Annotated in this window: 102 protein-coding genes and 7 pseudogenes (2 of these 109 running past the window's edge); 55 read left to right on the top strand and 54 right to left on the bottom strand. The window is 70.8% G+C overall.

Annotated features, from left to right (window positions below):
• Positions 1-179: the 5' end (the start) of an ABC transporter substrate-binding protein gene (locus OHT57_RS05440; RefSeq protein ID WP_328744888.1), read on the bottom strand. 1,540 nt of this gene lie to the left of the window's left edge; only the first 179 of its 1,719 coding nucleotides appear in the window; its start codon is at positions 177-179; its stop codon lies beyond the left edge, outside the window.
• 17 nt (positions 180-196) lie between these two features.
• The gene (locus tag OHT57_RS05435) at positions 197-1,093 is read right to left on the bottom strand and encodes a proline iminopeptidase-family hydrolase (protein ID WP_328744887.1); all 897 of its coding nucleotides are present in this window, start codon (positions 1,091-1,093) and stop codon (positions 197-199) included.
• Between the two features lie 288 nt (positions 1,094-1,381).
• On the opposite strand from OHT57_RS05435, the gene OHT57_RS05430 reads away from it, so the two are divergent.
• Positions 1,382-2,092, top strand: a complete 711-nt coding sequence (locus OHT57_RS05430; protein ID WP_328744886.1) for a FadR/GntR family transcriptional regulator — start codon at positions 1,382-1,384, stop codon at positions 2,090-2,092.
• A gap of 163 nt (positions 2,093-2,255) precedes the next feature.
• On the opposite strand, the gene OHT57_RS05425 is transcribed toward OHT57_RS05430, so the two are convergent.
• Together OHT57_RS05425 and OHT57_RS05420 are read right to left on the bottom strand one after the other, a co-directional pair.
• Complete coding sequence (locus OHT57_RS05425; protein ID WP_328744885.1) at positions 2,256-3,728, bottom strand: L-fucose/L-arabinose isomerase family protein; 1,473 nt, start codon at positions 3,726-3,728, stop codon at positions 2,256-2,258.
• Between the two features lie 25 nt (positions 3,729-3,753).
• Positions 3,754-5,052, bottom strand: a complete 1,299-nt coding sequence (locus tag OHT57_RS05420) for an MFS transporter (RefSeq protein WP_328744884.1) — start codon at positions 5,050-5,052, stop codon at positions 3,754-3,756.
• A 240-nt stretch (positions 5,053-5,292) separates the two neighbouring features.
• Here OHT57_RS05420 and OHT57_RS05415 point away from each other — a divergent pair, with 240 nt between their 5' ends.
• On the top strand, positions 5,293-9,249 hold the full coding sequence (locus tag OHT57_RS05415) for a glycosyl hydrolase (RefSeq protein ID WP_328744883.1): 3,957 nt from the start codon (positions 5,293-5,295) through the stop codon (positions 9,247-9,249).
• Here OHT57_RS05415 and OHT57_RS05410 read toward each other — a convergent pair.
• On the bottom strand, positions 9,232-10,257 hold the full coding sequence (locus tag OHT57_RS05410; protein ID WP_328744882.1) for a LacI family DNA-binding transcriptional regulator: 1,026 nt from the start codon (positions 10,255-10,257) through the stop codon (positions 9,232-9,234). The genes OHT57_RS05415 and OHT57_RS05410 overlap by 18 nt on opposite strands.
• A gap of 369 nt (positions 10,258-10,626) precedes the next feature.
• Between OHT57_RS05410 and OHT57_RS05405 the strand changes: the two genes are divergently transcribed.
• The gene (locus OHT57_RS05405) at positions 10,627-10,824 is read left to right on the top strand and encodes a hypothetical protein (RefSeq protein ID WP_328744881.1); all 198 of its coding nucleotides are present in this window, start codon (positions 10,627-10,629) and stop codon (positions 10,822-10,824) included.
• Between the two features lie 238 nt (positions 10,825-11,062).
• Here OHT57_RS05405 and OHT57_RS05395 read toward each other — a convergent pair whose 3' ends face one another.
• From OHT57_RS05395 to OHT57_RS05375, 5 genes are all read right to left on the bottom strand, one after another.
• Complete coding sequence (locus OHT57_RS05395; RefSeq protein WP_328744880.1) at positions 11,063-12,514, bottom strand: glyceraldehyde-3-phosphate dehydrogenase; 1,452 nt, start codon at positions 12,512-12,514, stop codon at positions 11,063-11,065.
• Positions 12,515-12,590: 76 nt separating this feature from the next.
• On the bottom strand, positions 12,591-13,820 hold the full coding sequence (locus tag OHT57_RS05390; protein WP_328744879.1) for a DegT/DnrJ/EryC1/StrS family aminotransferase: 1,230 nt from the start codon (positions 13,818-13,820) through the stop codon (positions 12,591-12,593).
• Positions 13,821-14,006: 186 nt separating this feature from the next.
• Entirely contained in the window at positions 14,007-15,146 is a 1,140-nt protein-coding gene (locus OHT57_RS05385; protein WP_328744878.1) for a GNAT family N-acetyltransferase, read from the bottom strand.
• Positions 15,147-15,306: 160 nt separating this feature from the next.
• Positions 15,307-15,954, bottom strand: coding sequence for a response regulator transcription factor (locus tag OHT57_RS05380; protein ID WP_328744877.1), 648 nt, complete (start codon positions 15,952-15,954; stop codon positions 15,307-15,309).
• Complete coding sequence (locus OHT57_RS05375) at positions 15,951-17,156, bottom strand: sensor histidine kinase (RefSeq protein WP_328744876.1); 1,206 nt, start codon at positions 17,154-17,156, stop codon at positions 15,951-15,953. The genes OHT57_RS05380 and OHT57_RS05375 overlap by 4 nt, the downstream gene beginning before the upstream one ends.
• Positions 17,157-17,315: 159 nt before the next feature.
• Between OHT57_RS05375 and OHT57_RS05370 the strand changes: the two genes are divergently transcribed.
• Complete coding sequence (locus tag OHT57_RS05370) at positions 17,316-18,104, top strand: class I SAM-dependent methyltransferase (protein WP_328744875.1); 789 nt, start codon at positions 17,316-17,318, stop codon at positions 18,102-18,104.
• On the opposite strand, the gene OHT57_RS05365 is transcribed toward OHT57_RS05370, so the two are convergent.
• Complete coding sequence (locus tag OHT57_RS05365) at positions 18,070-18,450, bottom strand: hypothetical protein (RefSeq protein ID WP_328744874.1); 381 nt, start codon at positions 18,448-18,450, stop codon at positions 18,070-18,072. The two genes, OHT57_RS05370 and OHT57_RS05365, sit on opposite strands and share 35 nt — an antisense overlap.
• 55 nt (positions 18,451-18,505) lie before the next feature.
• A pseudogene (locus OHT57_RS47380) lies at positions 18,506-18,856 on the bottom strand (PEP/pyruvate-binding domain-containing protein); the annotation flags it as partial.
• 188 nt (positions 18,857-19,044) lie between these two features.
• On the opposite strand from OHT57_RS47380, the gene OHT57_RS05355 reads away from it, so the two are divergent.
• The 7 genes from OHT57_RS05355 to OHT57_RS05325 all read left to right on the top strand — a co-directional run bounded on the left by OHT57_RS05355 (position 19,045) and on the right by OHT57_RS05325 (position 25,578).
• The gene (locus OHT57_RS05355; RefSeq protein ID WP_328744872.1) at positions 19,045-20,157 is read left to right on the top strand and encodes a Gfo/Idh/MocA family protein; all 1,113 of its coding nucleotides are present in this window, start codon (positions 19,045-19,047) and stop codon (positions 20,155-20,157) included.
• The gene (locus tag OHT57_RS05350) at positions 20,154-21,080 is read left to right on the top strand and encodes a PmoA family protein (protein ID WP_328744871.1); all 927 of its coding nucleotides are present in this window, start codon (positions 20,154-20,156) and stop codon (positions 21,078-21,080) included. The genes OHT57_RS05355 and OHT57_RS05350 overlap by 4 nt, the downstream gene beginning before the upstream one ends.
• Complete coding sequence (locus OHT57_RS05345; protein ID WP_328744870.1) at positions 21,074-21,829, top strand: cupin; 756 nt, start codon at positions 21,074-21,076, stop codon at positions 21,827-21,829. The genes OHT57_RS05350 and OHT57_RS05345 overlap by 7 nt, the downstream gene beginning before the upstream one ends.
• 71 nt (positions 21,830-21,900) lie before the next feature.
• The gene (locus OHT57_RS05340) at positions 21,901-23,184 is read left to right on the top strand and encodes an ABC transporter substrate-binding protein (RefSeq protein ID WP_328744869.1); all 1,284 of its coding nucleotides are present in this window, start codon (positions 21,901-21,903) and stop codon (positions 23,182-23,184) included.
• Positions 23,181-24,119 carry a carbohydrate ABC transporter permease gene (locus OHT57_RS05335; protein WP_328744868.1) on the top strand — a complete coding sequence of 313 codons (939 nt, stop codon included), beginning with the start codon at positions 23,181-23,183 and terminating at the stop codon, positions 24,117-24,119. The genes OHT57_RS05340 and OHT57_RS05335 overlap by 4 nt, the downstream gene beginning before the upstream one ends.
• Before the next feature lie 5 nt (positions 24,120-24,124).
• Complete coding sequence (locus OHT57_RS05330) at positions 24,125-24,982, top strand: carbohydrate ABC transporter permease (protein WP_328744867.1); 858 nt, start codon at positions 24,125-24,127, stop codon at positions 24,980-24,982.
• On the top strand, positions 24,979-25,578 hold the full coding sequence (locus OHT57_RS05325; RefSeq protein ID WP_328744866.1) for a hypothetical protein: 600 nt from the start codon (positions 24,979-24,981) through the stop codon (positions 25,576-25,578). The genes OHT57_RS05330 and OHT57_RS05325 overlap by 4 nt, the downstream gene beginning before the upstream one ends.
• Positions 25,579-25,664: 86 nt before the next feature.
• Here the strand turns inward: OHT57_RS05325 and OHT57_RS05320 are convergent.
• A pseudogene (locus tag OHT57_RS05320) lies at positions 25,665-25,856 on the bottom strand (hypothetical protein); the annotation flags it as partial.
• Between OHT57_RS05320 and OHT57_RS05315 the strand changes: the two are divergent.
• Positions 25,841-26,068: pseudogene (locus OHT57_RS05315) on the top strand (hypothetical protein); the annotation flags it as partial. The pseudogenes OHT57_RS05320 and OHT57_RS05315 sit on opposite strands and share 16 nt — an antisense overlap.
• Before the next feature lie 45 nt (positions 26,069-26,113).
• Here the strand turns inward: OHT57_RS05315 and OHT57_RS05310 are convergent.
• The 5 genes from OHT57_RS05310 to OHT57_RS05290 all read right to left on the bottom strand — a co-directional run bounded on the left by OHT57_RS05310 (position 26,114) and on the right by OHT57_RS05290 (position 32,378).
• Positions 26,114-26,890: a hypothetical protein gene (locus OHT57_RS05310; protein ID WP_328744865.1), complete on the bottom strand. Its 777-nt coding sequence runs from the start codon at positions 26,888-26,890 to the stop codon at positions 26,114-26,116.
• Between the two features lie 50 nt (positions 26,891-26,940).
• A complete protein-coding gene (locus OHT57_RS05305; protein ID WP_328744863.1) occupies positions 26,941-27,348 on the bottom strand; it encodes a hypothetical protein in 408 nt (135 codons plus the stop codon).
• A 17-nt stretch (positions 27,349-27,365) separates the two neighbouring features.
• Positions 27,366-29,198, bottom strand: a complete 1,833-nt coding sequence (locus OHT57_RS05300) for a hypothetical protein (protein ID WP_328744861.1) — start codon at positions 29,196-29,198, stop codon at positions 27,366-27,368.
• 349 nt (positions 29,199-29,547) lie between these two features.
• Complete coding sequence (locus tag OHT57_RS05295) at positions 29,548-30,423, bottom strand: PhzF family phenazine biosynthesis isomerase (RefSeq protein ID WP_328753124.1); 876 nt, start codon at positions 30,421-30,423, stop codon at positions 29,548-29,550.
• A gap of 134 nt (positions 30,424-30,557) precedes the next feature.
• Positions 30,558-32,378: a glycoside hydrolase family 15 protein gene (locus OHT57_RS05290; protein WP_328744859.1), complete on the bottom strand. Its 1,821-nt coding sequence runs from the start codon at positions 32,376-32,378 to the stop codon at positions 30,558-30,560.
• A gap of 222 nt (positions 32,379-32,600) precedes the next feature.
• Between OHT57_RS05290 and OHT57_RS05285 the strand changes: the two genes are divergently transcribed.
• Positions 32,601-33,485: an SIS domain-containing protein gene (locus OHT57_RS05285; protein WP_328744857.1), complete on the top strand. Its 885-nt coding sequence runs from the start codon at positions 32,601-32,603 to the stop codon at positions 33,483-33,485.
• A gap of 8 nt (positions 33,486-33,493) precedes the next feature.
• Positions 33,494-34,345, top strand: a complete 852-nt coding sequence (locus OHT57_RS05280) for a class II fructose-bisphosphate aldolase (protein WP_328744855.1) — start codon at positions 33,494-33,496, stop codon at positions 34,343-34,345.
• On the opposite strand, the gene OHT57_RS05275 is transcribed toward OHT57_RS05280, so the two are convergent.
• Together OHT57_RS05275 and OHT57_RS05270 are read right to left on the bottom strand one after the other, a co-directional pair.
• Positions 34,323-35,102, bottom strand: coding sequence for a class I SAM-dependent methyltransferase (locus OHT57_RS05275; protein WP_328744853.1), 780 nt, complete (start codon positions 35,100-35,102; stop codon positions 34,323-34,325). The genes OHT57_RS05280 and OHT57_RS05275 overlap by 23 nt on opposite strands.
• Positions 35,103-35,119: 17 nt before the next feature.
• Positions 35,120-36,253 (bottom strand): methyltransferase, encoded by a 1,134-nt coding sequence (locus tag OHT57_RS05270; RefSeq protein WP_328744851.1) that lies wholly within the window; start codon positions 36,251-36,253, stop codon positions 35,120-35,122.
• 68 nt (positions 36,254-36,321) lie between these two features.
• Here OHT57_RS05270 and OHT57_RS05265 point away from each other — a divergent pair, with 68 nt between their 5' ends.
• From OHT57_RS05265 to OHT57_RS05250, 4 genes are read left to right on the top strand one after another with little or no spacing between them, the layout of a single operon-like run.
• Complete coding sequence (locus OHT57_RS05265) at positions 36,322-37,035, top strand: alpha-ketoglutarate-dependent dioxygenase AlkB family protein (protein ID WP_328744849.1); 714 nt, start codon at positions 36,322-36,324, stop codon at positions 37,033-37,035.
• 36 nt (positions 37,036-37,071) lie between these two features.
• Positions 37,072-38,316 carry an ROK family protein gene (locus tag OHT57_RS05260; protein ID WP_328744847.1) on the top strand — a complete coding sequence of 415 codons (1,245 nt, stop codon included), beginning with the start codon at positions 37,072-37,074 and terminating at the stop codon, positions 38,314-38,316.
• Complete coding sequence (locus tag OHT57_RS05255; RefSeq protein ID WP_328744845.1) at positions 38,309-39,031, top strand: NUDIX hydrolase; 723 nt, start codon at positions 38,309-38,311, stop codon at positions 39,029-39,031. The genes OHT57_RS05260 and OHT57_RS05255 overlap by 8 nt, the downstream gene beginning before the upstream one ends.
• Before the next feature lies 1 nt (position 39,032).
• Entirely contained in the window at positions 39,033-39,482 is a 450-nt protein-coding gene (locus OHT57_RS05250) for an RpiB/LacA/LacB family sugar-phosphate isomerase (protein ID WP_328744843.1), read from the top strand.
• A 10-nt stretch (positions 39,483-39,492) separates the two neighbouring features.
• Here OHT57_RS05250 and OHT57_RS05245 read toward each other — a convergent pair whose 3' ends face one another.
• From OHT57_RS05245 to ilvY, 3 genes are all read right to left on the bottom strand, one after another.
• Entirely contained in the window at positions 39,493-40,464 is a 972-nt protein-coding gene (locus tag OHT57_RS05245) for an NAD-dependent epimerase/dehydratase family protein (RefSeq protein ID WP_328744841.1), read from the bottom strand.
• A gap of 116 nt (positions 40,465-40,580) precedes the next feature.
• Positions 40,581-41,330 carry a maleylpyruvate isomerase family mycothiol-dependent enzyme gene (locus OHT57_RS05240; protein WP_328744839.1) on the bottom strand — a complete coding sequence of 250 codons (750 nt, stop codon included), beginning with the start codon at positions 41,328-41,330 and terminating at the stop codon, positions 40,581-40,583.
• Between the two features lie 41 nt (positions 41,331-41,371).
• On the bottom strand, positions 41,372-42,274 hold the full coding sequence (gene ilvY / locus OHT57_RS05235) for an HTH-type transcriptional activator IlvY (RefSeq protein WP_328744838.1): 903 nt from the start codon (positions 42,272-42,274) through the stop codon (positions 41,372-41,374).
• 85 nt (positions 42,275-42,359) lie between these two features.
• Here ilvY and OHT57_RS05230 point away from each other — a divergent pair, with 85 nt between their 5' ends.
• Both OHT57_RS05230 and OHT57_RS05225 read left to right on the top strand, forming a co-directional pair.
• Positions 42,360-43,829: a ketol-acid reductoisomerase gene (locus OHT57_RS05230; protein ID WP_328744837.1), complete on the top strand. Its 1,470-nt coding sequence runs from the start codon at positions 42,360-42,362 to the stop codon at positions 43,827-43,829.
• A 35-nt stretch (positions 43,830-43,864) separates the two neighbouring features.
• Positions 43,865-44,392 (top strand): SMI1/KNR4 family protein, encoded by a 528-nt coding sequence (locus tag OHT57_RS05225; protein ID WP_328744835.1) that lies wholly within the window; start codon positions 43,865-43,867, stop codon positions 44,390-44,392.
• A gap of 39 nt (positions 44,393-44,431) precedes the next feature.
• On the opposite strand, the gene OHT57_RS05220 is transcribed toward OHT57_RS05225, so the two are convergent.
• Genes OHT57_RS05220 through OHT57_RS05205 form a run of 4 tightly spaced genes read right to left on the bottom strand, consistent with a single transcriptional unit; the run spans position 44,432 to position 46,935 of the window.
• A complete protein-coding gene (locus OHT57_RS05220; RefSeq protein WP_328744833.1) occupies positions 44,432-45,355 on the bottom strand; it encodes a phosphotriesterase family protein in 924 nt (307 codons plus the stop codon).
• On the bottom strand, positions 45,352-45,936 hold the full coding sequence (locus OHT57_RS05215) for a DUF4865 family protein (RefSeq protein WP_328744831.1): 585 nt from the start codon (positions 45,934-45,936) through the stop codon (positions 45,352-45,354). Before OHT57_RS05215 ends, OHT57_RS05220 begins: the two co-directional genes overlap by 4 nt.
• 11 nt (positions 45,937-45,947) lie before the next feature.
• The gene (locus tag OHT57_RS05210) at positions 45,948-46,343 is read right to left on the bottom strand and encodes a (R)-mandelonitrile lyase (RefSeq protein WP_328744829.1); all 396 of its coding nucleotides are present in this window, start codon (positions 46,341-46,343) and stop codon (positions 45,948-45,950) included.
• 13 nt (positions 46,344-46,356) lie between these two features.
• Positions 46,357-46,935 carry a TetR/AcrR family transcriptional regulator gene (locus OHT57_RS05205; RefSeq protein WP_328744827.1) on the bottom strand — a complete coding sequence of 193 codons (579 nt, stop codon included), beginning with the start codon at positions 46,933-46,935 and terminating at the stop codon, positions 46,357-46,359.
• 173 nt (positions 46,936-47,108) lie between these two features.
• Between OHT57_RS05205 and OHT57_RS05200 the strand changes: the two genes are divergently transcribed.
• Genes OHT57_RS05200 through OHT57_RS05190 form a run of 3 tightly spaced genes read left to right on the top strand, consistent with a single transcriptional unit; the run spans position 47,109 to position 50,766 of the window.
• Positions 47,109-47,402 (top strand): SHOCT domain-containing protein, encoded by a 294-nt coding sequence (locus OHT57_RS05200; protein ID WP_328744825.1) that lies wholly within the window; start codon positions 47,109-47,111, stop codon positions 47,400-47,402.
• Complete coding sequence (locus OHT57_RS05195) at positions 47,399-48,208, top strand: ABC transporter ATP-binding protein (RefSeq protein WP_328744823.1); 810 nt, start codon at positions 47,399-47,401, stop codon at positions 48,206-48,208. The genes OHT57_RS05200 and OHT57_RS05195 overlap by 4 nt, the downstream gene beginning before the upstream one ends.
• Positions 48,205-50,766 carry an ABC transporter permease gene (locus OHT57_RS05190; RefSeq protein ID WP_328744821.1) on the top strand — a complete coding sequence of 854 codons (2,562 nt, stop codon included), beginning with the start codon at positions 48,205-48,207 and terminating at the stop codon, positions 50,764-50,766. Before OHT57_RS05195 ends, OHT57_RS05190 begins: the two co-directional genes overlap by 4 nt.
• A gap of 20 nt (positions 50,767-50,786) precedes the next feature.
• Here the strand turns inward: OHT57_RS05190 and OHT57_RS05185 are convergent, their stop codons facing one another.
• Positions 50,787-51,323: an ATP-binding protein gene (locus OHT57_RS05185; RefSeq protein ID WP_328744819.1), complete on the bottom strand. Its 537-nt coding sequence runs from the start codon at positions 51,321-51,323 to the stop codon at positions 50,787-50,789.
• Between the two features lie 211 nt (positions 51,324-51,534).
• A complete protein-coding gene (locus tag OHT57_RS05180; RefSeq protein ID WP_328744817.1) occupies positions 51,535-51,858 on the bottom strand; it encodes a hypothetical protein in 324 nt (107 codons plus the stop codon).
• Positions 51,859-52,219: 361 nt separating this feature from the next.
• Between OHT57_RS05180 and OHT57_RS05175 the strand changes: the two genes are divergently transcribed.
• Complete coding sequence (locus OHT57_RS05175) at positions 52,220-53,347, top strand: PLP-dependent cysteine synthase family protein (protein WP_328744815.1); 1,128 nt, start codon at positions 52,220-52,222, stop codon at positions 53,345-53,347.
• A 21-nt stretch (positions 53,348-53,368) separates the two neighbouring features.
• Here the strand turns inward: OHT57_RS05175 and OHT57_RS05170 are convergent, their stop codons facing one another.
• Positions 53,369-53,839, bottom strand: coding sequence for an SRPBCC family protein (locus tag OHT57_RS05170; protein ID WP_328744813.1), 471 nt, complete (start codon positions 53,837-53,839; stop codon positions 53,369-53,371).
• Positions 53,840-53,888: 49 nt separating this feature from the next.
• A complete protein-coding gene (locus OHT57_RS05165) occupies positions 53,889-54,728 on the bottom strand; it encodes a DeoR/GlpR family DNA-binding transcription regulator (protein WP_328744811.1) in 840 nt (279 codons plus the stop codon).
• A gap of 290 nt (positions 54,729-55,018) precedes the next feature.
• On the opposite strand from OHT57_RS05165, the gene OHT57_RS05160 reads away from it, so the two are divergent.
• A complete protein-coding gene (locus OHT57_RS05160) occupies positions 55,019-57,358 on the top strand; it encodes a hypothetical protein (protein WP_328744809.1) in 2,340 nt (779 codons plus the stop codon).
• On the opposite strand, the gene OHT57_RS05155 is transcribed toward OHT57_RS05160, so the two are convergent.
• From OHT57_RS05155 to OHT57_RS05140, 4 genes are all read right to left on the bottom strand, one after another.
• Positions 57,328-59,763, bottom strand: a complete 2,436-nt coding sequence (locus OHT57_RS05155; RefSeq protein ID WP_328744808.1) for a right-handed parallel beta-helix repeat-containing protein — start codon at positions 59,761-59,763, stop codon at positions 57,328-57,330. The genes OHT57_RS05160 and OHT57_RS05155 overlap by 31 nt on opposite strands.
• Before the next feature lie 111 nt (positions 59,764-59,874).
• Positions 59,875-60,480: an Rv1733c family protein gene (locus OHT57_RS05150; RefSeq protein WP_328753123.1), complete on the bottom strand. Its 606-nt coding sequence runs from the start codon at positions 60,478-60,480 to the stop codon at positions 59,875-59,877.
• A gap of 227 nt (positions 60,481-60,707) precedes the next feature.
• On the bottom strand, positions 60,708-61,535 hold the full coding sequence (locus tag OHT57_RS05145) for an MOSC domain-containing protein (RefSeq protein WP_328744807.1): 828 nt from the start codon (positions 61,533-61,535) through the stop codon (positions 60,708-60,710).
• Positions 61,536-61,578: 43 nt separating this feature from the next.
• Positions 61,579-62,019 (bottom strand): DUF6643 family protein, encoded by a 441-nt coding sequence (locus tag OHT57_RS05140; protein WP_328744805.1) that lies wholly within the window; start codon positions 62,017-62,019, stop codon positions 61,579-61,581.
• 299 nt (positions 62,020-62,318) lie between these two features.
• Between OHT57_RS05140 and OHT57_RS05135 the strand changes: the two genes are divergently transcribed.
• Positions 62,319-63,548, top strand: a complete 1,230-nt coding sequence (locus OHT57_RS05135) for a TerD family protein (RefSeq protein WP_328753122.1) — start codon at positions 62,319-62,321, stop codon at positions 63,546-63,548.
• A 4-nt stretch (positions 63,549-63,552) separates the two neighbouring features.
• On the opposite strand, the gene OHT57_RS05130 is transcribed toward OHT57_RS05135, so the two are convergent.
• Positions 63,553-64,731, bottom strand: coding sequence for a glycosyltransferase (locus tag OHT57_RS05130; protein ID WP_328744803.1), 1,179 nt, complete (start codon positions 64,729-64,731; stop codon positions 63,553-63,555).
• Positions 64,732-64,788: 57 nt separating this feature from the next.
• Between OHT57_RS05130 and OHT57_RS05125 the strand changes: the two genes are divergently transcribed.
• Together OHT57_RS05125 and OHT57_RS05120 are read left to right on the top strand one after the other, a co-directional pair.
• A complete protein-coding gene (locus OHT57_RS05125) occupies positions 64,789-65,577 on the top strand; it encodes a glutamate racemase (protein ID WP_328744801.1) in 789 nt (262 codons plus the stop codon).
• 91 nt (positions 65,578-65,668) lie between these two features.
• Positions 65,669-66,217 (top strand): hypothetical protein, encoded by a 549-nt coding sequence (locus OHT57_RS05120; protein ID WP_328744800.1) that lies wholly within the window; start codon positions 65,669-65,671, stop codon positions 66,215-66,217.
• Positions 66,218-66,232: 15 nt separating this feature from the next.
• On the opposite strand, the gene OHT57_RS05115 is transcribed toward OHT57_RS05120, so the two are convergent.
• Complete coding sequence (locus OHT57_RS05115; RefSeq protein ID WP_328744798.1) at positions 66,233-67,261, bottom strand: O-antigen ligase family protein; 1,029 nt, start codon at positions 67,259-67,261, stop codon at positions 66,233-66,235.
• A 239-nt stretch (positions 67,262-67,500) separates the two neighbouring features.
• On the opposite strand from OHT57_RS05115, the gene lnt reads away from it, so the two are divergent.
• From lnt to OHT57_RS05095, 4 genes are all read left to right on the top strand, one after another.
• Positions 67,501-69,114 (top strand): apolipoprotein N-acyltransferase, encoded by a 1,614-nt coding sequence (gene lnt / locus OHT57_RS05110; protein ID WP_328744796.1) that lies wholly within the window; start codon positions 67,501-67,503, stop codon positions 69,112-69,114.
• Positions 69,115-69,245: 131 nt separating this feature from the next.
• Positions 69,246-69,725, top strand: a complete 480-nt coding sequence (locus OHT57_RS05105; RefSeq protein ID WP_328744793.1) for an NUDIX hydrolase — start codon at positions 69,246-69,248, stop codon at positions 69,723-69,725.
• A 54-nt stretch (positions 69,726-69,779) separates the two neighbouring features.
• Complete coding sequence (locus tag OHT57_RS05100) at positions 69,780-70,580, top strand: 3-hydroxybutyrate dehydrogenase (protein WP_328744791.1); 801 nt, start codon at positions 69,780-69,782, stop codon at positions 70,578-70,580.
• 82 nt (positions 70,581-70,662) lie between these two features.
• Positions 70,663-72,600 (top strand): helix-turn-helix domain-containing protein, encoded by a 1,938-nt coding sequence (locus OHT57_RS05095; protein WP_328744789.1) that lies wholly within the window; start codon positions 70,663-70,665, stop codon positions 72,598-72,600.
• 44 nt (positions 72,601-72,644) lie between these two features.
• Here OHT57_RS05095 and OHT57_RS05090 read toward each other — a convergent pair whose 3' ends face one another.
• Positions 72,645-74,033: an MFS transporter gene (locus OHT57_RS05090; protein WP_328744787.1), complete on the bottom strand. Its 1,389-nt coding sequence runs from the start codon at positions 74,031-74,033 to the stop codon at positions 72,645-72,647.
• A gap of 419 nt (positions 74,034-74,452) precedes the next feature.
• Between OHT57_RS05090 and OHT57_RS05085 the strand changes: the two genes are divergently transcribed.
• Positions 74,453-75,757, top strand: a complete 1,305-nt coding sequence (locus OHT57_RS05085; protein WP_328744785.1) for an MFS transporter — start codon at positions 74,453-74,455, stop codon at positions 75,755-75,757.
• A 238-nt stretch (positions 75,758-75,995) separates the two neighbouring features.
• On the opposite strand, the pseudogene OHT57_RS05080 reads toward OHT57_RS05085, so the two are convergent.
• Positions 75,996-76,811: pseudogene (locus OHT57_RS05080) on the bottom strand (MBL fold metallo-hydrolase); the annotation flags it as partial.
• A gap of 90 nt (positions 76,812-76,901) precedes the next feature.
• The gene (gene pgm / locus OHT57_RS05075) at positions 76,902-78,542 is read right to left on the bottom strand and encodes a phosphoglucomutase (alpha-D-glucose-1,6-bisphosphate-dependent) (protein ID WP_328744784.1); all 1,641 of its coding nucleotides are present in this window, start codon (positions 78,540-78,542) and stop codon (positions 76,902-76,904) included.
• Between the two features lie 619 nt (positions 78,543-79,161).
• On the opposite strand from pgm, the gene OHT57_RS05070 reads away from it, so the two are divergent.
• On the top strand, positions 79,162-80,007 hold the full coding sequence (locus tag OHT57_RS05070) for an MOSC domain-containing protein (RefSeq protein WP_328744782.1): 846 nt from the start codon (positions 79,162-79,164) through the stop codon (positions 80,005-80,007).
• 62 nt (positions 80,008-80,069) lie between these two features.
• Here OHT57_RS05070 and OHT57_RS05065 read toward each other — a convergent pair whose 3' ends face one another.
• The 3 genes from OHT57_RS05065 to OHT57_RS05055 are packed head-to-tail and all read right to left on the bottom strand — an operon-like array spanning position 80,070 to position 83,262.
• Positions 80,070-80,981, bottom strand: coding sequence for a carbohydrate ABC transporter permease (locus OHT57_RS05065; protein ID WP_328744780.1), 912 nt, complete (start codon positions 80,979-80,981; stop codon positions 80,070-80,072).
• Positions 80,978-81,949: a carbohydrate ABC transporter permease gene (locus OHT57_RS05060; protein WP_328744778.1), complete on the bottom strand. Its 972-nt coding sequence runs from the start codon at positions 81,947-81,949 to the stop codon at positions 80,978-80,980. The genes OHT57_RS05065 and OHT57_RS05060 overlap by 4 nt, the downstream gene beginning before the upstream one ends.
• Positions 81,946-83,262, bottom strand: coding sequence for an ABC transporter substrate-binding protein (locus tag OHT57_RS05055; RefSeq protein WP_328744775.1), 1,317 nt, complete (start codon positions 83,260-83,262; stop codon positions 81,946-81,948). The genes OHT57_RS05060 and OHT57_RS05055 overlap by 4 nt, the downstream gene beginning before the upstream one ends.
• 420 nt (positions 83,263-83,682) lie before the next feature.
• Here OHT57_RS05055 and OHT57_RS05050 point away from each other — a divergent pair.
• Together OHT57_RS05050 and OHT57_RS05045 are read left to right on the top strand one after the other, a co-directional pair.
• Positions 83,683-83,826, top strand: a pseudogene (locus OHT57_RS05050) (LacI family DNA-binding transcriptional regulator); the annotation flags it as partial.
• Between the two features lie 218 nt (positions 83,827-84,044).
• Positions 84,045-84,593: pseudogene (locus OHT57_RS05045) on the top strand (squalene/phytoene synthase family protein); the annotation flags it as partial.
• A 60-nt stretch (positions 84,594-84,653) separates the two neighbouring features.
• Here OHT57_RS05045 and OHT57_RS05040 read toward each other — a convergent pair.
• Positions 84,654-84,920 (bottom strand): GlsB/YeaQ/YmgE family stress response membrane protein, encoded by a 267-nt coding sequence (locus tag OHT57_RS05040; protein ID WP_328744773.1) that lies wholly within the window; start codon positions 84,918-84,920, stop codon positions 84,654-84,656.
• Positions 84,921-85,124: 204 nt separating this feature from the next.
• On the opposite strand from OHT57_RS05040, the gene OHT57_RS05035 reads away from it, so the two are divergent.
• From OHT57_RS05035 to OHT57_RS05015, 5 genes are all read left to right on the top strand, one after another.
• Complete coding sequence (locus OHT57_RS05035) at positions 85,125-86,504, top strand: IS1380 family transposase (protein ID WP_328744772.1); 1,380 nt, start codon at positions 85,125-85,127, stop codon at positions 86,502-86,504.
• A 359-nt stretch (positions 86,505-86,863) separates the two neighbouring features.
• Entirely contained in the window at positions 86,864-87,217 is a 354-nt protein-coding gene (locus OHT57_RS05030; RefSeq protein ID WP_328744770.1) for an ArsR/SmtB family transcription factor, read from the top strand.
• A 260-nt stretch (positions 87,218-87,477) separates the two neighbouring features.
• Positions 87,478-89,181, top strand: coding sequence for an LCP family protein (locus OHT57_RS05025; protein ID WP_328744768.1), 1,704 nt, complete (start codon positions 87,478-87,480; stop codon positions 89,179-89,181).
• Between the two features lie 72 nt (positions 89,182-89,253).
• Positions 89,254-89,484 carry a Sec-independent protein translocase subunit TatA gene (gene tatA / locus OHT57_RS05020; RefSeq protein WP_328744766.1) on the top strand — a complete coding sequence of 77 codons (231 nt, stop codon included), beginning with the start codon at positions 89,254-89,256 and terminating at the stop codon, positions 89,482-89,484.
• 134 nt (positions 89,485-89,618) lie between these two features.
• The gene (locus tag OHT57_RS05015) at positions 89,619-91,412 is read left to right on the top strand and encodes a serine/threonine-protein kinase (protein WP_328744764.1); all 1,794 of its coding nucleotides are present in this window, start codon (positions 89,619-89,621) and stop codon (positions 91,410-91,412) included.
• A 72-nt stretch (positions 91,413-91,484) separates the two neighbouring features.
• On the opposite strand, the gene OHT57_RS05010 is transcribed toward OHT57_RS05015, so the two are convergent.
• On the bottom strand, positions 91,485-92,603 hold the full coding sequence (locus OHT57_RS05010) for a hypothetical protein (protein ID WP_328744762.1): 1,119 nt from the start codon (positions 92,601-92,603) through the stop codon (positions 91,485-91,487).
• A 212-nt stretch (positions 92,604-92,815) separates the two neighbouring features.
• A pseudogene (locus OHT57_RS05005) lies at positions 92,816-93,043 on the bottom strand (substrate-binding domain-containing protein); the annotation flags it as partial.
• 373 nt (positions 93,044-93,416) lie between these two features.
• Between OHT57_RS05005 and OHT57_RS05000 the strand changes: the two are divergent.
• From OHT57_RS05000 to OHT57_RS04990, 3 genes are all read left to right on the top strand, one after another.
• On the top strand, positions 93,417-94,886 hold the full coding sequence (locus OHT57_RS05000; protein ID WP_328744760.1) for a purine-cytosine permease family protein: 1,470 nt from the start codon (positions 93,417-93,419) through the stop codon (positions 94,884-94,886).
• On the top strand, positions 94,883-95,425 hold the full coding sequence (locus OHT57_RS04995) for a cysteine hydrolase family protein (RefSeq protein WP_328744758.1): 543 nt from the start codon (positions 94,883-94,885) through the stop codon (positions 95,423-95,425). Before OHT57_RS05000 ends, OHT57_RS04995 begins: the two co-directional genes overlap by 4 nt.
• Positions 95,426-95,789: 364 nt before the next feature.
• A complete protein-coding gene (locus OHT57_RS04990) occupies positions 95,790-96,185 on the top strand; it encodes an SseB family protein (protein ID WP_328744756.1) in 396 nt (131 codons plus the stop codon).
• Between the two features lie 250 nt (positions 96,186-96,435).
• On the opposite strand, the gene OHT57_RS04985 is transcribed toward OHT57_RS04990, so the two are convergent.
• The 4 genes from OHT57_RS04985 to OHT57_RS04970 form a co-directional block, all read right to left on the bottom strand.
• Positions 96,436-97,422, bottom strand: a complete 987-nt coding sequence (locus OHT57_RS04985) for an AraC family transcriptional regulator (RefSeq protein WP_328744754.1) — start codon at positions 97,420-97,422, stop codon at positions 96,436-96,438.
• Between the two features lie 262 nt (positions 97,423-97,684).
• The gene (locus tag OHT57_RS04980) at positions 97,685-98,074 is read right to left on the bottom strand and encodes a MarR family winged helix-turn-helix transcriptional regulator (protein ID WP_328744752.1); all 390 of its coding nucleotides are present in this window, start codon (positions 98,072-98,074) and stop codon (positions 97,685-97,687) included.
• Positions 98,075-98,117: 43 nt separating this feature from the next.
• Positions 98,118-98,450: a hypothetical protein gene (locus OHT57_RS04975; protein ID WP_328744750.1), complete on the bottom strand. Its 333-nt coding sequence runs from the start codon at positions 98,448-98,450 to the stop codon at positions 98,118-98,120.
• 158 nt (positions 98,451-98,608) lie between these two features.
• Entirely contained in the window at positions 98,609-99,589 is a 981-nt protein-coding gene (locus tag OHT57_RS04970) for an aldo/keto reductase (RefSeq protein WP_328744748.1), read from the bottom strand.
• 152 nt (positions 99,590-99,741) lie between these two features.
• On the opposite strand from OHT57_RS04970, the gene OHT57_RS04965 reads away from it, so the two are divergent.
• Positions 99,742-100,938, top strand: coding sequence for an RNA-guided endonuclease InsQ/TnpB family protein (locus tag OHT57_RS04965; protein WP_328744746.1), 1,197 nt, complete (start codon positions 99,742-99,744; stop codon positions 100,936-100,938).
• A 206-nt stretch (positions 100,939-101,144) separates the two neighbouring features.
• Here OHT57_RS04965 and OHT57_RS04960 read toward each other — a convergent pair whose 3' ends face one another.
• A complete protein-coding gene (locus OHT57_RS04960; protein WP_328744744.1) occupies positions 101,145-101,990 on the bottom strand; it encodes an SDR family oxidoreductase in 846 nt (281 codons plus the stop codon).
• A gap of 245 nt (positions 101,991-102,235) precedes the next feature.
• Between OHT57_RS04960 and OHT57_RS04955 the strand changes: the two genes are divergently transcribed.
• Positions 102,236-103,195 (top strand): helix-turn-helix domain-containing protein, encoded by a 960-nt coding sequence (locus tag OHT57_RS04955; RefSeq protein WP_328744742.1) that lies wholly within the window; start codon positions 102,236-102,238, stop codon positions 103,193-103,195.
• Between the two features lie 161 nt (positions 103,196-103,356).
• Here OHT57_RS04955 and OHT57_RS04950 read toward each other — a convergent pair whose 3' ends face one another.
• The 3 genes from OHT57_RS04950 to OHT57_RS04940 all read right to left on the bottom strand — a co-directional run bounded on the left by OHT57_RS04950 (position 103,357) and on the right by OHT57_RS04940 (position 105,127).
• Positions 103,357-103,479, bottom strand: a complete 123-nt coding sequence (locus OHT57_RS04950) for a hypothetical protein (RefSeq protein WP_328744740.1) — start codon at positions 103,477-103,479, stop codon at positions 103,357-103,359.
• 93 nt (positions 103,480-103,572) lie between these two features.
• On the bottom strand, positions 103,573-103,923 hold the full coding sequence (locus OHT57_RS04945; protein WP_328744738.1) for a VOC family protein: 351 nt from the start codon (positions 103,921-103,923) through the stop codon (positions 103,573-103,575).
• A 172-nt stretch (positions 103,924-104,095) separates the two neighbouring features.
• Complete coding sequence (locus tag OHT57_RS04940) at positions 104,096-105,127, bottom strand: LacI family DNA-binding transcriptional regulator (RefSeq protein WP_328744736.1); 1,032 nt, start codon at positions 105,125-105,127, stop codon at positions 104,096-104,098.
• Positions 105,128-105,325: 198 nt separating this feature from the next.
• On the opposite strand from OHT57_RS04940, the gene OHT57_RS04935 reads away from it, so the two are divergent.
• From OHT57_RS04935 to OHT57_RS04895, 9 genes are all read left to right on the top strand, one after another.
• Positions 105,326-107,347, top strand: coding sequence for a beta-galactosidase (locus OHT57_RS04935; RefSeq protein ID WP_328744734.1), 2,022 nt, complete (start codon positions 105,326-105,328; stop codon positions 107,345-107,347).
• A 225-nt stretch (positions 107,348-107,572) separates the two neighbouring features.
• Positions 107,573-107,860 (top strand): ArsR/SmtB family transcription factor, encoded by a 288-nt coding sequence (locus OHT57_RS04930; RefSeq protein WP_328744732.1) that lies wholly within the window; start codon positions 107,573-107,575, stop codon positions 107,858-107,860.
• Positions 107,861-107,888: 28 nt separating this feature from the next.
• Positions 107,889-108,851 carry an SMP-30/gluconolactonase/LRE family protein gene (locus tag OHT57_RS04925; RefSeq protein ID WP_328744730.1) on the top strand — a complete coding sequence of 321 codons (963 nt, stop codon included), beginning with the start codon at positions 107,889-107,891 and terminating at the stop codon, positions 108,849-108,851.
• A gap of 169 nt (positions 108,852-109,020) precedes the next feature.
• Positions 109,021-109,476, top strand: a complete 456-nt coding sequence (crcB, locus tag OHT57_RS04920) for a fluoride efflux transporter CrcB (protein WP_328744728.1) — start codon at positions 109,021-109,023, stop codon at positions 109,474-109,476.
• The gene (locus tag OHT57_RS04915; protein ID WP_328744726.1) at positions 109,473-109,865 is read left to right on the top strand and encodes a DUF190 domain-containing protein; all 393 of its coding nucleotides are present in this window, start codon (positions 109,473-109,475) and stop codon (positions 109,863-109,865) included. The genes crcB (OHT57_RS04920) and OHT57_RS04915 overlap by 4 nt, the downstream gene beginning before the upstream one ends.
• Positions 109,862-110,236: a fluoride efflux transporter CrcB gene (gene crcB / locus OHT57_RS04910; RefSeq protein ID WP_328744724.1), complete on the top strand. Its 375-nt coding sequence runs from the start codon at positions 109,862-109,864 to the stop codon at positions 110,234-110,236. The genes OHT57_RS04915 and crcB (OHT57_RS04910) overlap by 4 nt, the downstream gene beginning before the upstream one ends.
• 73 nt (positions 110,237-110,309) lie before the next feature.
• Positions 110,310-111,146 (top strand): undecaprenyl-diphosphate phosphatase, encoded by an 837-nt coding sequence (locus OHT57_RS04905; RefSeq protein WP_328744722.1) that lies wholly within the window; start codon positions 110,310-110,312, stop codon positions 111,144-111,146.
• A 151-nt stretch (positions 111,147-111,297) separates the two neighbouring features.
• On the top strand, positions 111,298-111,981 hold the full coding sequence (locus tag OHT57_RS04900; RefSeq protein ID WP_328753120.1) for a FadR/GntR family transcriptional regulator: 684 nt from the start codon (positions 111,298-111,300) through the stop codon (positions 111,979-111,981).
• On the top strand, positions 111,978-113,020 hold the 5' portion of the coding sequence (locus OHT57_RS04895) for an amino acid permease (RefSeq protein ID WP_328744719.1). Its footprint extends 400 nt past the window's final position; the window shows 1,043 of its 1,443 coding nt (coding positions 1-1,043); its start codon is at positions 111,978-111,980; its stop codon lies off the right edge, out of view. The genes OHT57_RS04900 and OHT57_RS04895 overlap by 4 nt, the downstream gene beginning before the upstream one ends.

Below are 113,020 nucleotides of genomic sequence, written 5' to 3'. Positions count from 1 at the left end.
GCGTGGGCGACGAGGTTCAGGGTGCCGCCCTTGTGCTGGGCCTGGAAGGCGGTGGAGCCGGAGGTGGAAGCGCCCGGGTCGGAGGCGGAGCCCGAGCCGGACGACGACGAACAGGCGGCGGTGAGCGTGAGGGCGACAGTGGCGGCGGCGATCGCGCCCCGTCTGGTGGTAGGGGACATGGCAGAGAACTCCCGGGTCAGTCGGTGGAGTCGAGGAACTCGCCGACGATCCGGAGGTAGAGCTCCTCCTCCTCGACGTGCGGCATGTGGCTCGAGTGCTCGAACATGTGCCAGCGCACATCGGGGATGTGGTCGGCGAAGGGTCGGACGGTCTCGGGAGTGGCCTCGTCGAAACGGCCGGACACCAGGAGCGTGGGCGCCTCGACGAGGTGCAGCCGGTCGATGACGGACCAGTCCTTGAGGGTGCCGACGACATGGAACTCGTTCGGGCCGTTCATCGTGTGGTACACGGTCGGGTCGGCCTCGATGTTGTCCCAGGTGGCCTGCACCTCGGGCGGGTTGGGCGTGAGGCGGCAGACATGGCGCTCGTTGAAGACCTGTTCCGCGGCCCGGTAGTCGGGGTGGTCGGTGGTCCCCGCCGCCTCGTGGGTGTGCAGGACGTGCTGGACCTCCTCGGGGAGACCGGCGCGCAGTTCGGCGGCCGCCTGGAGCCACAGCCCCATGGACGCGGGGGAGTTGGCGATCACCAGGCCGCGCAGCCCTGGCGGGCGGCGCACCGCGTGCTCGGCGGCGAGCATGCCGCCCCAGGACTGGCCGAGGATGTGGTAGCCGTCGGCGATGCCCAACTCCGTGAGCAGGTTGTCCAGTTCGTCGAGGAAGAGCTGGACGGTCCAGAAGTCGGCACCCTTGTCGGGCAGATGGGTGGAGGACCCGGTGCCGAGCTGGTCGTAGTGGATCACGGAGCGGCCCTGCCGGGAGATGCCCGCGATGCTGAGGGTGTAGTGGTGACCGGCGCCGGGGCCGCCGTGCAGGACCACCAGGGGTGTCCTGCCCGGTTCGCCCGTGATCCGGTACCAGGTGGAACAGCCGTTGAAGTCGACGGTTCCGGTGTGGTTCGGTTCGGGGATCGCCACGGGTGAGCCTCCCAGACCGGCCGGAACCAGCCGGCCGCTGTCTGAAACTAGGTGGGGTGTGACGGATGAGTGAGATAGTGGGGTGCTAAAAGGTCAGCCCACAAGACCTTTTAGCGTGGCGAGGGAAAGACGTAACGGCGGGTTCACGTGGCCCGCGCGTGTTTACAGAAGCAGCGACTTGCAGGAGGACAACTGACATCCGAATCCGAACCCGGTGACGAGTTCTCCCGTGTCCTCGACCGCGTTCTGCTCGGCGGCGGCCCGTCGTCCTCGCTGCGCCCCGTCAGGGTGACCTCCGCTGTCGACGAGGTCACCGACAGGCTGCTCACCGTGATCGCGGTCGGTGACTTCCTGCCCGGCGAACGGCTGCCGGCCGAGCGCGAACTCACCGCACTGCTGCACGTCAGCCGCCCCACCGTGCGCGAGGCCGTGGCACGCCTGCAGACACTGGGTGTCGTCGAGATCCGTCGGGGCCGCAGCGGCGGCGCCTTCGTCCGCGACAGCTGGACCGAGTCCTCCGGGGCCGCGGTCCGCCGTACGCTGCTGCCCCGCTGGGAGGAGTTCGAGCAGCTCTTCGACCTGCGGGGGCTGGTGGAGGGCATGGTGGCCGCGACGGCCGCCCGGCGCCGGCGCCCCGAGGACCTGGCACCGATGCGCGAGGCACTGGCCGCGCACCTCGCCGCGCGCACACCCCGGGAGGAGCAGGCCGCCGACAGCGCCTTCCACCGGGCGATCTGCGCGGCCACCCACAATCCGCAGATCGCGCACCTCAGCCGGGACCTGCTGACCCGGATCAGTCTCGGCTTCCCGGTCGAGCCCTGGGGCAGGGGCGAGCGGTCCCACCACGAAAGGGCCGGTCATGGGCACGCGGCACTCTACGAGGCCGTCGCCGCCGGCGAGCCCGGGCAGGCGGAGGAGATCGCCCGCGAACACTTCATGATCAGCGCCGAGATGATCCGGGACGTCCTGTCCCGGGTACGGGGCACCGGGCCTTCCTGAAGCCGGTCACGCCGTCCGGCAGCCCGGTCACGGCGTCCAGCAGTCCCGCCGCGTCGTCCGGTGGCCCGGTCGCTCGGCCACGTCTCCCGATCGGTCGGCCATGCCGCCCGGTTGCCCGGTCGCGCCGTCCGGTAGGTGGGCGCCGCGCCTCCCGGTAGCGCGGTCACACCTCCCGGTGGTCGATTCCCAGCAGACTCGCCGCCGCCCCGAAGTCGGGGCCGTGGTGACCCACCGCCAGGGACCAGTGGTGCCCGACCCCCGTGGCGCTCCACGCGTCGACCCATTCGCCGGGGTCCCGCCCGAAGTCGACCCTGCTGGTGGTGTTGCCGATCTCCAGCAGAGGTCCCGGCACGACGGTGCCCTCGGAGGTGATGAACGACAGGCTGCCGTCGGCGTCCTGGCCGAGGCCGAGCAGGGTGACGGGTCCCTGCCGGACGTCGAACTCCACACTGACCCCCCAGCCCCGCTTGCCGTGGTAGACACCGAGACCGCGCAGCAGCGGGTCCCGGGCGCTGAGCGCGAGGTGGGCGGGCCCGTCGTGGCCCATCTCCACCACCCCGTCCTCGAAGTTCAGCGCCTGGATCTCCGTGAAGGAGCCCCCGGCGCCGACGCTCTGCGAGGCCAACTGGGCGACACTGGTGCGCAGTTCGAACTCACCGGCCGCCGGCACACCCCGGGCCGTGAGCAGCGAGGCGCCCAGGATCATCCCGGCGCCGAGCCGCTCGTGCAGCTCACCGTCGAGCCCCCGGTGGTAGTAGGCGAGGGTGTCGAGGCCGAAGTCCGCCACCAGCTGGTCGAGGGCCACCGACACGGTCGCCCCCCACGCGAAGTCCTCGTCCACGACACTCTCGTCGACGGTGAAGATCCGCCGGGCGAGCTCCACCCGCTCCCGGGTCTCCGCCTCCGTCACCTTCTGCACCCGGTGCCGCAGATCGTCGAACTCCAGCACCTCGACATGCGAGCCAAACGTCGCAGACAGCAGCGTCGGATCGGTCTGCACATCCAGCATGCCCGGATACACGTGCCCCATCAGCCCGTGCCGGGCGTGCCGGAGCGCGGCCCGGACATGCGCGGCACGCACCCACCGCTCGATGCGCCGCCACGCCGACTCCTGCCGCAGCCAGCCCGACACCGACCGGAAGGGGATCCCGGCCCGGCGGAAGACGTTGCCGACCTCCGGCACGGAGCACTGCGAGCAGTACGCCAGCCAGGCGCCCGTGTCGAAGGAGGCGTGGTCCATCCGCTCGGAGGGCTGGAGGTCGACGACAAGCACCGGGGTGTGCGTGCGCTGGGCGATCGGCAGGACCATCGACGAGGTCAGATAGGTCGTCAGGAACAGCACGATCAGATCGCAGTCGGCCCGGCGCAGCCGCTCGGCGGCGGCCGCGCCCTCCTGTGCGTCGGAGACGAAGCCCGCGTCCGTCACCTCGGCGTCCAACTGCCCCAGCCGTTCGGCGACATACCCCGCCGATTCCTTCAACTGGGGCAGCAGCCCCGGGAACTGCGGCCAGTACGTGCCGAGCCCGCCGGAGACCAGCCCGATCCGCGGCCTACGGCGGGTCACGGGCGGCAGCAACTCGGCCAGGTCGGCGTCCCGTTCACCGGTGCGGGTCGTGGTGGATTCGGTCGTCGCCATGGGCGGCGCTCCTTCGAGGGTCGGTTCAGGTTTGCGCGACCTTCAGATCCGTCTGTGCGGTGGCGGCCGGGGTCGCGCGGGGAACCAGGACGCGGACGATGTACAGGCCCGCGAACGCCGACAGCGCCATGCAGCCGGTGATCACCCAGAGCAACAGACTGGGGCTCCGGTCGAGCAGGGCGGGCGTGACGAACGCGACGCCCGCGAAGACCCCGCGCGAGACGGCGTAGGTGATCCCCTGCGTGGTGCCCCGGGTGTCCGCGGGCAGCGTCAACTGCGACCACACCTTGTAGTTGGCCTCGCCCGCGAACGGATAGGTCAGCTGGTAGAGGACGTAGAAGACGAGGAAGCCGACGATGGATCCCAGCGTGAGCGTGCCGATCGCGAAGGCCGCGATCTGTACGACCGTGGCGACGTAGAACATCCGGTCGCGGCGCGGGCCGTCGGCGATGCGGACGAAGGCGAGCGTCAGCAGCAGGCCGATCGGAAGACAGGCGAGGTTGATGCCGGTGGCCACGCTCTGCGTGGCACCACTGACGGTGACCAGCAGATACGTCGTGAACTGGCCCATGGTGTTGGCGCCCAGGCCCCAGGTCGCGTAGAAGGCGAAGGTCGCGAGCATGGGCACCAGCGCGGCACGGGTCCAGACGTTCTTCAGCGCGACTCCCTGCTGCTCGGCCGGTTTGTCCACCGAGACCAGGTCCATCTCCGGATCGGGCCCGGTGGCCAGTTCCAGCTTGGCGCGCAGATGCCAGGTGACCAGGGCGGCGACGGCCAGATGGGCGGTGATGAGTCGGGCCCCGAGCATGCCGGTGTCCGACAGGGCGAACCCGGCGAAGACCACGACGATGATGCCCAGCATCCACATGACCTGCGTGAACGCGATGAGCCGCCCCCGGGCGTGGTCGGGGGCCGCGTCCGAGACCACGGCCAGCGACGTCGGCAGGTCGGCACCGGCCGCGAGACCGGCGAGCAGGACACCCGCCAGAAGGGTGATGTCGTCGGGCGCCAGTGTGATGACGATTGCCCCGAGGGCGTAGCAGAGGATGTCCAGGTTGTAGAGGCGGCGTCGACCGAAGACGTCGGCGAGGCGTCCGCCGACCAGGGAGCCGACCGCGATGCAGATGGTGACGATCGCGCTGATCGCACCGGCCATCCAGACGCCCATGTCGTAGGCGTCGCGATAGATGGCCAGGTTGACGCCGATGCTCACGATGAGCGCGGCATCGAGGTAGGACGCCATGCCGGAGAGGGTCGCGACCTTCCAGAGGCGCTTCTCGATGGGTGGTTCCGGCTGGTTCGGGGCAGGCGAGGTTCGGGCCATGATGCGGCTCCGTCTGGGGAGAGTGGGTCCGAGCGGAGGGGGACGTCGCTGTTCTCGGCCGATGTCTGGCGACTATAGGAGGGTAAAAACGTTCCAACAAGACGTCATGCGGCCATCCGTGGAAACGGCCTGACGGCCCCGCAGCTCTGGTGGGTGCCCCGGGGGTGTCCTACGGTGAGGCTGACGTAAAACGTTTTTGATCCGTGAGAGTGTCCGGGCCGTACTCGGAAGGACCTATCCGTGATCTCTCCAGCCCTGCGACAACTGTTCGACGAGCCGCCCCGGGACTTCGGCCCCACCCCGCTGTGGTGGTGGTCCGGCGCGAAGGTCACCCGCGAGCGCCTGGACTGGCAACTGCGCCGGTTCGCCGACGGCGGCGTCCACAACCTCGTGGTGATCAACCTGGCCCCGGCCGGACCCACCTTCGGCGCCCGCACCGACGACCCGGTGTGGTTCGGCGAGGAGTGGTGGGCCCGCTTCACGGACGCCTGCGAGATCGCCGGGGAGCTGGGCACACGTCTGTGGTTCTACGACCAGATCGGCTTCTCCGGCGCCAACGTCCAGGGGAGCATCACCCGACGGCACCCCGGGTCCGCGGGCCGGGCCCTGCGTTCGCGCCGGGCGGTTGTCTCCGGCGGCACGGTCGAGCTGAGGGGCGCGGAGACCCTGCTGGGGGCGTACGACAGCGGGGGCGGACGGCTGCCGTTCACCGGGCAGGCTGTCCGTGCCGGCCAGGAAGGGCCGCCGCGGATCGAGGCCGCCGACGGCACCGAGGTGCGCCTGGTCCTCGCGGTCCCCACGGCCTTCGACTACCTCGACCCCGCTGCCGTCGGTCTCCTGTTCGATGCCATCCATCACGAATACGACCGCCGGGTCCCCGAGTACCTGGGCAACGTCATCGCGGGCAGCTTCCAGGACGAGTTGCCCGCCACCAACTCCTGGACCGGCCGCTTCCCCGAGGAGTTCCGGACCCGGCGCGGCTACGACCTCCTCGACCACCTGCCCGCGCTGTTCGGCGAGAGCGCTGGCGACACCACCCGGGCACGCAAGATCCGCGCCGACTACTACGCCGTGCGCGCCGAACTCACCGAAGAGGCCCTGTTCCGGCCCCTCGCCGCCTGGCACGACGAGCGCGGCCTCCTCCTGGGCTGCGACCAGAGCCATCCCGCCCGCTCCGGCTTCCCGGCCCAGTCGACGCAGCTCTACACGGACTACTTCCGCACCCACCGCTGGTACAGCGCCGCCGGCAGCGACCACCACGGCGACGCCAAGGTGCACTCATCCATGGCCCACCTCTACGGCCACGAGCGCGTCTGGATCGAGTCGTTCCACTCCTCCGGCTGGGGCGGCACCCTGGAGGAGACCTATGACTGGCTGCTGCCGTTCCTGCGCAGCGGCGCCAACCTGTACAACCCGCACGCCAGTTACTTCGGCACCGCGGGCGGCTGGTTCGAGTGGGCGCCGCCGTCCACCGACTGGCGTCAGCCCTACTGGCAGCAGTACCCCGCCTTCTCCCGGGCCGTCGCCCGGATCTGCTCGATCCTGTCCTGGGGCACCTACAGCGCCGATGTCGCGGTCCTGCACCCTTCCGCCACCATGCAGTCCCTCATCCCGCTGGACGCTCCCGTCCAGCACTTCGGGGACGGCCGCCTCGGCGACGCCCACGCCGACGTCGACGAGACCCAGCGCCATTACCTGGGGCTGTGCGGAACGAACAACTGGCTCCGGCCCGACGTGGGCGCCCTCGACCGCCACCGGATCTCCTTCGACGTCATCGACGACGCCTCGGTGCAGGGCGCCAAGGCCGGCGACGGTGCCCTGCGTATCAGGGAGCAGGCGTACAGCGTGGTCCTGCTGCCCTCGGCGAGTGTCCTGGAGGACGGGACGGCCCGGGGACTGGTCGACCTCCTCGACGCGGGCGGCCGGGTCGTGGTCGTGGGCCGGCCTCCGGCGCAGGCCGCGGGGCTGGCCGGTGACGACTCCGTCGTAGCCGCGCTGCTGGACCATCCGCGCCTTGAACGGGTGCCCGACGCCGAGGCCGGTGCGGCGGCGGTCGCCGACGCCGCCGGATACGCGACGGGCGAGGTGCCGCTGCTCGTCAGGCGCAAGGGCGACATGGCAGTCGCACTGGTCACGGGGGCGTTTCCCGACGCCCGTACGCACCCACCGGGGGACCGCCACGAGATCGACCCGGCGCGCTACGCCCGTACCTCCTCGGTCAGCGTGCGCGGCCCGGTCGCCGAGGCCGAGATCTGGAACCCGGCGACCGGCGAACGCCGCCCCGGACGCGTCACCGTCACCGGCGGCGTCTCTGTCATCGAGGTGCCCCTGGAGGGCGCCCCGGCCGCACTGGTCGTATGGCGCGAGGGCCCTCCGGCGGGCGGCACGCCCCCGGCGCCTCCGGAACGGTCCGAGACGATCGACCTGTCGGCCGGCTGGGAGGGCCGTCTCGCTCCCACGATGGACAACACCTGGGGTGATCTGGCGCTGCCCGCCGGAGCGTCCGTCGCCGAACCGCAGATCTGGACCATGCGGTGGACCGAGAACGAAGGCCCCTGGCGACCGGTCCGGGTGACCTACGGCAACCGGGTCCGGGTCCTGCCGCCCGTGCCCTTCGTGCAGGCCCCGGCTCCTCTGGACGCCGCCGCCGTCCAACAAGTCCTGTCCGGGGAGAAGGAGTTGGCGTCCCCGGAGTGGGATGTCTCGCTGTACTCGTCGAGTCGCGGCATTCCCGACCCGCACGGACTGCTCGGCAACAAGGGCCTGGTGCCGGAGGAGTTCGTGCGCGTCCCGGTGCCCGGGAGCGGAACCGCCGCACGGGTCAGGGCTGTTGTGGAGACCGACCACCGCGGGCCGGCCGACCTGCACATCGGTGCGGCGGCGACCAAACGCGTGTGGTGGAACAGCACAAGGGTGGATACCGGCGGCGGCTATCTGGCGTCCGCCCGGGTCGACGTCCAGGACGCCCGCAATGTGCTCGAGTACGAGTTGTCCGACGCCCAGGACCGGCCGCAGACCATTTCGGGTGCCGAGAAGACCCCCCTGGGCAGCTACTTCTGCCTGTCCCGCCCGGACGGATTCGCGACGCGCCCGCTCTTCATGAGGGTCCCCGACGACGTACGGCCGGACGGCGGCGTGACCTACCGGGGCCGGTTCGAACTTCCTGGACAGGGTGCGGCGGCGGTCCTCGTCGTGGGGGCCGCGGTGGGCGTGACTGTTCTGCTCGACGGAGCCGTCGTGGCGCGGCAGGAGAAGGTGGAGTACTACGAGTCCGACTGGGGCGCGGTGCCGATGTTCTTCCGGCACGAACTGACCCCGGGCGGTGGCGATCACGTCCTCGACGTGGTGGCCGACAGCATCGACGCGCGGGACGGGATCTACGTCGACCTCGTGGCGGACACGACCGCCCTGGTCAGCGGCCCGGGGTGGGAGGCCCGCACGGGGGAGTGGAACGGGCTGACGGTCGAACACGAGGGCCGCTGGGGGGAGTTGCAGCACTGCGCTGCCGCGGTACGGCCGCACCCCCTGCCCGCGGCCGACTGGCTCGCCGGAGCTCCGGTGCTCGGCCTCGCCGTACTGCCCCTGCGGTCCACCGATGACGTCCGGGAGGCCGAGCAGCGCTTCCGGTTCACCGTGCCGGCGGGGACCGTGTCGCTGGACCTGCCGTTGGAGCTTCCCGCGCGCGTGAGGATCGACGGCGGCCCTGAACTGCCCCTCGAAAACGGGCACATGACGTTGCATCAACTTCTCGACACGGCAACGGAGTTCGAGGTGCTCACCGCCCCCACGGCCGTTCTGCGCGGTGGCTCCGCCTGGCGCGGGCCGGTGCGGGTGCGCACCGTTGCGGCTCCGATGCGACCGGGGGAGTGGGCGGAGGTGGGGCTGGGCGGCTGGAGCGGTGGCGTGACCTATGCGCGGACGCTGGAGGTGCCGGCCGGGTCGGACCCGGTGCTGGACCTGGGGCGGGTGCGGGGCAGCGTCGCGGTGCGCGTCGACGGGGAACTCGTCGGCGAGGCCTTCTGCGGACCGTACCGCTTCGCGCTGCGCGGCACCGCCGGGCGGACCGTCCGTCTCGACGTGACCGTCCACAACACCCTGGCCCCGTATCTCGCCGAAGCGACACCGACCGCCTGGGCCTTCCCCTCCCAGCTGCCGTCCGGGCTGCTGGGACCGGTGACGCTAGAAAGGCCCGTCTGAGGGTGCCCGCGTGGAGTCCCGCAGGACCAGCCCCGGTGCGAACACCCGCGCCTCGTGGGCGTGTTCCGAGCGGGCCTCCACCTCGTCCAGCAGCATCTCCACGGCCGCCCTGCCGAGTTCCTCGACCGGCTGACGGACCGTGGTCAGGGTCGTACCGACGAAGCTCGCTATGTCCAGGTCGCCGTAGCCGACCACCTGTACGTCACCCGGGACCTTCACGCCGCGCTCGCCCAGCGTGCGGCACAGCCCCGCCGCGAGGAAGTCGTTGGTGCAGAAGACCCCGTCGGGCAGTTCGTCGAGACCGCGGGCGATCTCGGCGCCGTATGCCACCGTCATCTCCTCGGCGACGACCTGGCCCAGGCGTGCCTCGCGCCGGGTACGCACGGCCTGGCGGGCGCCCTGGTAGCGGTCGGCGCACTGGCGGATCGTGCGCTCGCCGTTCACGACGAGGATGTCGCGCGCCCCGCGGTCCAGCAGGTGCTGCACGGCGATGCGGCCGCCCGCGATGTCGTCCACGGAGACCGAACAGCCTTCCTGGGCGGGCATCGCCCGGTCGGCCAGGACCAGCGGGATGCCCCGCTCGCGCAGTCGTGTCAGCCGGGTGGGGTCGGCACTGAGCGGGACCACCACCGCGCCCACGGCCCGCTGTTCGACGAGCATGCTGAAGTAGCCCTGTTCCCGCTCCGGCGCGTCCCCGCTGTCGCACAGGACGAGTGAGTAGCCGTGTTCGTACGCGGCGTCGGCGGCGCCGCGCGCGATGCGCGAGTAGAACGAGTTGGCCACGTCCGGCAGCACCAGACCGATCGACGAGGAGTGTCCGGTGCGCAGACCGGCGGCTCCCGGATGAGGGACGTAGTCGAGTGCGGCGACAGCGTCGCGGACCCGCTCGGCCGTGCGCGCGTTGACCCGCTCGGGCCGGTTCAGGACGTTCGACACGGTCGAGACGGAGACTCCGGCGGCTGCCGCGACCTCCTGGATACGGGCGGGACGATCCGAAATGGCGTCCACCCCCCTTGTTGGTGCAGCCGTTCGACCGAGCGGCGCAAGTCTACCCTCGCGGCATGTGGAACGTTTTTTGAGTGAGGCAGAGGAACCGGCTCCGGGCGGGCCGTCATCGAAAAACCGGTGAACCTGCACACCGTTCACCGTCCGGGCGGGGTAAGTCCCGGTCGTGGTCGTGGTTGTACCGCCCCACGCCCTTTGTGTGCCGCCGCGACGCCGCTGCGCGTGAAGGAAAAGGTGCGACCGGTGAGCGGATTGCGATGCCGGTGAAGCCACTCGTGGCGGCCGGTGGCGGGTGACTGGCAGGGCCGCCCCGCTCATGCTTCGATCCGGGGGCCGTCCTCGACATCGCTTCCTCGAAAGGAACCGCGCGACATGAACTCCGCCCCCCGCATCGACACCACCGAGATCCACGACACGGACCTCGACAGCATCTCCGGTGGCGTGGCCGTCGCGGCCGCCGTCGGTCTGCACATCGAGGCCGGACCGCTCGCCGTGTGCGCCGACGCCGACGCGTTCGTCTCCCTTGAGGGTGTCGCGGCGAACGCGAAGGCGTCCGCCTTCGTCGCCTGAACCGGCACACCGCGTCCGACGGGCCCCGGATCCACCCTTGGATCCGGGGCCCGTCGACGGTCAGAAGGGCCGCCCGCGCCTCCGGGTGGCGCCGGACCGGCCGACACCTGCCCGCACAGCAGCGACCGCGAGGAGCCGTTCCCGGACATCGTGTGGTGGGTCGACCAGGAAGTACCGCGCCACGGAGCCGAGATCACCCTGCCGCGCGAGCTGGGTACGCGCGGCACCTACGCCGAGGTCAGACCGCCGCCGGGTACGTCGGGTACTCGACGCCGGAAACGTGCTGGACGACGCGGATGACCTGGCAGGAGTAGCCGAACTCGTTGTCGTACCAGAGGTAGAGGATCGCGTTGTCGCCGTCGACCTTGGTGGCGCCGGCGTCGACGATCGAGGCGTGGCGGGAGCCGATGAAGTCGCTGGAGACCGCGTCGGGGGCCGTGGTGAAGTCGATCTGGCGCTTGAGCGGCGAGGTCAGGGAGACGTTCCGGAGGTGGTCCAGGACCTCCTCGCGGGTGGTCTCGCGGCCCAGGCGCAGACTCAGGATCGCGATGGAGACGTCCGGCACCGGAACCCGGATCGAGCTGCCGGTGATCGGCGCTGCGAGGTCGGGCAGTGCCTTGGCGACGGCGGAGGCGGCGCCGGTCTCCGTGATGACCATGTTGAGCGCCGCCGAGCGGCCGCGGCGGTCTGCCTTGTGGTGGTTGTCCAGCAGGTTCTGGTCGTTGGTGAACGAGTGGACCGTCTCGACGTGGCCGCGCAGCACGCCGTACTCGTCGGCCATCGCCTTCAGCGGCGGCACGATCGCGTTGGTGGTGCAGGACGCGCAGGACAGGATCTGCTCGTCCGGCTTGATCGTGTCGTGGTTGACGCCGTGCACGATGTTGGGGACGTCGCCCTTGCCCGGCGCGGTCAGCACGACCTTGTCGATACCGGGGCGCAGATGCTGGGCCAGGCCCTCACGGTCGCGCCACTTGCCGGTGTTGTCGATGAGGATGGCGTCCTTGATGCCGTACGCCGTGTAGTCGACCTCGGAGGGGTCGTTCGCGTGGATCACCTTGATGGTGTTGCCGTTGGCGATGATCGCGCCCTCGGACTCGTCGACGGTGATCGTGCCCTGGAACTGGCCGTGGATGGAGTCCCGGCGCAGCAGCGAGGCCCGCTTGACGAGATCCTCGCCGGCCCGCCCGCCGCCACCCCGGACGACGATGGCACGCAGCCGCAGACCGTTGCCGGAGCCCGCCTTCTCGATCAGCAGCCGGGCCACCAGGCGGCCGATGCGGCCGAAGCCGTACAGGACGACGTCCCGCGGCTCCCGGCGCTCGATCTTGTTGCCACCCGTCGCGCCGGCCACGGCGTCGGCGGTGAACTCGGCCACCGACAGGCCGCGGTCGTCGGTCTGGTAGATCTCGGCGAGCCTGCCGATGTCGATCTGCGAGGGGCCCAGGTCCAGCGCGGTGAGCGCCTGGACGAACGGCAGGGTGTCGGTGACGGAGAGCTCCTCACCGGCGATCTGCCGGGCGAACCGGTGGGTCTTGAGGATGCTGACCACCGACTTGTTCACCAGGGAGCGGCTGTGCAGCAGAACAGTGACGTCCCGCTCCCGGTGCAGCCTCCCGATCATCGGGATCATCGATTCCGCGATCTCCTCGCGGTTCTTCCAGTCGGTGAACGAGTCGTCCTTGACAGTCACAGAATTCTCTTTCGAGCTAGGCAGCGCTCATATGGTAACCCTCTTGTGTTTTGATCGATCGGTGGGGTGTCGCAGCTCACGGGCCAAGGAGCCGGGGCGGTGCGGCGTCCGGAACCGGCCGCAGCAGCGAAGGGTGCGCGTCGGCCACCCGCTCCTTCGTGAACGCGGTGACGATCCTGCGGGCCAGGAGCGGATCCGCCGGAAGGGCGTGCGCCGCGAACCAGCGGGCGGCGGCCGGATCGGGGGAGGGCTCGACGAACTCCGCGCCCGCGTAGTCGTCCAGCGGCGGATCGTAGAGGTAGCCGCAGACCACGTCGTGCCGCACCAGCCGTTGGACCAGGGCGTCGCGGTCGTCGACCAGCAGCGGCACCCGGAAGAGCGGCAGGGGGCCGTCGTGCACGGTCCGCTCCCGCAGCGCCGGTGACGCCCACGGGGTGCCCGCCAGCAGGGTGACACCGGCCCTGCGCCGGGTGAGGTCCTCGTCCAGACGGGCCATCCGCAGCTTCAGCTGCCCGCGCACCAGCGCGCCGTGCCGGGAGCGATAGCCGTGCAGGTCGACCCGGACCCACGGCTCGTACGCCGTCAGGCTCGGCGCCTGTCGCGCCGACGCGGTGAGCCGCGGTGCGTGCAGGGGCATCCGGAACGCGTCCCGCTCCAGCAGCCCCAGCCGTTCCATGGCCCGCCACACCGGGCGCACCAGATGGAGCGACCGGACGGCGGACCGGGCCAGCGGGCGCAGCGTCGTGGTGATGTCCTCGCTCAGCCGGCCGGGGGTCAGGAGATCGTCCCGCAGCAGTTCCAGCTCCCGGCGCGTGCGCGCGTCCTCGACGGCGAGGAATCCGCCGGCCATTCCCGCCACGTGCTTGGACAGGCTGAACACCGCCGCCCTGCCGAAGGTCCCGATGGGCTGCCCGTCCACATGGCTGCCGATCGCGTGCGCCGCGTCCTCGAACAGCGGGATCCCCAACTGCGAGCAGCGGCGCCGCAGTTCGACGACCCGGTCGGGCACGCCGTAGAGGTTGCTGGTCAGGACGGCGTCCACGTCGCGCCAGGTCGCCTCCGGTACGGCGGCCGGATCGATGTTGCCGTCCCACGCGGACACGGGGGCCAGCACGGGACGCAGGCCGGCCGCGAGGACCACGAACAGGATCACGTCGTCGGTCACCGGTGACATCAGCACGCGCCCGCCCGGCCGGCACCAGCGCCTGAACGCCAGGTAGAGGGCCAGCCGGGCCGAGGGCGTGTACACGCACTCGCGTCCCAGTCGCCGTGTCATCGTCGCGGCCAGCCGTGAGCCGTAGGGCATCGGCACCCCTTGTGTCGATGGTCCGGAGGAAGTCCGGAGAAGGGCTGTGCAGGGCAGCGCGGCACACCCGCGTCCCCGCAGGGCGAGGGGGCGCTTCGGGCGCACCGTCAGAGCGGTTCCAGGGCGTCGCGGACGAACCGGCAGGGCGATGCGAAGGCGCCCCGCAGGTGGGTCGGGCAGGTGCGCTCAGCTCGCCATCGGGCCCGCCTTGCCGGAGTCCGAGGAGTGTGCGGACGTGCGCAGCGTGCCGACGGTCCTCAGGAGGCGGTCGGCGGGCTCGCGCAGGGCCGGGTGGGCGTTGACCGTGTTGCGCAGGCCCCGCACCGGGCGGCGCCACAGGCGGTGCGCCGTGGCGACCGGGTGGGGACGGGAGGCGAATCCTTCCGCCACGCGCAGCTCACGGGTCTTGAGCCAGTCCTTCCACTCCTTGTCGCCGCGCCCCATGTCCATGAGCCGCGCCCCGCGCCGGCCCGCCGCCTCGGCCATCCGCAGGTGCATGATCAGGCCGGGGGAGTAGTAGCTCAACTCGGGGTCGTACGCGGTGAACCAGGGCGCGAACACCGTGCGCGAGGTGGGTCCGAAGTGGGCGGCGACCGGCCGGTCGCCCGCGTACAGGACCGAAAGCAGACCGGTGAAGTGCTCCTCGCGGACCTGGAACAGGTCCTCCACCAGGCCCACGATCCACGGCCGTGCGAACCGGTCCATGCGACCCGTCCTGCGGTACTGGCCCGACTTCCACTGCATCAGGGTGCGCAGCACCCGCGGGTCCCGCTCGTCGAACACGAACCGCATCTCGCCGAGGTCGCGGGCGAGCCGGCGTTCCTTCTTGAGCGTCGTCTTGGCCAGCCCCGGGTACGCGCCGCGCAGCCACTCCGGGTAGTCGTCGCTGCCGACCTTCAGATCGATCACCGGAGAGGCGAACGTCCCCGTGACATACGGCGCGAACGGCTGCTGCTCCTCGACGAGGTGGTCGAACTCGAAGACCGAGAGCCGGCAGGCCCTGAGCAGGGCGCGCGTCTCCCAGGTGAACCCGGGACGGTGCACGAGGCCCTGGCAGTCGGAGAGTCCGAGCCCGATGGCCCGGCCGACCCCGAAGGAGGTGCGTTCGTACGGGAGGAAGCCCACGGCCTCGCCACGCTGGTGCAGGACCGCCACCCGGGCGCCGCCGCGGTGTCTGCCGATGCCGGCCGCGAACTCCGGTGCCAGGAACGGGTTGGCGTAGTCGGGCGACTCGTCCATCGCCCGGTGCCAGGCCGTGCGGAGCGAGGTGCTGAGCTCTTCGGGTCTGTGGATCGATATGTCCGTGTCACTGCTCATGGATCGCATGGGCGACCGCTCCCCCCAATTCCCCCCACGACGCGGCGTCCGCGTCCTGCCGAGCGAAATGTCGGCAAGGACCAAACGTCGCCAACCAGTACGCATGCTGTCAAGGGGGTCTGCCGTAACGGAAGAGTGCGGATCGTCTACCGCTGGTTCCCGATGCCGGTCAACCCAGCAGCCGTCGTTCCTTGGCGACCGCCACCGCGCCCGCCCGGGTCTCCACGCCCAACTTGACGTAGATGCGCCCCAGATGGGTTTTGACGGTCGCCTCGCTGATGAACAGGGCGCGGGCGATCTCCCGGTTGCCGAGGCCGAGGGCGAGCTGCGCGAGGATGTCGTGCTCGCGTGCGGACAGGTCCGGACGCGGGCTGCGCAGCCGGGTCAGCAGCCGGTCGGCCACCGGGGCGGAGAGCGTGCCGCGGCCGGTCGCGGCCTCGCGGATCGCCGTGAACAACTCCTCGGGCTGTTCGGCCTTCAGGAGATAGCCGGTTGCGCCCGCCTCGATGGCCCGGGTGATGTCGGCGTCGGTGTCGAACATGGTCAGCACCAGGACACGAGGGCCGTGCGCGCCGCCGGCGGTCAGTGCCCGGGTGGCCGTCACCCCGTCCATCCCGCCGTCGAGTTGAAGATCCATCAGTACGACGTCGGGGTTCAGATGGGCCGCCATGGCGAGCGCCTCCTCGCCGGTGGCCGCCTCCCCGACGACGTCGATGCCCCCGGCGCTGGAGAGCAGGGCGCGCAGACCGGCACGGACGACGGCATGGTCGTCGCAGAGCAGAAGCCGGACGGGGGAGGTGGGCGGGGACGTACTCACAGGGCGGGCTCCTTGACCGTGAACGGGACGGCGACCGACACCACGGTGCCCTCTCCCGGCGTGGACTCCACGGTGAGCGTGCCGCCGGCCTGGTGGGCCCGGATCCGCATGGCGGGGAGCCCGTGCCCGCGCGGCGACGCGGACCGGGGCCGCAGGGGCCCGCTGGGCTGAAAGCCCCGCCCGTTGTCGGCGACGTCCAGCGACACCTGATCGTCCAGCCAGGTCAGAGTGAGCGCGGCCCGGGTCGCCGCCGAGTGCTCCCGTACGTTGGCCAGCGCGCCCTGGGCGATGCGCAGGAGCGCCGCCGCGACCCGGTCCGGCAGCGGGCCCGGGGCCCCGTCGAGCCGGAACTCCACGGTCAGCCCCGGGCCGTTCTCGCGCCGGACGAGTTCTCCGAGCGCTCCCGCCAGAGAGCGCTCCGTGAGGTCGGCCGGGGCCAGGTCGTGCACGAAACGGCGGGCCTCGGCGAGGCTGTGCGAGGTGATCTCCGCCGCCGCCAGGGCGTGTTCCCGGGCCGCCGCCGGGTCTGCGTCCCACACCAGCTCGGCGGCCTGGAGCAGCATCCGCTGGCTGGAGAGTCCCTGGGCGAGGGTGTCGTGGATCTCCGCGGACAGCCGCTGACGTTCCGCCAGGACACCGGCCCGCCGCTCGGTGGCGGCGAGTTCACGCCGGGTGCTCACCAGGTCCTCGATCAGGAGGCGCTGCCGGGCGCCCTGCCGCTGGAGGTGCACGAGTACGGCGGTGGCGACCGCGGCCACGGCGGGCGGGGCCACGACCATGTTGGGGTTGAGCGGCCCGTCGGCCACCCGTATCTCGGAGATCACGACCAGCGCGGTGAGGACGGCCGCCGACGGCACCGCGATCCTCGGGGGCAGTGCGTGCAGCCCGGCGAACAGCAGGGGCATCACACACCAGGTGGCGCTCGGCGTGACGACGAGCAGGACGGCCCAGACGGCGGTGACCGAGCCCAGCCAGACCAGATGCCGCGAGGTGGGCGGCAGTCCCGGGCGGGGCGGCGGGGCCAGCAGATGCCCGAGGACGTACAGCAGGCAGAAGACCGCGAACAGCGCCACCACCGGGCCGGTGTGCGCTTCGCCGCGGTCGCGGGTCAGGAAGCGGGCGAACGACGAGCCCAGCAGCACGAAGAACGCGCCGTGCACGATCGCGCCCAGCCAGCGCCCGTCCGGATCGGTGTGGTTCATCCTCCGAGTCCAACGCCGGGGCCGAAGGGCCGCATCAACCGATCGGCCGACATGGCGGTCACCCGAACCTCCTCGCGGCACAAGCCGGTCGACCGAGCCGGACGCCCCACTCCGGCACCGAGGCTGGCAGGAGAGCGACGACCTCCGAAAGGCCTCAGGATGCCAGCCAAGAACCTCACCGCCAACCGCGCCGCCCTCGGCCACCGCGTCGGCTACGCCCTGCGCCACCCCGACCGGGTGCCCCGCCATCTGGTCCGCGCGGCCCGCGACCTGTGGCTCAGCCACCGCCACCCGGACCACGTCTCCTACTACCGGGCCGTGATGCGCTCCGACACCCGCGCCGACCCTGACGCGGCCGTGGGCAGCCGCAACCGGGAACGCTGGCTGGCGCTGGGGGCCATGCAGTTCGACTACCTGCTGGGCCACGGCCTGCGCCCCGAGCACCGGATGCTGGAGATCGGCTGCGGCAACCTGCGCGGGGGCTGGCGGTTCATCCGCCATCTGGAGCCGGGCCGCTACCACGGGATCGACATCTCGCCCGACATCCTCTTCGCCGCCCAGGACACGGTCGTCGAGATGGGGCTGGAGAAGCGGCTGCCGAACCTGACCCCGGTCCGTGACCTGACGCTGCGGTTCCTGCCCGACGCCCACTTCGACGTCGTGCACGCGCACAGTGTCTTCTCGCACTCGCCGCTCCCGGTGATCGAGGAGTGCCTGGCCCACGTCGGCCGGGTGCTCGCCCCCGGTGGCTGGTTCGACTTCACCTTCGACCGGACCGAGGGCGAGGAGCATCAGGTGCTCCGGGAGGACTTCTACTACCGGGTCGACACGCTCGTCGCGCTCGCCGAGAGGCACGGTCTGCGGGCCAGGTTCATGGACGACTGGGAGGAACTCCCGCACGGCCAGTCCAAGATCAGGGTGACCCACGGCGTGCCGCGCCCTCAGTGAGGGGACCTCGCCGGGCCGTCGCCGGGCACCGCGGCAGCGGTCCGGTCCGGTCCGGCGCCCTGGATCCCGCACGTGGGTCTCGGGGTCGCCGCGATGATCGGCCGCGCCTCAAGGAGCCACGTTTCCCGTCGACGTCGAAGCCGAACTCCATGTCCAGCGGCCCGCCGAAGACCCGCTCGGCCTTCTTCGCCAGTGACACGAGCCGGATGATCCGCCGGTGGGCCAGCAGCCGCTGCCCGGCCGGTTCGGGCGGTTCGGTCCGCACCAGCCGGGCGAAGCGGGTCAGCTGGTAGCGCACGCCCTGTGCGCTGCCGTCGGTCAGGCGTTCGGGCTCGCCACTCGCCACTCGCGACGGTGACCAGGATCCGGTCGGTGTGCCCCGTGACCGGGTCGGCGGTGGACAGCACTCCGCCGGCAGCCGCCCGCACCGTCGGCTGCACCAGCACCGCCGCTCCGTCGTCCGGCGGTGTGCCGTCCGACGGCCGTAGCGACTGCGCGTGGCGCGCCGAGTCCAGTACGGCCCGCACGGCGTCCTGGAACGCCTCCCAGCCGCGTACGTCGGGCACCGGTCGGAAGCGGCCCGTGGAGGACTCCTCGGTGTCCTCGTGTGCGGAGGAGGAGCTGACGACCAGGGCCTCCGCGATGTCGTCCAGGACCTGCCACACACCGCGCACGGCGTCCGCACCCGCGGGCGCGCCGGGCGCGCGGTCGGCCGGCACCAGGACGAATCCCGGCTCCCTGAGTCCCGTCATCCCCATTGCTTGAGTTGGGCAACCATATTTGCATTACTTGAGTCAAGCAAGCAAATGGTATGCATGGTGTGCCGATAACGGCACGGGGTCTTGTTAGGACAATCGCCGGGGATCTAGGGTCGCCTCCGGGGAGCAAGCGCTTTCCCTGCACGTCAGCGTCCCTGAGCCGGACGCCCGAGGAGGACCGTATGCCCCGTCCAGCCCGCCGCCGCGCAGCCGTGGTCGGCACCGGCGCCATCGTCGCCGGCAGCCATCTGCCCGCGCTCAGGGCCCATGCAGAGCGGGTGGAACTGGTCGCCGCCGTGGACGTGGACCAGGGCAGACTCGACGCCTTCCAGGAGCTCGCCGGTGACGGGGTCGCCGGGTACACGTCGATGGACGAGATGCTGGACGCCGTACGCCCGGACCTGGTTCTCATCGGCACCCCGCCGTCACTGCACCGCGAGCAGACGGTGGCCGCGCTCAAGGCGGGTGCCTGGGTGCTGTGCGAGAAGCCGCTGACGCTGTCGCTCGCCGAGTACGACGAGATCGCGGCGGCCGAGGAGGCCTCCGGCGCCTACGCCTCCGTCGTCTTCCAGCACCGCTACGGCTCCGGCGCCGTCCACGCGCGCGACCTCCTCACGAGCGGCGAGCTCGGCGCACCCCGGGTCGCGCACTGCCAGACCACCTGGCACCGGGACGCCGCCTACTACGCCGTACCGTGGCGCGGCACCTGGGCCAGTGAGGGCGGCGGCCCCACGATGGGGCACGGCATCCACCAGTACGACCTTCTCCTGCACCTGCTCGGCCCGTGGGCGGAGATCCGCGCCATGGCGGCCCGGCTGGTCCACGACACCGAGAGCGAGGACGTCTCCACGGCGCTCGTCCGGTTCGAGAACGGCGCCCTCGCCACCGTCGTCAACAGCGTGCTGTCACCCGACGAGGTGAGCCGCATCCGCATCGACTGCGCCGACGCGACGGTCGAACTCACCCACCTCTACGGCCACCGCAACGAGGACTGGACCTACACCCCCGCCCCCCACGTGGCCGCCGAACGCGTCGACGCCTGGCGTACGCCCGCCTCCGACGTGCCCAGCTCGCACGCGGCCCAGCTCGGCGCCCTCCTCGACGCGTACGACAACGGTGTCAGGCCTCCCGGCAGCGGCACCGACGCGCGTGCCACCCTCGAGTTCGCCGCCGCGCTCTACAAGTCGGCGTTCACGGGGCAGCCCGTGCACGCCGGTGAGATCGCGCCCGGCGACCCCTTCTACCCGGCCATGCACGGCGACCACCCCCACTGGGCCCCCAAGGAGCGCGCATGAGCATCCGCGTCAGCCACGTCCACGGCGAACACATCGCCGTCGAGGCGGCGAACGGCACGGAGATCCTCCGCTACGTCTACCGACCCGACCCTGAGGCCTTCGAGGCCCGCAAGCCCTACGCCCACCCGGTGCGCACCCTCGCCGGGAACACGGTGACCGGCTACCGCCCGAACGACCACCGCTGGCACAAGGGCCTGCAGATGACGGCGAGTCATCTGTCCGGCCAGAACTTCTGGGGCGGCAACTGCTATGTCCACGGGCAGGGCTATCTGCCCCTGCCGGAGCGCGTCGGCTCGATGCGGCACGACGGCTTCCCCGTGCTGTCTGTCGACGACGACCGCCTCACCTTCGCCGAGGAGCTCACCTGGGTGGAGAACGGCGGCACCGAGTGGGCGCGCGAAGTCCGCGGCATCACCGTCCACTCGGTCGACGAGGAGGCCGGCTCCTGGGCCCTGGACTGGTCGATCCGCCTCACGAACACCCGCGACGAGCCCCTCGTCTTCGGTTCCCCGACCACCGCGGGCCGTGAGATGGCCGGTTACACAGGTCTCCAGTGGCGTGGTCCCCGCGACTTCACCGGCGGCGCGGTCTTCGCCCCGGACACGGAAGCCGACGCGGACAAGCTGATGGGCAGCCAGAGCCCCTGGCTCGCGTTCACCACCGAGCACGACGACGTGGACGCCCACTCCACGCTCGTCTTCGCACACGCGCCCGAGAACCTCGACGCGAGCAGCGCGATCCACGAGTCGCACTGGTTCGTGCGCTCCGAGCCCTTCCCGACGGTTGCGTACTCGTGGGCGTTCTTCGAGGCGTTCGAACTGCCGCCGGGGGAGTCCTTCGAGTACCGCTACCGGCTGGTCGTCGCCGACGGCGCCTGGGACGCCGAACGGGTCGGTGACCATCTGAAGGGGCTTCCGTGGTGAGCGGACCGGCGCTTCCCCGACCGCTGCCCGGCGCCGTCGGGCTGTCCCACCTGAGCGCCTACGACTGGGAGGCGGCGGACGGCGTCTGCGGCGGCAGCCCGCATCTGCACCTGGTCTGCACGGAGGCGTACGTCGTCACCGGCGGCCGGGGCGCGGTCCAGACGCTGAGCCCCGACGGCTACCGCGAGATCCCCCTGGAGTCGGGCTCGGTCGCCTGGTTCACGCCGGGCACCGTGCACCGCATGGTCCAGGGCGGCGACCTGCGGATCACCGTGCTGATGCAGAACAGCGGCCTGCCCGAGGCCGGCGACGCCGTGTTCACCTTCCCGCCCGAGGTGCTGGCCGCCCCCTCGCGGTACGCCGCGGCCGCCCAGCTCCCGCCCGGCACGGGACCGGAGACGGCCGCGGCCGCCCGACGGCGCCGGGACCTCGCCGTCGAGGGCTACCTCGGCCTGCGCGAGGCACTGGTCGCCGGGGACAACGGCCCGTACCTGGAGTTCCAGCGGGCCGCCGCCGGCCTGGTCCGGGACAAGGTGACCGACTGGCGCGAGCTGTGGCAGGCCGGCGCGCTGGCCACCGCCGAGCGCACCGGCACCCAGCTCGACGCGCTGGCCTCCGGCGAACCCGCGTACCTCGGTGAGGCGACCGCCTACGAGGCCGCCCCCACTCGGCTCGGCGGCTTCGGGATGTGCGGCCGACGGGACGAGTACAACCTGCCGGGCACGACGCTGCCGTACCGCGGCGAGTAACACCGCTCACTCCGGGGGGAGTTCCGAGGGGGGCCGTAGAAAGTCCGAGGAAGGGATGAGGTGACCTCGGCATGCCCGGACACAGGACAAAGGGGTTCTGCGCATCGGCCGTCGCACTCGCGCTCTGCGCGCTGGCGGCCGCTTGCGGGGGACCCGGGGAATCGGTCGGCGGCGGCAAGGTCGTGCTGCGCTACACGTGGTGGGGCAACCCCGACCGCGCGGAACGCACCGAGCAGGCCGTCGCCCTGTTCGAGAAACAGCACCCGGACGTACAGGTGCAGACGTCGTTCTCCGGTTACGACGCCTACAAGCAGAAACTCGCCGTCCAGGCCACGGGCGGCGACGCACCCGACGTGATGCAGCTCGACTACCGCCAGATCGACCAGTACGCCTCCGGAGGGGTTCTGCTCGACCTGGCGAAGCAGAAGGCCGTCCTGCGCACCTCGGAGATCGACTCCGGGCTGCTCGCCACCGGCCGCGTGGACGGCACCCAGTACGCCATCCCGCAGGGCCGGGGCACCGAGACCGTCGTCTACGACGTCAAGGCATGGAAGGACTCGGGGGTGCCGCTCCCGCGCGCGGGCTGGACCTGGCCCCAATGGGCCGCGTCCGTGAGGGAGTTGGCCAAGAAGGCGGGCAAACCCGGCGCCACCGACCCCGGGCAGAGCGAGGACGCCTTCGAGGTCTGGCTGCGCGGACAGGGCAAGGCTCTCTATACGCAGAGCGGCGAACTGGGCTTCACCGCCGACGATCTCACCAAGTGGTGGACATTCGCGGACACGTTGAGGCGAGAGGGAGCCGTCTCCCCCGCCGAGCAGACCACCCAGCTCGACGGCTCCGTGGAGAACACCCCGCTCGGCCGCGGCAAGGCCACCGCGGACATGAACTGGGACGCCCCGTCCAGTGGTTACCTCGCGATCATTCCGACGGGGATCGCGCTGGCGCCCATGCCGTCCGGCTCCGACGGCACACCCGGCCAGTACTTCAAGCCGTCCATGTTCCTCGGCGTTTCCGCCCACACCGGACACGCCGAGGCGGCCGCCCGGCTCGTCGACTTCCTCCTCAACGACAAGAGCGCGGCGAAGATCCTCGGCGCCACCCGGGGCATCCCCGTCAACGAGTCGATCCGCGCGGGGACCGCGCCCCTTCTGAAGGACTTCGACAAGACCGTCGCCGACTACCAGGCATCCCTGGAAGGGAAGTTGAAGGATCCGCCGCAGGCCCCGCCGTCCGGGGACAACGCTCTTCAGAGCACCTTCCAGCGCGACTACGACCAGGTCTCCTACGAGCGCATGTCGCCCCGCGAGGCGGCCGAGAACTACGTCACCGAGGCGAAGGCGGAGCTGAGGTCATGACCACCACTGCGATCCCCACCGGGCAGAAGCGCACCACGGCCACCACTTCGAAGCGTCGCCCCAAGCGTGAACGCGAGGGTGCGGCCTGGGTGTTCCTCGCCCCGTGGGTCCTCGGTGCGAGCGTTCTCACCCTGCTGCCGATGGCCGTCTCGCTGTATCTGTCCTTCACCGACTACAACCTCTTCGACCCGCCCCGCTGGGTGGGCCTGCGCAACTACACGCAGATGTTCACCGAGGACCCGCGCTACTGGCGTTCCGTCACGACGACCCTGATGTACGTCGTCATAGCCGTGCCGCTCCAACTGGCCCTCGCGCTGGTCGTCGCGCTCGCCCTGAAGTCCATGAAACGCGGCAAGGCCTTCTACCGGTCCGCGTTCTACGCCCCCTCGCTGCTCGGCGCCTCCATGTCCATCGCCCTGGTCTGGCGGGCCGTCTTCAACGACGGCGGCACCGTGGACAACCTGTTCGGCACCGGCGGCTGGGTGAACAAGCCGGGCTGGGCGCTGCTGGCCGTCGCGCTGCTGACGGTGTGGCAGTTCGGCGCCCCGATGGTCATCTTCCTCGCGGGACTCCAGCAGATCCCCGCCGAGCTGTACGAGGCGGCGTCCGTCGACGGGGCAGGGAAATGGCGGCAGTTCCTGTCCGTCACGGTGCCGATGCTGTCCCCGGTGCTCTTCTTCAACCTGGTTCTCCAGACCATCCAGGCCTTCCAGGTCTTCACCCCCGCCTTCGCGGTCAGCGCCGGCAAGGGCGGCCCCGCCGACTCCACCCTCGTCTACACGATGTACCTCTACGACCGAGGCTTCGTCGCCTCCCACATGGGCTACGCCTCCGCCATGGCCTGGGTGCTGCTGCTGGTCATCGGTGTCGTCACGGCGGTGCTGTTCCGCACCTCGCGCTCCTGGGTCTTCTACGCGTCCGAGGGGGACCGATGACCTCCATGTCAACTGCCACATCCCGCAAGCCTGTTCGCCCGGGCCGGGTCGCCCTGCACCTCGGCTGTCTGGCCGCCCTTCTCGTGATGCTCTACCCGCTGGCCTGGCTGCTGGCCACCTCGCTCAAGCCCGCCGACGAGGTCATCGCCAGCCTCGACCTCCTGCCCCGCCACCTGGAGTGGTCCAACTACGAGACCGCCTTCGAGGGCGTCAACGACGTCTCCATCTGGCGGCTGTTGTCCAACTCGCTGCTGATAGCGGGCGGCGCGGTCCTCGGCAACGTCATCAGCTGCTCGCTCGCCGCCTACGCGTTCGCCCGGCTGCGGTTCCGCTTCCGTGGCCCGATGTTCGCCTTCATGATCGCGACGATCATGCTGCCGCACCACGCGATCCTGATCCCGCAGTACATCATCTTCAATAAGCTCGGCCTGGTGAACACCTACTGGCCGCTGATCCTGCCCAAGTTCCTTGCCACGGAGGCGTTCTTCGTCTTCCTCATCGTGCAGTTCATGCGCGGTCTGCCCCGCGAACTGGAGGAGGCCGCCCGCATCGACGGCTGCGGTCCCTTCCGCAGCTTCTTCCAGATCGTGCTGCCGCTGACCAGGCCCGCGCTGATCACCACGGCGATCTTCACCTTCATCTGGACCTGGAACGACTTCTTCACCCAGCTCATCTACCTGTTCGACCCGGACAAGTTCACGCTCACGCTCGCGCTGCGGTCGTTCGTGGACGCCTCCAGCCAGTCGGCGTTCGGCCCCATGTTCGCGATGTCGGTGATCGCGCTGCTGCCGATCGTCCTGTTCTTCCTCGCCTTCCAGCGGTTCCTGGTGGAAGGCATGGCCAGTTCGGGACTCAAGGGATGAGCGGGATGCCTGTTCGTGAACCCGGTGAGGTCTTCGGGCCTCGCATGACCCTGTTCGCCGACATGCTGAGCGTAGGCCTGGCAACGGCCGTGACCTGCCTGCCTCTGGTGACGGTCCCGGCCGCGATGTCGGCCGCGTGCGCGGTGCTGCGGGGCGCCGGGGAGGGGCAACCGGCCACTGCGGGGCGGTACTTCGCGGTCCTGCGGCGACGGCTGCGGGCCGGTGACCTGGCGGCGGGCGCCGTGGCCCTGGCCGGTGCGCTGCTGTTCCTGGCGGACCTGGCGCTGGCCGGCGCCGGGCTGCCGGGGGCGCCGCTGTTCGCGACGGTCGCCGCCGGCATCGGTGCTGCCGCCCTTGTGGTGGGCCTGCGGGCCTGCGCCCGCCCCGAGTCGCTCACTGACTGGCCGGCCGCTGTGCGCGAGGCCGCCCGGGACGCCGTACGGGACGTCGGCGGGAGCGCCCTGGTGCTGCTCGCCCTGGCCACGGCCGTTCTGTGTGCCTGGATGCTGGTGCCGCTGGCGTTCCTGGTGCCCGGACCGTTGGCGTTGGCTCTCACCGCCGTCCATGTCCGACTGGCTGTCATGCCCGGGAGCTGACGGGCCATCAGGACATGGGGAGGGCCACTGCGCTGACAACTCGCGTCCGGCCGGGGGCTGCTCTCGCAGCAGCCCCCGGCCGGCTCTCAGCTCGCTGCCTTGAAGGACCGCAGCCGCAGTGAGTTGCCGACCACGAAGACCGACGAGAACGCCATCGCCGCTCCCGCCAGCATCGGGTTGAGCAGTCCTGCCGCGGCCAGTGGAAGTGCGGCCACGTTGTAGGCGAAGGCCCAGAAGAGGTTGGTGCGGATCGTGCCCAGGGTCCGGCGACCTCGCCTACCTCCACGTCCACCCGGGTGGCGAGCCCGGCCCGGACATCTCCTTCACGGCAACAGCACCCAGCAGCGGCACCTACCGGCTCTTCCTCGACTTCAAGCACGAGGGCAAGGTGCACACCGCTGCGTTCACGGTCCGGGCGGGAGGAGCGACGGCCGTGGAGGAGGCTCCCGGTGAGGCCGCTCACGAGACCTCGGGCGACCACGGCCACTGACGATCGGACACCGCCGTGGACCGACTCCGAACATTCGGGATCGGATCAGGGCGTCTTTGGTGCCGCGCACTGGGTGTACGGCGGGCAGAACCAGGCTCGGGCCGTGTCGAGCAACTCGCGTTCGGCGTCGGCCTGGTCCGTCTGCGAGCCGTACACGATGAGCGCGTACCTCTCGCCGTCCTCGGCCTGGAACCGGTGGTCGATGACGTGGTAGTTGGCACCGGTGGCGGTTTCACCGCTCAGTTCGTCGGCCGTGTACTCGTGCTCGGCCGCCTCGCTCCCGGACGGGTCCGTCACATCCTGGACATGGATCTCCTGGTAGCCGTCCAGCTTGCTGGTCGCCTTCTGGGACTCCACCACCGACTCGCGCGCGGTGGCCTCCATGACCTGGAAGACCTGAATCCTGCGGATGTCGTCGGGGCCGCGGTACTCGACGATGTCGATGCCGAACTGCGACGACTGGCTCCTGCGGGTCCATCCCTCGGGCACAGCGATGCGGAAGCCCTGGGCGTCATCCAGGACCTCGTAGCCCGCCGGGGGAGCGGCCGAGGTCGACGCGGACTGCTCGGGGTCGGCCGTCGTGGCGCCCTCGGAGGCGCCCGGATCGACGGGAGCCTCCTGGACCGGCGGCCGGTAGGGCTGTGGCTCGTCCTTCCAGCCCAGGGCCCACGCGCCGAAGGACACCCCGCACACCGCCAGGACGACAGCCGTGCGCTGGAAAACTGCTTGCTGGCGCGACAGGTCGAGATACCGCTCGGTGTGGAAGAGGCGTTCACGGCGCGAAGCGGACCACTCCTGCCGCTCGGTGTCGAACACTCTCATCGTCGCCGTCCCCCGTGTCCTCGTGCCTGTCATCGGATGTGCTGCGCAGGTCAGCCGAGCAGTTGGGCGATGCCCTGGACGACCGCGGTGGCCGAGGCGATCGCGCCGGCCGCGGCGGCCTGGGAACCCAGCCAGCCCCGCACCCCGCCCAGCAACCGGGTGAGCCGGTTCGCGTCGGCCGTACCGGTGGCCACGATCTCGGCCTCGGCGTCGGCGAGTTCACCGTCGAGCGTCTCGTCCTCGGCGCTGCGGCCGGCCACCGGCGGCAGCGCGCCGCGCAACTCGCGAATGGATGAGACGAGGTGCGCGTAGAGCGGGTCGGGTCCGGCACCGGTGGTGTTGTACGACGTCGCGCTGCCGTGGCTGCCGGTGGCGATCGATCCCCCGCTCATCGAACCGATACTCACGCCACCGCTGCCGGGCTGTTGCTCCGGAGTGCTCTGTTCGCTGTTCGACATGTGCCGCGTTCCTTATCTCATGGCGTGTGGTCGGCATGGGCCGGCGGAGCAGAAGGCGGGGGCGGCGAGCCGTTGTGGGTGGCGCTGCCGTGGCTGCCGGTGGCGACCGCGCCGCCGGACATGTCCTTGATGAACACGCTGCCGCCGCTGAGCTGGTAGACGTGCTGCTCGAACTCCTCGGTGCGGTAGCCGTGCGCCTTCAGGGCCTCGCGGACCCCGTTCACGATCCGTTCCTGGATGGTCTTCACATAGCGGGTGCTGTCCATCCGCTGGAACGCCGACAGCCGCTTGTGGCTCGCCAGGACACGCAGCGAGACCCGCGGCACGTCCGGCGGCGGTTCCCGCACCGACCAGTTGGTCGCGACGGTGTTGCGCAGGGTGGCGAGGCCCCCGATGCCGGTGTCGACCCCGATCGAGGGGGCGTCCCGCAGCGCGCGCAACGCGCCCCGGGCCCAGGTCTCGGGGAGCCGTTCCACGAGGGCGTCGACCGCGCGGAACTCCTTGCGGACGGGACCGAGGACGAACGGCAGCACTTCGAGGACGAGCATCCGGCCCTGGGTGTGCACCCGGACCAGGACGGTGACCACGACCTGTTCACGCCAGGCGCCGACCCGGATCCGCAGGAACACCCGCCGGCCCTCGCCGCCCTCGTCGACGGCCTCCCGCCGGTGGGCGGCGACCTGGGCGGGGTCGTAGACCGACAGACCGTGGCGTCGGCCGGGGTCCTGGGGGAGCGCGTCCGGTTCGGGGACACCGCCGATCTCCAGGTCCTCGTCGCGTGCCACTCCGCCCGGGAGGTAGACGAACCGGTCGATCTCCAGATCTCGCAGCCGGTCCTTGCCGCTGCGCGCGGCGGACTCGCGCAGGCCCGTCAACTGTGGCTCGATCATGGCGAGTGCCGAGTCCGCGGTGAGGGGACCACCGGCCTGGCGCGGCAGAGCGCCGCCGGAGCCGAGGCCCGGAGCGTCGTGGTCACCGGGTTGCGGCGTGCGCCTGCGCAACTCCATCGCGAACGACCAGGGGGCGCCCTGTTCCCCCAGCCCCACGAACGACGGGCTGTCGACGTCGTACAGGGTCAGCGATGCCTCCTGCTCCCGCTGCACATCGTCCCGCAGCATCTCGAACAGGGGGCCCGGAGGCAGCGCGGGCTGGGTGGCGGTGGGAAACGTCCAGCGGGTCAGCAGCCGGCAGAGGGACGTGCGCTGCCAGGTCTGGTACCACCAGGCGATGAGCGCGATCACGAGCGGGAACAGCAGCGGGTACGGAGTCTGGGCGTGGCCACCGAGCAGTCCGGAGACGTACGAGTACCAGTAGTAGAGGGTGAGGAGCCAGGCGCCGAGGGAGACCATCGTGCCGGCTCGGTCGGCGGCCTTGGCCACCGGGTCGGGCAGTCCCGCCGAACGGGCGGCCGAGCCGCCTGAGCCGACCGTGCGGGCGAACCACAACGCCAGGGCGACCAGTGCGTAGAGAACCGACCATGGCAGGGGTCTGCCGTCGGTCAGCTGGTCGTCGCCCTGGAAGAACGCGGTGAGCACATCGCCGAAGTGCACATCCGCACCGTCGCCCCAGCGGTCGGAGAGCCGGTCCCAGAACATGATCACGTCGGACAGGAAGAACCCCGCCCAGGCAGCGAGCATGAGCAGCGAGGCCCGTGCCTCCTGCGAGGTCACCCGCAGGGCGTGCGAGAGGACCGGCAGGATGTCGACGCCGTTGGGCGGGGCCACCGGCCGTTCACGGTGGTCGAGTACCTCATCGATGACCTGCCGTCGGAAGCCGGCGTCCTGGTACACGCCGGCGCACAGCAGTCGTGTGGCTTCCGTGCGGCTGTAGCGGTGTTGCGGAAGGCTCACGCCAGACACGTCGTTCCCCCGATGCTCCGTCGTCTCCCCGGTCGGCGGAATGACGAGAACGCCGGTCCGTCACTCCGGTGTCGAGGGTTGCTGAGACGGCAAAGGTAGGGCTGACGCGGCCTCTGGCGGACGGCCATGGCCACCACATGCACCGATGGAATGAAAGGCGGCCCAAAGCCTGGTCCGGGTCCGGCGGGACTGCTACGGCCGTGGCGCTCGCCCCGTCACAACGTGCACCTGCCGGGCCTCGACACGGATCGCCTCACCGACTCCACGGCCCACGACGGCGACGCCACGGACGGAACCCGCCGAACCGGCCGGTCTCGTCCGTGGCGTCCTGGCCGCAGCCTCAGTTGATGCGGGCCCCGGCGCCGCCGACACGCACCCGCGGGTCGCCCGCGCTGAGGGTCACCGTGAGCTCGCCCGGGCGGCCCAGGTCCTCGCCCTGGTGCAGGGTGAGGACGGCGTCCCCGGGGACCAGGCCGAGCTCACGGGCGTACGCACCGAAAGCCGCCGCTGCGGCACCGGTTGCCGGGTCCTCGACGACACCGCCGACGGGGAACGGGTCCCGGACGTGGAAGACGGTGGCCGACTGCCGCCACACCAACTGGACGGTGGTCAGGTCCAGTTGGTGCATCAGGGTTTCGAGGCGCGCGAAGTCGTACGCCAGATCCGCGAGGCGTGCGCGCGTCGCCGCGGCGAGGACGAGATGGCGGGCCCCGGCGAACGCGACACGGGGCGGAAAGGCCGGGTCGAGATCTGCAGCGGCCCAGTCGAGCGCGGCGAGCGCCTCCGTGAGGTCCCCGTCCGCGATCTCCTCGACGTGCGGCTCGACGCTCGTGAGTGTGGCCCTGACCGTCCCGCCCTCCTCGAACACCTCCACCGGCACGGTCCCGGCGCGGGTCGCGAACACCAGCTCGCCGGGGCCGATCCGCTCGGCCAGCGCGACGGCGGTGGCGACGGTCGCGTGCCCGCAGAACGGCACCTCGGCCTTGGGGCTGAAGTACCGGATGCGGAACACCCGTCCCTCCGGGCCGTCGAGACCCTCCGGCGCCGCGGTCAGAAACGCGGACTCGGAATATCCGAGCTCGGCGGCGATGGCCAGCATGTCGCTGTCGGCCAGGGCGGTCGCGTCCAGGACGACACCTGCGGGGTTGCCGCCCTCGGGGTCGCTGGAGAAGGCGGTGTAGCGCAGAACCTCGGGCTGGGGCGCGTTCGTCGTCATGTTCGCCGCAACATGGGAGAGGGCCGCGGCTATTCCGGCCCGGCGGCTCCCGGAGACGCGCGTACGGGCCATGGTCGACGCCCTGGTCACGGCGCCCCGTCCCCCTCGTACCAGGCGCATGGGGTCCCACGGGGTCAGCCGAGGGCCCGGTCCAGGTTGAACGCCGCGCTGATCAAGGCGAGATGGGTGAACGCCTGCGGGAAATTGCCCTGTTGCTCCCCGGTGTGACTGATCTCCTCGGCATACAGGCCCAGATGGTTGGCGTAGGTGAGCATCTTCTCGAAGGCGAGGCGTGCCTCGTCGATCCGCCCGGCGTGCACCATGGCCTCGACGTACCAGAACGAGCAGATCGAGAAGGTGCCCTCGTCGCCGCGCAGCCCGTCGGGGCTGGCCAGCGGGTCGTAGCGGTAGACGAGGGAGTCCGACACCAGCTCCTGGGTCAGGGCGTCCAGCGTGGACAGCCACTTGGGGTCGGTGGGCGCGATGAACTTGGTGAGCGGCATCATCAGGACGGCCGCGTCGAGCACGTCCCCGTCCTCGTGCTGGACGAACGCCTGCCGGGTCTCGGACCAGCCGCGCTGCATGATCCGCCGGTAGATCGTGTCGCGGCACTCCCGCCAGCGGTTGAGGTCGGCGGGCAGACCGCGCCGGTTGGCCATCCGGATCGCCCGCTCGATCGCCACCCAGCACATCAGGCGGGAGTACAGGAAGTTCTTGCGGCCGCCGCGGGTCTCCCAGATGCCCTCGTCGGGCTGGTCCCAGTTCCCGCACACCCACTCCACGAGGGTGCACACGTCGTCCCACTGGCCGCTGGAGATCGGCTTGGCCCACTTGTCGTAGAGGTAGATCGAGTCGATCAGGGCGCCGTAGATGTCGAGTTGGAGCTGGTCGGCCGCCGCATTGCCGACCCGGACCGGCGCGGAGCCCTGATGCCCTTCCAGATGCGGGAGTTCACGTTCCGTCAGATCGGTGCGGCCGTCGATGCCGTACATGATCTGAAGGGGCCCCGAGGGGCCGTGGCCTTCCGGGCTGACGTGCCGGATGAGGAAATCCATGAACTGCTCGGCCTCGCTGGTGAAGCCGAGCCGCAGCAGCGCGTACACACAGAAGGCGGCGTCCCGCACCCACACGTACCGGTAGTCCCAGTTGCGCTCGCCGCCCAGCTGTTCGGGCAGGCTCGTGGTCGGCGCGGCCACGATGGCGCCGGTGGGCGCGTAGGTGAGCAGTTTGAGGGTGAGGGCGGAGCGGTGAACCATCTCCCGCCAGCGGCCCCGGTACTTGGAGGCGGACAGCCAGTGCCGCCAGTAGGCGACCGTGCTGTTGAACTGCTCCTCGGCCTCGGTGCGCGCACACCGGCGCGGGGTCACCTCGCCGCCGACCTGGTCCAGCGCGAACACCGCCGACTCGCCCTCGGAGAGCTTGAAGTCGGCGCGGACGTCCGGCCCTTCGGTCTCCAGGGGCACGGTGGCGGTCAGCCCGAGGGACAGCTTGGGGGACTCGAAAACCGCGACGTCCCCGACCATGCGGAGGGTGTGCGGCTGCGCGCCGTAGTCGAAGCGCGGCGCCACCCGCGTGCGGAACGGGATGGAGCCGCGGACACACACCACCCGGCGGATCAGCCGGTGCCGCTCGGTCTCCACCGTGCCGCCGTCGACGGGCATGAAGTCCTGCACCTCGCCCACCCCGTCCTCGGTGTAGAAGCGGGTGATCAGGACGTTGGTGTCGGGGAAGTAGAACTGCTTGGTCCGCGCGGGCACGGCCGCCGCGAGCTCGAACCGGCCGCCGCGCTCCGCGTCCAGGATCGACGCGAAGACACTCGGCGCGTCGAAGGACGGGCAGCAGTACCAGTCGATCGTGCCGTCGGTCCCGACCAGGGCCACGCTGCGCAGATCGCCGATCAGCCCGTGCTCGGCGATCGGCAGGTAGCCCGTGTCGTTCCCACGTGATCCGCTCATCGCAGCCTCCTGCGGATCAGCCTAAGCAGGATCGGCCACGGATGTCCTGGGAACGGCCCTCAGTCACGAGGACCGCCTCGACGACCCCGTACGGCACTGCGCACGACCGCCCGCCACGCCTACGCGCCGGTATTCACTGCACCTCGCTGCGCTCGAATGCTTGATTATGCTTGAAAGGTCGCTATATCTTGCAAGAACAATCAGATGGACGGAAGGTGCGGCATGACCCATGTCGAGGACGAGCTGACCAGTCAGCCGGAATGCTGGACCCGGGCGGCGACGGAGGCGGCGCGGCACGCAGGCGTGCTTCCGGCGCCCGGGGAGCGGGTCGCCATCGTCGGATGCGGTACCTCGTACTTCATGGCGCAGGCGGTGGCGGCGCTGCGTGAGGGCGCGGGGCTGGGGGAGACGGACGCCTTCGCCGCGTCGGAGTTCCCGTACGGGCGCACATACGACCGAGTCGTCGCCCTCACCCGCTCCGGTACCACGACCGAGGTCGTCGACCTGCTTCGGCAGGTGAAGGGGAGCACCCGCACGACCGCCCTCACCGCCGACCCCACGACCCCCGTCATGGCAGTCGCCGACGACGTGGTCGTCCTCGACTTCGCCGACGAACAGTCCGTGGTCCAGACGAGGTTCGCCACCACCGCCCTCACCCTGCTCCGCGCCCACCTGGGCCTGCACTCCGCCGGCGTCGTCGCCGACGCCCGCACCGCACTCGCGACCCCGCTGCCCGAAGGGCTCGTCGGCTGCACGCAGTTCACCTTCCTCGGCCGGGGCTGGACGGTGGGGCTGGCCAACGAGGCCGGGCTGAAGATGCGCGAGGCCTCGCTCGCCTGGACCGAGGCGTACCCGGCGATGGAGTACCGGCACGGCCCCATCAGCATCACCACCCACGGCACCGCCACCTGGATGCTCGGCGAAGCGCCGGAAGGGCTCGCGGAACAGGTGCGGGAGACCGGCGGGACATGGGTGCCGGGCATCCTCGACCCCCTGGCCGAACTGGTCCGCGTGCAGCGGCTCGCGGTGGCCGTCGCGGCGGCCCGCGGTCTCGACCCGGACCAGCCACGCCACCTCACCCGCTCGGTGATCCTCGCCCGCCCCTAGGAGACGTCGTGCCCCTGGTCACCACCGCCGAACTCGTCACCGGCGCCGCAGCCGCCCGCTCCGCCGTCGCCGCCTTCAACATCATCACCCTGGAACACGTCGAGGCGGTCATCGCCGGCGCCGAATCCCTGAAGGCGCCCGTCGTCCTCCAAGTCAGTGAGAACGCCGTCAAGTTCCGCTACGGCCGCCTCCACCCGCTCGCCCGTGCCGCCGTCACCGTGGCCGAACGCGCCGCCGTACCCGTCGCGTTGCACCTGGACCACGTCCAGAGCGACGAGCTGCTCCGGCAGGCGGCCGACGCGGGTTTCAGCTCCGTGATGTACGACGCGGCCCGGCTGCCCTACGCCGAGAACCTCGCCGCCACCAGAGCCGCAGCCGACTGGGCGCACTCCCAAGGCCTGTGGATCGAGGCGGAGTTGGGCGAGGTCGGCGGCAAGGACGGCGTGCCCGCGCTGGACGCCCACGCCCCCGGGGCACGCACCGACCCCGCCGAGGCCCGCACCTTCGTCGCCGACTCCGGCGTCGACGCCCTCGCCGTGGCCATCGGCAGCGCGCACGCGATGACCGAACGCAGCGCCACCCTCGACCACGGCCTCCTGAACCGCCTGGCCGGCACCCTGGACGTTCCCCTCGTCCTGCACGGGTCCTCCGGAGTCCGCGACGACGAACTCACCGCTGCCGTGGAGGGCGGCATCGCCAAGGTCAATGTGGGCACCGCGCTCAACATCGCCATGACGGGCGCGATCCGGGAGTTCCTGGCGGCTCACCCCGAGGCGGTGGACTCACGGAAGTACCTGAGCGTCGGGCGGGACGCGATGGCCGAGGCGGCCCGGCGGATCATCGGGATGCTCGGGCGGTGAGGACGGGCTGGTAGATCCCGGAGTCCCCCGGATCATGCCAGCGGACGTCGACGAAACCGGCCGCGGTCACGAACTCCGTCAGCTGTGAACGGGTCAGCGCCCAGGAGGTCGTACGGCGGACACGGACGGCGCAGTCGTCACCGTCGCCGGGCACCAACTGGAAGTACTCCTGGTCGTAGCGCTCGCCGTCCTCATGCCAGTGCCACAGCTGGACGGTGATCATCCGGCCGCCGTCGGAGCTCTCGGAGACCTGTACCGGTGTGGTGCGGGGTCTGGTCCGCCGGATCTCGTCGTAGTCCCGCACGGTGAGCACCAGGAGACCGCCGTCCCGCAGCACCCGCCGCATGCCCGCGAGCGCGGCCTCCACGTCCGGAGCCGTCAGCAGATGGGCCACGGAGTTGTCGGCGCAGACGACGACGTCGAACACGCCCGGCGCGAACGGTAACCGGCGCATGTCCGCGGCGGCCGTCGGCACCGGCACCCCGCGGGCCGCCGCCTCCGCCGTCGCCCGTGCGGCGGAGACCGGACTGAGATCGCTGCCGACGACCCGGTGCCCGGCGAGGGCCAGCCCGATCGCCTGGGTGCCGATCCCGCACGAGCAGTCCAGGACCCGGTGGGAACCGGGCCCCACACCGTCCTGCAGGAGACTCCCGAACACCGCCGCCTGACGCGTCATGCTCGCGTTCCAGTCGGCGAAGATCCGGTGGTAGTCGGGAGCCAGTGAGTCGTAGAAGGCGCGCACCGAGGGATCGGACATGCATCCCACGGTAGCCGCTACCGCTTCACGGCCTTCAGCACCACGAACTTCGGTCCTCCGGCGACCAGTTGACTGTTGCCGAAGAGCTTCCGCAGCTTGAGGTGGTAGCCGAGGTGCCGGTTCCCGACGACCCACAGCTCGCCACCGGGCCGCAGCGCCCGGCGCGCTCCGGTGAACATCCGCCAGGCCGTCGCGTCGGTCGTCGTCTGGTGGGAGTGGAACGGCGGGTTGTTGAGGACGATGTCGACGCTGCCCTCCGGGACGCCCGTCAGACCGTCCCCGACACGGAACTCCGCGTGTCCGGGCATGCCGTTCGCCTTGTACGTCGCCTCCGCCGAGGCCACGGCCTGGTAGGACTCGTCCACGAACAGCACCTCGGCCCCGGGGTCGGCCAGGGCCGCCGCCGTGCCCACGACGCCGTTGCCGCAGCCCAGGTCCACGATCCGGTGGGCACCGCCGCTGTCCGGGAGGTGCTGGAGGAAGAAGCGGGTGCCGATGTCGAGCCGGTCGGCGCAGAAGATACCCGCGTGGTTGACGACGGGCCGCCCGGAGGCGGCACCGATGCCGTCCGGGAGCGTGTAGCCGTACGGCCAGGGGTTGGCGGGCCGTTCCGGCGAGGGCTGCGGCTCGCAGAAGATGAGCCGGGCCTTCTTCTCGGCGAGCGAGGTGCGGGTCGGCCCGAGGATCCGCTCGAACAGTCGGAGCGTCGAGGTGTGGATGTCCTTCACCATGCCGGTCCCGACGACGACCGTGCCCTCGTGCACCGAGGGCGCCAGCCGCGACAACTGGTCCTCCAGCAGGGCCAGGCTCTTCGGAACCCGCACCAACAGGACGTCGATGCGGCCGGGCGGCGGGTCCTGCGTGGAGAGCAGCTGGACGGTGTCCGGTTCGGCGCCCGCGCGCGCGAGGTTCGCCCGGGTCGCCTCCTGGCTGAGGAAGGAGTCGTTGATCTGGGCCGGCCGATGCGCCGCCAGCGCGGAGACCAGCGCTCCCCAGCGGTCCCCGACCACCACGACCGCGCCGGTCAGCGGCACGTCCTCGGCCTCCAGATGCCTGAGCAGATACTCGTCGGAGGCGTCCCAGGCGCGCAGCTGGTCACGCGGGTCGTCGGGGTAGCGGGTGAGCGCGAGTTCGCCCCAGGGGGTCGTCATACGGTCGTCCATCGTGCGTCCAGGCTATCGGAGACGCAGCTCAGGCCCGCTCGGGCAGGATGGACCCCATGGATGCCGAGCTGTTCCCCAGGCCCCGGACGGAGATCGCGCCGGGCGCGGTGCACGTCCCGGACTGGCTGGACCCGGACCGGCAGCGCGAGCTGCTGGCGGCCTGCCGGGATTGGGCGCGCCCACCGGCTGGACTGCGCACGGTCCGCACCCCGGGCGGTGGCACGATGTCGGCCCGGCAGGTGTGCCTGGGCCGGCACTGGGGGCCCGTACGACGGTGCCTGACCTGCGGGCGAGCGGTCCGGGACAATCCCGACTGCCCCGGACCCCACGGCTACCCGTACGCCTACACCCCCACGGTCACCGACGGCGACGGCACACCCGTGAAGCCCTTCCCGCACTGGCTGGGCGAACTGGGCCGGGAAGCGGTACAGGACACACTCGGCCCGCAGCAGGCGCCATACGACATCGCACTGGTCAACTTCTACGACGCCGACGCCCGCATGGGCATGCATCGCGACAGCGACGAGAAGTCGGACGCGCCCGTGGTGTCCCTGAGCCTCGGCGACACCTGCGTCTTCCGCTTCGGCAACACCGAGACCCGGACCAGGCCGTACACGGACGTCGAGCTGCGCAGCGGTGACCTGTTCGTGTTCGGCGGCCCGTCGAGGCTCGCCTACCACGGGGTGCCCCGCGTGCATCCGGGCACCGCGCCGCCCGAGTTGGGGCTGACGGGGCGGCTGAACATCACGCTGCGCGTCAGCGGCCTGTAGCCCGTATCGCGAACGGATCATGGGAGACTCGCCCTCATGAGCGGCAAGGCGGACCCCCGGCCGGCGGGGGAAGGGACCACCTCGAGGGCACGATTGGACCGGGGGCGCGGCGCGCTCGGGCCCGCTCTGGAGCTCGTGCACACCGGACGCGCGCCCACCCGGGCCGTGCTCACCGCCGAACTCGGCGTGACGCGGGCCACGGCCGGTGCGGTCGCCGCCGAGCTGGAGGCGCTCGGCCTGATCCGCGTCGACGCCCGGCCCACCGCGGCCGCCGGTTCACAGGGCAGGCCCTCGCACCGCCTCGAGGTCGCCGAGGAGGGCCCCGTCGTCCTTGCCGCGCAGGTGCACGCCGACGGTTTCCGGGCAGCTCTGGTCGGCCTGGGCGGCCGTATCGTCGCCACCGCACCCGGCTGCGAGACCGTCGACGCAGACCCGGCCAAGGTCCTCGGCTCCGTCGTGGAGGCGGGCGCCGACCTGCTGCGCACGACCGGCAGGCGCTGCGTGGGCGCCGGACTCGCCGTACCGTCCGCGGTCGCCGAACCCGAGGGACTCGCCCTCAACCCCCTCCACCTCGCCTGGCCCGCGGGCGCCCCCGTCCGCCGCATCTTTGCCGAGTGCGTGCGCGCCGCCGGCATCACCGGACCGGCCTTCGCGGGCAACGACGTCAACCTCGCCGCGCTCGCCGAGCACCGGCACGGCGCGGGACGCGGCGCCCGGGACCTGCTGTGCGTGGCGACCGGACACCGGGGTGTGGGCGGCGCGCTGGTGCTCGACGGGCGTCTGCACACCGGCAGTTCGGGCCTGGCGCTGGAAGTCGGTCACCTCACCGTGAACCCCGAGGGCCGCCCCTGCTACTGCGGCAGCCGCGGCTGCCTGGACGTCGAGGCCGACCCGCTCGCGTTCCTCACGGCCACGGGACTTGCCCCGGGCCCCGAGCTGTCCCTGCTCCAGCAGGCCAACGACCTCGTCCGCAACCACTACGACGACCCCGCCGTCCGTACGGCCACCGAGGCGCTGATCGACCGGCTGGGCCTCGGTCTCGCCGGCCTGGTGAACATCCTCAACCCGGACCGCATCATCCTCGGCGGCCTCCACCGCACCCTCCTGGACGCCGACCCGGAGCGCCTGCGCGCGGTCGTCGCCGACCGCAGCCTGTGGGGACAGAGCGGCGGCGTCCCCATCCTGGCCTGCACCCTCGACCACAACAGCCTGGTCGGGGCGGCCGAGTTGGCGTGGCAGCCGGTGCTCGACGACCCACTGGGGTCGCTGACCCGTGACTGAACTGCTGACCGCCGAGGGACTCCGCCTGGTCGAGGTCGCCCCGCCGACGGTTCCGGCCGAACAGCGAGCGGCCATGAACCGTGCCTGGGACGAGGCCGTCCTGGCCAACCCGGCCCTCTTCGACGGCCCGGTCGCGCTCTGCGCGGGGCTTTCGCGTGACGCCGGTGAGGGTCTGGTCGTCTCCTGGTCCCGCACCACTTACCGCTACTTCGCTCTGCGCCGCGTCCCGGACGCCACCGCCCTGCGGTCCCTCTTCGTGAGCGTGGTGCAGCCGACGGACGACGGCCGCGTGTTCGTCGGCCGCATGTCCTCGTCCACCTCGGCGCCCGGCCGCTGGCAGTTCCCCGGCGGATCGGTGGAGCCGCCCACCGGGGACGAGCCGCTCGACGAGCCCGCACTGCGCAGGCACGCGGCCCTCGAACTGGCCGAGGAGACGGGCATCGCCACCCCGGCCGCCGCGCTCACCCGGTGCCTGGTCACCCACGGCGAGGACGGACAGATCGGAGTCCACTACCTGGCGCCGCCCCTGCCCGCGTCCCGTCTCCACGAACGGTTCGCAGCACTCGCGGCCGCCGAGACGGCACAGGGACGAGCCCCGGAGTTCGACCGTATGGCCCTCGTGGGCTCCGCGGCCCAACTGCCGGACCTCGTCGGACCGCACGTGCTCTACCTCGAACCCGTACTCGCCTGGCTGAACCGCCGAGTAGGCTCGTGACATGCGGATCTCCGTCTCCTCGGACATGGACGAAGCGGTGGCGCGCGCTCTCGTCGACGAGCTGCGCGCGCGGGGCCACGATGTGGTTGCTTACGGCGCCCTGAGCCCCGGCGACGACCCGCGGTGGGCCGTCTGCTCCGAGGCCGCGGCCCGCGAGGTGGCCGCGGGGACGGCCGACCAGGCCATCGTGTGCTGCTGGACCGGCACCGGCGCCTCCATCGCAGCGAACAAGGTCCCCGGCGTACGAGCGGCCCTGTGCACGGACGCCTGCACGGCCGACGGTGCCCGCCGCTGGAACGACGCCAACGTGCTGGCCCTCAGCCTCCGTCTCACCTCCGAGCCCCTGCTCAAGGAGATCCTCGACGCCTGGTTCACCGCGGAGGCGAGCGAGGACGCCGAGGACCGGGAGAACGTGGCCCGGGTGGGACGCCTGGACGCCGGCCAGGCCTAGGGCGTCCCGGTCAGGCGCTGAGCGCGCCCGCCACCTTCAGCTCCTCGTGGTCGATCAGCCATCGCACCGACTCCAGTACGGCGGTCTCCGGTTCGTAGCGCGGCGCGTAGCCGATGAGGGCCCTGGCCTTCTCGATGCTCAGGCACTGGCTGCGGGAGAGGTGCTCCCAGCTCGCCTCGGCGTGCTCCGGGGCCGTGGTCCCCCGGAACTGCTCCCAGGTCACCGGTTCCAGTGAAGCGGTCCGGCCGAACCAGCCGGCTGCCACATGAGCGAACCCGCGGACGTTGAGCGCGGTGGGGGCGACGACGTTGAAGTCCTCACCGGCCGCCGCGTCCCGGTGCTCCATCGCCCGCTCGAAGGCCTGGGCGACGTCGTCAGCGTGCACATGGTGCATCAGCTCGACGCCGCTGCCCGGGATCCGCAGTGGCTTCCCCGCCGAGAGCGTGTACCAGACCGAGGGGTCGAGGTTGCCGAGCGGGCCGATCGGCTGCCAGCCCGGACCGACGATGTGCCCGGGGTGCAGGGATGTGGTCACCAGGCCCCCGGAAGCGGACTCCTCCTTCAGCATCCGCGCGATCCGGTCCTTCTGGATGCCGTACTCCCCGACGGGAGGGGTGCCCGTGCTCTCGGAGATCGGCAGCTTGTGGCTGGGGCCATAGCGCCACACCGTGCCGCAGTGCAGCAGATGTCCGACCTCGCCACGCAGCCGTCCGACCAGCGCGGTGGCCGCCTCCAGGGTGAAGCAGACCAGGTCGACCACGACGTCCGGGTGCAGCGCGGCCACCCTGTCGCCGAAGGTGCCCTCGGTGTCCTCCCGGTCCCGGTCGGCGGTGACCTGGCGCACCTGCCGCCACTCGGGGGCATCGGTGTAGGCGGTGCGGGTGCCACGGCTGATGTTGGTCACTTCGTGGCCCGCTCGCACCAGCCGGGGGACCAGGAAGGTGCCGATGTGCCCGCTTCCGCCGATGACGACGACTCGCATGCGTATCCCCTCAGTGTCGGGCAGGACTGGTGCGCCGAGCTCGAAAGCCGGTTGCTCGTGCACATCCTGCCCCAGCCGCCTCCGACCTCGTCGACCTGCGGCGCGGTGCCGGAACGTCAGCCGAGGTCGGGCCGGCTCAGGAGGTTCTCCAGGGCGGAGCGGTCACCCTCACTGCGCAGACTCTCCAGGGGAAGACGGCGGTGCAGGACGAGCAGCAGATCACTCGCCGGACCGTGGAGGTCGGCAGCCGTCTCGTGTCCGCCGTCGACGAGGCGTGAACCGGATGCCGTGAGGTCGACCAGCCACGACACGCCCTCGGTGGCGTGCAGGCCGATCCGGACCGGCTTGTGCGGCCACGGGCCGGCGGTTCCATGGCTGACGTCGATGAACGCGGCGATGCCGTCCAGCGCCACAACCGCCGGGACGGGCCCGGGAGTTCCGGTGGCCTGCTGGGCGTCGAAGGCGTGGACGGCGGCCTCCTGGACCTGATGCCGTGCCACCGCACCACTCGTCATCGGCACGTCCGAGCCTGCCCACCAGGTCCAGCAGCCCCTCACGGGACCCGCGGTCCGCAGGGCGGCGACCAACTCCTCGGTGGCCGCGGCCGAACGGCCCAGCAGATCGGCCGGATCGGCATCGCCGGCCGCCGTCACGGTCGGCGGCCCCTCACTGGGCCCGGCCGCGACCGCAGCCGCCCAGAACCGGTGCACCCCGGTCAGGTGCTCGACGAGCTCACGGAGCGACCAGTCGGGGCAGCCCGGGACGCGCACGTCCTCATCGGGAGCTGCGGCGACACTGCTGCGCAGGGCAGCGGAGCGGTCCGCGATCAGTACCAGCAGATCCTCGAAGGCAGGTGTCCGGGTCATCTTCCCTTCGTATCACCCTGCACTGACATCGCTGCCCGCACTCAGGTTCCGGTGGCCGTGATCGACCCGCCCGTGTGGCCGTGCGCGGCGCCCCCCGGCGGCGCTGTCAGACTCCACAACGCCGCCACCGGCGGACGGCGCAGATCCGAGCGCCGTACGCACAGTCCGATCGAAAACGGCTCCGGCCCCGGACCGGCGGGGACCTCCGACAGACGGTCGCGCACCGCGCTGTGCTCCAGCACGAGGCGCGGGACCACGCCCGTCCCACAGCCGAGCGCGACCAGTGCCAGCAGCCCTTCGTGACCGTCGGGCTCACAGGCCACGTCGGGGACGATGCCGCGGGCGCGGAACCAGCGGTCGGCGGCGTCGCGGACAAGTCCGCGGTGGGGGAGGACGAACGGCCCGTTCAGGTCAGGGTCCGGACGGTCCCGCGCGGTGACGAGGACCAGGTCGGTCACCGCGACCGTCCGGCCCACCAGCCCCTCCGGCAGCCTCGCCGGGATCCCCGCCACGGCCACGTCCACCTCGCCCTCGTCCAGCCGGGCCAGCGCTGCCGCCGCGTCGCCGGTGCGCAGATCCAGCCGTACCTGGGGGTGGGCCGCGCGGAACGGTGTCAACAGGTCGGGAAGCAGGGCCTGGCAGGCGGTCACCGTCGCGAACACCGTCAAGTGGCCGGTGAGTTCGGCCGGGTCGGGATGCTCCTCCCGATAGGTGCGCCACAACTCCAGCGCCTGGACGGCGTATTCACGGAAGCGATGACCCTGGGCCGTCAAGGACACCCCGCGCGGGCCGCGGTCGAACAGCCGGTGCCCCAGCTCCGCCTCCAGGCGCTGCACGGTTCTGGTCAGGGTGGCCGGACTGACATGGCAGTCGAGGCTCGTCCGGCCGAAGTTCAGGGTCCGCGCGAGGTGCAGGAAGAGGCGCAGCTCCCGGTGATCGTCCATGTGACCTCGGTCTTTCCATTCATGCAACAGCCCGCTGCGGAAGTTGCGCTTGCTGCAACGTCGGTCTGGAGCCTACAACTCCACCATGACCTCCACCACGTACACCTCCGGCGTCTTCCCCCTGGAAACCATGGACGTCCCCGGCGGTACCGAGACCGTCCTGCGCGGCGGCCGGCACCTGTTTCCCCTGCTGCCGAGGGCCTTCGCCGGGGTCCGCCGCGTCGGGGTGCTCGGCTGGGGCCCGCAGGGCCGCGCCCAGGCGCTCAACCTCCGCGACTCACTCGCCGGCACGGACATCCGGGTGGCCGTGGGCCTGCGCCCCGGCTCCCGCTCGGCCGGCGACGCGCGTGCCCACGGCTTCACCGAGGAGGACGGCACGCTGGGCGACTGGCTCGCGGTCGCCGCCGAGAGCGACCTGGTCGTGCTGCTGATCGCCGACGCGGCGCTCGCCACCCACCACCAGGAGATCTTCGCCGTGTTGAAGCCCGGCGCCGCCGTCGGACTCTCGCACGGCTTCCTGCTCGGTCATCTCCACGAGAGCGGCGGCGAGTTCCCGGCAGGGCACGCCGTGATCGCCGTGTGCCCCAAGGGCATGGGCGACTCCGTGCGCCGCCTCTACCAGCAGGGCGCCGACATCAACGGCGCCGGCATCAACAACAGTTTCGCCGTGCACGCCGACCCCGACGGCCGGGCGGTCGACCTCGCGCTCGGCTGGTCGGTGGCGCTCGGATCGCCGTACACCTTCCGCACCACGCTCCGCAGCGAGTACCTCTCGGACATCGTCGGTGAGCGCGCCATCCTGCTCGGTGCCGTCCACGGCATCGTCGAGAGCCTGTACACGCGGTACCGGCTGGCCGGCGACGACGAGGTGACGGCGTACGAGAGGTCCTGCGAGAACGTCACCGGGCCGATCGCCCGGACGATCTCGCGTTCCGGGCTGCGGGCCGTCCGCGACGCCCTCGACCCGGTCGGTCGAGACGCATTCGACCGCGCGTACACGGCGACGTACGGGCCGGCCCGCGAGATCGTCGCGGAGATCTACGACGAGGTCGCCGACGGCACCGAGCTGCGCAGTGTGGTCCAGGCCGAACGGCGGCTCGGGGTACGGCCGATGAGCGAGATCGGCGGCTCACCGATGTGGGGCGCAGGTGACCGGGTGCGGGCGCGGCGAGGCGAACGCGAGCTGCCCGTCGACCCGTTCACGGCCGGGGTGTTCGTCGCCACCATGCTCGCCCAGATCGACGAATTCGCCGAACGCGGCCACCCCTGGTCGGAGATCGTCAACGAGTCGGTCATCGAGGCAGTCGACTCCCTGCTGCCCTACATGCACGCGCGCGATGTGGCCTACATGGTCGACAACTGCTCCCGCACGGCCCGCCTCGGCGCCCGCCGCTGGGGCCCGCGTTTCCAGGCCGCCTACGAGCAGATCGCCTACCCGGCCGCCGAACGTCCGGCGCACGAGGGCCTGGTGGCGGCTTTCGTGAGCCACCCCGCGCACGAGGCGCTGGCCGCGGCGGCGAAACTCCGGCCCTCGGTGGACATCTCGGTTGCCTAGGGCCGTTGTCAGTGGCGGCGGTTAGCCTGCGCGTCATGTTCGAGACGACTGAGGGCGACCGCGCCTTCCCGCCCGCCCTGGCCGACGTGGCCCGCGTGGAGTTCGACTACGACGACGGCGAGGGCGTCGACTTCGAGCCGTACGACGCCTTCGACTCCGCCGAGGAGACCACCGACTGGTTCCGCCACTGGACCGGCAACCACGAACTGGACGGCGACGCCTACCGGGTCTTCGGCCAGGACGGCACCGGAGGTCTCGCCGCTCTGTGGTGTGTACGGCCGGGGCGGCCCCTCGCCGAGCAGCCCGTGGTGTTCCTCGGCTCCGAGGGCGAGCGCGGGGTGGTGGCGGCCGGTCTGTCCGACTTCCTGTGGGTGCTGGCCGACGGCCTGGGACCGATGGAGGTCGTGGAGTACGACCAGTACGACGCCCGCCCGAACACGGTGCTGAGCGAACTCGCCGAGCGCCACGCGACCACCCCGCGCCGCACCGCACGGGACATCGTCAGCGCCGCCCGGTCGGAGTTCCCGACCTTCTCCGAGGACATCGACGCCCTCTGCCGGTGAGCGGTGGCAGGGGGCCCGGCGCGGCCCCGCGCGCGAGGGTCAGCGCCCGACCGGATCCGGCCACTCCACGGCCAGGGCCCGGCCGGGGTTGTCGGTGAGGATGCGTCCCACCAGCTCCGGCCCCAGCTCGGCCGTGAGCCGCGGCCGTACCCGACGCAGCAGATACGGCATGCCCGGGCCCCCGTCGACCGACCGGGCGGCCGCGGTCGTCGTGTCGCCACCGAGGAGCAGTTGGCTGCCGTGTCCCGCGTCGGCCAGGGCCCGTACGGCGTCAGGCATGCGCCAGTCCGTCGCGTGGTTGGCGCGCGAGGGGCCGTCGAAGGCCAGGTAGCTGCCGGACTCCGCGGCCTGTCGGTGCACCGTGAGGTCGGGGGAGCGGTTGAGGTGCCCGAGGATCACCCGGTGCGGCGGTACCCCCAACTCACCGCAGAGCAGATCGAGTACGTCCAGTGCGCCGGTCCCCAGCTCCAGGTGCACGGCGATCGGCGCCCCGGTCGCACGGTGGGCCTCGGCCGCCGCGGTCATGGTCCAGCGGGCATGCGCGTCGAGGGAGTGGAAACCTCCCGCGACCTTGATGAGCCCCGCGCGGACCCCCGAGGTCCCGATGCCTTCGGTCAGTTCGGCGACGAACACGTCGGCCAGCTTCCCGCGCAGTTCACAGAGCGTGCGGTCGTCGTAGTGGACGGCTTGGTGCAGGCCGGTCGCGGCGACCACGTGCACTCCGGTCTCCCGGGACAGCGGGGGCAGTTCGGCCGCCCGCCGGCCCAGCCCGTACGGCGTCCACTGCACGACGCTCTTCCCGCCCAGCGCGGCGAACGCGACCAGTTCGGCCCGCGCCGCGGGGACGCTCCGCAACTCCTGTCCGGGTAGCCGGGGACTGCCGAAGAACAGATGGTCGTGCGCGTCGCACACACCGAACCGCTCGGCAGGAATGTCCCCGGTGACCGTGCGGATCGCGCTCACCACTGTTGCCCCCGCGGCAGCCGCTCCCGCCCCGGCGCCGACACGTGCAGCACCTCGAACACGTCACCGTCGGTCTTGGGCGCCTCGTGAGCCCACAGCGAGAAGTGGACCAGCTCCCAGCGGGCCGTGTCCACGGCGGAGGCCGCGAACACCGCGCCGTCCTCCCGGGCGAGCCGCTCCGTCCCACCCACCGCGTCCGCCATCACTTCGGCCAACTCCACGCCCTCGGGCACCGGTTGACGCCGCCGTACGGCCGACCGGGCAGGGGTCCCGACGGCGCCGCCCTCCTCGTACGACAGACCCGTCCATTGCCGCACCGACGGCCGCCCGAAGTCGTTGCTCAGCCCCTGGAAGGCGCCGCCCCAGAGGAAGGTGTTCATGCCTTCCATGGTGTTCCAGAGGTAGAAGGGTGCGTACTGGTTGACGGGCGAGCCGTTCACCCCACGCTCCCGCATCAGGTACGTCTTGAGGCCGAGCCCGGGCCAGTCGTCGAGAAGATGTCCGACCCGGGCCACCCGCGCGCGGACGACGGTCATGTCGTAGTCGGCGGGCAGCGTGAGCTCGTACTGCATGGCGTGCATCCGGTGCCTCCTCAGGCGGGGTAGTCCTCGGGGGCGACGTGGGCGTCCCAGTCGGCGGTCGTGCCGTCCTGCGCGGCCTCGACGACCGCGACGTGAGTCATGAAGGTCCGTGGCCCGGCCCCGTGCCAGTGCCACTCGCCCGGCTGGATCCACACCGTGTCGCCCGCGCGGATCGGCTCGACGGCACCGCCCCTGCGCTGCACCAGACCCTCGCCCTCCGTGACATACAGCGCCTGGCCGTGCGGATGGCGGTGCCACGCGGTGTGCGCGCCGGGTGCGAAGTGGACGCTGAACATCCGTAGCCGGGACGGCGAGGGAGGTGCGGCCAGCTCGTCGAGCCAGACCGTTCCGGTGAAGTTCTCGGCCGCTCCCTGCCGGGTCCCGGGGCGCTGTCGGGTGATCTGCACGAGGTGAACTCCCTTACGACGGTGGGGGTGTGAGCAGTGCGAGCAGTCCCCGCACGCCCGTGTCGAACGCCGCGGGTGAGCCGGACGCGCGGGCGAGGACGTAACCGCCCTGCACGGTCGCGAGGATCGTCGCCGCGATCTCCTCGCCGTCCAGCCGGGACGCGAACTGGCCCTGTTCCTTGCCCTCTTCGACGATGGCGGCGATGCGTTCGCGGATCCAGTCGATCGTCTCGTCGACGGGCGCGCGCAGTTCGTCGCTGGCGATGATGTCCGGGTCCATCGTGAGCCGGCCGATCGGACAGCCACGCAGCACGTCCCGCTCGCGCCGCAGATACGCCTCGATGCGTTCGTACGGCGTGCCGGGCCCGCCGAGCGCTGCCTCCGCGGTGGCCCGCAGCTCCTCGGCGGTCCGCCGGATCGCGGCCAGCGCGAGGTCCGGCTTGCCCTTGAAGTGGTGGTACATGCTGCCCTGTCCGGCGCCGGCGCGCTCCAGGATGGCCTTGGGGCTGGTGCCCACATAGCCGCGTTCCCACAGCAGCTCACGGGTGGACTCGATCAGTCGGTCCGAGGTGCTCATACACGTACTGTACATACTAGTAGTTACAGAAGTCGAGGGTCTTTGCGGAGCAGACGAGACCGGCCCGTGTACTCCCCGGGAGGTATCCGTACTGCCGCTGCCCGTACGACGACCCGGACCCCTCCCGGAAGCCAGTCTCGAAGCATCACCGAACTCCGCGTTCAGTAATGCCAGGGAGATGAACCGACATGCAGACCCTCGCCAACTGGGACGGCGGCCCCGGACCGTGGATCCTCTTCTTCCCGCTGATCTGGGCGGCCGTCGTGCTCGGCGTCGTCACCGTCCTGCGCCGCGCCGGTCGGCGCGGCCACCGCGGACCGTGGCGCGCCGTCGCCGACTCCGCTCCGTCCGGCGACGCGCCGATCGCCGTGCTCGGCCGACGCTTCGCCTCCGGCGAGATCGACGAGGACGAGTACTGGCGCCGGCTCTCCGTGCTGGACGAGCAGTTCGGCCGGACGACGGGCAAGGGCGGTGCGGCATGACCGCCACGACAGCCAGGACAGCCACGATGCGGTCGCTGCCGGCCGCCAGGGTGGTCGACGCCGTGAAGCTGTACGGCAGTGGCGACACCGGCGTGCGGGCCCTGGACGGGGTGAGCGTCGACTTTCCGGCCGGCCGCTTCACCGCGATCATGGGGCCCTCGGGCTCCGGCAAATCCACCCTCATGCACTGTGCGGCCGGCCTCGACACACTGACCACGGGCGATGCCTACATCGGCGACACCGAGCTGAGCTCCCTCGACGACCGCCGGCTGACCCTGCTGCGCCGGGACCGCGTCGGCTTCGTCTTCCAGGCGTTCAACCTGGTGCCGACGCTGACCGTGGAGGAGAACATCAGGCTGCCGCTCGATCTCGCGGGCGGCGAGGGCGATCCGGAGTGGATCGACGCGCTCGTCGACGTCGTCGGCCTGCGCGACCGGCTCCACCACCGGCCGGCCGAACTCTCCGGCGGACAGCAGCAACGCGTCGCCGTGGCCCGCGCGTTCGCCGGCCGGCCGGATGTCGTCTTCGCCGACGAACCCACCGGAAACCTCGACTCCCGCTCCGGCGGCGAGGTTCTCGGTCTGCTCGGCAGGACCGTGCGCCACACGGCCCGCACGGTCGTCATGGTCACCCACGACCCGGTCGCCGCCGCCCACGCCGACGAGGTCGTCTTCCTCGCCGACGGACGTCTGGTGGACCGGATGGAATCCCCGACGGCCGACAGGGTCCTGGACCGGATGAAGGCCCTCGACACGCCCGCACGGGCCGGGTCCCGCGCACGGACAGGGACGGAGGGGTCCTCATGAACGCCTCCGTACGCCTCAGCGTCTCCTCCCTGCGTGCCCACAAGCGGCGCTTCGCCGGGACCTTCCTCGCGGTCTTCCTCGGCGTGTCCTTCCTCGCCGGGACCCTCGTCATGGGCGACACACTGCGCGCCGGCTTCGACACCATGTTCGGCAAAGCGACCGGCGGCACGGATGCGGTGGTCCGCAGCGCCGGAGCCATCACCACGCCGGGAGAGAGCCAGGGGGTGCGCCAACCGGTCGCTGCCGGTCTCGTGAGGACCGTAGAACAGGTCCCGGGTGTCGCGGCCGCCGTGCCCGACATCCAGGGCGCCGGCCAGTTGACCGGCGCCGACGGCAAGCCCATCGGGGGCCAGGGCCCGCCGACCCTCGCCGGCAACTGGATCGACGACCCCGAGCTCAACCCGTACCGACTGGCCGAGGGACGCGCCCCCGAGAGGCCCGGCGAGGTCGTCATCAACCGGGGCACCGCGAAGCGGGGCGATCTGAAGATCGGCGACACAACCGTCCTGCGTACGCCCGACCCCGTCGACGTGACGATCGTGGGCCTGGCGACCTTCGGCGGCGGCGACGGCATGGCCCAGGTGACCTTCACCGGCATGACCCTGGCCGATGCCGAGAAATACCTCACGGCCGGGCACGACCAGGCGTCGAGCATCCAGGTGCGCGCGACTCCCGGCGTCGGCCAGCGGGAACTCGTCGGCCGGCTGACACCCGTGCTGCCCAAGGGAGTCGAGGCCATCACCGGTCAGGAGTCGACCCAGGAGAACACCGACATGGTCTCCAGCCGGTTCCTGTCGATCTTCACGATGTTCCTCCTGGTGTTCTCGGGCGTCGCCCTCCTGGTCGCCACCTTCTCCATCCACAACACCTTCGCGATCGTCGTCGCCCAACGCACCCGCGAGAACGCCCTGTTGCGAGCTCTCGGCGCCTCCCGTCGTCAGGTCACCGCGTCGGCCCTGACCGAGGCGAGCGTCGTGGCCGTGACTGCGTCGGCCGCGGGCCTGGCGGGCGGCATCGGTATCGCCGCCGGGCTCCAGGCCCTGTTCCCAGCCATCGGATTCCCTTTCCCCGAAGGCGACTTGGTGGTCAGCGCCCTGTCGCTGGCGCTGCCGCTCGCGGTCGGCATCGTGGTCTGCCTCGGCTCCGCGCTGCTGCCCGCGGTACGCGCCGGGCGCACCGCCCCGCTGGCCGCCCTGCGCGAAACGGCCGTCGACCAGTCGGGCGCCTCCCGCGTCCGCGCGGTCACCGGGGCGGGTCTGGCCGCGCTCGCCCTGGCCGTCACCCTCACCGGCGTCCTTGTGTCCCCGTCCATTCTGCTGGCGGGCACCGGAGCCGTGCTGGCCCTGGCCGCCTTCGTGGTGCTCGGCCCGGTCGCGTCCACGACAGCCGTACGCGTTCTCGGCGGCCCCCTCGACCGACTCCGCGGAGTCACCGGCGGGCTCGCCCGCCGCAACGCCCTGCGCAGCCCCAAACGGACCGCCGCCACCGCGAGCGCGCTGATGATCGGGGTGGCCGTGGTGTCGCTGTTCACGGTGTTCGGGGCGTCCCTGAAGGCGACCATGGACCAGACGGTGTCCCGGTCCTTCGCGGGGGATCTCGCCGTCAGCACACCGTCGTTCGGCGCGGGCGGCAGCGGCCTGAGCCCCCGGCTCGCCGGGGCGGTGCAGCAACTGCCGGAGGTGGACACGGCGGTGGGACTCGGTCGTGGGGTCGCCGAAGTCAACGGCCAGGGAAGGGCGTTGACCGTCACCGACCCGCCCGCCCTTGCGCGCACCTTCGACCTCGGCACGGTCCGCGGCTCCCTGAACGACCTGGGCACCGACGGCATCGCCATCACCGGGAAGGAGGCGGACAAGCAGCACCTCGCCACCGGTGACACGGCCCGGCTGACCTTCACCGACGGCACGTCACGGACCTTCACGGTCCGCGCGCTCTACGGACAGTCCGAGCTGGCGGGGGACTACGTCATCACCCGGGCAGCCTGGGCTCCGCACCGCACGCAGGACTCCGACACCCTGGTCGCCGTCTCCTTCAAGGAAGGCGTGAGCGCCACCGCGGGCAAGGCGGCGGTGGAGAAGGTGGCGGCACGGTACGGCAATCCCGAGGTGCAGACCCGCGACGAGTACGCACAGTCCTCGGCCGGCGGGATCGACATGATGCTGACGCTCGTCTACGCGCTGCTCGCCCTCGCGGTCCTCATCGCCCTGCTGGGCATCGCCAACACACTGACCCTCGCGATCCACGAACGGACCCGCGAACTGGGTCTGCTGAGGGCCGTGGGCCAGACCCGGTCCCAATTGCGGGCCATGGTCCGCTGGGAGTCCGTTCTGGTCGCCGCCTTCGGCACCGTCGGCGGGCTCGCCCTCGGCGCCTTCCTCGGCTGGGTCCTGGTCGAGGCCTCGGACGGTGCGAGCGACAGCACCTTCGCCTTCGCGCTGCCACCGCTGCGACTCGCGGTGGTCGCCCTGGTGGGCCTCGCGGCGGGAGCCCTCGCGGGCCTGCGCCCTGCCCGGCGCGCCGCTCGCCTGGACGTGCTGCGGGCGATCGCGACCGAGTGAGGAGGGGTGTCACCGCCCGGTCAGCCGGCAACGGCGGACCGGGCGGGAGCGTGTTCGGGCCGGTGGCTGTCCACGGAAACCTCCGCGAACCTGAGCGCGGGCTTCTCCACGGACGTCCGCCGAAGCGGGCGTGCGGCGGCGGGCCGCGCGGCGGCAGGCGTCGGCAGCGTGAACCACACGACCTTGCCCGACTCGCCGTCCGGCCGCACGCCCCAGCTCTCGCTGACCGCGGCGACCATCGCGAGCCCGCGACCGCACGTGGCGAGCGGCTCGGTGTCCTCGATGTCGGCCACGACCGGCAGACGCGGGTCGTGGTCGTGCACCGAGACCATGAGCCGGTCGAGCAGCAGCTCGATCTCCACGGTGCACGTCTTGTCGGGCCGGGCGTGCCGGTGGACGTTGGTCAACAGCTCCGTCACACCGAGCTCGGCCCGGTCTATGAGGGGATCCATATGCCAGTAGCGCAAATGCGCGGAAAGGATTCTGCGGACCTGGCCGATCCGCGAAGGCAGAGCTTGGAGCTCTACCGTGCAGTGCCTGTTCGGGTGACTGATCACAGCTGCGACTCCCCGACGTGAGGTCCGGAAGAACACGGAGTTCGGATCGAGCGGGTGACTGAGTGGAGACGGCCGCCTGCTCTCGTGCCCGGCGGGCTGGTTCGCAGCGTAATCGCCGGTAAACCCAGAGTGATGTGAGATCAGCGTGACGCAGGAGGTGCGGTAGCGCAACTCGCGGTCGGCAAAGCCTGTCCGCGCCGGGTGCGACGACTCAGTCCCGACGCCCCGAGGCCCTGCGTACCGCTTCGATGAACCGGCGTGCCGCCGGTGGGCCGGGCTCGCCCGGGGCGGGGTCGTGATCGCCCAGGGTCAGCAGATACCGGTTTCCGTTGAGATCCGCGAGGGCCCGGTCGTCCGCCGCGAACCAGGGCTTGGAGGCGCGTACTGCCTGCACCGGCGCGCTGTCGATCTCGCTGCCGTAACTGGTGAGCAGTTCCAGTCTGCCGTCGTTGATCCGCACCTGACCGGCCCGGGTGAGCGAGCGCAACCTCTTGCCGATCCGTACGCCCATAGCCGTGAACTCCGGCTCCGCCATGCCGTCCCGCCCCCTTGCGCGCGTCGGTGTGCCGGCCCGTGTTCCCGCGTGGGCCGAGGGTCGACTGTCGTGATCCAGTGTGCGCCCCCGTTCGAGACATCCGTCCCGACTTGACTGGTGAAGTCTGCCCGCCACGGGCGTCGAGCACCAGTGCGCCTGACACCTGGCCGAAAGTGTCCGGAGCACTCGTTCGAATGCGCCCCCGCAGGCGACACCGCAGGTTTGGCGTATCCAGACCCCAGGGGTGCCTTTGAGGCTCTCAAAGGTGCGTTTATGCAGGTGAGGAGCGTGCGGAAGGTGTCTATGATCGAGGCGTCGGCCGCGCGACCCGCCGTCGGCGCGCAGCGTAAGGAGCCCTGTCGTGAGTACCCCTCAGCAGACCCGGACCGGCGACACCCTCGATGTCGACCGCAGTGACGCCGCCTACCGCGGCTGGCTGAAAGAAGCCGTCCGCAAGGTCCAGGCCGACGCCAACCGGTCGGCCGACACCCACCTCCTGCGCTTCCCGCTGCCCGAGACATGGGGCATCGACCTGTACCTCAAGGACGAGTCGACCCACCCGACGGGCAGCCTCAAACACCGGCTGGCCCGCTCCCTGTTCCTCTACGGCCTGTGCAATGGCTGGATCCGGCCGGGCCGTCCGGTGATCGAGGCGTCCAGCGGCTCGACGGCCGTGTCCGAGGCGTACTTCGCGAAACTGATCGGCGTGCCCTTCATCGCGGTCATGCCCCGCACGACGAGCGCGGAGAAGATCCGCCTCATCGAGCTCCACGGCGGCCGGTGTCATGTCGTGGACGATCCGCGCACGATGTACCAGGAGTCCGCCCGCCTCGCAGTGGAGACCGGCGGCCACTACATGGACCAGTTCACCTACGCGGAACGGGCCACGGACTGGCGGGGCAACAACAACATCGCCGAATCCATCTTCCGGCAGCTGGAGTTGGAACGATTTCCGGAGCCCGCGTGGATCGTCGCCACGGCCGGCACCGGGGGCACCTCGGCGACCCTCGCGCGGTACGTCCACTACATGCAGCACGACACCCGCATCTGTGTCGCCGATCCGGAGAACTCCTGTTTCTTCGAGGGCTGGACCACCGGCGATCCGGACGTCACGTGCGACTGCGGCTCGCGCATCGAGGGCATCGGCCGGCCGCGCATGGAGCCGAGCTTCGTGCCCGGCGCGATCGACCGCATGATGAAGGTCCCGGACGCGGCGAGCGTCGCCGCCGTGCGGGCCCTGGAGCAGGCCATCGGCCGCAGGGCGGGCGGCTCGACCGGCACCGGGCTGTGGAGCGCGCTGAAGATCATCGCCGAGATGGTGGCCGAGGGACGCCGGGGGAGCGTCGTCACGCTGCTCTGCGACCCCGGTGACCGCTACCTCGACAAGTACTACTCCGACACCTGGCTCGCCGAGCAGGGGCTGGACATCGAGCCGTACACGACAGCGATCGGCTCACTGCTGGAGACGGGTCTGTGGCCGGACCGGTAGGCCCCGGCCCGGGGGCCACCGCTATCCGGTGAGCTGTCCGTCCAGGGTCCTGACCGCGTTGCGGAAGGCCTTGCCCAGCCCGGCGCCCCCGAGTTTGGCGACGACGCGGAACGCCGCAGTGCCGTCCACGGCGAACGTCCAGCGCACCCGGGTGCCCGTACCGGCGGGGGCGAGACGCCACTCCTCGGCGATGGCGCGGGCGCCGGGGGCATTGGCCACGTCGACTCGGTAGGCGTACACCTCAGGTTCCTTCGACGCGAGGATCGTCTCCTGGAAGCGTCCGCCGCCCTTGAGGTGGATCTCGCGGGTCGAGCCGTCCCCGGTCGCCCGGGCGAGCGTCACCGCCGAGAACCACTGCGCCCAGCCGGGCACGTCCTCGGCGAGCGCCCGGAAGACGGCTTCCGGGGGTGCAGACATCTCCTGCGCGAACACCAGCCGTACGGGTGCGGTCCCGATGAAGTCGAGCCCCACCGCACGGAGTTGGTGAGCCATGGACACCCCCCAGGTGTGCTCAGGAGGTGTCACCTTAACTGTCGCTCAGTCAGCTGTCAGTACCCTCAACGGCCACACCGCTCTCACCGGCCACCACCAGTCGCCGCAGATGCTCGGAGATCTCCGCGCGCGCCGCCGAGGGCAGCCCCGCGTCCGTCACCAGCGTGTCGACCTGCTCCAGCGAGGCGAACGAACTCAGGCCCACCGTCCCCCACTTGGTGTGGTCGGCGACCACCACGACGCGCCGCGCCGACTGCACGAGGCGGCGGTTGGTCTCCGCCTCGGCGAGGTTCGGCGTCGACAGACCGGCCTCGACCGATATCCCGTGCACACCGAGGAAGAGCACGTCGAAGTGGAGCGCCCCGATCGCCTGGTCGGCCACCGGCCCCACCAGCGAGTCGGAAGGAGTGCGTACCCCGCCGGTCAGCACGACGGTGGCCGCGCCCTGACGGGGGCCCGTGGTGCGCTGCGCCGCGTGGAAGACGTCGGCGACCCGCACCGAGTTGGTGACGACGGTCAGATCCGGGACGTCGAGCAGATGGTGGGCCAGCGCGTACGTCGTCGTACCGCCCGACAACGCGATGGCGGTCCCCGGCGCGACCAGCTCCGCCGCGGACTGTGCGATGTCCTCCTTGGCGGTCAGCTCCAAGCCGGACTTCGCCTCGAAACCCGGCTCGTGCGTGCTCGCCTCGACCACGGGAACCGCGCCGCCGTGCACCTTCTCCAGCACACCCTGACGTGCCAGCGCGTCGAGATCGCGCCGAACGGTCATGTCCGACACGCCGAGCTTGCGGGTCAGCTCGTTGACGCGTACCCCGCCTCGGCGCCGGACCTCGTCCAGGATCAGAGCGCGCCGCTGCTCCGCGAGGAGGTTCTGATTCTCGCTCACGTACGCTCCGGTCCTTTCGCCACAATCCGACTCACACGCCGTACACCCGCTCCGACAAGCACATTTTGGCCGTCCCTGGCGTGCGGACGTCCCATACTCGCACGGGCTCCCTCCCGTCGCGCCACCGACCGTCCCGTCGCGGTCATGCCACCGGAGCGCCACCAGGCTTCCCGAAGTTCTCCGGATCGGGGAGATTCCGTGACGAGAGGTGTGCGCAACACGCCCGACGGGCGATCCTTGTGCCCGCACGGACAGATGCCTGCAGCGCGTCACGGGGGAAGTGCGAAACAGTGGAACATGTCCCGGCCACGGGCACGGACGGCTCCGCCGCCCGGCCCGAAGAATCCGGCACCGCCCTGGAACTCCTGGTCCACGGAGTGGGCGGCACCACGCCGGAGAAGATGCTCGACGACCCGCGCACGGTGCGGATCACCGGTGACGACGTCGCCGCCGTCTTCCGGCGCGCCGACGACGTCGACGCGGAGACCGCAGAGACCGGCAACGGCCGCACCGGTCCGGTGCCCGAGGCGTACGTCTGGTGCAACCTCACCTCCGGCAACGGCACCCGCGCCCTGTGGCTGCTGTTGCTGCCGTTCATGGTGGTCAACCTCGCCCACTGGATGCGCCCCACCGCGCGCGGCCGCACACGGACGGTGCGGTTGTACGGCCTGCTGGTGCGGCTCGCGGGCCTGACCCTGACGGTCCTGCTGGTCGCCGCGGCCTGTGAGGTCGCCCTCGATCTCGCGGCCTGGCAGTGCGCGGGCACGCACGCGTGCGCCCAGTCGCACTCCTGGCTGGGATTCCTGTCGCCCGAGGACTCGAACGCCGGCTGGTGGAGCAGGCCGGGCCGCCGCCTCGCCCTCGCCTCTCTCGTCCCGGCCGCGCTCACCGGCCTGCTCTGGTATCTGTCCCACCGCACCTGGAGGGCGTACGAGTCACAGCAGCCCATGTCCCGGGCAGGCGAGCCCGAGGAGGACCGCGACCGCACCGCGCTCGGCCGGCCCGGCTTCTGGTACGGCCGCCGCCTGGTCGCCCGCCTGCGTGCGGCCCACACCGCCGCGGGACTGCTGACGATCGCCGCGGCGGTCGGCTCGACGGCCGCCCGCTTCGACCGCGAGCCGGGCGGCCCCGCCCTGCTCGACACCCTCGGCAGGCTCCTGCAGACGGGCCTCGTCGCCGTTGGGGTCGCCGTCGTGTGGGTGGTGTGCCGCCGCGGCCGCAGCGAGAGGCACCTCGACCGGATCCTCGACGAGAACCTCGTACGACGTCTGCCGCTCACCGCGCTCCTCCTGCTCGCCCTCGCCGCGGTGTACGCCGGGTGGGAACGGCCCGGGTGGCAGTCGCACGGACGGCTCCCGGGGGACGCGGCCTTCGGTGGCATCACCTTCGTCCAGGGAGTACTGGTCCTCGCCCTCGCCGCGGTCGCCCACGTGCTGTACCGGACGCACCCCGAACCGCGCGCCGCCATGCGCGGCCTGGGCGGACCCGCCGTGGCGATGCTGGCCTGCGCCCTGGGCGGGGTGATGTCCGGCGGCGTGTCGCAGCGGGTGGCGGACTGGCTGGACGGCACCGGCGCGAGCATCCCAGGACCGCCGGTCCTGCTGACCTGGCAGGCGTCCGTGATCCCGCTGGTCCTCCTCGTGCTGCTGGGGCACTGCGCCTGGCTCGGCCGGCGGACCCTGCGGGCCGGCCGAGATCAACTGGCCACGGTGGAGAGCGAGTACCCCGAAGAACCCAAGGACGCGGCACGCACCCGGCACATCGCCAGGACCCGCGCCATGGCCGCGCTGACGGACCGGGGACCGCGCCTGCTCGGAGTGACGTCGGCCAGCACCCTGCTGCTCGGCGCCGGAGCCCTCGTGGGCGCGCTGACCTCCCACAGGACACCGGCCAAGGCCGCCGAGGGGTCGTACGCCTTCGTCGAGGGTGCGGCGGAGAGCGCACAGGCCCTCGGATCCTGGCTGATCGGCCTCGGCTTCCTCGTGTTCGTCACGTGGGGCAGACGCGCCTACAAGGACCCCTCCGCCCGACGCACCATCGGCATCCTCTGGGACGTCGGCACGTTCTGGCCCCGCGCGGCCCACCCCTTCGCCCCGCCCTGCTACGCCGAGCGCGCGGTACCCGACCTGACCTGGCGGATGGCGACCTGGACCCGGGCCACTCGCGGCAGGCTGGTTCTCTCCGGACACTCCCAGGGCAGCGTGCTCGCGGCCGCCGCGGCCTGGCAGCTGGAGCCGGCGGTCCGCAAACGGGTCGCCCTGCTGACCTACGGCTCCCCGCTGGAACGCCTCTACGGCCGCTGGTTCCCGGCACACTTCGGCCCGGCCGCCCTCACCGCCCTGCACCACGACGTGGACTGCTGGCGCAACCTCCACCGGCTCACCGACCCCATCGGCGGCCCAGTCCGGCTGCCCGGCGACTGCGGCCCCGAGGTGGACCGGGAACCACTGAAGGACCCGCTGGTCTACGGCCGCACCGACCTGCACCCGCTGCCCGCGCCGATCCTCGGTCACTCCGACTACCAGGCCGACCCGGCGTTCGCCGAGGAGCGGGCGAAACTGCTGGGCAGGCTCCGACCGGACGTGCCGGGCCCGCGGTCTCAGGACGGCTCGGGCAGGTCCTCGGCGTAGAGCAGCGTCAGATCGTCCGTGGTCGGGTCGGCCACCTGGGCGACCCGGCTCGCGTGCCTCTCCACCATCGCCTCGAAGGTCTGGCGCGCGGTACGGCCGTTGCCGAACGCGGGCCCCTTGGGCAGCACCGTGAAGTACTTCCGCAGGGCTTTCGGGGCGCCCGGGGCCAGCCGGTACTCGTGCTCCTCGGCCTGCTGTTCCACGATGCTGAGGAGTTCCTCGGGGTTGTAGTCGCTGAAGGTGATGGTCCGTGAGAAACGGGAGGCCACACCCGGGTTGACCGAGAGGAACCGCTCCATCTCGGCGGTGTAGCCCGCGACGATCACCACGACCGCGTCCCGGTGGTCCTCCATCAGCTTGACCAGCGTGTCGATGGCCTCCTTGCCGAAGTCCCGGCCCGAGTCCTCCGGCGACAGCGCGTACGCCTCGTCGACGAACAGCACTCCGCCGCGCGCCCTGTCGAAGGCCTCCTGGGTGCGGATCGCGGTGGAGCCGATGTGCTCGCCCACCAGGTCGACGCGGGACACCTCGACGAGGTGTCCCTTCTCCAGCACACCGAGGGACGCGAGGATCTCGCCGTAGAGCCGGGCCACCGTCGTCTTGCCGGTGCCGGGGGAGCCCGTGAAGACCAGGTGGCGCTTGACCGAAGCGGCCTTGAGGCCGGCCTGCTGGCGGCGCCGGCCCACCTCGATCATGTCGGTGAGCGCCCGGACCTCCCGCTTGACGCTGTCCAGGCCCACCAGCGCGTCGAGCTCACCGAGGACGGCCTTCGAGGTGCGCGTCGCCTTGTCCGGCTCGGCAGGGGGGACCAGCGGTTCCTGCTCGGTGATGCGCTGCCCGGGGATGGAGCCCAGCAGACCGGGGGACAGGGACTCCGTCAGTACGGCCGTCTCCCGGGCCGCCGGCGGTGTCGGACCGCCGCTCTCGTCGCTCGTGCAGTCCTCGACGACGGGTCCCGCGCCGGCCGCCGCGTCCGGGGTGTCTGCGAACTCGTAACCCCCGCGCGCGCACCGCTCCGTCCGGCACTTCCTGAGCGTCGTGCGACAGCCGTCTATCACGTGGAAGCCGTAGCCGCCGCTGCCGGTCACCCGGCAGTTCAGGAAGCTTCCGCGGCCGCCCGCGGACACATAGAAGCCGGCCTCGGCCGGGGAGTCGACGGTGCAGCGCTCCAGCGTCGGGTCGGCGCCCTTGGTGACGATCACGCCCGTCTGGGTGCCGTCGAAGGTGCAGTTGTTGAGAGTTCCGCCGCTGCCGTGGTCGCGGAACCAGGCGCCGGTCGCCGCATCCCGGATCCGGCAGTCGTCGAGCTGTGCGGTGGCGCCGTCACTGACCGACACCGCCGTGTTGCGCACCTGGGAGATGTCGCTGTCGACGACGTCCGCGCGGGAGCCGCGGTCCAGGACGAACAGGGCGTCCGGTACGTCGTGCACCCGGCAGGAGTCGAGCACCGCCGTGGCGCCGTCGCTGACCCAGACGGCCGGGTAGTCGCCCGTGCTGTCGAAGATCTCGCACTGGTTGGCGTCCACGCGCGTGCCCGGATCCCACACCGACAGACCGTTGCGCCCGAACTGCCGCACCGTGGTGCGGGTCAGGGTCAGGACCGACCGGGAGCGCAGGTCGACCGCGTTCTCCGGGATGTCGTGGATACGGCAGTCGGCCAGGGTCAGCACCGCATCGGTGTCGAGCGTGACGCCGTCGGTGGTGGTGCGGTGCACATCGCAGTCGGTGAGGTGCGCGGTGGCCCGGCCGGTGATCTGGACCCCGCTGCCACGGACCTCGTAGACCTCACAACCCACGGCCTCGAGCGCGGAGTTCTCGCCGGTCACCGAAAGACCCGCGCCCGAGGTGTGGTGGACCCGGCAGCGCTCCAGACGGGGGTGGGCGCCACCGCGGACGGCGACGCCGGACTGGCCCGCCGCCACGATCTCGCACTCCTCGAACACGCCTCCCGCGCTGTCCAGCACGGCGATGCCGACGCCGGCCGGGTTGTCCACGGTGCAGCGCCGGACGGTCGGCCGCGCGCCCCCGCGCACTTCGATACCGGCCGCGGACCGGGTGATCACCCGGATGTCGATGAGCTCCGGGGTGCCCTCCTCGACGAGCAGGGCGGGCGCGGCCGCGTCCTGGCCCTCCACGTGCAGGTCCTGGACGACCGCGGAGGCACGCACGGTCAGCGGCACCCCGTCCACGGGCGCGATGCGCACGGAGCCGGGGGATCCCTCCGGGCCGCGCAGGGTCACCGCCCGCTGCAGAACGAGGTTCTCCCGGTAGGTGCCGGGCGCGACCGTCAGAACGTCACCGTCGGCCGCGGCCTCCAGGGCGGCGGCGAGGGACGCGTACTCACCCGTGCGGCGCCGCCACCGCGATGTACCGGTGTGCGTCACCTGGACCGTGCCCTGTGCCATGGCGTTGCTGTGCCCCCACGTCGTCGTACACGGGTTTGTGCTGCCGAGGAACCCCGGCCGGTCCACCGTAGCGTGCGCGTGGGTGGTGGGTTGACCAGAGCCGCAAGGCCGTCAACTGCCGGTGCCGGTCCGGCCCCAGTCCGGTCCTGCGCGGTCCCAGGCCCGGTCCCAACGGGCGTACCGGCGACGGATCATGCGCCAGAGCGCGAACCGCCGAGCGCCCTCGATCACGCCCGCGGTCAGCAGGGCCGCGCCTGTGCCGGCGAGGACGGCGTGGGTGGTGGCGGTGGCGGAGTCCAGCGGCCGGGCCGCCGTCCGCCCGTGCAGGTCCGTCCACATGCCGAAGTGGTCGCCGGCGTGCGGGCTCTGGAGATCGGCCATGACCTTGCCCTCGTGCGTGGTGCCGTCCGGCGCCGTCCAGTCGGCCACCACGCGGCTTCGCAGATCCCGCCCGGAGGAGGTCTCGGGATCGGCGTCCAGCGGTGAGCGGTTCAGCTTGCGGATCACCGTCGCCGTCACCAGGTGGCGGGACTCGAGCTGTGCCCGAGCGGTCCGCTGCAGAGCGTCCTGGGCCGCCCCGCCCGTGAGAGCGCCGATCACCGGTCCGCCGACCAGGATCAGTACCAGGGCCACGAGGCCCACCCAGGCCTCGGCAAGGTCCGTCCCGCGGCGCAGTGGATTGCGCCGCCAACGCCAGAGTCCGCTGATCGCTCGCACCGTCGGCACCCCCTTCCCGCTCCGTGATAACCCCCGGCCGAGCAGTTCAGGCGCGGCACAGGCCGAAGAGAGAGCGAAATCACCTGCGGCCCGGTCCTCTCATGAACTCCTCATGAAGGCCCCAACGCGCAGGCCCCCGGGCCGGGTTCCCGTCGTCCGGGCGCAGGTCGACCTTTGACGGAACCTTGTCCGCGGCCGCCTCCACGACGGCCGGCCCGCACGGTCACCTATTCGAGAATCCTGACCGGATCACCGACCCGGATCGTGCCGCGGGACCGGGGTACCAGGTTCTGTCCGAAGACCAGCTTGCTGCCGAAGCGGCGGTGGCGGCCCAGGGTGTGCAGGGGCTCCTTGCCGCGGACGGCGTCGGCCTGGTCGGTCGTGGTCACGACGCACCGCCCGCACATCTTGGCCACCCGGAAGGTGACGTCACCGATCGTGATGAGCGACCAGTCGTCCTCGGCCCAGGCAGCGCTGCCGTCCACGACGACGTTCGGCCGGAACCGGTTCATGGGCAGCGGGCCGTCGGCCGCGTGCCGGCCCTCGGAGATCAGCGAGTTGAGTGCGTCGAGGGAGGCCGTGGAGGCGAGCAGCAGGGGATATCCGTCGGCGAAGGTGACGGTCTCGCCCGGCAGCGCGTACTCGGGGTCGATCGGGCGCCGGGTGGCGGGGTCGTCCAGATGGACGAGGCGGGCCGTGCTGCCGAGGTAGTCGCTGCACCAGGAGTGCGCGGCCGCGTCGGCGGCGGGCACGCCCTCGACCTTGTCCCCGAAGAGGTCGAGGGTGACGGTCTCGGCAGGCCCGGGAACCGGGACGGTCAGCGGATCCATGCCGGGCGCGGACAGAGCGACGCCGCCGCCGGGCATCAGCTCGGCGGCGGCCAGCGCGAGGCGCGGCTGCTGTCGCTGTGTGACGACCTTTCCCCCGTCGTCGACCAGCGCCCAGCGCCGGTCTCCGGCCAGCCCCCAGGGCTCCACCTCGGCCTCCCGGAGCGCCAGACCCCGGAACGCCTTGACCGGATGGACGTGAATCGACAGCAGTTGCGCATTCCCCATGAAGCCATCGTGCCAGGAGGCACCGACGGCCGGGGAGGGGGAATCAGTACCCGCGGTACTGCTGGTTGTTGTAAGGGTCCTGGTAGGGGGCCGCCTGTGCGGGCCGGGGAGCCGCGGGGCGCATCGCCTCGTAGCCCGTGCCCATACCGGGAGCCGCAGGACGCGGCTGCTGCTGCTGCGGCCCGGGATAACCGCGCGGTGCGGCGGCCTGCTGCGGGATGTACGCCGCGGGCGCCTGCTGCAGGGGAGAGGGCTGCTGCGCCTGCGGATAGCCGTAGGCGTACTGAGAGGGGCCCGCGGGAAGAGCGGGCAGCGCAGACGGCAGCGCCGGCAGGTTGCTGACCGGGACGTCGTACATGGCAGGGACCCGGATCGGGGCGATCTGCGGGGTGCCCCGCTCGGCCACGAGCGAGTCGTAGATCGGAGTGTCCGGGAAGGAGGCGGAGTAGTAGCCGCCGCCATAAGTGGAGCGGGGGGAGGTCATGGCACATAAGGTAAGCCCACGATGTGCTGGTTGGGGAGACCGATAAGAGGGTTGTTTTCCGTGTCGGCAGTGACGTGGGATCCCCAATGCGAGCGAACTCGGCAAAAAAGGACGCCAAACCGTCCCCGGGTCGTGTAAAGGCCGAGTTCCCAGCGGGTTACCGGCGGTCGACCGGCGATCTTCCTGTGCGTGGGATGGGAGTTCGCTGTCCTGGGGGAATAGGTTGAACGGGTAGAACGCAGAGGGACCGCCCGGGGCGCGTCCTGGCCTGCCGACACCTGATGGGGGCGCACATGTCAATGTCGAAAGGGTCGAACGTTCCGGTGCCGACGACGGCACTGCGCGTCGAATTGAGCTGGCGTTCCGGACCGGGAGTCCCTCACGCGGATGCCTCGGCCCTGCTGCTGGTCGGAGGAAAGGTTCGCTCCGACGCCGACTTCGTCTTCTACAACCAGCCCGAGCACGTCTCCGGAGCGGTCCGCCACGAGGGCAAGCGGACCGACGGTGCACAGGTGACCGACACACTGCTCGTCGACCTCGCGCGCGTGGAGCCGTCGGTGGAGACCGTCGTGCTCGCCGCTTCCGCGGACGGCGGGACCTTCGCGCGGGTTCCGGATCTGTGCATCGAGGTCCGGGACGCGGCGCAGGGCACTGTCGCCGCACGGTTCGACAGCATGGACGCCACTGTAGAAACCGCTTTCGTCCTCGGTGAGTTCTACCGTCGTCAGGGCGCCTGGAAGTTCCGTGCCGTGGGGCAGGGGTACGACAGCGGACTGGAAGGTCTGGCAACGGACTTCGGAATCACCGTGGACGAACCCCAGCAGGCCGCGCCCGTCACCGCGCCCCCGGTCAGCGCGCCCGCGCCGCCGCCCCCGCCCACCGCGCAACCGGTCCGCCTCACCAAAGTCACGCTCACCAAGTCGGCTCCCTCGGTCTCCCTCACCAAACAGGGCGGCACCTCGGGTGCGATGCGCGTGAACCTCAACTGGCAGGTGCACAAACAGTTCTCGGGCTGGGGCAGCAAGCGCGGCCGCGCGACGGCCATGCACGCGGACCTCGACCTCGACCTGTGCGCCCTGTACGAACTCACCGACGGCCGCAAAGGCGTCGTACAGGCACTGGGCAACGCCTATGGAGCCCTGCACCAGCCGCCGTACATCCAGCTCGACGGCGACGACCGCACCGGTTCGAACGCCGGCGGCGAGAACCTCACCGTGAATCTCGACCACACCCGGGACTTCCGGCGCATCCTCGTCTTCGTGACCATCTACGAGGGCGCGCGGTCCTTCGCCGACCTGCACGCCACGGTCACGCTCCAGACGCAGGATGGCGGCCCGATCGAGTTCTCCCTCGACGAGTGCACCGTGCCCTCGACGGTGTGCGCCCTCGCCCTGATCACCAACACCGGCGACGACCTCGTCGTCCAGCGTGAGGCCCGCTACCTGGTCCCCGACCGGGGGGTGAGCCCGCAGCGCACGGTGGACCACGTCTACAACTGGGGCATGAACTGGACGCCGGGCCGTAAGTGAGGCTTCACCGCTCCTCGCCGACGACGGCGTCCGGGCGGGCGTAGGTACGGCCCTTCCAGGCCGCGCCGCGCCCCCTGTAGTGCTGCACCGCCGAATCGACCGTCATGAGGAGGTACAGGAACGCGGTGAAGGGCAGCAGGGGAGCGAGCCACAGCGGCTGCCGGTAGTAGCGGAGCATGGGGACGTAGGTCCCCGTCATGACCAGCCACGCGAGCGCACCGAGCAGCAAGGCCGCCGAGCTGCCCGTCACCGGGCCCAGGACGACGGCGGCGGGCGGCACCAGATAGATCAGCGCGAGCCCGGCGACCGTCCCGAGCAGTACCAGGGGGTTGTGGCGGAGCTGGGCGTACGCACTGCGCGACACCATCCGCCACAGGTCGTGCAGCCGGGGATAGGGGCGCACGCTGTCCACGCGCTCGGCGAGACCCAGCCAGATGTGGCCGCCCCCGCCCTTGACGGCCCGCGCGAGGGCCACGTCGTCGATGACGGCATGCCGGATGGCGTCCGGGATCCGCGCCCGCTCGGCGGTCTCGGCGCGCAGCAGGACACAGCCCCCCGCCGCGGCCGCCGTCCGCGCGCCCTTCCGGCCGATCCTGCGGAACGGATACAGCTGCGCGAAGAAGTAGACGAACGCCGGTACCACGAGCCGCTCCCACAGGCTCTCCACCCGCAGCCGGGCCATCTGCGAGACGACGTCGAAGCCCCCGGCGTGCGCGGCGGCGACCAGCCGCCGCAGGCTGTCAGGCTCGTGCGCGATGTCGGCGTCCGTCAGCAGCAGATACTCGGGGCCACACGCGTGTGCCAGGCCGATGCCGTGACGCACCGCCCACAGCTTGCCCGTCCACCCAGCGGGCGGCTCCCCGGGCGAGGACACGGTCAGCGGCAGCCCACCGAGCCGGAGCGCCAGTTCACGTGCCAGTTCGCCGGTGCCGTCAGAGCTGCCGTCGTCGATGAGGAAGACCTCCGCCCGCCCGGGATAGTCCTGGGCGAGCAGCGAGGGGAGGCTCGCGGGCAGCACCTCCGCCTCGTCGCGGGCCGGCACCACGACACCCACGCAGGGCCAGACCCCCGGATCCCGCTCAGGCGGCAGTCTCACATCCGTGCGCCAGAAGAAGCCCTGACAGAGCAGCAGCCACAGCCAGGCGGCGAGAGATACGGCGGCGGTCCACGCGATGGCGCTCACGCGCGAAGTCTGCCCCACGGGACCGGCCCCAAAGGGCTCATCGTCTATCGTGGCCGGGTGAAGATCGCGCTTTTGGACTCCGGAATCGGCCTGCTCGCGGCCACCGCCGCGGTACGGCGACTGCGCCCCGACGCCGATCTCGTGCTCTCCCTCGACCCCGACGGCATGCCCTGGGGTCCCCGGACACCCGACGACATCGTCGCGCGCGCGCTGGGCCTCGCCGAGGCCGCCGCAGCCCATGGTCCCGAGGCCCTGATCATCGGCTGCAACACAGCCACCGTGCACGCCCTGACCGCCTTGCGCGCCCGCCTCGAACCCGGCCTTCCGGTCATCGGCACCGTCCCCGCGATCAAGCCGGCCGCGGCAGGCGGTGGGCCCTTCGCCATCTGGGCGACGCCGGCCACCACGGGCAGCCCCTACCAGCGCGGCCTCATCGACGAGTTCGCCGACGGAGTGCCGGCCACGGAGGTGCCCTGCCACGGTCTGGCCGAGGCGGTGGAGCACGCCGACGAGGCCGCGATCGACGACGCCGTCGCCGCGGCCGCCGCCCTGACGCCCGAGGACGTGACGACCGTCGTGCTGGGCTGCACCCACTACGAACTGGTCGCCGAGCGCATCCGCGCCGCCGTACAGCGCCCCGGCCGCCCGCCGCTCGTCCTGCACGGCTCGGCCGGAGCTGTCGCTGCACAGGCGCTGCGCCGGATCGGTGAGCAGCCCGCCCCCGAGGCGGCGGCCACCGGCACCCTCACGGTGCTGCTGAGCGGACGCGAGGCCACCGCGCTGCCCGCGGCCGCCCTGGCCTACGAGGAAGGCCGGCTCCTGCGGACGGCCACCCCCGCCCGCTGACCGCAGGCGACCGCGGCAAAAGCCCCCGCCCGGCGCAGTCACTCTCCGCGACGAGCTACCCGTACGGCGAAACCTGAGTAACCTCGTAGGCATGAGGGACCATCCCCACGGCGAGCACACCTCGCACCACACCGACGTCTGGACCGGCCGCGCCTCCAACCGGATCCAGTGGCTGCTGGCGCTCGGCGGTGCCGCGATCGTGGCGCTGGGTGTCGAGCTCGCCGTCGACTCGGCGTGGACCTCGGGTGTCGCCCCGCTCGTCATGTCCGTGGTCGGCTGTATCGCGGCGGGACTCCTGGTCCTCTTCCTCACGCTCGCCTTCGTCCATGTCGCCCTCAGGGTCGACATGGAGTGCCTGGAGGTGCGCTGCGGCCACATCGGCGTGCCGCGCCGCCGGATCCCGCTGGAGCACGTCGCCGGTGCCGAGTTCGCCCCGCACGTCAACCCGCGTCAATGGGGCGGCTGGGGCTACCGCTGGCGCCCGGAGAAGGGCACGGCCGTCGTCGTACGCCGGGGTGAGGGCGTGGTCCTCCAGTTGTGGGACGGCCACACGTTCACGATCACCGTGGACGACGCGGAGGCCGCCGTACGCATCATCCGGGACCGGCTGCGGTCCGGGGCGACGGAGCCGCGGCGCTGAGGCCGAGCGCGTCGGTCACTTCGTGGACGCCTCGTCGGTCAGTGGGTGAGCCGTCGCCAGGCCCGCCAGGAGACCCGCGCCCACCGACACCATCGTGAAGCTCAACGCGTTGCCGACGGCGGAGATCGCCGCCAGCACCGTCAGGGCCGCACCCGCGGTCAGGGCGACCGGAGTGGAGCGCGGAGAGCGCCACAACGCGTACAGGAGCCAGCAGAAGGCCGCCGCGAGCAGCGCCACCCCGACCACGCCCTGCTCGGCGGCGAGCTGAAGCGGTGCCGAGTGCGGTTTCCCGTCGGGCAGCAGGGACTGGGCCGCCGTCGTGCTGAGTTCGCCGAAGCGCCCCGGCCCGACGCCGAGCGCGATGTCCTCGCGGGCCAGGTGCAGGGCCTCGCGCCACAGCTCGATCCGGTGCGGGGTGAGCCCGCCGCGCAGCGTCTCGGAGAGCCCGTCCGGCACCGCGTTCCCGGCCACCGCCCAGGTCAGGCCGGTCACAGAGGTCGCGGCGAGGGCGAGACCGGCGATGCCCGGCCCGCGGCGGTGCATCCGGCCGGCGGCGAGCGAGCACAGCACGACCGCCGCACAGGTGATGAGCCCGGAGACCGAGCCCAGGGCGGCCGAGGCCGCGGCGATGCCGACGGCGAGCAGCCGGAGGAGGAATCGCAGGGCGGGCACAGCGGTGGACCAGGCGGCGCAGCACGCGGCACCGGCGGCGAGCGTCAGCAGGGCGGCGGTGGCGCCGGCGTGACCGAGCGGTGCGACGAGCTCGGGCCCCGGCGCCAGCTGGGGGAGCCCCACCGCGAGGCCCAGGCCCGTCAGCGCGGCGCAGCAGGGTGCAGCTACGGGGAGCAACGCCCCTGAGATCCGGCCTGCGGCGTACCCCGCGGCGACGGCCAGCAGGGCGAGGAGGGCGCCCTCCGGACGGCCGTCGTGCGCGGCCGCGGTGATCAGCGACCAGGTGGCACTGACCCCGAGCACCAGCACGCCCACCGCGTCGGAAACGTTTCGTCTGTCGCCGTCCTCCTCGGAACCGGCCACAGTCGTCATCCCCGTGGAATCCACCCCGCCCCCCGAACCCCGGTCCCCCGACCTGTGGCCCCGCCGCCCGGACGCTACCGGCCCGTACGGCGGGGACTTCGGCACACCGTAACTGCTGATGGGTGATTTGTGGACGAGTTGTGTCGGGTCGGCCCGGTCACACAGTGCTTCACGAGCCCGGTCGCGGGCCACGGTCACCGGGCGGACCGGGCCGACGACGCCGAGGTCAGCCGCCGTACACTCCCTGGGTGACCGTCACCGCAACTTCCGTGGACGAGTCGGACCAGCTGGAGCCCCGGTCCGCGCCCGCCTCCCGCTGGGCCGCCCGACTCCGCCGTCTCGTCCCGGCCGCCGCCGCGGCGCTCTCCGGAGTGCTGCTCTACGTCAGCTTCCCGCCACGCACCCTGTGGTGGCTCGCCCTGCCCGCCTTCGCCGTCTTCGGCTGGGTGCTGCGCGGCCGCGGCTGGAAGGCGGCCTTCGGCCTCGGCTATCTCTTCGGCCTGGGCTTCCTGCTGCCGCTGCTCGTGTGGACCGGCGTGGAGGTCGGCCCCGTGCCCTGGATCGCGCTGGTCGCGGTCGAGGCGGTCTTCGTCGCCCTGGTCGGCGTGGGCGTCGCCGCGGTGTCGAAGCTGCCGGGCGGGCCGGTGTGGGCTGCGGCGGTGTGGATCGCCGGCGAAGCGGCACGCGCGCGTGCGCCGTTCAACGGCTTTCCCTGGGGCAAGATCGCGTTCGGACAGGCGGACGGCGTGTTTCTGCCGCTCGCCGCGGTGGGCGGCACGCCCGTCCTGGGTTTCGCCGTCGTCCTGTGCGGCTTCGGCCTGTACGAGATCATGCGGCTGCTCGTGGAGCGGCGGGGGACCGGTGCCGTACGGCGTCCGGCCGCGGCCGTTGCCCTGCTGAGTGTGGTCGTACCGGTGGTCGGGGCGCTCGCCGCCCGGACTCTGGTCAGCGACAAGGCCGAGGATGGCACCGTGACCGTCGCGGCCATCCAGGGCAACGTGCCCCGCGCGGGCCTCGAGTTCAACGCCCAGCGGCGTGCCGTGCTCGACTACCACGCGCGTGAGACGGAGCGGCTGGCCGCCGAGGTGAAGGCCGGCAAGGTCGCAAAGCCCGACATCGTGCTGTGGCCGGAGAACTCCTCCGACGTCGACCCGTTCGCCAACACGGACGCAGCCGCGGTCATCAACGCGGCGGCCAAGGCGATCGACGCGCCCATATCGGTCGGCGGCGTCGTCGAGCGGGACGGCAAGCTCTACAACGAGCAGATCCTGTGGGACCCGGTGAAGGGCCCCACGGACACCTACGACAAACGGCAGATCCAGCCGTTCGGCGAGTACCTGCCGCTGCGTTCACTCATCGGCGCGCTCAACAAGAACTGGACCTCCATGGTCCGCCAGGACTTCAGCCGGGGCAGCAAGCCGGGCGTCTTCCAGATGGCCAACGCCAAGGTCGGCCTGGTCACCTGCTACGAGGCAGCGTTCGACTGGGCCGTGCGGTCCGAAGTCACCGACGGCGCACAGCTCATCTCCGTGCCGAGCAACAACGCCACCTTCGACCGCAGCGAGATGACCTACCAGCAGCTCGCCATGTCCCGCGTCCGCGCGGTGGAGCACAGCCGGACCGTCACCGTGCCGGTGACCAGCGGGGTCAGCGCGATCATCATGCCGGACGGGAGGATCACCCAGAAGACCGGCATGTTCGTGCCCGCCGCACTGGTGCAGAAGGTGCCGCTGAGGTCGACGGAGACCCCCGCCACCAAGCTGGGCATCCTGCCCGAGATGGCCCTGGTACTGGTCGCCGCGGGCGGGCTCGGCTGGGCGATCGGCGCCGGAGTGCGGGGGCGTCGCGCCGGTGCGGCGTGAGCGTACGCACGCCGCGCGGCAGGGCGGCAGGGCATGTGCCGAGCGCATACCGGTGACGCGTGGCCGTCCTGCGGTGGTCCTTTCCGTCAAGATCGCCGGAGAGGCGCCACCGGCCGGTTAGGGTCGAAGTCATGGCTACCCCTGACTTCATCCGCACCCTGCGGAGTTCCATCGGTCACGACCTCCTCTGGCTCCCCGGCGTCAGCGCCGTCGTCTTCGACGACGAGGGCAGAGTGCTGCTCAACCGCCGCTCGGACACCGGCAGGTGGTCGCTGCTCGGTGGCATTCCGGAGCCGGGAGAGCAGCCGGCGGCCTGTGCCGTGCGCGAGGTCGAGGAGGAGACGGGGGTGCGCTGTGTCGTCGAGCGGACCGTCGTGGTCCAGGCGCTCAAGCCCGTGACCTACGACAACGGCGACACCTGCCAGTACATGGACATCTCGTTCCGCTGCCGGGCCGTCGGCGGCGAGGCACGGGTGAACGACGACGAGTCACTGGAGGTGGGGTGGTTCGCGGTGGACGCCCTGCCGGAGCTGAACGAGTTCGGACTGCTGCGGATCAAGCAGGCGCTCATGGACGCCCCCACATGGTTCGAATCTACGAGTTCTGACTGAACTATGGGGTGGGACCACATGTGGTGAGGGCCCGGGGCTGCCTAGGGTCGGAGCATGACCGCTAGCAGCGACCTCCCGGGACCCCATGCCCCCACGTTCGACCTCGGCGGCCGCACCGCTCTTGTCACCGGTGCCGCCGGCGGCATCGGCCGCGCCTGCGCGCTGCGGCTCGCGGCAGCCGGGGCCAAGGTGAGAGCGGTCGACCGGGACGGGGCTGGTCTGGAGGCACTCGTGGAACGGTCCGCGGGGCTGGCGGGCAGCGTGGAGCCGCATCTCCTCGACCTGACAGACCTGGACGCCGCCGAGCGGGCCGCCGCGGGCGCCGACGTGCTGGTCAACAACGCCGGCGTCCAACTGGTGCGCCCCATCGAGGAGTTCCCGCCCGAGGTGTTCCACACGGTGCTCACCGTGATGCTGGAGGCGCCGTTCCGTCTGATCCGCGGCGCCCTGCCGCACATGTACGGACAGCGGTGGGGACGGATCGTGAACGTCTCCTCGGTGCACGGTCTGCGCGCCTCGGCCTACAAATCCGCCTACGTGGCCGCCAAACACGGTCTGGAGGGCCTGTCCAAGACGGCGGCCCTCGAAGGCGCCCCACACGGAGTGACCTCGAACTGTGTGAACCCCGCCTATGTGCGCACCCCGCTCGTCGAGCGGCAGATCACCGACCAGGCCCGGGCCCACGGCATCCCTGAGGAGCGAGTGGTGTCCGAGGTGCTGCTCCAGGACAGCGCGATCAAGCGGCTCATCGAACCGGAGGAGGTCGCCGAGGCCGTGGCGTACCTGTGCAGTCCGCAGGCGTCGTTCGTGACGGGCACGTCGCTCGTTCTCGACGGTGGCTGGACCGCGCACTGAACGGCACCGGTCGGCACGTCTCCCGGTCCGGAGTTTTCCACAGGCCCGACGGGGTGAGCGCACGATGAGCAATCCTGTGAGCATGTCCAGCGATCACGTGCAGTCCGCCGCACGCTCCACCGGCAGTGCCGAGGCGCCCTTCCTCGACCTGCTGGCCAGGGGCGCGTCCGCCGACGCCTACGAGCAGCCGGTGCTGATCGCCCGCGCCGAGGGGCGGCCCGCCGACCGGATCGCCGCGCTCGAGGAGGCCAAGGCGCTCGCCCTGCGTGTGCGCTCCGAACTGGAGGGCCGACGCCGGCGGGAGGCCGAGCTGTCGGCCTTGTTCGAGACCGCCCACGACCTGGCCGGGCTCAGAGACCTGGACGCGGTGCTGCGGGCCATCGTGCAGCGCGCCCGGTCGCTGCTCGGCACGGACGTGGCGTACCTCAGTCTGAACGACCCGGCTCGGGGTGACACCTACATGCGGGTCACCGAGGGCTCGGTCGCCGCCCGCTTCCAGCAGCTGCGGATCGGGATGGGCGAAGGTCTCGGCGGACTGGTCGCCCAGACCTCCCGCCCCTACGTCACCGACGACTACTTCAAGGACGACCGCTTCCGGCACACCCTTGCCATCGACGCGGGCGTACGGGACGAGGGCCTGGTCGCCATCCTCGGTGTGCCGCTCACGCTCGGGCACCATGTCATCGGGGTGCTGTTCGCGGCGGACCGGCGTGCCCGGGTCTTCGAGCGGGAGCAGATCGCGCTCCTCGGCTCCTTCGCCGCTTTGGCCGCGGCCGCCATCGACACCGCCCACCTGCTCACCGAGACCCGCTCGGCCCTCACCGAACTGGAGCGGGCCAACGCGATCATCCGGGACCACAGCGCTGTCATCGAGCGCGCCTCCGACGTCCACGACCGGCTCGCCGAACTGGTGCTGCGCGGTGGAGGGGTGCACGACGTGTCCGCAGCCGTGTCCCACATCCTCGACGGCACCGTCGAGTTCGCCGAGACGGCACCGGCGGGGCCGCTGGAGACCTCCCGGGCCGAAGGACACGCCGTACGGCACAAGGACGACTGGATCGCCGCCGTCGCCGCGGGCGGCGAACTCCTCGGCGCCCTCGTGCTGCGCGGCCATCCCGGCCTGGACCCCGTCGACCAGCGCACGCTGGAGCGCGCCGCCATGGTCACCTCGCTGCTCCTGCTCGCCCGCCGCTCCGCCTCGGAGGCCGAACAGCGGGTGCGTGGCGAGCTTCTGGACGACCTGCTCGACGCCCGTGACCGCGACCCACGTCTGCTGCGCGAGCGTGCCGCGAGGCTGGAGGCCGACCTCGACGCCACCCACGTCGTGCTGGCCGCCCGCCTGGACGGCCCCGCAGCCGACGCCGACCAGGAAGCGGCCGCCCGCAGGCGCCTGTGGTCCGCGGCCTCCCACCTCGCCGCCACCCGGCACGGTCTGGCCGCCACCCGTGACGGCGGCACCGTCCTGCTGCTTCCCCTCGCCACCGGGGACACCGCCACCGAACTGGCCCGCCGCACCGCCGGACACCTCGGCACGGCCGTCCACGAGGCGGTCACCGTCGGCGCCTCGGCACCGGTGCGCGACCCGGCAGACCACTTGGACGCCGTGGCCGCAGCTTACGAGGAGAGCCGGCGCTGCCTCGACGCACTGCGTCTCCTGGGCCGCTCGGGGGACGGTGCCGCCGCCGAGGACTTCGGGTTCCTCGGGCTGCTGCTGGCCGGAGACCGGGACATCACGGGGTTCGTCGACCGGACCATCGGCCAGGTCGTCGCCTACGACGACCGGCGCGGCACGGATCTCCTGCACACCCTCGATGCCTACTTCGCCTGCGGGATGAGCCCGGCACGCACCAAGGACGAGTTGCACGTCCACGTGAACACCGTCGCCCAGCGGCTGGAGCGCGTGGGCCGTCTGCTCGGCGAGGACTGGCAGAGTCCCGCCCGTGCCCTGGAGGTGCAACTCGCCCTGCGGTTGCAGCGGTTGCGGGCGACACCACGGCACGAACCTCCGAAGCCCTCGTAGCCCCCGCGCACACGGACGTACGGGGGCCGGCCGGGTCCGGGGGGTCAGGCGGTCCGGGCATCCGCTGCAGGGGACGTGGCCGCGCGCTCGGCCCCGCCGGCCGGATCGACGTCGGCCAGGTCCCGGTGGCGGGTCTCCTTGGCGACACCGACGGCGACGACCGTCAGGACGGCCGCGGCAATGACGTAGAGGGCGATCGGGGTGGAGTTCCCGTACTCGGAGAGGAGCGCGGTGGCGACGAGTGGGGCGGGCGCGCCGGCCGCGACGGAAGCGAACTGGGCGCCGATGGAGGCACCGGAGTACCGCATCCGGGTCGCGAACATCTCGGAGAAGAAGGCGGCTTGGGGTGCGTACATGGCACCGTGCAGCACCAGACCGACGGTCACCGCGAGGATCAGGTTGCCGAATCCGCCGGTGTCGATGAGCGAGAAGAACGGGAACATCCACAGACCCACGCCGACCGCCCCGAACAGGTACACCGGGCGGCGGCCGATCCGGTCCGACAGCGCGCCCCAGGCGGGGATCACGGCGAAGTGCATGGCCGACGCGATCAACACCGAGTTGAGGGCGGTCTGCCTGGAGACACCGGCCGACGTCGTGGCGTAGACGAGTATGAACGCGGTGATGACGTAGTAACTGATGTTCTCCGCCATGCGCGCCCCCATCGCGACCAGCACATCACGCCAGTGGTCCCGCAGCACGGACACGAGCGGCAGCTTCTCGGGCTCACCGTCCCGCGCCGCCTTGCGCGCCTCCGCCTGCGCCAACGCCCGCTTGAACACGGGGGATTCGTCGACGGACAGCCGGATCCACAGGCCGACGACCACCAGGACACCGGAGAGCAGGAAGGGAATCCGCCAGCCCCAACTGCCGAACGCGGCATCCGACAGCACGGCGGTCAGCAGCGACAGCACACCTGTCGCGAGGAGCTGCCCGGCCGGCGCCCCGGTCTGCGGCCACGAGGCCCAGAATCCACGCCTGCGCGCGTCGCCGTGCTCGGACACCAGCAGTACGGCCCCGCCCCACTCTCCGCCCAACGCGAATCCCTGGACCAGGCGCAGCACGGTCAGCAGCACGGGTGCGGCGGTGCCGACCGTGGCGTGCGTGGGCAGCAGGCCGATCGCGAACGTCGCCCCGCCCATCAGCAGCAGACTCAGCACCAGCAGCTTCTTGCGGCCCAGCCGGTCGCCGTAATGCCCGAACACCAGGGCGCCGAGCGGGCGGGCGGCGAATCCGACGGCGTACGTCAGGAACGACAGCAGTGTGCCGACGAGCGGGTCGGAGCCTGGGAAGAACAGCTTGTTGAAGACCAGGGCGGCCGCGGAGCCGTAGAGGAAGAAGTCGTACCACTCGATGGTGGTGCCGATGAGGCTGGCGGCGACGATGCGCTTGAGGCTGGCGGGGGGTGGGGGAGCGGTCGCGGGGGAGGACATCGGCACCACTTCCAAGGGATAGGCGGGGACATGCTCGTGTCGCCATACCGTAGGAATGCGCACGTCAGGCGCACATGTGGCGGGACACCATAGTTCCGCGTGAGGAAGTGCGCGTGACCGCCATGAGAGCGGTGCCGGGGCCTTTGGGAGCGCGCTGGCGCGGATGGCGTGGCCAGGCTTGAGGGGGGATCAGGGAAGGTGGTCTGTCTGAGCTAACGTTCGGTTCGGCGAGTGACCCATGAGGAGCTGAGGCATGCCCGGTCGTCCGAGCGCGCGTTGACGTTGTAGGCCGTGATCGGCCTGTCATCGCGTGCTGCCCTTGTTGTTGCGGCACAGCGAGCCTTTCCCTGCCCTGAACCGTCGGTGCACTTCCCTGTGCGCGGCGGAGGGCCTCGTTGTCGGCAATCCAAGGGATCCCCGTGCCGTCCGCTTCCTCTGTTCAATCCGATTCCGGTCGACCTGCGCACTCTCTGTGGCGGGACTCCGACTTCCGCAGCCTCTGGATAGGTCAGACCGCCTCCCAACTCGGCGAACACACAAGCCTGTTGGTGCTGCCGCTCTTCGCTGTCCTAACACTCGACGCCAGTGCCGGCCAGGTGGGTGTGCTCCGTGCGGTGGGGCAGGCGCCGATTCTGCTGCTCACGCTTTTCGTCGGCGCGTGGGTGGACAGATGGCGGACCCGTACGGCCATGGTCCTCACGGACGTCGGCCGGACCCTGGCGCTGGGCGCCGTCGCCGTGGCCGGTCTCTTCGGTTGCCTCGGCCTGCCCGCCCTGCTCGTGGTCGCCTTCGCCGTCGGGGCTCTGTCCGTGTTCTTCGACGTGGCGTACCAGGCGTCTCTCGTGCGGCTGGTGAAGCGCGATCAGCTGGTGCGCGCCAACAGTGCGCTCGAGGGCAGCCGGTCCGCGGCGCAGATCGGCGGTCCCGCCCTCGGTGGTGCGTTGGTGTCGGTGCTGTCGGCGCCGATCGCTGCCGCCTCAAGTGCGCTCTTCTTCGCCCTGTCGTTCCTGTCGGTCCGACGGATCCGCAGGACCGAATCGATCCCTGAGCGCTCGGGACATCCCCCTCACCTAGGGCGACGGATTCGCGAGGGCCTGCGTTTCGTCGTGAGCGACAGTTCGCTGCGGACCGTGTGTCTGGCCTCGGCGGCCTTCCAGTTCTCCTTCACGGCCATGATGACCGTCTATCTGCTCTTCCTGCCGCGGGAACTGCACCTCTCGGGCACCGCAATCGGGCTGGTGCTCGCGGCGACGGGGCCGGGCGCGCTCCTGGGCTCGGTGCTGGCCGCCCGCCTGCCGAGCCGGTTCGGTCACGGCGCGGTACTTGTGTCCGCTGCGGCACTCGGGGACGGCGCGTTCCTCTGGGTGCCCGCCCTGCACGGCACCTCTGCGGCAACGGTTCCCGTGCTCCTCGTGGTCAGCTTCGTGTTCGGGACGGGCGGACAGTTGGTGAACGTCACGGTCATGGCCGTCCGGCAGGCCGTCACTCCGGACGGGATGCAGGGCCGTGCGGCCGCCACGATCACGTTCGTCGGCATGGGGCTGACGCCGCTCGGCTCCCTGCTCGGCGGATTCCTCGCGGGGGAGTGGGGGTTGCGCAGCAGTCTCCTCGTGACGGCCGCAGGCATGATGCTGTCGCCCGTGGTGATGGCCTTGTCTCCGCTGGCCCGCCTGGGACGGGCGCTTCCAGCGGGCACAGGGCCCGCCCACTCACCCTCGCCCTGACGCCCGGCGGACCGGTGGACGGCAGGACCACCGTGACATCAGAGTGCCCTGATGATGGTCGGAGGGATTCCGGTGTCGTCGACCGCAACACCGTCCGCCGCTTCCGTGACAGCGAACTCGATGTGCGATTGTGCGATCCAAGGCCGCGGTACTGGACAGGTGTCCCCGCGAGGGGGTTGCCGGGAGCCAGGGCGAGCTTGGTGCCTGACCGGGGCGGGGCCTGCTCCGTACCGTAGGCCGCCCACCGTCCGAGGGTGAACCCGCCGCCCTCTTGCCGGACCTCCACGGCGCACGCCACGCCGAAGTGTGCCGGGATGACCAACTCCCGTTCCGCAGCGGCGCGTTCGAAGACACGGCGGCGGCTGGTCACTGCTTGCTCCGCGTCCAGGCAGAAGCAGCTGTTGCAGGAGGGCGTGAGGATCTGCACCGGGTTGTGCAGTAGGTCGCCGACGAAGACCGCTTGATCGCTTCCGGATGCGAGCCGCAGTACGGACGAGCCCGGCGTGTGGCCCGGAGCGGACTCCAGAGTGAGGTGGTCGTCGATGCGATGGGTGCCGTCCCACAGGACGCTCTGCCCGGCCCGGTGGACGGGCGCGATGCTGTCCTCGTAGATCAGCCGGTCGTCCTCCCGGCGGTCGTTCCCGTAGGCGTTGTCCGGTCCGAAGTGGAAGTCGTCCGTGGCGGGGATGAGGTACTGGGCATGGGGGAACGTGGGTTCCCATCCTCCGTCCGTACCGACGGTGTTCCACCCGACGTGATCACCGTGGACGTGGGTGTTGACGACGACGTCCACGTCCTCCGGCCGGACCCCGGCCCGTGCCAGCTCACCCAGGAAATCACCCTGCCAGTGGTGGAACCGCGCCGAGCCGGGCCGCTCGCGCCCGTTCCCCACCCCGGTGTCGACCAGGACGGTCCGTCCGCCGCTGCGCAGCACCCAGGTCTGCAGCGTGATCACCGCCCTGTCGCTGTCCGGTTCCCAGTGATCCGGCGCCAGTCAGTTCTCGTTGCCCTTCCACACCTCGGTGCCGGACTCCGGAACCAGACCGCGGGCAGGCGGGGCGATCGGCCTCCGCATGAGGGTCTTTGATCGCACCCGACCGCGCTGAGCTGGCGAGAGACGGGGGGTACGCGCGTTCTCCGAGTGTCAGGCTCCCAGCGCCGCCAGAACCACGGACCTGGCCTCTTCCTGGACCTGGCGCAGATGGTCCGCGCCGAGGAATGACTCCCCGTAGATCTTGTAGACGTCCTCGGTGCCCGAAGGGCGGGCCGCGAACCAGGCGTTGGCGGTGCCGACCTTGATCCCGCCGAGGGCGGCACCGTTGCCGGGGGCCTCGGTGAGCACCTGGGTGACCGGCTCGCCGGCGAGGGTGTCGGCGGTGACCTGGCTCGGGGACAGCTTGGCGAGCAGCGCCTTCTCCTCGCGGGTGGCCGGGGCGTCGACGCGCGCGTAGGCGGGGGCGCCGAAGCGGTCGGTGAGCCGCGCGTAGTGCTCCGAGGGGGTCTTGCCGGTGACGGCGGTGATCTCCGAGGCGAGCAGGGCCAGCACGATGCCGTCCTTGTCGGTGGTCCACACCGAGCCGTCGCGGCGCAGGAAGGACGCACCCGCCGACTCCTCGCCGCCGAAGCCGAGGGTGCCGTCGGACAGGCCCTCCACGAACCACTTGAATCCGACGGGGACTTCGACCAGCGGACGGCCTACGTCCGCCGCGACCCGGTCGATCATGCTGGACGACACCAGGGTCTTGCCGATCCCGGCACCCGCGGGCCACTGCGCCCGGTGGGAGAAGAGATACGAAATCGCCACGGCCAGATAGTGGTTGGGGTTCATCAGGCCCGCGTCCGGCGTGACGATGCCGTGCCGGTCGGCGTCGGCGTCGTTGCCGGTGGCGATGTCGAACCGGTCGCGCTGCTCGATGAGCGAGGCCATGGCGTACGGCGAGGAGCAGTCCATGCGGATCTTGCCGTCCCAGTCGAGCGTCATGAAACGCCAGGTGGGATCGGCGAGCGGATTGACCACCGTGAGGTCCAGCGCGTGCTGTTCGGCGATCCGGCCCCAGTAGGCGACCGAGGCGCCGCCCAGCGGATCGGCGCCGATCCGCACGCCGGCCGACCGGATCGCCTCCAGGTCCAGCACGTTCGGCAGGTCGGCCACATAGGTGCCGAGGAAGTCATGGCGTCCGGTGCCGGGTGCGGCCAGCGCGCGGCTGTAGGGGATACGCCGTACGTCCTTCAGCCCGCCGCTGATGATCTCGTTGGCGCGGTCCTGGATCCAGGTGGTCGCCGCGGACGCTGCGGGGCCGCCACTCGGCGGGTTGTACTTGAAGCCGCCGTCTGCGGGCGGGTTGTGCGAGGGGGTGACCACCACACCGTCGGCGAGCCCGGAGGTGCGGTTGCGGTTGTGGGTGAGGATGGCGTGCGAGACGGCCGGGGTGGGTGTGTAGCCGTCGGCCTGGTCGATGAGCACGGTCACCTCGTTGGCCGCGAACACCTCCAGCGCGGTGACCCGGGCGGGCTCGGACAGGGCGTGGGTGTCGGCGCCGAGGAAGAGGGGGCCGTCGGTGCCCTGTGCGGCGCGGTACTCACAGATGGCCTGGCTGGTGGCCGCGATGTGGTCCTCGTTGAACGCCGTCGTGAGGGACGAGCCGCGGTGGCCCGACGTGCCGAACGCCACCCGCTGACCCGGTTCCGCCGGATCGGGGTGGAGTGCGTAGTACGCCGTGACCAGGCGGGCCACATCGATGAGGTCCTCGGGCCCGGCGACCTGTCCTGCTCGCGCGTCCTGCATGTCCCCGCTCCTCCGTCGACCATTGAGTACGGCTCTCATTCTCCCCCGCCCAGCCCGCCGGGACGCGCAGGGGGCGGTCGATGTGGTCCGGGCTCGACGGGTGCGGGTGCGGGTGCGGGTGCGGGTGCGAGGGAGGGCGGCGCACCGACACGCGGCACGCGCATCCGTCACCAACCGCCGCCGCCAGGCCGTTCCCGGCCTCGACGCGGCCACCCGACAGGACGTCCTCCATGTCACCGCCCGCGCGGGGACGGCCCTCGACCTTCGCCCACCCGGTCGCAGCCCGACGCGAACTCGAACGCCTCGCAGCGATCGCGCGACGCCGGGGTGTGAAGAAGTGAGGCCGAGCCGTCGTGACCCGGTGGCCCCGAGTGAGTAGGTGCCGGTGTGTCTGCCTGTCACCCGGCCCTCTCGCAGTCCACATCCTGTGCCGGCGGTCACGGATACCTGGAAGGGGAGGGAGTGGCCGCCGCGACCTCCCCAGGTGTGACGGCCCCTCCCCGACAGGCATTGCTCCTGCTACCCGGAGAATCCGCGCCCATACCCGGCTCGTTCCGCCTTTCATTGACCCTCGAAAGGCCGCTCGGCCGACTGTGATGTCACGCCGGCCAATCGGTCCATGGGCACTGTGACAGCGCTGTACCGGTATCCGGTGAAGTCGATGCTGGGGGAGAACGTGCCCTCCGTGACGATCACGGAGCGAGGCGTTTCCGGGGACCGGGTACATGCGGTGCTCGATGGATCAGGTGCGGTGGGAAGCGCCAAACACCCGGGAAAGTGGGGGGACGTGCTGCGCTGCCGCAGTCGCCTGGACGACGCCGGTGTGGTCCGGGTCGTGCTGCCGGACGGTACCGCCCTGTCGGTGGAGGACCCCGAACTGAGCGTACGGCTCTGCACGTTGCTGGGCCGTGAGGTGTTCGTCTGTGCCGTGGTGCCCGAACACGTCAGACTTGAGCGCGCGGTGCCGGACTACGAGGGCGGTGTGCCCGCGGTGTTGCGGAAGTCGGCCTTCGTCGACGAGACCGGGGAGCGCGTCACGACGGGCAGTGTCGCGCCCGGGACGTTCTTCGACTTCGGCAGAGTCCATCTGGTGACGACGGCGGCCCTGGACCGGATGCGGACCGTGTATCCCGGCGGGGACTTCGACGCACGCCGCTTCAGGCCGAACCTCGTCGTGGACGCCGGCGATGCGCCGGGATTCCCCGAAGACGCCTGGCTGGGCGCACGGCTGCGGGCAGGGGCGGCACTGTTCCGGGTCGTGGTGCCCACACCGCGCTGTGTGATTCCCACCCTCGGTCACGACGAACTGCCGCCCGACCCCGGCATCATGCGCGCGGTCGCCCGCGATCACCGCATACCGGTGTTCGACCTGGGCCGGCTCTCATGCCTCGGCGTGTACCTGGACGTTCTGGAGGCGGGCACCGTTCGGGTGGGGGACGTGATCACGCTGCAGGAGAGCGTGTGACTGCTCGCCGATGCTGACGCTGTGGCCGCTCCAGAGAGACCTACGTTGCAAGTGGCCCTGGTTCAGCCCTTGTTGGCGCCGAGGGTGAGTCCGCTGACGAACTGGCGCTGGAGTACGAAGTAGACGATCAGGGTGGGGATCGCGGTGAGGAGGGCGCCTGCGGCGACGAGGTTGGGGTCGGTGAAGTACTGGCCGGAGAGGTTGTTCAGGGCCGAGGTGATCGGCATGTTCTCGCCGGTGGAGATGAGGACGATGGCCCAGAAGAAGTCGTTGTAGATCCAGATGGACAGCAGGGTGCCCAGGGCGGCCATCGCGGGCTTGCACAGTGGCAGGACGATCTGCCAGTACATCCGCCATACCGAGGCGCCGTCGACCAGGGCGGCCTCGGTGAGTTCGTGCGGCAGCATCCGCATGTAGTTGCTGAGGACGAAGGCGCAGAACCCGGACTGGAAGGCGACGTGGATGAGGACCAGGCCGAGTGCGGAGTCGTAGAGCTTGCCGCTCATGGTGATGCCGGGCAGGTCGATGAGCAGGTACAGCCGGTACAGGGGGGTGATGATGACCTGCTGGGGGAGCAGGTTGCCGGCCGTGAACACGAGCAGCAGTGCGATGTTGAGGCGGAAGTCGAAACGGCTGACGTAGAAGGCGACCATCGACGACAGCAGCAGGGTGATCAGCACGGCGGGGACCGCGATGATCAGTGTGTTGCCGAAGTAGTGGAGCATGTCCGACTGTGTGAAGGCGTTCTTGAAGTTGTCGAAGTTGAGGGTGTCGGGCCAGGACACGTATCCCTTGTCGCTGGTCTCGGCGTAGGGGCGCAGGGCGGCGAAGGCCGCCCACAGCAGCGGGGCCAGCCAGGCCAGCGAGGTGCCGGCCAGGAAGACGTGCAGCAGGATCCGGGCGGGGCGCAGCGGGGCGCGTGGCTTGCCCGACCCCGGTACGGGGGGCGGGGCGGTGGTGGTGAGGGTGCTCATGCGCTGCGCTCCTTCCGGAAGGTCGCGATCAGGTAGGGGATGATCACGACGAGGGAGATCACCAGGAGGACCACGGCGATGGCGGAGCCGTATCCGATGCGGCTGGACTCGCCGATGATGTTGTTGGTGATCAGGATGGAGAGCAGCTCGGTGCCCTGGGCGCCCTTGTTGAAGACGAACACCAGGTCGAAGGCGCGCAGGGCCTCGATGATGGTGACGACCAGGACGACGGTGTTGGTGGGGCGCAGGGTGGGGAAGATGACGTTCTTGAACGTCTGCCACTCGTTGGCGCCGTCCAGTGAGGACGCCTCGCGCAGGGAGGGGTCCACGCCCTTGAGGCCGGCCAGGTAGAGGATCATCATGTAGCCGGTGTGGCGCCAGGACGCGGCGATCAGGACGGCCCACAGGTTGAGTTTGGGGTCGCCGATCCAGTCGATGTAGTGGCCGGGTTTGTTGGCGCCGATGAGGCTGTTGATGAGGCCGGTGTCGGGGTTGTAGACCAGCTGCCACACGAAGCCGGTGACGGCCAGGGAGACCACGACGGGCAGGAAGAACGCGGTCTGGTAGACCCGGCTGAAGCGGATGTTCTTGTCGAGCTGGACGGCCAGGAACAGCCCGAACGGGGTCGGGATGCAGATGAGCACGACGAACCAGATGACGTTGTGCTGCAGGGCGGGCCAGAACTGCGGGTTGTCGGTGAACAACTGCTGGAAGTTGTCCAGGCCGACCCATTTGATGGAGTCGAAGCCGATGCCGTCCCAGCTGGTGAAGGCCAGGGCGATCGAGGCGAGGGCGGTGACCCAGACAAGGGCCACGTGCAGGACCGTGGGCACGCCGGCCATGAAGCCGAGCGTGATCCGGTCACGACGGGTCAGCAGACGGTGGCGTCCCTGGGGCACCTTGCGTGGCGTGACACCCGAAGGCGACTCGGTGGACGCCGCCTTCGGTGGCTCGGTTCCGACGGTCATGAGGAGGCGAAGATCGTCTTCTTCTGGCGCTCGACCGAGGCCAGCAGGCTGTCGACGCCCTTGGGGTTCTGCAGGAACTTCTGCAGCGAGGGCTGCATCACCGTCGAGGTGAAGTCCGGGCGCGAGTCACGGTCCATGAACTGCGTGAGGCTCTTCGCACCGGAGATCATCTCGAAGGCCTTCTTCTGCAGCGGCGAGTAGGAGGCGGTGGAGGCCTTGCTGGAGGCGGCCACCACGCTCGGGTCGGCCTTGAGGTAGATCTCCTCGGCCTGGGGCGTGCCCAGGAACTCCATCAGCTTCACCACACCGTCGTGGTTCTTGGGCGACTTGCTGACCATGAAGCCGTCGGTGGGGGCCTCGACGGTGTCCTGCGCGAACTGCGAGTCGATTTCCGGGAAGGCGAAGAAGTCGAGGTCGTCCAGGTCGGCCTTGTTGGTGAACTGCTGCGCCACGAAGGTACCGAGGAGATACATGCCGGCCTTCTTGGACACCAGGGTCTGGGCGGCGTCCTGCCAGGTGCGGCCCATGAAGCCGTCCTGGTGGTAGGGCAGGATCTCGGCCCAGTGGTCGAAGACGTTCTTGACCTTGGCGTCGGTCCAGGAGGCCTTGCCCGCCATCAGCTCGACGTGGAAGTCGTAGCCGTTGGTGCGGAAGTTGATCTGGTCGAAGGTGCCCATCGCGGGCCAGGCGTCCTTGTCGCCGAACGCGATCGGGACCAGGCCGTCCTTCTTCATCTGCTTGCACAGAGCGACCAGTGCCTCCCAAGTGGTGGGGACCTGGTAGCCGTACTGAGTGAAAACGCTCTTGCGGTAGAAGATCGCCCACGGATAGCTGGTCAGGGGCACGAAGTAGTACTTGCCGTCCTCGCCCTTGCTGAGCTTCTTCATGGCGTCGGGGAAGTTGCCCCCGATCTTCTCCCACACGTCGTCGATCGGGGAGGCCAGCTTCTTCGCCGCGAAGAACTGCATGCGGTAGCCAGCGAACCAGTTGAACACGTCGTCCGGCGTGCCCTGGAGGTAGGAGTTGATCTGCTCCTGGAAGGTGTTGTGGTCCTTGGTGTTGACCTTGACCGTGACACCCGACTGCTTCGTGAACGCCGTGTAGATCTCCCCGTAGGCCTTCTTCGGCACGGCGTCGGAGGAGTTGGAACCCAGCGAGACGGTCTTGGGGTCCGAGGAACTGCCGCTGTCACCGCAGGCAGACAGCAAGGGAATGCCTGCGCCCGCGAGCAGGGCGGCACCGCCCGCTCCGCGCAGCAGGCTGCGCCGACCGGGCGAGGGAAGGGAGAGACCCGAGGGGGAGAGCTCATGCATGTTCGGCTCCTGACGGCGTGGTCGTCCCCGGGCGTCGGCACAGCAGCCCGATGGAATGGTGGTGAGGAAGCGCTCGCCAACTGATCAGAATCAAACGTGATCGCACAGACACGATCGGCGGATGCCAGGAAGAGTGTGCGTAGTGTGGGGTCACTGTCAAGACTGTGTAGTGACTGTCTATATGGGTGAACGGGCCGAGCTGCCCAGGTATGTACTCTCCGGCAGATTCAACGCAGTTCAGAGGGCTCGACCTTCGATGCGGTCACGGGAAATGGTGCGAGGTCTTGACGTGAGTCCGTCGGCTGCGTAGACAGGACCGCGCGATCAGGCCACTTGGCAAGACCCCGGCCCCGCCCTGTCGTGGTCGCCGGTTCAGTTCGCCGCGCGGTAGATCGGCGGGGGACCTCATGACACCGGGAGGTGCGCGATGTGTCGTCGCCCGTGTCGCGCAGTGCGGACGTCGAGCGGCCGGCCGGGGTGTCGCGCAAGGCGGTATCCCGAGCCCTCAACAGCGATCCGTACGTCTCCGACGAGTCCCGTCGCCGCGCCCTCGTTGTCCCTGAGCGACTCGGTTACCGGCTCCATCACGCGGCCGGGTCACTGACCTCCGGGCGCAACCGCCGCCTCGGTGCCGTCGCCCTGGGACCCGCCGGGTACGGGACCGCTTCCCTGCTGCTGCACATCGAGCAGGCCACACGGGACGCCGGTTTTCACGGACCCGGCACCCGGAGCGTTCCCGAACGGCGGCCAGTGCCTTTGGTCTCCTCTGTGGGCCACGCGCGGTGGAGGTCAAGGTCGGTCCGACCACCCTGCCGACGCTGTGTCCGACCGGGCTCGTGGCGGTCCGGGAGTTCGGGTCGGACATCAAAGGGTGGTGCCAGGTGCCGAGTTGGGGTCGCAGGCTCACGGCAGCCGGTGTGCGGGACCGTGCCCTGCGCGCGGACTACGCGACCGCCGCTCGGGTCTTCGCCCGCAGGATCCTCGCGCACTACGCCGCCGTACGGCTGTTGGTGGCCCCGGCACTGCACCCGCACGTCGTCGCGGCCTACGCCTTCCTCGCCCGCACCGACGACCTCGCCGACCAGGGGCCGCTGCACGAACGCCTGCTGTGCTGGCATGCCCGGGCCGAACACGTCACCACGGGGCTGGAGTCGGGGCACGCCGACGACCCGGTCCTGCGCGCGTTCCTGCATACCGTGGCGGTGCGGCGACTGCCCCACCACTGGGTCCACACCTATCTCAAGGCCACCACCGAGGAACTGCACTTCACCGGTCATGCCACCGAAGCGGACTTCCAGCGCTATGTCGACAACCTGGCCCTGCCGGCCCTGATGCTGATCGAGGACCTGCAGTACGAGGGCGGCGACGAGGTGTTCCGGTCCCGTTGCAGGTCAGTTCCGCGAGTTGCCGAACAGCAGTCGGTAGCCGATCAGGAGGACCAGGGAACCGCCGATCGCCGCGCCCCAGGTGTAGAGGTCGAAGAAGTGACTCTCGACCGGGCGGTCGAGCAATTTCGAGGAGAGCCAGCCGCCGACGAAGGCACCCGCGACACCGATGAGCGTGGTGCCGATCAGGCCGCCCGGGTCGCGTCCGGGCAACAGGATCTTGGCGATGGCTCCGGCGAGCAGGCCGAGGATGATCCAGCCGATGATGCCCACGTCGTAGTCCTTCAGTCGGGCCGGGGCCGGGCGGAGTCCGCCGGACCCCGATGCTTCGGGTTGCCTGATTGCGCAAGCCTAGCCTCGCGCTTTCGCGAGTGGGCCTGTCCGGGTCTTGATCAAATAAATGGAGAGTGCCGCTGACCTGCAACGATGGGACTTGTCGAGGGTCCTGTCAGCTGCAAGGAAAGAAGCACTCTCCAGGTGAAGAAGCGTAGCGGGTCCTATCCGCGTGTCCGTGTCGAGGGCAGCAGCCGTGGGGTGGTCTCGCAGGCCGGGGCGGTGCTGCTGGTCGAAACGGTCCGCAAGGTCGGCCTGGACACGGCAATATCGGCGGCGCTGGCACCGTGGCGCAAGCCGCGGACCGTGCACGACCCGGGCAAGATCCTGCTGGATGTGGCCCTGGCCGTCGCACTCGGCGGCGACTGCCTGGCCGATGTCGCCATGCTGCGGGCCGAGCCCGACGTGTTCGGCCCGGTGGCCTCCGATCCGACGGTCTCCCGGCTCGTCGACGCCCTCGCCACGTCCGGCCCGAAGGCTCTCGCGGCGATCAGGGGCGCACGTGCCGAAGTACGGACGCGCGTGTGGGAGTTGGCCGGCGCGGACAGCCCGGCCGCCGACGGCCAGGTGATCGTGGACATCGACGGCGTACTGGTGCTCGCCCACTCCGAGAAGCAGGACGCCACCGCGACCTGGAAGAAGACCTTCGGCCATCACCCGCTCGTCGCGTTCGTCGACCACGGCCAGGCCGGCTCCGGGGAACCGGTGGCCGCTCTGCTGCGGCCCGGCAACGCAGGCTCCAACACCGCCACCGACCACATCGAAACCGCCCAACTCGCCCTGGCCCAACTCCCCGGACACCTGCGGCGAGGGCGGCAGACACTGATCCGCACCGACTCCGCCGGCGGCACCCACGCCTTCCTCGACTGGCTCTCCAAGCCTGGCCGGTGGCTGTCGTATTCCGTCGGAATGACCATCACCGACACCATCCACCAAGCCGTCCTGAAGATCCCGAAGAAAGCATGGACACCGGCCTACGACGCCGGCGGCACCGAACGGCCCGGCGCCTGGGTCGCAGAGATCACCGACATGCCCGACCTGAGCACCTGGCCCAAGGGCATGCGGCTGATCGTCAGAAAGGAACGCCCGCACCCCGGCGCCCAGCTGCGCTTCACCGACCTCGACGGACTACGGCTGACCTGCTTCGCCACCAACACCAAGGGCGGCCAACTCGCCGGCCTCGAACTGCGTCACCGCAGACGGGCCCGCTGCGAGGACCGCATCCGAAACGCCCGCGACAGCGGCCTGCGCAACCTGCCCCTGCACGACACCGCCCAGAACCGGATCTGGCTGGAGATCGTCTCCCTCGCACTCGACCTCCTCGCCTGGATGCCCATGCTCGCCCTGACCGGCAAGACCCGCCGCTGGGAACCCAAACGGCTTCGCCTGCGGCTGTTCTCCGCCGCCGCCCAGTTCGTGAACACGGGCCGCCGCCGCTGGCTCCGCCTGCCCGCCCGATGGCCCTGGAGCGACGTCATCACCTACGCAATCGAGCGGCTCCTTGCCCTGCCGAACCCCGGCTGACCAGCCACTTCACCCATCCCGACAACCCGCATCACCACACCGGGCAGTGGAACCCGGCGCCTACCCGACGCGAGAGCCGGGCCATCAGCCTGACCGCACCGTGAAAACTCCACCACGTCCGACAACAAAGGGCCCGTCAGCAAGCTGACGGACCCTCATGAACGATCGAGGCTAGAGACTGACAGGAGGGAGAGCGAGGCGAGTTGGTGGCTGGTGACAAGTCGTCGATGTTCTTTCACACGCTTATTACATTGCGCAAGCGATGAACCGGCAGCACCCTCTCCGGGCGCTGGCCGCAGCTCCTACACTGGGACAGGGCACGTGCGTTGAGAGTGACCGGGGCGGGGCAGGAGAGGGTTGTGGCGACACTCGCTGGTGACTTAGAGGATCCGTCCGCCGAGGTACTGACGGAGGCGGCCGCGGTGTTCGGACTGCTCGCCTCGTCCGCCCGGCTGCACCTCATGTGGGCGCTCTCCCAGGGGGAGAGCGACGTGACCCATCTCGCCGACCGGGTGGGCGGGGCGCTGCCCGCGGTCAGCCAGCACCTGGCGAAGCTGAAACTCGCCGGGCTCGTGCGCTCCCGCCGTGAGGGCCGTCGGCATGTCTACTACATCGACGATCCCGGCATCGTGGCCGTGGTCCGCGTGCTGGTCGGCCAGTTGACCGCCCGTACCGTCCCGGCCGCGCACCGCACTGCCTCGCGCAGGCCTTGATCCGCCCCGTGCGGACCGGGTGAAGGCGAGCCGGGCCGGGATTGCGGAGACGTCCCAGAGGTTGCCGCGTTTCTCCATGAGATGCCTCACCTGTGAATTGCGGCGGGCTCTGTGCTGGCAGGGTCATGGGTTTGTTAGATTGCGCAACTACGCAACCCAGGCGAGGTTCCTGCTTGGCCTGCCTGTACACCGCCGCGCACGCCCGGCCGCCCACCCCTAGGCCCGGCCTGACGAGCCCGACCGTTTCGTGGGAGTGGTAGATGAGCGACCGGTGGGACGGCCCGGGCGGTCAGGCCACGCGCAGCCGCACCGGCGAGGTGCCCGGCCAGCGTGCGGGTGAATCCGGCTCGGCGCCCCGGCCCGGGGGCCGTGCGGCGGCGCGTGAGGCGGCCCGCTCGCACGGCGGCAAACGCTCACGGCGCCGGGCCCGCTCGGCGCCGCGCGGCAGGCGAATACTGAAGATCGCCGGACTGTCTCTGGCGATCATCGTCCTGGGTACGGCAGGTGTGGGCTGGTGGTTCTACCAGCACCTCAACGGCAACATCAACAGTGTGGCGCTCAACGGCAAGGGCGGTTCGGAGACGGCCGACGCGTTCGGCCGCACCCCGATCAACATCCTGGTCATGGGCTCGGACGGCCGGACCAGCAAGGCGGACTGCAAGCTGGGCGGCGGCTGCTCCCAGACCGGCGTACAGACCGGCAACGGCAACGCGGACGTCCAGATGGTGGTGCACGTATCCGCGGACCGCTCCAACGCCACCGTCATGAGCATCCCCCGCGACACCATGGTCAACGTCCCGGCCTGCAAGGACAGCGAGAACGGCGAGTCCACGGCCGGCTACTACGGCCAGATCAACAGCGCCCTCCGGTACGGACCCGCCTGCCAGGTGGCCACCATCCACCAGCTCACCGGCATCCCCATCGACCACTTCGTCAAGCTGGACTTCTCCGGTGTGGTCAAGATGTCCGACGCGGTCGGCGGTGTCTCCGTGTGTGTCAACAACAACGTGTACGACACCTACTCGCATCTGAAGCTCTCCAGGGGCACCCACACCCTCAAGGGGGAGGCGGCTCTGGAGTTCGTCCGCTCCCGGCACGGATTCGGGGACGGCAGCGACCTCGGTCGTACGCTCTCCCAGCACATCTTCCTCGGCGCGATGATCCGCAAGTTCAAGAGCGCGGGCACGCTCACCGACCCCGCCGCGGTCTACGACCTCGCCGACGCCGCCACCAAGGCACTGACCGTGGACGACGGCCTCGGCAGCGTCAAGAAGCTGATCGGGCTCGCGGCCGACGTGAACAAGGTCCCCACCAAGCGGATGACGTTCACCACGATGCAGACCGCTCCCGACCCGAGCGACACCAACCGTGTGGTGGTGGGCGGGGGTGCCAAGGACCTCTTCGCCAGCATCGCCGGCGACCAGTCCCTGAGTACCGGCTCCGGCAAGAAGGCGAAGGCCACCTCGACGGCCACCGCCTCGACGGTGCCCGCCTCCCGGATCGCCGTGACCGTCGAGAACGGCACCGAGATCACCGGCCGCGCCTCCGACGTCGCCAACGCGCTCACCGGTCAGGGCTTCAGCTCCGCCACGACCACGGCCAACGCGCCGAGCCCTTCGGCGACCACCACCCTCACCTACGGCACCGGGCAGAAGGCCGAGGCCCAGACGGCAGCCAAGGCCCTGGGGCTGTCGTCCAAGCATCTCCAGCAGGGCACCGGTACGGGCCTGACCCTGGTGATCGGCGGCGACTGGACCACCGGAACCGCGTATCCCGGCGGCAGCTCGTCACCGGCGCCCGCCGACACCAAGGCCGCGGTCTCCGACGCCAACGCCCAGACCGCCGACCAGGCAAAGGACTGCGCCAAGGTCAGCCCCTACAAGACCGTCTCCCTCAACGGGGTCCCCATGACTCCCGCGCAGGCCTACGCGGCGGCGACCAACAAGAAGGACTCCGACGACTGAGGTGGGGACGGGGTCTGTGGTTGTACAGTTGCGCAAGCTGGCAACAATGAGTACGGAGAAGGGACGAACGGCATGCTTCGCAACGGACTGGAGCCCTGGCACCTGCTGATCGTGGCGGTCATGATCATTCTGCTGTTCGGCTCGAAGAAGCTGCCCGAGGCCGCCCGCGGACTGGGCAAGTCGATGCGCATCCTCAAGAGCGAAGCCAAGGCCATGAAGGAGGAGGGCACCGCCCAGTCCTCCGTGGCCCCGGTCACGGACGCGACCTCGGCCGAGCCCGCGCCGCCCGTCACCTCCTCCTGAACGAGCGGCTCGACTGCCGTACGGCCCAGGTGCGCCGCGGTCGGGGAACGGTCGGCGCCGCCGCACCGGCCGGGATGCGACGGCAGGTCCGGGCGCAGTGAACGCTGTCGGTGGCGGCCACTAAGATCCCGCCCATGAGTGAGGCAGACGGAGGCCCCGGCAGACGAGTCGTCGACGGGCGCTTCGAGTTGGAGGCCCGCCTCGGTGGCGGCGGAATGGGCACGGTCTGGCGGGCCAGGGACCTGGTGCTGCACCGGATGGTCGCGGTCAAGGAGGTCCGCCCGCCCGACCGGGACCTCGCCGAGTACGACCCCGAGGGCGCACGGATGCTGCGCGAGAGGGTGCTGCGGGAGGCGCGGGCCCTGGCCCGCATCGACCACCCCAACGTCGTCACCATCCACCACATCGTCGACGGCGGTGACGGCACCTATCCGTGGATCGTCATGGAGTTGGTCAGCGGCGGCTCGCTGGCCGACCTGCTGTCCCAAGGGCCGATGCCGCCGGCCGACGCGGCCCGGATCGGCCGGGGAGTGCTCGCCGCACTGACCGCCGCGCACGACGCCGACATCCAGCACCGGGACGTCAAGCCCGCCAACGTCCTGCTGAGGTCCGACGGGCGCCCCGTACTCACCGACTTCGGCATCGCCGCGATCCGCGAGACGACCAGCCTCACCGCCACCGGTTCCATCATCGGTACGCCTGACTTCATGGCACCGGAGCGGATCTCGGGCCACGAGGGCGGCGCCGCCTCCGACCTGTGGTCGCTGGCGATGATGCTGTACACCGCCGTGGAGGGCCACCACCCGCTGCGCCGGGGCAACACCCTGGCCACTCTCGCCGCCGTCCTGAACGACGACGTGCCACCACCGGTGCGGGCCGGTGCTCTCGGCGACATCCTGATGAGCGTGCTCGTACGGGATCCGGCGGCGCGACCGCCGTCCGCCGTGCTGGACCGGAGGCTGGCCGAGGTCGAGGCGGGGCAGGCCGGTCCGGTGACGGCGACCGCGTGGCAGCAGCCCACCTCCCACCCACTGAACCCGCAGTCCGGCGCCACGACCCCTTCGTATCCCGGGAATTCCGGGTATCCGGGGGCCTTCACCTCGCCGACCACTCCCGTCACGGCCGGGCCCGGTGCTCCCGTTCCCCCGGGTCCGGCCGCGCCCGCCGGATTCGGGCCGCCGATGCATCCCGGGTACGGCGGTGTCACTCCGCAGCCGGTGACCTCGTCCGTGCGAGCCGGCGGCAGGCGCCGCGGTCCCACTGTCCTGCTCGGTATGTCCGGGGTCGCCGGCACTCTGGTCCTCGTGTGGTGGCTGCTGCCTCTCGGAAGCGGTTCGGGAGGATCCGGCGGCTCGGGTGGCGCGGTGGGCCCCGGTGCCTCGTCCCTTACGTCGGCCCCGGAGACGACCGGCTCCGCGACCGGATCCTCGACCGCCGCCCCGGCCGGCCGGCAGTCGAAGGATGCGACGACGACGAGCCTGCTCACCCCCGACGGAATCCGCGCGGCCATCGCGGCCATCAAGACGCAGACCGGCCGCAGCAGGTTCGGCGACTTCACCGTCTACGACGACTTCGTGTCGGTCGAGTTGATGGTGAAGGGCAGCGACAGCAAGTACGACACCTACACCTACCGCCCCGGGCAGGGTGTGGAGAAGGGCATCATCAAGGGCTCACTCGCCGGCGGCAACAAGCCCTTCGGTCTTGCCGGCTTCGACTGGGACAAGCTCCCCGGACTCTTCACGCAGGCCCGGAAGAAACTCAACGTCGATGATCCGAACACTCGTTACGTGGTGGTGAGACCGCCCAACGACGTGTTCGACACCCCCCTCGCAATGGCCCTCTACCTGAGCAACGAGTACAGCCAGGCCGGCTACCTGGAGGCGACCCCCCAGGGCAAGGTGACGAGGGTCATGCCTGCCGACGACTGACAGTCCACAGCCGGAGTCGCCCGCCCCTGCGCCCCGGCACGCCTGCGCCCCCGGCACCCGCGTACGGCCCTGTCAGGCGGAGGACTTGGCGGGGGACTCGACGGGGGAACGCTCCCCGGTCAGCCGCAGTGTCGCCAGGGCCGCCGCCCCCGCGAGGACGCCGAAGGTGAGGGCCGCCGGCACGCCCCCGCCGAGACCCGAGAACAGGTGCACAGGACTCCACACGGAGGCGGTGTCGTCGATCACCATGTGCAGCAGCTGGCTCGCGAACAGCCCCAGTACGGTCGCGCACACTGCGCCCACCGCCATGACCGGCAGCGTGGCCCGGGTGAGCAGTCCGGGCAGCAGCCGCAACGACCACCACACCACGGCCAGCATGAGCGCGTCGGCGGCACGGTACAGCAGCCAGTCGCCGAGAGGCATGGTCGTGGGGCCCGTCCAGCTGCCGAGCAGCAGCCACTCGCGCAGCAGGTCGCCGGGCTCGGACAGGATCCCGCCGCCGTCGAACGACGTCTGGATCCAGGCCGCTACCGACACGTAGGAGAGGCCCACCAGCGACAGCGCGACCACGGCTGTCCCCACGCTCGCGGCCAGCCGGGCGGCGCGTGGCGGCACGTCCCTCCGGGGCAGCGGGTCCTCGCCCTCGGCGGTGATACGAGCCACCAGGACCATGACCGACGCGGACACCAGCGCCGCGAACACCATGGCCGGCCCGCCCGACGCGATCACCGCGGCCAACTCCGGCAGGACCCGGTAACTGCCGTGTCCGCGGGCCGCGATCAGCCACGGCGCGGAGATCGTCACGGCCAGGGTTCCGGCCGCCGGGCCCCAGGCCCACAGTGCGAGCACCGTGGCGGGGGTACGGCCCTGCGCCGGCGGAATCCTGCGGATCAGAAGCAGCGCGCCGGCCACGAAGAACACGAAGACCGCCACGAACCTGATCTGCATGCCGGTTCTGTACAGGTCGGCGTACTGGGTACCTCCGCCCGTGCCCGTGCTCGCGGACGCCGCCGAGGGGTCGTACGACCAGGGTGCGAGCCACTGCCGCAGTTCGGTCACGGACTCGATGTCGAACACGCCCGCGCTGCCGCGTAGGTGGAGTGCCTGTGCGCTCGCCCCCGCCCACCACAGCAACAGTGTGAGCAGCACCCCTCCGAGCAGTGCCGGTATCGCCGCGCGCCGATATGTCATGTGCCTTCCCCCGCCCCGAACCCTGATTCGCAAGTCTTTCGAACAGCCGAAGAGTAGGGGAAGGCGATCACATCCCCGCACGCGCCTCCGATGTACCGGAACGGGCGGGGCCCGACGCGGCGGACCCTCGTGGCGGGTGCCGTTCTCGCTTCCGCGTCGTCTGCCACACCTCAGCCCCGTATCAACCCCGTACGCCCGGGATGCGGCCGCTCTCAGCCGACCGGGCGCACCGAATCACGGATCACGAGTTGTGTGCTCAGGACGACGTGGTTGTCGGACGTGAAACCGACCTCCCGCTCCAGCGCGAGGCGTACGGCGGTGCGGCCCAGCTCCTCGAAGGGGACGCGGACCGTGGTGAGGGCGGGAGTCAGGTCGGCGGCGAACGGGACGTCGTCGAAGCCGACCACGGAGACATCGCGCGGCACGCTCACCCCGCCCTCGCCTGAGTCCTGCGACGCAGTGAGGTCGCCTCCGCGATCATCGGCGCCTCCCGCCCCGAACAGGTCCACAGCAACGCCGCCGCCTCCGGCGTGGACCTGTCCGACGACCTGCTGAAGGCGATCGACCAGGCACTCGGCGACGTCCCCGTCACCGAACCGACCCTCGCCCCCGCCGCACGGACCGGCGTCAAGCGCCGCTGACCGTGCCCGGCTGTCGCCGGTCGGGGTGCGCGAGTCACCCCGACCGTCCGCGCCGACCTGCCCGGACCGGGCGACTGCGGACAGGAACCGCGTTGCGCGATTGACGCCCCGGCGGGCCCTGCCTACCGTCGCCTCAACACGCCCGATCCACGTCTGAACAGGCAGGTCGACGATGACGGACTCCTCGGGTTCCCCCGACAACAGATCCACCGGCCGGCAGCTCCAGATGGAGACGCACGGGCTGGACGTGATCGGCGACGCCGAACGCAAGGGCACACCGCGGACCCTGTTCTGGCCGTGGTTCGGGGCCAACGTGTCGATCCTCGGCCTGAGTTACGGTGCCTTCGCGCTCGGCTTCGGGATCTCCTTCTGGCAGGCGCTGGTCGCCGGAGTGATCGGGATCGTCTTCTCGTTCCTGCTGTGCGGCTTCGTCGCGGTCGCAGGCAAGCGCGGCTCCGCCCCGACGATGGTGCTCAGCCGTGCCGCCTACGGGGTGCGCGGCAACCGTCTTCCGTCCGTCGTCTCCTGGGTGCTCACCGTCGGCTGGGAGACCGTGCTGTGCGCCCTCGCGACCCTGGCCACGGCCACCGTCTTCGGGCGGCTCGGCTGGGGCGGCGGGACGGAGACCCAGGTGATCTCGCTGATCGTGGTCGCGGGCCTCACCGTCGTGGGCGGAGTCATGGGCTTCGACCTGATCATGCGGCTGCAGACCGTCATCACCGTGGTGACGGGCGTACTGACCGTGGTCTACGTCATTCTCGTCGCCGACCACATCCACTGGAGCACCGTCAGCGCCCTCCCGGCGGGCTCCGCCCAGGAGTTCATCGGCGCGCTCGTCTTCATGATGACCGGCTTCGGCCTCGGCTGGGTCAACGCCGCCGCCGACTACTCCCGCTATCTGCCCCGGACCTCGTCGAGCCGGGGCGTGGTCGGCTGGACCACGTTCGGCGCCTGTGTCGCCCCGCTGCTCCTGTTGGTCTTCGGGCTGCTGCTGGCCGGATCGTCCACCAAACTCAACGGCGCCGTCGCCGCCGACCCGATCGGCGCGCTCACGACCATCCTGCCCACCTGGTTCCTGGTGCCCTTCGCCGTCGTCGCGGTCCTCGGCCTGGTGGGCGGCGCGGTCCTCGACATCTACTCCTCGGGCCTCGCCCTGCTGTCGGCCGGCCTCAGAATTCCGCGCTATGCGGCCGCGCTCGTCGACGGCGTCCTGATGATCGCGGGCTCCGTCTACATCGTGTTCTTCGCCGACGACTTCCTCGGCCAGTTCATGGGCTTCCTCACCACTCTCGGCGTCCCCATCGCCGCCTGGTGCGGCATCATGCTCGCCGACCTGGCCCTGCGCCGCCGCGACTACGACGAGGACGACCTCTACCGCCCGGCCGGCCGCTACGGCGACGTACCGCCCACCCCGCTGATCCTGACCGTCCTCGCCACCGCCCTCGGCTGGGGCCTGGTCACCAACTCGGCCGCCAGCTGGCTCGACTGGCAGGGCTATCTCCTGGACCCCTTCGGCCTCGGCGGCAAGTCCGGCGCCTGGGCGTACGCCAACCTCGGGGTGCTGACCGCCCTCGCGGTCGGCTTCCTCGGCACCGTGGCACTGGGCCGCCGACGAGTCCACGCGCAGGAGGGCGCCGTATGACGACAGGGGCGCTGGTCGTCATCGACATGCAGCGCGTCTTCGCCGAGGCCGACAGCCCCTGGTGCACTCCGCGTTTCGCCGAGGCGGCGGCGGGTGTACGACGACTGCTGCCGGCCTTCGCCGAACGGGTCACCTTCACGCGTTTCGTCGCCCCCGACGAGCCCGCCGGCGCCTGGCAGGCGTACTACCGGCAGTGGCCCTTCGCCCTCCAGCCGCGGGACGCCCCGCTGTGGCGGCTCACCGACGAGTTCACCGACCGGGCATCCCACGTGCTGGACGCCCCCACCTTCGGCAAATGGACTCCCGACCTCGCCGCCCGTGTCGGCCCCGAGGGGCGCATGGTCCTGGCGGGTGTCAGTACCGACTGCTGTGTCCTGTCGACAGCACTCGCCGCCGCCGACGCGGGTGTCGAGACCCTTGTGGTGTCCGACGCCTGCGCCGGGGCCGACGACGACTCGCACAGCAAGGCCTTGGACGTGATGGCGCTCTACGCACCGCTGATCCGGGTCGTCTCCGCGGACCAACTGCTCGGAAACTGACGTCACTTGGGGATGTCCGGTCGGCGCCGGACAGTTCCCGAACGCCCACCGGACGGCCCGGGACGCGCTCCAGGACATCCTGTTGCGCACGGCCGGCTTCCGTCGAGCGCGACGGCGAACGGATAACGGCGTCGCTTCCGGTACGCGGTCGCGTACCGGAAGCATGCGGAGCCCGGCGTGTACGAGCCTCTGGTACGGCGCGTCGGATGCGCCCGCTCGGCCTGCCCTCGGAGCACACCGGTGCCGATTCCCTGACGCCCCGAACGCATGCTCCCGGCACGCTCGGGTACGCGAGCAGCACCGCGCCCTGGGCGATCACGTCCGCGGGCGAGGACGCACGAATGCCGCTACCAGGGGATCTGCCATGGACACACCCGCCAATGACCACATCGCCACACCGGCCCAGCGGGCGCTGGACGCGCTGACGCAGAACACCGAGGACACGACGGCTCTGGACACGCTCGCGACCAGCGAGGTGCTCATTCCGGTACCCGACGACGCCGCGGACGAGGAATCGACCGTGGCGCTGCCCGTACTGGAACAGCAGGACGGCGCTCCAGTGGTGCCCGTGTTCACCTCGGAGACGGAGATGGCCGAACTGCTTCCGTTCGTCTCCCGCTACCGTCTGGTGCCGCTGGGCGCGCTCGCCGCGCAGTGGCCGGACGGCGATCTCTCGCTCTCCATCGACGCCAGCTCGGCTCATCCGCTGACCCTCACGTCCGAGGGTGTGCGCACGCTGCTGGCGCGCCCGCTGGGCTGATCGCACAGTGGGGCCCGGCCACCGCAGCGACGGAGGGGGAGCGGCCGGGCCCGCAGAGGGGTGCGGACCTGCTCCCGCCGCCGCACCCCGGTTCTCGCATGCGAAACGGGGATGAGCGGCGCCGACACTGCTGATCCCCGGACCGTTCTGCGATCGCCGTGCCCCGACCATAGGACCGATCCGGCGGGCCGTCGCTCCGGAATACGTGGCGCATGTCCGCAAAGCGCGGAGGATCGGCGGGCGCGGCGGCTCACAGGGCGCGCAGTGTCTGGGAGGGCGACTCCCCGAAGCGTTCCCGGTACCGCCGGGCGAACCGGCCCAGATGGACGAACCCCCACGCGTGGGCCACGTCCGTGACCGTCGTCGTTCCCGGCACCGCGGCCCGCAGTTGCCGTTGGACGTGCTGGAGCCGCACCTCGTGGACGTACGCCATGGGCGACATGCCGACATGCCTGCGGAAGGCTTCCTGGAGGGTGCGCAGACTGACCTGGGCGATGGCCGCGAGGCGGTTCGCGTCGTACGGCTCCGCGGGTAGCTCCTGCACGGCGTCGATGACGCGCTTCACCGACGCCGGACGCATCGGCGGGGGAGGAGCCTCCAGCGCCTCACGGTAGGTGTGGTCCGAGGCCAGCAACATCCCCTCCAGAAGGGTCTGTTCGAGACGGCCCCGGATCATCGGGTGGCTCAGCAGGCCGTGCGGGACGTCCCGCTCCAGCAGGTTCCACAGCGCGAGTCGCATCCAACTCAGGCCCGGCCCCCGCGAGACGTCCATGTACGGTCCGAAACGCGGTGGTCGGCGTACCGTCCGGCCCAGCAGCACCTCCAACTGCCTTGACACGGCCGCTTTGTCGATCTTGACGGTGAGTGCCCAGCAGTCTGCGGACCAGGTGTCGATGTGGATGTCCCGCGCCGGATCGAAGACCAGCGCCCGTCGCTCGGTGGCGGACTCGACGTCCCCGCGCCCCTCCTGGACGGTGAAGCAGCCGCTGAAGGGGACGGCGACGTGGTACACGCCGGGCTCGCCGAATGTCATCCGCATGTCGGTGCCGAAGCGGATGTCGCCCACGGTCAGCGCGCCGAGCTCGACGACACTGAGTCGGGTGGCGAACTGCGAGGCCTGACCGGTGACTTCGAGCCGCAGATCGTAGTAATGGGCCGCGATCGCCTCGTGCGCCTCCTCCAGGGAGGTCGTGGCGTAGCTGCGGAACTCGGCGGCCCTGTCCTCTTCCACGGCCATGGCGTCGTCAGCTCCCTCCGCGCTCGGGGTCTGCTTTTCAGCATGACCCCGAGGACGGCCGCTCATGCCGGGCAGGGCGGGGCCGGGTTTCACAACGCCCTTGCGGGAGTTGAGAATGCCCAGTGGCCGGACACCGTCGGCGCGAGGACCCAGGGCCTGTCGTTTGGATCAGTCCGGAGTCGCGGGGTCTGGCACGCACTCCCTCCCTGCTCGGGTCGGCCTGCACCGCTTCTTGCAGCCGGCCTGATCCAAACGACAGGCCCTAGCCGTCGAGCATGCGCGCCAGTACATCGCGCTGGAGCGGCAGTACCGCGGTATGCAGGTCACGGCCTTTGCGGGTGAGGGACACCCACACGCCACGCCGGTCCTCGACGCACACGGAACGCTCCACCAGGCCGTCCTTCTCCAGGCGGCCGATGAGCCGGGACAGCGCGCTCTGGCTCAGGTGCACCCGGCCGACGAGATTCTGGACCCGGCACTGGTCCCCCTCGCGGGGCGACTCGGTGGCGAGGATGTCGAGCACCTCGAAGTCGCTCGCGCCCAGTCCGTGCGGGTGCAACGCGCGGTCGATCTCGCACATCGTGCGCGCATGCACCGACAGGATGTCCCGCCAACGCTCTTCAAGGCCGGTCTCGACCGTTTTCACCGCCATATATGCACGGTAACACCGATCCGGCCAGTTGTTGTATGTGCAACTAGTGCGCCTGCAAGTAGGGGCCGACCCGGCCCCGTCTCCCGAAGCTGCAGCGAAGTGACAAGTGGCTCTCTGCAATCAGACGTGACGCTCGGTCAGGAACAGTGAGGTGGGGTCCGGGGACTTGGTCGGCCTGAACGGCGGCGAAGTCGGCGTGTGCCTGCTCGATCGCCTCCGGGTGCGCCTTGCGCTTGGCGTGCTCGGCGAGCGCCCGGCAGATGCTTGCGACGGAGGGGTGCTGGCCCTTGCGCCTGCCGGTGGGGATGATCAGGTCGGGCTGGATCTGCTCGACGGACTCGCCGTTCGCCCTTCGGCGCAGCACAGTGTGGAGCATGTCGTCGGTGATGACCGGCGGCCGGCCGCCGTGCTTGCCCTTGCGGGCCGCAGTGTCGAGCCCCCCGGCGTCGCCTCCCCGACGTAGATCAGTGAAATGGGTGAACGGATGCGGGTTGGTCGGGTGCGACGGGTCAGTACGTCGCCGGCGGCGTCCGATCACCGGTCGATGCTGGCCATGTTCGCCTCGTCGTGGCGCTCGCCCGCGGCCGGTGTGAGGTTGTTCAGTCGGTCTACCTGAGCGGCGCTGAGTTCGATGGCGTCGGCGGCGGTGTTCTCCTCGACGCGTGCGACCCGCCGGGTTCCGGGGATTGGTGCGATGTCGTCGCCGCGGGTCAGCAGCCAGGCCAGCGCGGTCTGGGCCGGGGTGGCCCCGATCTCTGCGCCGATGGCCTGTACTTCGTCGACGATGCGCAGGTTGCGCCGGAAGTTCTCGCCGGTGAAGCGCGGGTTGGTCTTGCGCCAGTCGTCGTCGGCGAAGTCGTCGACGGTGCGGATCTGCCCGGTCAGCAAGCCGTGGCCGAGCGGCGAGTAGGGCACGAATCCGATACCGAGCTCGCGCAGCAGCGGGAGGATCTCGACCTCGACGTCGCGGGTCCACAGGGAGTACTCGGTCTGCAGCGCGGCCACCGGATGCACGGCGTGCGCCCGTCGGATCGTCTCGGGTCCGGCTTCCGAGAGGCCGATGTGGCGCACCTTGCCTTCGGCGACCAGCTCGGCCAGCGCGCCGATGGTCTCCTCGATGGGCGTGTTCGGGTCGACGCGGTGCTGGTAGTAGAGGTCGATGTGGTCGGTGCCGAGTCGCAGGAGCGAGCCTTCGACCGCGGCCTTCACGTTGTCGGCGCTGCTGTCGATGACGCCAGGGCCGTTGCCGGCGTGGGAGACGAGACCGAACTTCGTCGCCAGGACGATGTCGTCCCGGCGCCCCTTGATGGCCTTGCCGACGACTTCCTCGCTGTGGAAGGGGCCGTAGATCTCGGCGGTGTCGATGTGGGTGACCCCGAGGTCCAGGGCCCGGTGGATGGTGCGGATCGACTCGGCGTCGTCGAGTCCTCCGCCGGTGGTGTAGGTGCCGGCCATGGTCATGGCTCCGAGGCCGATGCGTGAGACATCGAGCCCGCCCAGTGATACGTGCTTCATCGGATACCTCCGAGGAAACCCCGGCCTTCAGGCCGGGGAGGAATCGGACTCCTGCGGAGCAGGGCAGGGAGCTGGGATTCGCCGCCAGGGCGGATCGCAGTGCTCTGACCCGCAGATTTGATCTTAACCAGTAGTGACGCTAGCTTGTGAGCATGACCGTGAAGCAGGTGAAGCGGGCGTTCAAGTACCGCTTCTATCCGACGGATGTGCAGGCGGCTGAGCTGTCGCGCACCTTTGGATGCGTGCGGAAGGTCTACAACCTGGCACTGGCGGCCCGCACGGAAGCCTGGGCGCGGCAGGAGCGGGTCAACTACAACCAGACCTCCGCGATGCTGACCGCGTGGAAGCGGACGGAGGAGCTGGCCTACCTGGGTGAGGTGTCGTCGGTTCCGCTCCAGCAGACACTGCGCCATCTGCAGGTGGCGTTCACCAACTTCTTCGGCAAGCAGGCGCAGTACCCGCGCTTCAAGTCGAAGAAGAAGTCCCGCAGGAGCGCGGAGTACACCACCAGTGGTTTCCGCTTGCGTGAAGGCCGGCTGACCCTCGCCAAGATGGCGGATCCGCTGGACGTGGTGTGGTCGCGGCCGCTGCCTCGGGGGGCGCGGCCGTCCACGGTGACGGTGTCCCAGGACGCGGCGGGACGCTGGTTCGTGTCGCTGCTCTGCGACGACACCATCACACCCGCCCCGGCCACCGCGAACACGGTCGGTATTGACGCGGGGATCACGTCCCTGCTGACGCTGTCCACCGGGGAGAAGATCACCAACCCGCGGCATGAGCGCAGGGACCGCGCCCGCTTGGCCAAAGCCCAGCGGGAACTGTCCCGCAAGGCCAAGGGTGACGGTGCGAACCGGGCCAAGGCGGGCCGGAAGGTTGCCCGTGTCCATGCCCGGATCGCCGACCGGCGCCGGGACTTCCTGCACAAGCTGACCACTCGGCTCGTCCGTGAGAACCAAACGGTCGTGATCGAGGACCTCACCGTCCGCAACATGGTCAAGAACCACACGCTCGCCCGCGCGATCTCCGACGCCTCGTGGAGAGAACTGCGGACGATGCTGGAGTACAAGAGCGACTGGTACGGGCGGGAGCTGGTGGTCGTCGACCGTTTCTTCCCCAGCTCGAAACTGTGCGGTGTCTGCGGCACGATCCGGGCGAAGCTGCCGCTGAACGTCCGCGTGTGGACGTGCGAGTGCGGTGCGGTCCATGACCGGGACGTGAACGCGGCGAACAATCTTTTGGCCGCCGGGCTGGCGGTGTCTGTCTGGGGAGCTGGTGTAAGACCTCAACGGGAGTCCTCCCGGACGGGGCAGTCGGCGATGAAGCAGAAACCCCCACGGCGCGAGCCGTAGGAACTTCCCCTCGTTCACGAGGGGGAGGAAGTCAACAGGTACTCCTTTTCGTGACGGCCGTCAGGCCGGTGTGATCAATGGGGTGCGGCACCAGTCGGTGGACCGTGCTTGGGTGGTCCGCGCGCTGTCGGCGCGGGCGCCGTTGCGGGTAGCGGGTCAGCGCCGTAGGTGCACCCGGCGGCTTCCGACCTCGGCCGGGCAGGTGCTCAGGCGTGGGCGTCGTCGTAGGCCAGGGCGCCGCCCAGTTCGCGGGAGGCGTCGGCCTGGGCGAGGAGCCCCTTCGCCTTGGCCTCGGCGGCCTCGATGGCGTCGGCACCGGCGACGAAGCGCAGCAGCGGCTTCTCCTGGCCGGCAACGGTGAGCAGGGCGCGGGCGAGCTTGGCGGGGTCGCCGGGCTGTTGGCCGTTCATGCTCTTCATGCCCTCGATCCGGGGGGCGGTGCGCGGGGCGTAGTCGTCGATGGACAGCTCGGGCCAGATGGTGGAGCCGTCCACGAGGAGTTCGGTGCGGAAGTAGCCGGGCTCCACGATCGTGGTGTGGATGTTGTACGGCTCGACGTCGTAGCGCAGGGACTCCATCCAGCCCTCTTCAGCGAACTTGGAGGCGGCGTAGGCGGAGGTGAACTCCATGCCGACCAGTCCGGCGGTCGAGGTGATCGTGATGACGTGGCCGGCGCGCTGCTTCCGCATGATCGGCAGGACGGCGCGGGTGACGTTCATCGGGCCGAAGAGGTTGGTCTCGAACTGCCGGCGCATCTGCGCGGGCGAGATCTCCTCGAAGTAGCCGGTGAAGAGGTTCCCGGCGTTGTTGATCAGGACGTCGATGCGTCCGAAGCGGTCGACGGCGGCCTGCGCGGCGGCCTCGGCGTCCTCCAGGCTGGTGACATCGAGCCGGGTGACCAGCAGATTGTCCTGCGGCCCGCCCAGGGTCTTCTCGACCTCTGCGGGGCGGCGGCCGGTGGCGACGACCTGGTGGCCGGCGGCGAGGGCCTCGCGGGCGATGTCCGTGCCCAGACCGCGTCCGGCACCGGTGACGAGAATGACCTTGCTCATGAGGGCTTCCTTTCGGGCGCCGTGCTCCGGCACCCGCTGTGTGCGGGGGTGATGCATGCCGCACCGACGGCGCCTCGGAGGGGGCTGGGACCGGCGGCACGAGCACCGTCTGTCTGGACGGTTGACACCGCTGTGGGCGGTGCACCACCAACAAAACCGGCTGTCACGCGAGGGTGGGAGTCCCTGATGAGGGGGTCACTGACAGGGACCCCCAACCCGGCGGATGCGCTCGTAGAGTGAAGCGCATGGCAGGCAGAAACGACCCCAACGGCACAAACCGCGACATGCGCGATGATTTCCGAGCGGAGATCCGGGAATTCCTCGGCACGCGACGGGCCAGGGTCACCCCCGAGCAGGCCGGACTGCCCCTGTACGGCGGAGAGCGCCGACGGGTCACCGGGCTGCGCCGCGAGGAAGTCGCCCTCCTCGCGGGCATCTCCAGCGAGTACTACACCCGGCTGGAGCGCGGCAACGCCACCGGAGTCTCCGAGAGCGTCATCGACGGCATCGCGCAAGCACTTCAGCTCGACGAGGCCGAACGCATGCACCTGCTCGACCTCCTGCGCGGGGCCGGCACGACCCGCCCGCCACGCCGCCGCCCGGCCCAGCAGCGTGTCCGGCCCACGGTGCAGCGCGTCCTGGACTCGATGAGCGGCACACCCGCGTTCATCCTCGGCGGACGCGGGGACATCCTGGCCGCCAACCACCTCGGGCGCGCCCTGTTCTCGCCCGTCTACGCCGACCCGGCACGGCCGCCGAACAACGCCCGGTTCGTCTTCCTCAGCCCGCACGCGACCGAGTTCTTCCGCCGCTGGGACGAAGTCGCGGGCGACACGGTCGCCATGCTGCGCGCCGAGGCCGGCCGCGACCTCTATGACCGACGCCTGACGGACCTGATCGGGGAGCTGTCCACCCGCAGCGAGGAATTCCGTCAGCGCTGGGCGGCCCACAACGTCCGGATGCACACCACGGGCGTGAAGCTCCTCCACCACCCGGTCGTCGGCGACCTCGACCTGCCCTTCGAAACCTTCCCGCTCCCCGACGGCCCCAGCCAGTTCCTCCTCACCTACACCGCCGAGCCGCACTCACCCTCGCAGGACGCACTGAACCTGCTGGCCAGCTGGGCCACGGCCAACGACGCCATCGAGCGGTCCGCGCCGGCCAACGACTCCGAACACGCCGACTCGACCGAGACACCCGACTGAACGACGGGCCACGCGAGGGGGCATGATCGCCCGCGAACACCGCAACTGACCACCCGGACGGCACCACCCGAAACGCATCGGGGCGGGCGAGGGTGGCGATCGGTTCACATGGGACGAGGCCGAGGCCCCTCGGGATCCGGTCAGACCCAGGGCCCGAGGCGTCATGCCGGGGCTGCGGCGGTCTCTCCCTGCGGGATGCGCGGGCCGGGCACCGTCGTCCGGAGGGACAGGTCCAGAACGAGGCGGCTGTTCATGTCCAGCTCGAACCCGCCGTAGGTGTTCACGTGAGTCCAGAACAGCGCCCGCGAGGGTGGGCACCCGGTGACGAACGCCGGTGCGCGGTGACGAATCCGGTGCGCGCTGGGCGCCCTATCGGGTCAGGCGGCAGGATCCTGCGTCACGCCGATCAGGTTGCCGTCCGCGTCCTTGACGAAGGCGATCAGCTTGCCGCCGCCGACGTCCTGGACGTCCTGGAGTGTTTCCGCCCCCGCCGCCACCAGCGCCGCGAGCGTCGCCCGGATGTCATCGACGTGCCAGTACGGCACCGGGCCCGTCATGCCCCTGGAGTGCCCGTTGGGGTCGAGGCCGACATCCTGCCCCGCGTCCTTGAAGCCGACGTAGTACGGCTCGTCCGCGTAGGGCTCCACCCCCAGCAGCGCGCTGAAGAGGGTCTTCGCCGCGGCGAGGTCCTTGACGGGGTAGATGATCGTCTTGAGGCCGGCAGTCATGATGTGCTCCTGGGTGAGGTGTCCCCGACGGTCCGTGTCGGTGGTTTCACGCTAAGCCAGGACGGGCGTGATCCGCTTCTCCGATCCTGACCGGCTCACCGCACGCGAGGACGCCGCGTGGCATCCGTGGCAGCTGGGGGTCCGGACCGGTGCCGGCAACCGTGCCCGTCGCTCACGTCGACTCCCGGCACACCAGTTCCGTCGGCAGAATCACCGCCGCCGGATCCTCGCCGCCCAGTTGGGCCAGCAGCACCCGGACCATCTCGGCGCTGATGCGGTCGTAGGGCTGGCGGATGGTGGTGAGGGCGGGGGTGGCCTCCGTGGCCGCGTTGGAGTCGTCGAAGCCGCCCACGGACACGTCCTCGGGGACCCGGCGGCCCGCACGGCGCAGCGCGGTCAGGGCGCCCAGGGCCATGAGGTCGGAGGCGACGAACACGGCGTCCATGTCCGGGGCCTGCGTGAGCAGCCGCTCGGTGGCCGACTCCCCGCTGCCCCGGCTGTAGTCGCCGGAGACCACGAGCCGCTCATCGATCCCGACGCCCGCCTCGGTGAGGACCTCTTTGTAGCCGGCGAGACGGTCGACGCCGCCCGGCGAGTTCAGCGGGCCGGTCACGATGCCGATGCGGCGGCGGCCCCGTGACAGCAGGTGGCGCACCATGTCGCGGGCGCCGTCGCGGTCGTCCGCGGCCACGTAGCTCACCTTCGAACCGGACCGCATGGGCTTGCCGCACTGGACGACGGGCACGCCCGCCTTGTGCAGTTCCTCGGCCACCGGGTCGGCGGAGTGGCTGGTCACCAGGAGCACGCCGTCGAGGTGGCCCGCCGTGATGAACCGCTTGATCCGGCGCCGTTCGTCCTCGGCCCCCGCCAGCATCAGCAGCAGCGGGATGTCGTGCGCGGCGAGCGCCTGGGTGCAGCCGCGCAGCAGGACGTTGAAGTTGGGGTCCTCGAAGAACCGCTCCTGCGGCTCCGTGAGCAGGAATCCGACCGAGTCGGAACGCCCGGTGATCAGCGAGCGGGCATGCCGGTTGACGACGTAACCCGTCTTGCGGATGGCGGCGTCGACGGCCTCGTGTGCGGCGGGGCTGACGTAGTGACCGCCGTTGAGCACGCGCGAGACGGTGCCCCGTGAGACCCCGGCCTCACGTGCCACGTCGTGGATCGTCGGTGCCCTGCGCCGGCCCCCCGCATTGTTCATGGTCACGACTCTATGCCCCGCGGTCCAGGGGAGAGGCTGCCGGAACGGCCCGAGGCTACGCCAGGGTGTGCCCGTTCTGTGATCGTGCACAGCAAATGCTGATGTCGAACACTTGGCAAGCGCCCCTCACATGGGGTTACCTTGGGCCGCGAACCGCTCAAGCAGTGTGTGCACGTTCCCAAACAGTCGATACGGGAGAGACCCATGCCGGAGACCACCCCCAAGGGCCTCACCAGACTTGCCTTCGGCGGGGACTACAACCCGGAGCAGTGGCCGGAGAGCGTCTGGGACGAGGACGTACGGCTGATGCGCGAGGCCGGGGTCACCATGGTCAGCGTGGGCATCTTCTCCTGGGCCCTCCTGGAGCCGGAGCCCGGTGTGTACGACTTCGGCTGGCTGGACCGGATCATCGGCCTGCTGCACGACAACGGCGTCCGCGTCGACCTCGGTACGCCCACCGTCGTCCCGCCCGCCTGGTTCTACCGCGCCCACCCCGACGCACTGCCCGTCACCGCCGACGGCACCCGCCTCGCGTTCGGCTCACGCGGCGCCATCTGCCACAGCAGCGCCGACTACCGCGCGGCCGCCGCGAACATCACGACCAAGCTCGCCGAGCGCTACGCCGACCACCCGGCCCTCGCGATGTGGCACGTGCACAACGAGTACGGCGTCCCCGTCTCCGCCTGCTACTGCGACTCCTGCGCCGCCCACTTCCGCCGCTGGCTGGAGACGGCGTACGGCAGCGTCGACGGCGTCAACGAGGCCTGGGGCACCGCCTTCTGGGGTCAGCGCTACACCGGCTTCGAGCAGATCGACCCGCCGCGCACCGCGGCCACCGTCGGCAACCCCGGCCAGGCGCTGGACTACAAGCGGTTCGCCGACGCGACGATGCGCGAGAACTTCCGTAGGGAGCGGGACATCCTGCACCACCTCTCCCCGGGCATCCCCGTCACCACCAACTTCATGACCGCGCTCAGCCAGTGCGACTCCGTCGACTACTGGGCCTGGGGCCGCGAGGTCGACATCGTCACCAACGACCACTACCTCATCACCGACGGCCGCCGTACCCACGTCAACCTCGCGATGGCCGCCGACCTCACCCGCTCGGTCGCGGGCGGCGCCCCCTGGATCCTGCTGGAGCACTCCACCTCAGGTGTCAACTGGCAGCCCCGCAATCCCGCCAAGGCACCCGGCCAGATGGCCCGCAACTCCCTCGCCCACGTGGCCCGCGGCTCCGAGGGAGCCATGTTCTTCCAGTGGCGTCAGTCCCGGCGCGGCGCCGAGAAGTTCCACTCGGCGATGGTTCCGCACGGCGGCACCGACACACGCGTGTGGCGCGAGGTCGTCGAACTGGGCGCCTCCCTGGACTCGTTGAGCACCATCCGCGGCACGCGCACCCAGGCGGACGTCGCCGTCCTGTGGGACTGGCACTCCTGGTGGGCGCAGAACCTCGACTGGCGGCCCAGCGAGGACCACGACGCGCGTGAGCGTGCCGACGCCTTCTACGAGGCCCTCTACGACCGTCACCTCACGGTCGACTTCGCCCACCCGGAAGCCGACTTGTCGGCCTATCCCCTTGTCGTCGTACCGGCCCTCTACCTGATGACGGAGGCGGCCGGGAACAACCTCCGGGAGTACGTGGCGAGCGGCGGCACCCTCGTGGTGTCGTACTTCTCCGGCATCGTCGACGAGCACGACGCCGTGCACGAGGGCGCCTGCCCGGGCGCGCTGCGTGACGTCCTCGGCCTGACCGTCGAGGAGTTCTCGCCGCTGCTGCCGGACCAGCAGGTGCGGATCACCGGCCCCGACGGCTCCGAGCTCACCGGCGACGTGTGGACCGAGTTCGTGGTCCCGCACGGCGCCGAGACCGTGTGGACGTACGCCGACGGCCTCACCGAGGGCCACCCCGCCGTCACCCGGCACCGCCACGGGGAGGGCGCCGCCTGGTACGTCTCCACCCGGCTGGCCGCCCAGGGACTCGACGCGCTGCTGGGCTGGGCCGCCGAGGACGCCCGGCTCCCCTCGCGCGCCGACCTGCCCCACGACGTCGAGGTCGTCAGGCGGAGCGGGGAGTCCGGTTCCTACGTCTTCGTCGTCAACCACACCGCCGCCGAGGCCAAGGTGACCCTGGACGACGACGGCACCGAACTGCTCACCGGCGAACGCGCGACGGGCGGCCTCGCCGTCCCGGCGGGCGCCGTTCGGGTCGTACGACTCGACGGCTGAACCGACTCCCCTCCGCCCGCGAGACCACGAGCCGCGGGCGGAGGGGGCCCCACCTCCCCGGGCCGGCGTAGCTTTCCCCTCCCGTCTGCCGTACGCGCCGAACGGCCCTTTGGCGCAGAGGAGTTTGATATCGGACAAGCTCGGTGACTTGGGGACAGGGCGGCTCCGGCTGCGGGACAGTGGGCACACACGCGGTTGCCGGAGGCTCGGACGGAGGGGCGCGTGATGCTGAGAACTCCCATCGGTGACAGGCGCCTGGCCATCCTGGAGTGGCTGAAGGACCCGGCCGCCAACTTCCCGTCGCGGCGCCACATCGACGCCGCCGAGGACGGAGTCACCGCCCGCGCCGTCGCGGGCAAACTCGGTGTGCCCCGCTCGGTCGCGGCGACCCACCTCGGCCTCCTCGTGAACATCGGGCTGCTGCGCACCAGGAGAATCCGGTGGCGCACGTACTACCGTCGTGACGAGATGCGCATCGCCGAGGTGGCGCGCATGTTCGAGAAGGGCTGGTAGCGATCCGCTACGGAAGGACAGGCGCCGCATGGACCGCCCCACCGCACTGACTCCACGCCACTACGTCGCGATCGGCGGCCGCGGCCCCGAGGACGTCGTCGCCGACACGCGAGGCCGGGTCCTGACCGGAGTGGAGGACGGCCGCATCCTGCGCGTCGACGGACTGACGGAGCCCCTCGCGGCCAGCGTCGAGACGCTCGCCGACACCGGTGGCAGGCCGCTCGGCCTCGAACTCCTCCCGGACGGCCGCCTGTTGGTGTGCGACGCCGAACGCGGACTGCTGGGCGTCGACCTCGCGGACGGCACCGTCCGGGTCATCGCCGACGAGGTGGCGGGGGAGCGGCTGCGGTTCTGCAGCAACGTCGTCGCGCTGTCCGACGGCAGCGTGTACTTCACCGTCTCCAGCCGCCGGTATCCCCTGCAGCAGTGGCTCGGTGACATCGTCGAACACACCGGGACCGGCCGCCTGCTGCGTCTGGCGCCCGGTGACGACACCCCCGAAGTCCTCCTGGAGGGGCTCCAGTTCGCCAACGGCCTGGCCGCGAGCGCCGACGAGTCCTTCCTGGTCCTGGCCGAGACCGGCGCATACCGGCTCACCCGCTACTGGCTCGACGGGCCGCGGGCCGGCCGCGCGGAGGCCCTCGCCGAGAACCTCCCCGGCATGCCCGACAACATCTGGCGCGGCGGACCCGACGGCCCCATCTGGGTCTCCCTCGCCGGCCCCCGCGTACCCCCGCTCGACCTGTTGCACCGCGCCGCCCCACCGGTACGCCGAGCCGCCGCCCGCGTGGCCGTGCGCGCCCCCTTCCGCCCCACGGGCAGCGCCGGCGCCCTCGCGGTCGACGACGACGGAGCGATCGTCCACCACCTCGCCCGCCACCGCTCCGGCTTCCGCATGGTCACCAGCGTCTGCGAGGCATCCGGCCACCTGGTCCTCGGCAGCCTCTGGGAGCGCGGCATCGCGCTGTGCGAGCCGCCCGCCGCGAAGTGACCCCCGCCGGGCCCCGGCGTTACGCTGGTCATCGGCCGCGATCACCCTCGCGGCACGGCGGTGGGGCCCGCCGTACCCGAACCGCGGCGAAGACACCGCCAACGGTCCCTACTTGCGATGGAGCGTGCCCCGTGGGCCAGGGCCCCGCCAGGTAGGAGAAGACACAACGATGACAGTTCCGGAGAGCCTGCGAGCCCCCGTCGGACCCCCACGGCACTCGCTCCGGCGGGGCCAGGCACCGGTCGTCGCGACGGTCGCCCTCGGCGGCGCGCTCGGCGCCACTGCCCGGTACGCCATCGCCCTCCAATGGCCCGCACAGCCGGGCGGATTTCCCTGGGCGACCTTCTGGACCAACGTCGTCGGCTGTGCCGTCATCGGAGTGTTCATGGTGGTCATCACCGACGTGTGGGCCGCCCACCGCCTGGTCCGGCCCTTCTTCGGAACCGGCGTCCTCGGTGGCTTCACCACCTTCTCCACCTACGCCGTCGACATCCAGAGACTCGTCGACCACGGCCGGCCCGCCACGGGCCTGGCCTACCTCGCCGCGACCCTGCTCGCGGCCCTCACCGCGGTGTGGCTGGCCTCCACGGCGGCCCGCCGTGTCCTGAAGCGGAGGCAGCCATGACGAGGCTGACCGGCAACGCCCTGCGCCTGACCGTCCACATCGGCGAGAACGACACCTGGCACCACAAGCCCCTCTACACCGAGATCGTGCACCGCGCCCACGCCGCCGGCCTCGCCGGGGCAAGCGTCTTCCGCGGCATCGAGGGCTTCGGCGCCTCCTCGCTCATCCACACCTCCCGGCTGCTCTCCCTGAGCGAGGACCTGCCCGTGGCCGTCGTGATCGTCGACACCGAGACGCGCGTACGGGAGTTCCTGCCGCAGCTCGACGAACTCGTCACCGAGGGCCTGGTGACGCTCGACGAATGCGAGGTCATCCGGTACATCGGCCGCGACGAAACCCGGGGCCGGACTCAGGGCAAAGCGGGCACGAAGGGTAAGAAGTCGTTGTGAACTGGCTGTTGGTCGTAGCGGGAGCCATGGTCGGTGCCCCGCTCCGCTACCTCACCGACCGCGCGGTGCAGTCCCGGCACGACTCGGTCTTCCCCTGGGGCACCTTCGCCGTCAACGTCACGGGCTGTCTGATCCTCGGCCTGCTGACCGGTGCGGTCGCCGCGGGGGCCGCCGGTGCCCACCTTCAGCTGGTGCTGGGCACCGGCCTGTGCGGGGCGTTGACCACGTACTCGACGTTCTCGTACGAGACCCTACGGCTGACCGAGGCCGGGGCCCGCGTCTACGCCACCGCCAACGCGGTCGCGAGCGTGGTGGCGGGGCTGGGAGCGGCCTTCGTGGGCGTGGCGCTGGCGCAGGCGGTGTGGGCGTAGGGGACCGGTCCTCGTCCGGGTGTAGTAAGACTGTCCCCGCCGCACCCGCGTCCCCCGAGAAGAACTGGATCCCATGAGCGTCATCAGCGTCGGTCAGGCCGTCGTCCTCGGAGCCGTCGAGGGGGTGACCGAGTTCCTGCCCGTCTCCTCCACCGGCCATCTGAAGATCGTCGAGGGGCTGATGAACATCCCCGTCGACGACGACGCCGTCGTCGGGTTCTCGGCCGTCATCCAGGTCGGCGCGATCGCCGCCGTGTTCGTGTACTTCTTCAAGGACATCGTGCGGATCGTCTCCGCCTGGGGGAGGGGCCTGGCCCACAAGGAGGAGCGGGACCACCACGACTACAAGTTCGCCTGGTGGGTGATCGCCGCGACCGTCCCGATCGTCATCGTCGGTCTCGCCGCCAAGCCGCTCATCGAGGGGCCGCTCGCCTCCCTGTGGGTGGTCGCGGGCTCCCTGATCGTGGGCAGTGGGGTGATGTGGGCGGCGGACCAGATGGGCCGGCACAAGCGCGGTGAGGACGACACCACCTTCAAGGACGCCATGCTGGTCGGCAGCTCGCAGATCCTCGCTCTGCTGTTCCCCGGCTTCTCCCGCTCCGGAGCCACCATGTCGACGGCCCTGATTCTCGACCTGGACCGCGTGGCGGCCACCCGGCTGTCGTTCTTCCTCGGCATCCCCGCCCTCACCGGGGCGGGCATCTACGAGCTCAAGGACGCCCTCGGTGCGGGCGTGGGCGTGGCCCCGCTCGCCGTCGGCACCGTCGTCTCCTTCGTGGTCGCCTACGGCTCGATCGCCTGGCTGCTGAAGTTCGTGGCCAAGCACTCCTTCAACGCCTTCGTGATCTACCGGATCGTCATCGGCGTCATGCTCTTCGGCCTGCTGGCCACGGGCACGCTCGACAGCTGACCGTCGGGGGTGCGGGACGGTGCCCGTCCCGCACCCCACGGCTTTCTTTGGCGCCCACCCTTGACAGCACCCTCTCGCCGCCCGGAGTATCTTCCCCGTGAACCTGTCAGACAGCCGGACAGCCAGTCAGCCGCCGCGGCGCATCAGCGCCATGGAGGCGGTGCTGGCGCATCTGCGTGGCGCCATCGAGCGCGGCGAGTACGCCATCGGCGACAAGCTCCCCTCGGAGGCGGAGCTCTGCCGCACCCTGGAGGTCAGCCGGCCCGTCCTGCGTGAGGCCCTCAGGGCTCTGCAGACCATGGGCCTGACCGTCTCCAAGACCGGCAAGGGCACCTTCGTCGTCGCCGACGCGGTGGAGGACCCCACCTTCGGCGACTACGCGGCCAGCGACCTCCTGGAGGTGCGCCGCCATGTCGAGATCCCGGTCGCCGGGTACGCGGCACAGCGCCGCACCCCGGAGAACCTCGACCACCTGGCCCACCTCCTGGACCGGATGGAACGGGAGACCGACACCACGGCGTGGGTCGCGATGGACACCCTCTTCCATCTCGCCGTCGCCGAGGCCGCCCAGAACCCGGTGTTCCGCCGGGTCATCGAGGAGATCAGGGACGCGCTGGCCCGCCAGTCGGCCTTCCTCAACGAACTGGGCGGCCGCCGGGAGCAGTCCAACCGCGAGCACCGCGCGATCGTCGAGGCGCTGATCGACGGTTCAGAGCACGACGCGGTGGAGGCCATGTCCCACCACCTCGACCGCGTCGAGACCACCCTCACCGACATCGTGCGTTCCCCGCGCACGGGCTCGGACACCCCCACGGAAGGCGAACCCCAGGCGTGAGCGAGCAGTCCCTGCACGATGGCGTGCAGAAACGTTCCGGCCATGTCGACGCCGGAGACGAGGGATACAGCAAGTCCCTCAAACACCGGCACGTCAACATGATCGCCATCGGTGGCGCGATCGGCACCGGCCTCTTCCTCGGCGCCGGCGGCCGCCTCGCCGACGCCGGCCCTTCCCTGTTCATCGCCTACGCGGTCTGTGGCGTCTTCGCCTTCCTCGTGGTGCGCGCCCTCGGTGAACTCGTCCTGTACCGGCCCTCGTCCGGCGCCTTCGTGTCGTACGCGAGGGAGTTCCTCGGCGAGAAGGGGGCGTACACCGCGGGCTGGATGTACTTCCTCAACTGGGCCACCACCGGCATCGCCGACATCACCGCGGTGGCGACCTACACGCACTACTGGGGTCTGTTCTCCGACATTCCCCAATGGTTGATCGCATTGATCGCCCTCGCTGTCGTATTGACCGTCAACCTCATCTCGGTCAAGTTCTTCGGCGAGATGGAGTTCTGGTTCGCGATCATCAAGGTCAGCGCGCTGGTGATCTTCATGTGTATCGGCATCTTCCTGCTGGTCACCCAGCACGAAGTCGCCGGCACCACCCCCGGGCCGTCCCTGATCACCGACAACGGCGGTGTCTTCCCCAACGGGCTGCTGCCCATGCTGCTGATCATCCAGGGCGTGGTCTTCGCCTACGCCTCGGTCGAACTGGTCGGAGTCGCCGCGGGCGAGACCGAGAACCCCGAGAAGATCATGCCCAAGGCGATCAACTCGATCATGTGGCGCGTCGGTGTCTTCTACGTCGGCTCGGTCGTGCTGCTCTCGATGCTGCTGCCCTGGAACAAGTACACGTCCGGACAGAGCCCCTTCGTGACCGTCCTGTCCAACATCGGCATCCCGGCCGCGGGCGGCGTGATGAACCTCGTCGTGCTCACCGCGGCCATGTCCTCGCTCAACTCCGGTCTGTACTCCACCGGCCGTATCCTGCGCTCCATGGCCATGTCCGGCTCGGCCCCGAAGTTCACCTCGGTGATGAGTCGCAGCCA

This window comes from Streptomyces sp. NBC_00285 (genome assembly GCF_036174265.1).
Lineage (GTDB): Bacteria > Actinomycetota > Actinomycetes > Streptomycetales > Streptomycetaceae > Streptomyces.
Note: the sequence above shows the minus strand (reverse complement) of the source record. Positions and strands in the feature narration are given on the sequence as shown.

What these genes read in the sequence shown, in the direction of transcription:
- OHT57_RS05425 (WP_328744885.1), bottom strand. Translation starts at nt 3,728, where the DNA reads ATGGCGACGACCGAATCCACCACGACCCGCACCGGTGAACGGGACGCC.
- OHT57_RS05420 (WP_328744884.1), bottom strand. Translation starts at nt 5,052, where the DNA reads ATGGCCCGAACCTCGCCTGCCCCGAACCAGCCGGAACCACCCATCGAG.
- OHT57_RS05405 (WP_328744881.1), top strand. Translation starts at nt 10,627, where the DNA reads ATGAACTCCGCCCCCCGCATCGACACCACCGAGATCCACGACACGGAC.
- OHT57_RS05390 (WP_328744879.1), bottom strand. Translation starts at nt 13,820, where the DNA reads ATGCCCTACGGCTCACGGCTGGCCGCGACGATGACACGGCGACTGGGA.
- OHT57_RS05385 (WP_328744878.1), bottom strand. Translation starts at nt 15,146, where the DNA reads ATGCGATCCATGAGCAGTGACACGGACATATCGATCCACAGACCCGAA.
- OHT57_RS05375 (WP_328744876.1), bottom strand. Translation starts at nt 17,156, where the DNA reads ATGAACCACACCGATCCGGACGGGCGCTGGCTGGGCGCGATCGTGCAC.
- OHT57_RS05370 (WP_328744875.1), top strand. Translation starts at nt 17,316, where the DNA reads ATGCCAGCCAAGAACCTCACCGCCAACCGCGCCGCCCTCGGCCACCGC.
- OHT57_RS05355 (WP_328744872.1), top strand. Translation starts at nt 19,045, where the DNA reads ATGCCCCGTCCAGCCCGCCGCCGCGCAGCCGTGGTCGGCACCGGCGCC.
- OHT57_RS05350 (WP_328744871.1), top strand. Translation starts at nt 20,154, where the DNA reads ATGAGCATCCGCGTCAGCCACGTCCACGGCGAACACATCGCCGTCGAG.
- OHT57_RS05340 (WP_328744869.1), top strand. Translation starts at nt 21,901, where the DNA reads ATGCCCGGACACAGGACAAAGGGGTTCTGCGCATCGGCCGTCGCACTC.
- OHT57_RS05335 (WP_328744868.1), top strand. Translation starts at nt 23,181, where the DNA reads ATGACCACCACTGCGATCCCCACCGGGCAGAAGCGCACCACGGCCACC.
- OHT57_RS05330 (WP_328744867.1), top strand. Translation starts at nt 24,125, where the DNA reads ATGTCAACTGCCACATCCCGCAAGCCTGTTCGCCCGGGCCGGGTCGCC.
- OHT57_RS05325 (WP_328744866.1), top strand. Translation starts at nt 24,979, where the DNA reads ATGAGCGGGATGCCTGTTCGTGAACCCGGTGAGGTCTTCGGGCCTCGC.
- OHT57_RS05310 (WP_328744865.1), bottom strand. Translation starts at nt 26,890, where the DNA reads ATGAGAGTGTTCGACACCGAGCGGCAGGAGTGGTCCGCTTCGCGCCGT.
- OHT57_RS05305 (WP_328744863.1), bottom strand. Translation starts at nt 27,348, where the DNA reads ATGTCGAACAGCGAACAGAGCACTCCGGAGCAACAGCCCGGCAGCGGT.
- OHT57_RS05295 (WP_328753124.1), bottom strand. Translation starts at nt 30,423, where the DNA reads ATGACGACGAACGCGCCCCAGCCCGAGGTTCTGCGCTACACCGCCTTC.
- OHT57_RS05290 (WP_328744859.1), bottom strand. Translation starts at nt 32,378, where the DNA reads ATGAGCGGATCACGTGGGAACGACACGGGCTACCTGCCGATCGCCGAG.
- OHT57_RS05285 (WP_328744857.1), top strand. Translation starts at nt 32,601, where the DNA reads ATGACCCATGTCGAGGACGAGCTGACCAGTCAGCCGGAATGCTGGACC.
- OHT57_RS05275 (WP_328744853.1), bottom strand. Translation starts at nt 35,102, where the DNA reads ATGTCCGATCCCTCGGTGCGCGCCTTCTACGACTCACTGGCTCCCGAC.
- OHT57_RS05270 (WP_328744851.1), bottom strand. Translation starts at nt 36,253, where the DNA reads ATGACGACCCCCTGGGGCGAACTCGCGCTCACCCGCTACCCCGACGAC.
- OHT57_RS05265 (WP_328744849.1), top strand. Translation starts at nt 36,322, where the DNA reads ATGGATGCCGAGCTGTTCCCCAGGCCCCGGACGGAGATCGCGCCGGGC.
- OHT57_RS05260 (WP_328744847.1), top strand. Translation starts at nt 37,072, where the DNA reads ATGAGCGGCAAGGCGGACCCCCGGCCGGCGGGGGAAGGGACCACCTCG.
- OHT57_RS05250 (WP_328744843.1), top strand. Translation starts at nt 39,033, where the DNA reads ATGCGGATCTCCGTCTCCTCGGACATGGACGAAGCGGTGGCGCGCGCT.
- OHT57_RS05245 (WP_328744841.1), bottom strand. Translation starts at nt 40,464, where the DNA reads ATGCGAGTCGTCGTCATCGGCGGAAGCGGGCACATCGGCACCTTCCTG.
- OHT57_RS05240 (WP_328744839.1), bottom strand. Translation starts at nt 41,330, where the DNA reads ATGACCCGGACACCTGCCTTCGAGGATCTGCTGGTACTGATCGCGGAC.
- ilvY (WP_328744838.1), bottom strand. Translation starts at nt 42,274, where the DNA reads ATGGACGATCACCGGGAGCTGCGCCTCTTCCTGCACCTCGCGCGGACC.
- OHT57_RS05230 (WP_328744837.1), top strand. Translation starts at nt 42,360, where the DNA reads ATGACCTCCACCACGTACACCTCCGGCGTCTTCCCCCTGGAAACCATG.
- OHT57_RS05225 (WP_328744835.1), top strand. Translation starts at nt 43,865, where the DNA reads ATGTTCGAGACGACTGAGGGCGACCGCGCCTTCCCGCCCGCCCTGGCC.
- OHT57_RS05215 (WP_328744831.1), bottom strand. Translation starts at nt 45,936, where the DNA reads ATGCACGCCATGCAGTACGAGCTCACGCTGCCCGCCGACTACGACATG.
- OHT57_RS05205 (WP_328744827.1), bottom strand. Translation starts at nt 46,935, where the DNA reads ATGTACAGTACGTGTATGAGCACCTCGGACCGACTGATCGAGTCCACC.
- OHT57_RS05200 (WP_328744825.1), top strand. Translation starts at nt 47,109, where the DNA reads ATGCAGACCCTCGCCAACTGGGACGGCGGCCCCGGACCGTGGATCCTC.
- OHT57_RS05195 (WP_328744823.1), top strand. Translation starts at nt 47,399, where the DNA reads ATGACCGCCACGACAGCCAGGACAGCCACGATGCGGTCGCTGCCGGCC.
- OHT57_RS05190 (WP_328744821.1), top strand. Translation starts at nt 48,205, where the DNA reads ATGAACGCCTCCGTACGCCTCAGCGTCTCCTCCCTGCGTGCCCACAAG.
- OHT57_RS05180 (WP_328744817.1), bottom strand. Translation starts at nt 51,858, where the DNA reads ATGGCGGAGCCGGAGTTCACGGCTATGGGCGTACGGATCGGCAAGAGG.
- OHT57_RS05170 (WP_328744813.1), bottom strand. Translation starts at nt 53,839, where the DNA reads ATGGCTCACCAACTCCGTGCGGTGGGGCTCGACTTCATCGGGACCGCA.
- OHT57_RS05155 (WP_328744808.1), bottom strand. Translation starts at nt 59,763, where the DNA reads ATGGCACAGGGCACGGTCCAGGTGACGCACACCGGTACATCGCGGTGG.
- OHT57_RS05145 (WP_328744807.1), bottom strand. Translation starts at nt 61,535, where the DNA reads ATGGGGAATGCGCAACTGCTGTCGATTCACGTCCATCCGGTCAAGGCG.
- OHT57_RS05140 (WP_328744805.1), bottom strand. Translation starts at nt 62,019, where the DNA reads ATGACCTCCCCCCGCTCCACTTATGGCGGCGGCTACTACTCCGCCTCC.
- OHT57_RS05135 (WP_328753122.1), top strand. Translation starts at nt 62,319, where the DNA reads ATGTCGAAAGGGTCGAACGTTCCGGTGCCGACGACGGCACTGCGCGTC.
- OHT57_RS05120 (WP_328744800.1), top strand. Translation starts at nt 65,669, where the DNA reads ATGAGGGACCATCCCCACGGCGAGCACACCTCGCACCACACCGACGTC.
- OHT57_RS05115 (WP_328744798.1), bottom strand. Translation starts at nt 67,261, where the DNA reads ATGACGACTGTGGCCGGTTCCGAGGAGGACGGCGACAGACGAAACGTT.
- OHT57_RS05105 (WP_328744793.1), top strand. Translation starts at nt 69,246, where the DNA reads ATGGCTACCCCTGACTTCATCCGCACCCTGCGGAGTTCCATCGGTCAC.
- OHT57_RS05100 (WP_328744791.1), top strand. Translation starts at nt 69,780, where the DNA reads ATGACCGCTAGCAGCGACCTCCCGGGACCCCATGCCCCCACGTTCGAC.
- OHT57_RS05095 (WP_328744789.1), top strand. Translation starts at nt 70,663, where the DNA reads ATGTCCAGCGATCACGTGCAGTCCGCCGCACGCTCCACCGGCAGTGCC.
- OHT57_RS05090 (WP_328744787.1), bottom strand. Translation starts at nt 74,033, where the DNA reads ATGTCCTCCCCCGCGACCGCTCCCCCACCCCCCGCCAGCCTCAAGCGC.
- pgm (WP_328744784.1), bottom strand. Translation starts at nt 78,542, where the DNA reads ATGCAGGACGCGCGAGCAGGACAGGTCGCCGGGCCCGAGGACCTCATC.
- OHT57_RS05070 (WP_328744782.1), top strand. Translation starts at nt 79,162, where the DNA reads ATGGGCACTGTGACAGCGCTGTACCGGTATCCGGTGAAGTCGATGCTG.
- OHT57_RS05065 (WP_328744780.1), bottom strand. Translation starts at nt 80,981, where the DNA reads ATGAGCACCCTCACCACCACCGCCCCGCCCCCCGTACCGGGGTCGGGC.
- OHT57_RS05060 (WP_328744778.1), bottom strand. Translation starts at nt 81,949, where the DNA reads ATGACCGTCGGAACCGAGCCACCGAAGGCGGCGTCCACCGAGTCGCCT.
- OHT57_RS05055 (WP_328744775.1), bottom strand. Translation starts at nt 83,262, where the DNA reads ATGCATGAGCTCTCCCCCTCGGGTCTCTCCCTTCCCTCGCCCGGTCGG.
- OHT57_RS05025 (WP_328744768.1), top strand. Translation starts at nt 87,478, where the DNA reads ATGAGCGACCGGTGGGACGGCCCGGGCGGTCAGGCCACGCGCAGCCGC.
- tatA (WP_328744766.1), top strand. Translation starts at nt 89,254, where the DNA reads ATGCTTCGCAACGGACTGGAGCCCTGGCACCTGCTGATCGTGGCGGTC.
- OHT57_RS05015 (WP_328744764.1), top strand. Translation starts at nt 89,619, where the DNA reads ATGAGTGAGGCAGACGGAGGCCCCGGCAGACGAGTCGTCGACGGGCGC.
- OHT57_RS05010 (WP_328744762.1), bottom strand. Translation starts at nt 92,603, where the DNA reads ATGACATATCGGCGCGCGGCGATACCGGCACTGCTCGGAGGGGTGCTG.
- OHT57_RS05000 (WP_328744760.1), top strand. Translation starts at nt 93,417, where the DNA reads ATGACGGACTCCTCGGGTTCCCCCGACAACAGATCCACCGGCCGGCAG.
- OHT57_RS04995 (WP_328744758.1), top strand. Translation starts at nt 94,883, where the DNA reads ATGACGACAGGGGCGCTGGTCGTCATCGACATGCAGCGCGTCTTCGCC.
- OHT57_RS04990 (WP_328744756.1), top strand. Translation starts at nt 95,790, where the DNA reads ATGGACACACCCGCCAATGACCACATCGCCACACCGGCCCAGCGGGCG.
- OHT57_RS04985 (WP_328744754.1), bottom strand. Translation starts at nt 97,422, where the DNA reads ATGGCCGTGGAAGAGGACAGGGCCGCCGAGTTCCGCAGCTACGCCACG.
- OHT57_RS04980 (WP_328744752.1), bottom strand. Translation starts at nt 98,074, where the DNA reads ATGGCGGTGAAAACGGTCGAGACCGGCCTTGAAGAGCGTTGGCGGGAC.
- OHT57_RS04975 (WP_328744750.1), bottom strand. Translation starts at nt 98,450, where the DNA reads ATGCTCCACACTGTGCTGCGCCGAAGGGCGAACGGCGAGTCCGTCGAG.
- OHT57_RS04970 (WP_328744748.1), bottom strand. Translation starts at nt 99,589, where the DNA reads ATGAAGCACGTATCACTGGGCGGGCTCGATGTCTCACGCATCGGCCTC.
- OHT57_RS04965 (WP_328744746.1), top strand. Translation starts at nt 99,742, where the DNA reads ATGACCGTGAAGCAGGTGAAGCGGGCGTTCAAGTACCGCTTCTATCCG.
- OHT57_RS04960 (WP_328744744.1), bottom strand. Translation starts at nt 101,990, where the DNA reads ATGAGCAAGGTCATTCTCGTCACCGGTGCCGGACGCGGTCTGGGCACG.
- OHT57_RS04955 (WP_328744742.1), top strand. Translation starts at nt 102,236, where the DNA reads ATGGCAGGCAGAAACGACCCCAACGGCACAAACCGCGACATGCGCGAT.
- OHT57_RS04945 (WP_328744738.1), bottom strand. Translation starts at nt 103,923, where the DNA reads ATGACTGCCGGCCTCAAGACGATCATCTACCCCGTCAAGGACCTCGCC.
- OHT57_RS04935 (WP_328744734.1), top strand. Translation starts at nt 105,326, where the DNA reads ATGCCGGAGACCACCCCCAAGGGCCTCACCAGACTTGCCTTCGGCGGG.
- OHT57_RS04930 (WP_328744732.1), top strand. Translation starts at nt 107,573, where the DNA reads ATGCTGAGAACTCCCATCGGTGACAGGCGCCTGGCCATCCTGGAGTGG.
- OHT57_RS04925 (WP_328744730.1), top strand. Translation starts at nt 107,889, where the DNA reads ATGGACCGCCCCACCGCACTGACTCCACGCCACTACGTCGCGATCGGC.
- crcB (WP_328744728.1), top strand. Translation starts at nt 109,021, where the DNA reads ATGACAGTTCCGGAGAGCCTGCGAGCCCCCGTCGGACCCCCACGGCAC.
- OHT57_RS04915 (WP_328744726.1), top strand. Translation starts at nt 109,473, where the DNA reads ATGACGAGGCTGACCGGCAACGCCCTGCGCCTGACCGTCCACATCGGC.
- OHT57_RS04905 (WP_328744722.1), top strand. Translation starts at nt 110,310, where the DNA reads ATGAGCGTCATCAGCGTCGGTCAGGCCGTCGTCCTCGGAGCCGTCGAG.
- OHT57_RS04900 (WP_328753120.1), top strand. Translation starts at nt 111,298, where the DNA reads ATGGAGGCGGTGCTGGCGCATCTGCGTGGCGCCATCGAGCGCGGCGAG.